We start from the raw sequence: 111955 nt of genomic DNA, 5'->3' as shown, positions 1-111955 counted from the left end.
AGGGAGTTGATGATGTCGCCGCGGTAAGACGGCAGGCCGAGCGCGTCGATGCCCGACGAACGCGGCTTGGCGTACTGGCCGGCGATGCGACCGACCTTCACCACGGGCAGGCTCGCGCCGTAGGTCAGCACGACGGCCATCTGCAGCAGGGTCCGGATGTTCGCGCGGATGTGCGGCTCGGTGTTGTCAGCGAACGTCTCCGCGCAGTCACCGCCCTGCAGGAGAAACGCCTCACCGTTCGCGACCTGCGCCAGTTGCGTGTGCAGCCGGTCGATCTCGGCGGGCACGGTGATCGGCGGCACGCTCTCGAGCACGGTCCGCACGCGACGCACCTGTTCTGCGTCGGGCCATTCGGGCTGCTGGGCAGCCGGGCGCGACAGGGCGTCGTCCAGGCGCTTGCGCATCTCGGGAGGCAGCGGCGGAAGCTCGGGAAGCGTGTCGATGGGCACGTCCACGGTCCAGTTCACGCTGCTCATCCTAGTTGTCCCACACTGAGAGACCGGGCCGGGCCTGTCAGCGGTTTCGGTGGGTGGTCCGGCGGAGTGAAGTCTGTTACTTGTCAACTATCGACCTCTGCCCAGTTGAGACGTCGCACTGCATGATGTGGGCCATGAACGCCACCCGATTGGATGACGGCACCGCGACCCGGCTGCTGGGCATCGCGATCGAAAACGTCCAGCGCGACCACCCGGTGCATTGGACGCACGTCATCGACGGCGACGACCGGCTGATACCGCAGCGGGTGCTGCATCCCGTGTTCGCCGGATCGTTCGACTGGCACTCGTGCGTGCACCAGACGTGGCTCGCCGTGCGGTTGCTGCGGCTGCGCCCGTCGCTGGCGGGCGCCGACCTGGCCCGTGACGCGCTGGACAAGCTGATCACGCACGACAACTGCGCGGTCGAGGCCGCGTTCTTCGCCTCGCCGGCCGGCCGGTACTGGGAGCGGCCGTACGGCTGGGCCTGGCTGCTGCTGCTCGACGCGGAACTGCGGACCTCCGGGCTGCCGTGGTCGGTGGCGCCCATCGCGGACGTGCTGCGCGACCGCTGGCTGGAGTGGATCTCGGCGGCGCGGCTGCCGATCCGGACCGGCACCCACAGCAACACCGCGTTCGCGACCGGCCTCGTGTTCGACGCCGCCCAGGTGAACGGGGACTTCGAGCTGGCTTCCGCGTGCGTCGACGCGGCGCTGCGGTGGCACCGGGACGAGGTCGCGTACGGCGGGTTCGAGCCGGACGCCGCAGACTTCCTCTCGCCCGCGCTGACGACGGCCGACCTGATGCGCCGCGCGCTGGACGCCCCGGAGTTCGCCGCGTGGCTGGACGCGTACCTGCCGGAGCTCGAGTCGGAACGGTGGCGCGTGCTGCGCGAGCCCTTCCCGGTCGACGACCCCAGCGACCCCTACGGCTCACACCTCGCCGGGCTCGCGTTGTCGCGCGCCTGGAACTGGGAGGCGATCGCCGAAGCCCTGCCTGCCGGGCACCGGTACGTCGAGCTGGCCCGGACCGCTTCGGCCGCGCACCGCGAGGCCGGGTGGACCTACGTGTTCGGCGGGCACGGCTACATGGCCGACCACTGGCTCGGCACGTTCGGCGCCTACCTCGACGTGAAGGCCTTCTGACCAAAACGTCCTGACCTGCACAAAACCACCTCATGCAAAGAACGTTTGCGGACGTCCGCAAACGTCTTTTGCACAACTGATATATCGGCGGCTGAGGCAGTACCCGAGACGGGGCCTGCGACAGACGCTGATATATCGGATATCAGGTGCCGGATGCCAGGTTCGCGCGACGGACCAGGGTGAGCGCGATGCCCGTGGCTGCGGCGTGCACCGACGCCGCGTGGACGCGGGGATCGAAGCGGGTGGTCGGCCCGGCGACGCTGACCGCGGCCACGACCGCGCCGTCGTGACCGAGCACCGGCGACGCCACGCAGGCCAGCCCGACCCGCGACTCCTCGAACTCGTAGGCCACGCCCGTCTCCCGGATCTCGGCCAGCTGGCGGCGGAGGCGGCCGGGCGTGACGACGGTGCGCGGTGTCCGGCGGTCGAGCGGGGCGGCGAACACCTCGGCGCGCACGGGCAGCGGGGCGTGGGCGAGCAGCGCTTTGCCGATCGCGGTGGCGTGCAGCGGCATGCGCCCGCCGAGCCGGGACGGGGACGACGCCTGCCGGTGGCCGCCGATCTTGGCCGCGTAGACGACCTCGTGGCCCTCGCGGAGTCCGAGGTGGACGGTCTCGTGGGTGCGCTCGTAGAGGTCTTCCAGGTACGGCGTGGACACCTCGACCAGGCCGCGTTCGACCGACGCCCGGATGCCCAGCTGGAACAGGTGGCCGCCCAGGCGGTAGCCGCGCCGGCCGCGATCGAGCAGCCGGGCGTCGACCAGGTCGCCCAGCAGGCGGTGCAACGTGGCCTTGGACAGGCCGGTGCGGCGGCCCAGTTCCGCGAAACCGAGCTCGTCGTCGTCGGCACCGAAGGCGTTCAGCACCGACATCACCTTGCCCAGCAGGGTGTTCGGCACGTCGGTCATCACCCGATGGTGCCACGGAGTTCCGCTGACCGGAACTTTGAAGTGTCCACAACGACGAAGGTGGAGCCACCATTGCCGGCATGAACAACGTCGGCACGGCAGCGGAGCGGCTCGCCACCGCAGCGAGGGAGCGGGTGCCCTGTGCGCCCGTGCGCGATCTCATCGGCGACGACGAGGCCTACGCGGTCCAGCAACTCAACATCGCCTCGCAACTGGCCCGCGGCGCCGCGGTCGTCGGCCGCAAGATCGGTCTCACGTCGCCGGCCGTCCAGCAGCAGCTCGGCGTCGACCAGCCGGACTTCGGGGTGCTGCTCGACGACATGGCGTTCAAGGACGGCGACGTGCTGCCGACGTCCCGGTTGCTCCAGCCGAAGGTGGAGGCGGAGCTGGCGTTCGTGCTGAAGGCGGATCTCGCCGAAGGACCGTTCGACGAGGAGACCGTCGCCAAGGCGGTCGGGTACGTCCAGGCCTCGCTGGAGATCGTCGACAGCCGGATCAGCGGCTGGGACATCACCTTCGCCGACACGGTCGCGGACAACGCCTCCTCCGGGCTGTTCGTCCTCGGCACCGAGCACGCCGAGCTGGGCGACGTCGTGCCGAAGGACGTGTCGATGGTGCTCAGCGTCAACGGCGAGGAGCGCTCGACCGGCAACGGCGCCGCCTGCCTGGGCGATCCGCTGACCGCACTCGCCTGGCTCGCCACCATCGCCGTGAAACTCGGCGCTCCGCTCAAGGCCGGCGACGTCGTGCTCAGCGGCGCCCTCGGTCCCATGGTCCCCGTCCAGGCAGGCGATCACGTCGAAGCAACGATCACCGGACTTGGCGCGGTGCGGGCGAAGTTCGGGAAGGAGGCGTGATGAAGGTCGCGGTCATCGGGTCGGGCAACATCGGCACCGACCTCGTCATCAAGGTGCTCAAGCGGTCCACCACGCTCGAGATGGCCGCGCTGGCCGGCATCGATCCGGCGTCGGACGGGCTCGCCAGAGCCCGCAGGCTCGGCGTTGCCACGACGGCACAGGGCATCGACGGTCTCGTCGCGATGCCCGGCTTCGACGAAATAGAGATCGTGTTCGACGCCACCTCCGCGAACGCCCACGAGAAGCACGCCGAAGTCCTTGCCGCACACGGCAAACGCGTCATCGACCTCACCCCGGCCGCGATCGGCCCGATGGTTGTGCCGACGGTGAACCTGCACGAACACCTCAGGGCCCCGAACGTCAACATGGTCACCTGCGGCGGCCAGGCCACGATCCCGATCGTCGCCGCGATCCGGAAGATCACACCCGTGCCGTACGCGGAGATCGTCGCGTCGATCTCGTCCCGCTCGGCCGGTCCCGGCACCCGCGCGAACATCGACGAGTTCACCGAGACGACCGCGCACGCCATCGCCGAGGTCGGTGGCGCGGCCAGGGGCAAGGCCGTCATCGTGCTCAACCCCGCCGACCCGCCGATCACCATGCGCGACACCGTGCTCGCCCTCGTCAACGCGTCGGATCCCCCAGCACACCACCAGATCCGCGAGTCGATCGCCGCCATGATCGCCGAGGTGGCCACCTACGTCCCCGGCTACCGCCTCAAACAGCGAGTGCAGATCGACCCGATCGAACAACCGCGCAACCTCACCGAAGTACCGGTGACGCACCAGGTCACCGTGCTGCTCGAAGTGGAGGGCGCGGCGGACTACCTGCCCGCCTACGCGGGCAACTTGGACATCATGACCAGCGCTGCCCTCAGGGTCGCCGAAACCATGGCAGTGACAGGGGCGGTGCGGGCATGAAGATCTACCTCCAGGACGTGACGCTCAGGGACGGCATGCACGCCCTGCGCCACACCATCACGCCGGCAAAGGTCGCCGAGATCGCCAGGGCACTGGACATCGCCGGTGTCGACGCGGTCGAGGTGTCCCACGGTGACGGCCTCAGCGGCGGCTCGCTCGTCTACGGCCCCGGCAGCCACACCGACTGGGACTGGATCGCCGCGGCAGCAGAAGCGTTGACCCACGCCAAACTCACCACGCTGCTGCTGCCCGGCATCGGCACCCTCCACGACCTGAAGCGCGCACACAGCCTTGGCGTCACGTCAGTGCGCATCGCCACGCACTGCACCGAGGCCGACATCTCCGCCCAGCACATCGCTGGCGCGCGCGACCTCGGCATGGACGTGTCCGGGTTCTTGATGATGAGTCACCTCGCTGAACCACAAGAGCTCGCACGGCAGGCGAAGCTGATGGAGTCGTACGGCGCGCACTGCGTGTACGTCACGGACTCCGGCGGCCGTCTGCTCCCCAACGACGTTCGCGACCGCGTGCGTGCCTATCGCGAGGTATTGGACGTCACCACCGAGATAGGCATTCACGCCCATGAGAACCTCTCACTGGCCGTCGCGAACTCGATGACAGCCGTGGAAGAGGGTGTAACGAGGGTTGACGCCTCTCTCGCCGGGCTCGGGGCAGGAGCGGGTAACTGCCCCGTCGAACCGTTCACCGCGGTCGCGAACCTCCGGGGCTGGCAGCACAACGCGGACCTGTTCGCGCTCCAGGACGCCGCCGACGACCTCGTCCGCCCGCTCATGGACCGCCCGGTCCGCGTCGACCGCGAGAGCCTGACGCTGGGCTACGCGGGCGTGTACGGCTCGTTCCTGCGCCACGCCGAGACCGCCGCCCAACGCACGGACGTCGACGTCCGGGATCTCCTGCTGGAAGCCGGACGCCGACGCCTGGTGGGCGGTCAGGAGGACATGCTCACCGACATCGCCCTCGACCTCACCCGCTAGAAGGTGCTGCTAAACGGCAAAGGTGGTCCCGATGCCCATGCCGGTGATCCACTCGGGCACCGGCTCGTAGCTCGTCCACACCAGCGGCAACCCGACGGCGACCTGCCCGATGAGCCAGCAGCGGATCTCGTGCCCGCCACTGCCCGCGTGCGCCTCCAACGCCTCGTGCCCGATGGACGCGATCTCACCGGCCGCGCCGGCGGATAGCCGGTCGAGGAACCACCCGTCCCACACCGCGTTCACCCGCGCTTCCGGGTTGCCACCCATCGCCTTCACCCGTGGCTCGCGCGCCGCGGCGAACTCCCGCGCGTACGACCGCCCCCGGATCAACGACTCGCGCCTCTCCCCCACCACGGACGGATCGCGCGGGTCGTTGGACGGCAACCAGTGCGACAACCCGCCACTGGCGACCACCAGCACCCGCCCAGGAAACACCGACGACCGCAACGCCGCCCCGAGCGCGCGACCCAGCTCCACACAGCGGTCCAGCGACGGCAACGGGGGCGCGGCCGTGTTCACCACGAGCGGTACCAGCGGCAAGGACGTCCCGCCGGTGATCATCTCGTAGCTCTGCACGATCCCGTGGTCGACGGTCAGCGAGTACGACAGCGACACGTCGAACCCCGCGTCGGCCAGCCCGCTGTGCGCCGACCAGGCAAGCGTTTGCGCCACCGGTAACGGTCCCGAGCTGCTGCCGAAGTCGCCGAACCCCACCGCCTCCTCGACGCCGAGCACGAACGGCGGCATCACGTCGTAGAAGTTGGCGTGGAAGTGGTCCGGCCCGATGACCACGATCGCGTCCGGCACCAGCTTCTCCACCGCCCGGCGCACGCGGTCGGCGTCACGCAGGAACACCGCGCCCGGCCCATCACCCTCCGGCGGCAGCAGCGTCGCGAATGGGCTGTGCGACATGCCGGCGAACCCGATGATCTCGGCCATCAGGAGGGGTCCTTCCCGTGCAGCAACCACGTGCGGTGCGTGTCGAGGAACTCGGAGACCTTTTCCCACTGCGGCCAGTGCCCCGCGTCGTCGATGACGTGCAAACGCGCGTCTGGCAGCCATTGCAGCAGCATGTCGGCCTCGTCCAGCCCGCCCGTCGGGTCGTGGCTGGTCCACAGCAACAACGTCGGCGCCGCGACCTTCCCGACCCAGGCCGGATCCCACGCGAAGTCCTTGCGCACCACCGGGTCCTGGAGCACCAAGGTGTTCGTGATCGCCTGCACGAACCCAGGCCGCGAGTACACCTGACGGCGCAGGTTCACCAGCTCGTCGGTGACCATCTCCTTGTGGTGGAACAGGAACTCCACCCGCCGCCGCACGGTCTCCTCGCTCGGGTCGAGCACCGCGGCCATCGTGCTGTCGCGCATCCGTTGCATGACTTCGGGTTTGTTCGCGATGTTGCCCGGTGTGTTCAGCACCAGCCGATCGACGCGCGCCGGGAAGTGCGCGGCCACCCACGCGACCACCCAGCCGCCGAGCGATTCACCGGACAGATGCGCCTTCTCCACGCCGAGCGCGTCCAGCAGTCCCACGAGGTGCTCGGACAGCACGTCGATCGTGTACGGCAGGTCCGGCAGATCGGACCAGCCGTGGCCGACCATGTCGTACGCGGTGACCTGGAAGTCCTCGGCCAGCCCGGCGATGTCGCGCGAATAGGCCTCCAGGTGGCCGCCGGTGCCGTGCAGCAGCACGAGTTCCGGGCCCGCACCGGCCTGCAGCACCCTGGTCCGGACGGTGTGGCCGCGCACCGGGACGTCGACGTGCCGCACGACGTGGTCCACATGCGACAGTTCGCCCCAGATGCTGACGTGGTCGGGAATCACTGGTCCTCCCCAGAGGTGTCGAACGCTGATTTGTCGAACGCTGGTGTGTCGAACCGGTCGCGGGCCTCAGCGAACGTCGCCAGCCCCGCGCTCTGCCTGCGGGCGAGCCCGAACAGCGCGAGCAGCCGGGAGTTCTCGATCGTGAGGAACTCGACGGGGTGCTCGGTGGAGGCGTTGTAATGGCGGTGCCAGGTCCACGGCGGCGTGTAGACGAACGACCCGGACGTCCAAGTCACCGTCTCGAACGCGTCTGGTTCGGCACACTGGATCTCGCTGTGCCCGTCGCCGGAGATCACGAAGTGCACGGTCTCGTGGTAATGCCGTTGCATGTCCGAGCTTTCGCCCGCCGGGATGACCTGGCGGAACAGCTCGAACGTCGACGTCGGCAGCTTTCCCGCGATCCGCAACGTGGTCGGGTTCGGCACCGCGCCCGGCGGGATCGTCTCCAGCTCGTCGTCGTGCACGACCAACGGACGCCCGCCGTCGGGCCGCACCGCGTGCGTGAGCGCCCCGAGAAAGTCGGTCATGGCGAAGTCAGGTCCGGAAGTGGCCAACGCTCTTTCCCTTTCAGACTGCGATTTCGGTTCGGCCACCGTCGACGGTGAGCACGGTGCCGTTGACGTACGACGCCTGCGGTGAAGCCAGGAACGCGACCGCGGCGGCGATCTCGGAGGGATCCGCGGCGCGCAAGGCCGGGATGTCCGAGAGGTCGTCGGCGGCCGCGGTGTCGAAGTCCACGCCTGCGGCCTCGGCCCTGCGGCGCAGCACTTCCAGCCGCCGAGGCGTCAAAGTCGCGCCAGGAGCCACACAATTGACCGTGACGCCGTCCGCCGCGTGCTGCCGGGAAGCGAGCTTCATCGCCGAGGTCACGGCCGCCCGCAGCACCGTGGACGATGCGAGACCGGGTTGTGGCTGACGCACGGCCGTCGATGTGACCACCACCGCACGACCGAACCCGCGCCGCGCCATCGCGGGCAACGCCGTGCCCAGCAACGCGAGTGGCCCAAGCAGCAGCAGGTCGAGGTCGCGGTGCCACTGCGCGTCTGGTACCTCGAAGATGCCGCCCGGCGACGGTCCGCCCGCGTTCACGACCAGCACGTCGAGCGAACCGTGCCGGTCGCCGACATGGGTGACGACCGTGGCGGCCTCACGTGCGTCGGCGAGGTCGCAGACGACGTAGTCCGCGGCGTCGCCGAGCGCCGCGGCCGTCTCCTTCAGCGTCGCTTCGGTGCGTCCGGCCAGCACGACGCGGTGCCCGCTCTCGACGAGCGCGGCGGCCGTCGCCGCACCGATTCCGCCGGCGCCGCCCCCGACGAGCGCGACCCGCGTGGTGTTTGCGTCCATGAGCTCCTACAGTCGCCGTGTGCGGAAGGTTGACCAAGGATGAGTCCCAGTGACCGGGACTCGCCGTCCACCGAGCCGAGCGGTTCACTCGAACGCGCGGCGGCGATCCTGGACGCGTTCGACGTGACTCACCGGGAGCTGGGCCTCGCCGAACTGGTGCGCAGGTCCGGGCTGCCGCGTTCGACCGTGCACCGCACGGCGGCACGCATGATCGAGCTCGGCTGGCTCGACAAGCCGGGCGACCGCTACCGGATCAGCACCGGCCTGTTCAAACTCTCCAGCCTCGTGCCGGTGCGGCACGAGCTGCGCGAGGCCGTGCTGCCGTTCCTGCAGGACCTCTACGCCGCCGCCCGCGTCACGGTGCAGCTCGGCGTGCTCGACGGCACCCAGGTGCTGGTCGTCGAGAAGATCACCGGTCACCGGCCGATGCCGATGCTCGACCAGGTGGGCGGCATGATTCCCGCGCACTGCTCGGGCCTGGGCCGCGCGATGCTCGCCTTCTCCGCCGCGTCCACTGTGGACGCGGTGATCGCCGCCGGACTGACCCGCCGCACTCCCCGCACGATCACCAGCCCGACAGCGTTGCGCCGCGAGCTCGCGGCGATCCCGGACCAGGGCTGGGCCTACGACCGCGAGGAGGGCAACGTCGGCATCAGCTGCATCGCCGCACCGATCTTCGGCGCGGGTGGTGAGGTCGCCGCGGCGTTGTCGGTGACCGGGCCGAGCGCGGCGGTACGTCCGGAACGGATCGGGCCCGCCGTGCGGATGGCGGCCTCGGCGGCGACCCGCGCCTACTCGACGCGCCGCTGGGAGTCCCACTAGCCGGGACTCCTGGTTGGCCGTGGACGTGGGAGCGCTCCACAGTGTGGTCCGTCACATCCTCAGCCAGGAGGACCAGGATGCGAGTCGCGATCATCGGTGCCGGAGTCGCCGGCCTCACCACGGCCAAGGTGCTTCTGCAGGCCGGACACGAGGTCGAGGTCTTCGACCGGACACCGGACGTCGGCGGGGTGTGGAGCAGCACCCGGCGCTACCCCGGCCTCACCACGCAGAGCCCCAAGGCCCAGTACTCGTTCTCGGACTTCCCGATGCCGAAGGGCCTGCCGGAGTGGCCGACCGGCGCCCAGGTGCAGGCGTATCTGGAGGCGTACACGTGGCACTTCGGTGTCGACGCGTGCCTGCGCCTGGAGACGACGGTGACGTCCGTCGTGCCCGTTGACGGCGCATGGGAGCTCACCACGCACACCGGCACCACCTACCGCTACGACCGAGTCGTCGTCGCCAACGGAGTGTTCTGCGAACCCTCCGTGCCGGCGTTTCCCGGCCGTGAGGACTTCGAGGCGGCCGGCGGCCGGGTGCTCGCGGGCACCGAGTTCCACGACGCCGAGGAGGCGCGGGACCACCACGTCCTGGTCGTCGGCTACGGCAAGTCGGCGTGCGACGTGACCGTGCCGATCAGCGAGGTGGCGGCGAGCACCGACATCATCGCGCGGCAGCTGCTGTGGAAGGTCCCGCGCAAGATCGCCGGGGTCGTCAACTTCAAGATGCTGCTGCTGACCCGCATGGGCGAGGCGCTGTTCCGCTACCGGTGGCTGCGCGGGTTCGAGAAGTTCCTGCACGGCCCGGCGAACCGGATGCGGCGCTCGATGCTCAACTCGCTCGGGTCGGTGTCGGTGCGGCAGTTCGGCCTCGCGCGGCACGACCTGGTGCCGTCCGGGCAGATGGAGGACATCGTCAAGGGCGCGATCGGCCTTGCCACCGAAGGGTTCTTCGAGGGCGTCGACGCAGGCCGGATCCGCGTGCGCCGGGACATGACCATCGCGCGGCTGACGTCCAGCGGTGCCGTTCTGTCGGACGGCACGGTGCTGCCCGCCGACCTGATCGTCTGCGCGACCGGGTTCACCCAGGGCGTTTCGTTCCTGCCCGACGCGGTTCAGGGGCGGATCTTCGACGAGCGCGGCAACTTCGCGCTGTACCGGCAGATCCAGCCGATCGGCGTGCCCGGCCTGTACTTCAACGGCTACAACTCGTCGTTCTTCAGCCCGCTCAACGCCGAGATGGCCGCGTTGTGGATCGCCGCCGACCTCGCGGGAGCGCTCTCGCTGCCGGACGACGAGACGCGGCGGGCGGACGTGAGCGCGCAGCTCGCGTTCATGGACGAGGCGACGAACACGCACCACTGCCGCGGCACGAAGATCATCCCGTTCTCCCTGCACAACGCGGACGAGGTGCTGGAGGACCTCGGGTTGCAGATCGGCCGCGTGACCCGTGCGTCGCACTGGCTGAACCCGGTCGCGCCCTCGGCATACCGCAAGGTCACGCCCCTGTTGCTCACCCGGCTCGAGGCCATGAAGGCCGCCGTGCCGGTGGACGTCCCGTCGAAATGAGGTTGGAGACCATGGAAACCCCCGTGCAGCACCACGTCTACCGCAGCGGCGAGGGCACGAACGTCGGCGCGATCGGTCTGGGCATCTACACGCGGCTGACCGGCGCGGACACCAAGGGGGCCTACTCGTTGTTCGAGTACGTCGTGCCGCCGAACCTAGGTGGGCCGCCCACGCACATCCACACGCGTGAGGACGAGCTCTTCACGTGCGTGCAGGGGCGGGTCGTCGTCGAGCTGGACGGCGAGGAACACGTGCTGGCACAAGGTGATTCGCTGCTGATGCCGCGCGGGGTGCCGCACATGTTCCACAACCCGTTCGACGAGGAGACCCGCGTGGTGGCCGTCGTGTCGCCGCCCGGGTTGGAGAACTACTACCAGGCGCTGTCCGAGCTGCCGCCGGGGCCGCGCGACATGAAGCTGGTCGCGGAGATCATGGTGGAGCACGGCCTTTCGTTGCAGAAGAAGCCATGACCCGCACTGCGTTCGACCGCACCGAAATGGTGCGGCGGATGTGTGCCGCGGTCGATGGTGGTGACGCGGAGGCGTTCGGCGCCTGGTTCGCTTCCGACGCCACCTACGTCTTCGGCAACCACGAGCCGTTGGCCGGCCGGGACGCCGTGGTCGCGGCTACCGCCGGCGCGGCGGGTGCGTTGCCGTGGGTGCGGCACGTGATCGACCAGATCGTGGAGGTCGGCGACCAGTTGTTCTGCCGGTTCACCATCGAGACCGAGTCGCCGGACGGGAAGCCGCTCGCGTTGCCTTGCGTGACGGTGATCTGGATGTCCGGCGACCAGATCGTCGACTATCGCGTGCACATGGACGTCTCGCCGGCGATGGCGTGAGAAGAGTGCAGTGTGGCGAGGAACGTCCGGCAGGCTTCGACGTCGAGCTCGTCGCAGCGCCACGCGACGTGGCCGTCGGGGCGGATGACGTACAGGGCCTGCGAATCCGGTTCGGTGAGGCCGTAGTGCTCGAACACCTGCGCTGAGTCGGCCCGGTGCACGCGGTCGTCTTGGCGGGCCTCGACCCGTGCGATGAGGTGGGTGGTGGCACCGAGTTCGTTGAGCCGGGCCGTGTGATCCGCGATCTCGTCGGCGGTGAGATGCTTGCGGGACAACGCGATGACGTGCAGCTGATAGCCCTGCAGCAGGTCGAACATCTGCTCGCGGTCGTTGATCCTGGCGTCGGGGACGCGCTGGCCGGCCAGCGGGCCCTTGAGCGAGTACAGCAGCTCGTTGACGTTGATCTCGCTCGGCCGGTAGCCGAGGCTCAGCTGTGACAGGCGGTGGAACGACTTGCGGTGTGGCAGTGGCGCCGCCGACATCCGTCCGATCAGGAACGGTCCCGCGGTGTCGCGCAGCCACGCCCGCCAGCCGCTCAGGCCCGCCGCGACCTTGTAGAGGCGGTCGGTGAACTTCAGCAGCCTGATGCCCGCCGGATGACGTTCGGCGGAGTAGGTGTCAAGCAGGTCCACGTCGTTCTTGATTGCCGCCGCGAGCTTCCAGGCGAGGTTGGCGGCGTCGTGCAGTCCGGTGTTCATGCCCTGGCCGCCCGCCGGGGAATGGATGTGGGCGGCGTCGCCAACGAGGAATCCCCTGCCGCGGCGGTAGTCGTCGACGCCGCGCAGATGAACCTGGTAGCGGCTGGTCCAGATCGGGGCGCTGAGGGTGGCGTCGAGGTTCATCGCCTTGCGGAGCTCGTCCTGGAGGGTCTGGAGCTCGAATTCCGCTGCCGGGTCACCGAAGTCCGTGACCATCACACGGGACGTCTCGGCGCCTCGGAGCGGCAGGAACAGGCCGATCCGGTTGCCGTTCATGAACACCCGGAAGTGCGCGTGGTCCAGCGGCCAGTCGACCTTGCAGTCGGCGAGCAGGTAGCGCTGCGCGTACTTGTCGCCTTCGAAGCTGAGGCCGAGCTGCTGCCGGACGGTGCTGTGGGCGCCGTCCGCACCCACGACGTACTGCGCGGTGATCGTCTTATCGGTGAGGACCGCGGTGACGGCGTCCTCGGTCTGCTGGACTTGGGTGAGCCGCGTGCCGCGCCGGACCGCGACGCCGTGCCGCGCCAGGTCTTCGAGGAGCACTTCCTCCACTTCGGACTGCGGCGCCATCAGGATGAACTGGTACGGCGTCGTCGCCGCTTCGGCGCGGTCGAAGTCGAGGCCACCGACGTGCCTGCCCTTGATGTGGAAGCGGATTCCGGTGGTGACGACACCGCGTTCGAGCAGTTCGTCCGCGAGTCCGATGCTCCGGAACAGCTCGATGGTGCGGGACTGGACGGCGAACGCCCTCGACTCCGTGGCGGGGCCCGCGTTGGCGTCGACCACGCAGACCTTGACGCCCTGGCGGACCAGCAGCGCCGCCGTCATCAGTCCGCTCGGACCCGCGCCGACGACGAGCACGTCGCAGTCGTAGCGAGCCAGCCGTGGCGCCGGGGTCCGCGGTGGGGGCGGTGGGTTGACGGGGCGGGTCCGCGACTTGCCCAGGCGAGCCAGGAGGCTGCTGCCGGGACGTGCGGTGACCTGGGGCACCGGGTTGCCCGTGAGCCTGCCCCGCAGCCTGCGAAGCACCAGCACGAGCAGGGTGACGACGGCGAGGATCAACAGTCCCACGGCTACCTCACCCTCGGCAGGTCGCTCGACATGCGCAGGAACCGCTGGCGCAGTGGGCCCTCCACGAGAGGCTGCACCGCCCGCACGAACTCGTGGACGTACGGCTCGGCGAGGTGCTTCTCCAGGTCCTGCTTCGACCGGAACATCTCGTAGATCACGAACTGCGACCGGTCCGCGCGGTCGCGGTGGACGTGGAACTCGATCGAGCCGGCCTCGGCGCGCAACGGTTCGACGAGGCCGAGGATCAGCGCCTCGACCTGGTCCTCGCAGCCGGGCTTGGCGGTGGCGAAACCCAGGTGGGTGTACGGCCCGGTCTCGTCGGCGTCCGGGTCGGGCAGGACGACTCGCGCGTCGCTCATCAGGTCTCCTGAAGCTGCTCAACGGATGGTGAATTCACCATCGCAGCGAGCGAGCACGCGATCACAACGCGAGTCCCAGCGAGCGGGACTCCTGTTCATCGGCGGTATACAAGCGGAATGCCGGGTGTCGACAAGTGCGACACCCGGCATTCGCCGATATGCGATATCCGATATATCAGGCCCCAGAATCAGGCACCGAAGAAGACTTCAGCCTCTTCGTAACGCTCGGTCGGAACCGTCTTGAGCTCGGCCGTCGCCTCCGACAGCTTCACGCGCACGATGTCGGTGCCACGCAGCGCGACCATGGTGCCGAAGTCGCCGGCGGCGACGGCGTCGACCGCATGCAATCCGAAACGGGTCGCGAGCACGCGGTCGTATGCGGTCGGCGTACCACCGCGCTGGATGTGGCCGAGGATGGCCGCGCGGGACTCCTTGCCGGTGCGGTCCGCGATCTCCTCCGCGAGCCACTGGCCGACGCCGCCGAGGCGGACGTGACCGAAGGCGTCGCGCTCACCGGAGTGCAGCACCTCGGCGCCACCCTCGGGGATCGCGCCTTCCGCGACGACGATGATCGGCGCGAACTCGCTCTCGAAGCGGCGCTCGACCCAGTCGACGACCTTGTCGACGCTGAACGGGCGCTCGGGCACGAGGATGACGTTCGCGCCACCGGCGAGACCGGAGTGCAGCGCGATCCAGCCCGCGTGCCGGCCCATGACCTCGACGACGAGCGCGCGGTGGTGCGACTCGGCCGTGGTGCGCAGGCGGTCGATGGCCTCGGTCGCGATGTGCACGGCCGTGTCGAAGCCGAACGTGTAGTCCGTGGCGCCGAGGTCGTTGTCGATCGTCTTCGGCACACCGACGACGCCGATGCCGTCGTCGGTCAGGCGCTTGGCGACACCGAGGGTGTCCTCGCCGCCGATCGCGATGATCGCGTCGATCTGATTCGCCGCGATGGTCTCGCGGATGCGGTCGACACCGCCCTCGACCTTGTACGGGTTCGTGCGCGATGAGCCCAGGATCGTGCCACCGCGGGTGAGGATCTCCTCGACGTCCGTGAGGTCGATCGACTTGGTGAGGTTCTCGATCGGGCCCTGCCACCCGTTGCGGAACCCGACGATCTCCCAGCCGTGTGCCTTGATGCCCTTGCGGACCACGGCCCGGATCACGGCGTTCAGACCGGGGCAGTCACCACCGCCAGTGAGCACACCGATGCGCATCTGCTTCCCCATCTCTCGTGTTCTGTGTCACGCAGACTTTCACGAGCTGTATCGGTGCAGCAATGCGGGTCTCACTTACCGGACGGGAAACCCGATTTTGCGCCGATGTTCCTCGATCACCTTCCACCGCGCGAGGTTGTGGCGCGCGTCGGCGAGGGCGTCGTGGGCGTCCGCGGGAGGGGCCGGCAGCTTGGGCCTGCCGACGTCGTCCCAGCGTTGCCGCAGGTCACGGGTGAACCTGGGCAGCGCGCGCGGCAACGCCGGCATCGCACCCCAGAGCTGCGCCAGCGCCACGTGGTCGTAGGCGGCGAACCACGCCCACAGCTCCACCTCGTCGCGGGCCGCGTTGCGGGCGTTGAGGAAGTCGAGCAGGTCCTCGCGAATCCGGTCGCGGCTGCGCCACGCCTTGTCCGCGGGCGAGGGCAGCTGGTTGAGAACGTTCTGCCGCACCCACGGACCCGCGCGCTCGGGGTCGAACTCGGTGGACACGGCGTAGAACTCGCGGCCTTCCTCGTCGACCACCCCGATCGACACGAGGTCGATCGTCACCCCGTCCTCGATGAACTCACAGTCGTAGAAGAACCGCACCGCGACACCCTAGGGGTGCGGTCAGCTCGCCTTCTTCTCGGGCACTCGGTCGGCGGGCTTGCCCTGCTCGGGGACGGGCGGGGCCTGTTCCTTCGCCTTCGCCGCGTAGACGTCGACGTACTCCTGACCGGAGAGCTCCATCAACGCGTACATGATCTCGTCGGTGATCGACCGCAGCACGAACCTGTCGCCGGACAGCCCCTCGTAGCGGGAGAAGTCGAGCGGCTTGCCGATCTTGATCCGGATCGGGTGCGGCTTCCACATCCGCGAGCCGATGGGGTTCGCCTTGTCCGTGCCGAACATCGCCACCGGGATGACCGGCGCGCCGGACTCCAGGGCGATCCAGGCGACACCGACCTTGCCCTTGTAGAGGCGGGCGTCGGGCGAACGCGTGCCCTCGGGGTAGATGCCGAGCAGCTTGCCCTCACGCACGATCCGCACGCCCGTGTCGAGCGCGCCCTGCGCGGCCGAGGCGCTGGACCGGTCGATCGGCACCTGGCCGACGCCGGAGAAGAACCACTTCTGCAGCTTGCCCTTGATCCCCGTGCCGGTGAAGTACTCGATCTTGGCGGGGAAGGTCATGCGCCGCGACAGCATCAACGGCAGGAAGAAGGAGTCGGACACGGCGAGGTGATTGCTCGCCAGGATCGCGCCGCCCTCCTTCGGGATGTTCTCGGCACCCTCGATGATCTTCGGCTGGAAGAACAGCCGGAGAATCGGTCCCAGGAGGACGTGCTTCATCAACCAGTACAGCACTTTGGGAAGCGCCTCCCTAGACACCGCGAACCTTGATCCCGGCAACCAGCCTACGGAGCCGACCGCACCTCACACAACGAGTCCCAGGTCTGCACGTCACGGCTGAGACTGAGCCGACTGCCGTAACCCGCAACACATCCCGCCCGTGCAACGATGTGGGGTCAAGAGGGTTGCGGCACATGGAGAGGCTCTGGATGAACGCCCGGCGCGACTCGACCGACGGCCCGGAGAACGTCGACGAGCTCTTTGCCGAGATCGTCGCGGGACTCGAACGGGACGGGGTCGGCAAGGACTGGCTCGACCTCGACGAGGCGAGCCCGGAAGCCGTCGACCAGGACCTCAAAACCCGCGAGGACCCGGCCGAGGACACCTCCCCCGACGTCGCCACCGACCTCGCGGACGAGCCCGAACGGCGAGATCGGGACGATGAAGACCATTACGTGCCACCGGAACCGCCGCCCTTCCCGGTACTGCGCGCGTCCACCCTCGCGGCCCTCGGCCTGTTCGTGCTGGGCATCGTCCTGCTGGTCGCGCCCGGCCTTTTCGGACTGCAGGCCCGCATCGGCACCCCGCTGTCCCTCGTGGCCCTCTGCGCGGGCGTCGGCTGGCTGATCCTGCGCATGCGCAACACCCCGCCACCGGACTCAGGATGGGACGACGGCGCCCAGGTGTGACACCTCACGTCCCAGTTGGTAACGGCGTGATAACGGCCACTCAAACCTTCAGATAACGATTCGGCCATGCATACCGTGTGCGACATGGACCAGATGCAGCACCTGATGATGGCCCGTGCCATGGCGACCCTGAGCAAGAAGGACGCGGAGCGCGCCAAGCGCCGCCCGCGCATCCTGCGCCTGCTCGGCCGCTAGCTCCACCTGGGCCGGCCCGTCGGCCGGCCGTTCCAGCTGGGTGTTCGCGGCGGGTGAACAGACCCCGACACTCCCGCCGCGACACTCCTCAACCCGATATATCAGTCGCCCTGACCAGCACCCTTGCAACAGGTCTTTGGACTTCGTCCGCAAAAGACTCATTGCCAAGCCCAGTGCGAAGGGGGCGCGTCAGTCGGACGACGAGTGCCGGTGCGGGCGCAGCGCGGACGGCTTGTGCACCGCGTCCCGGCCGCTCTTCGCGCTCTCCACGCGGTACTGGGGTTCGTCCTTCGAGGCCTTCACCTTCCGGTCCGCGGCCTCTTTCTCCTCTGGGATCTCCTCCTTGACCTCGCCGTGCGTGCGCGAGCCGTGGCTGGACCACTCGACCTCGTCGCCGGGCTTGAACGGGTGCTTCGTCATGGCCTCCGCGTACCCGGAGGCAATGGGCCAATCCGAACAGGACCGGATCCGCGACGACTTCGGCGAGGCGGTGAACATGACCGCCACGCGTCCAAGCGCGACGATCGAGGACAACCGCCGGCGGCACTCCCTGATGAACTGGGGCCACGACCCGCTCGGCGGGTCAGGAACGGCGTGAGTGGTTCCTCGTCATCGACGCGGCCATCTCACGGGCCAGGGTCGCGGCACCCACGATGCCGGCGTCGTCGCCGAGCTGCGCGGTCCGGATGCGCGCCAGCGGACGGTGGCCCGCGCCGGTGACGACGGAGGCGTAGCGCTCGCGGGCGTCGTCGAGGAACAGCGGCGCCGAGGTCGAGACCCCTCCCCCGATGACGATCACCTCGGGGTCGTAGACGTCGGCGACCAGGGCCAGGCCCTCGCCGAGCCAGCGGGCCAGGTCGGCCATGGCGCGTTTGGCCAGCGGGTCGCCGTCGCGGGCCGCGCCGGCCACTCGGCGGCCGGTCACCGCGCGGGAGTCGCCGGCGGCCTCACGGGCGAGCACGGTCGAGACGCCGGGGTGCTTGGCCAGCAGTTCGACGGCGGTGGCGCTCAGGGCCGTGCCGCTGCAGTAGCGCTCCCAGCAGCCGTTCTTGCCGCACGGGCAGGGGCGGCCGTCCGGGACGACGCGCAGGTGGCCCAGTTCGGGGGCCACGCCGTGGGCGCCGCGGAAGACCTCGCCGTTGAGCAGCAAAGCGGCGCCGATTCCGGTGCCGATGGCCACCAGCACCGCGGTCTTGGCGCCGCGGGCCGCACCGAAGCGGTGTTCGGCCAGGGCGGCGGCGTTCGCGTCGTGTTCCAGGACCACGGGCATGCCCAGGCGGTCGCTCATGCGGTCGGCGACGTCGGCCTGCCGCCACGCCAGGTGCGGTGCGAACCGGACCGTGCGGAGGTCAGGGGCGATGAAGCCCGCCACGGCCAGGCCGACAGCGGTCACGGCGTGGCGGTCGGCCACTTCCTCGACGGCGGCGACGATCGCGTCTTCGAGGGCGCGTTCACCGGCGGGGGTCGGCGCGCGTGAGGTGTCCAGCACCGAACCGCGCGGGTCCACGACGCCCGCGCGCACGCTGGTGCCACCGATGTCCACCCCGACCGTGAGCACTAGTCGGTCTTCCTGACGACCTTGATGTGCTGCACCCGCTGACCGGTGTCAGCAGGTTCCTCGGCGTCACTCGCAGGCGCAGCAGGCGGCGCACCGGGCTCGCGCAGAGCGGCTCGCAGCACCGCGACCAGGCCGGCCGCGTGCTCGGCGGCCTTGGCGGCCAGTTCGGAACGGTCCCCGCGCAGCAGCGCCACGCCGTTGCACAGAGGGCACCAGCCGCACGTCTCGGGCGTGTGCGAGCCGTCGCCCGCCTCCGCCACACGCTGCAGCCACGGCTGCATGCGCTCGGCAGCCACGTCGATGAGCAGCCGCAGCTCCTCGGCGAGCTTGCCGGTGTTGTCGTGAGTCATCCAATGCTCCTGATCAGCGCCAGAGGGAGGGGTCGGGGCGGAACCCCACCGTCACGCCACCCGAGTCCATCTCCGCACCGGTCACGATGCAGCGCCTCAGCAACGACGGCAGCGCCACCAGCCGACGCCGGCCGTCGACGGTCAGCGCGAGGTCGTCGCCCACGCGCGCGAGGTCCAGTTCCGTGTCGTCGGCCAGCGGCAACGCGATCCGCAGCGAGTATCGGGCGTCGAGGCCACGACCGCTGCCCGACACCTCCATCAACGACTCCGAAACAGCGGAACCCGGCAGCGGGTCCGTGTCGCCGTAGAGCTGCTCGGCGACCTCCAGCAGCGCCGGCACCCCGACGGGCTCGGCCGCGCGGTGGTCGACGGTGCGGATCTCGCCGATCCCGGTCAGCTCGGCCAGCACGGCGTCCTGCTCGTGCCGGCGCGTGCGCAGCCAGGTGGCGGCGGCACCCCGTGCGGCACCCGGCGACGGCACCAGCCGGTTCGCGATCACGCTGTCGACGCGGATTCCCTGCAACGCCAACGCGGTCAGCGTGCGCCGGGTCTCGGCGGCCACCACGCGTTCGGGCGTCAGCACCAGCCGCACCGAGCACCCCGCGGGATCCGCGAGCATCGTGCGCAACGCGTCCAGCCGCTCGGCGAGCCTGCTCAACGCGTCCGCCGTCGCGTCCCACTTCTCGACCGTCCCGGTACCGGCGACCCCCGCCAGCAGCCCGCGAACCACCCGGCGGTGCGTCGGGAAGAGCCGTTCCAGATAACCGGCGAACGCCTCGGGCAGCGACAGCAACCGCAACGTCTCCGCGGTCGGACCGCAGTCGACGACCACGACCTCCCACGGGCCGCTGGTGGCCAGCCGCCGCACCTCGGCGAGCGCGAGCAGTTCCTCGACGCCCGGCAGCACGGTCAGTTCCTCGGCGTCGAGCTCGTCGACACCGGCGCCCGCCAGCACGGTGCGCAGATGCCCGCGCAGCTCGCCCCACGCCTCGTCGACCAGCCCGCGCGGGTCGATCTGGCACGCGAACAACCCGGCCGCACCGTCCACTTCGGATGGTTCGGCGCCCAGACGCACGTCGAGCGCGTCGCCCAGCGAGTGCGCGGGGTCGGTCGACACCACGAGCGCCTTGCGGCCGTGCGCGGCCAGTGAGGCAGCCGTGGCGGCCGACAGCGTCGTCTTGCCGACCCCGCCCTTGCCGGTGAAGAGCAGGACCCGGCTCAAGCCGCCTTCTCCGCGCGCTTCTTGAGCTCCTTGAGCGCGGTGTCGAGGATCAGCTTCTCGGCCTTGCGGCGGAACAGCCCGATCATCGGGATCACCAGCTGCACCGACAGCGTGTACGTGACCTTGGTGCCGGTGCCGGACGGCTCCAGCACGTAGCTGCCCTTCTGCGCCTTCTGCATGGTGCCCTTGACGAGCTCCCACTTCACCGACAGACCGTCGGCGGACCAGTCGTACTTCAGGGTGTACTCGTCCTTCACGGGACCCTGGTCGATCGCGAAGCGCACCTGCTGGGCACGACCGTCGGAAGCGGTGTCGAGGACCTCGACCTCTTTCATCCCGTTCGCCCAGTCCGGGTACGACGGGAAGTCCGCGATGATCGCCATGATCTTCTCAGGCGGAGCGTCGATGACGATGGACTGCGTGGACTCGTCGGCCATGAGTGAGGAGGTTACTCGCGTCTTTACCAGTTGAGGACGTGAGGCTTGCCGCTGCGCTGGAAGTGCCCGACGTTGATGCACTCGGTGTAGCCGACGCGCACTCGCCTGGCCAGCGGCTGGTGCACGTGCCCGAACACCGACCAGCGCGGACGTTCCCGCTCGATCTTCTCCAGCGCGGCCCGCGATCCCCATTCGGGACGGCGCGCGATGACGTCGTAGGTCAGTTCCGGAACAAGCGGCGGGATGTGCGTGCACAGCACGTCGACCTGCCCCATCCGCTCCAGCGCCGAAGCCATGTCGGCCTCGGTGCGCAGGTACGGGAACCACGGCGCGTTGGGGTTGCGCACGTGTCCGGGCAGCATCAGCCCGCCGCCCGCGAAGCCGAACCGCAGCCCGCCGATCTCCGCGGCCTCGCCGTCGAGCACGTGCACCCCGTCCCCGGCGAACTGCGGCCACAGGTGCGGACTGTCCACATTGCCCGGTGTCGCGTACGTCGGCGCGGTCATCGCGCTGAACAACGCGTGGTACTGCTCCAGCACCGCTTCTTCCACGACGGAGCGGGCGTCCGCGAGACCGTCCCACAGGGAACGGATGTAGCTCGCCGTGTCCGCGCGCTTGGTGCCGCGTCTCAACTCGGCGAAGATCCCCACCTTCTCGGGCCCGAAGACGCGCCCGAGGATCCCCTTGGAATGGTCGTAGTAGTCGACGAAGTCGATGAGGTCGCCGAGCACGACGAGCGCGTCGGCCCCGTCACCGGCGCGCGCGAGCGCCTCCGCGTTGCCGTGCACATCGGAAATCACGTGAACCCGCACGGTTTCCAACTTAGTTCACGAGGAACCGGGGTGGTTTCTGAGACGCGGGTCGAGCAAGATCACCCTTGCGGCGGGCAGCCAGGCGGACGACCGTCCTCCAGAGTCAGCTTCAGACCCAGAGCAACGGACTTCGCGTCGAGCTGGCGGCGTTGCACCTCACGGAGGGCGTTGCGCGGGGTGAACGCACCCGCCGGTGGATCAGCGCGGAGGAAGTAGTGCACCAGGGTGCCGTCGAGCATCGGCTCGAGCCAGACCTCCATGGTGCCGACGAGCGCGCCGCCGACGGTCCAGCGCAGCCCCTCTTCGCCGCGGTCGGCGTAGACGGCCAGTTCGAGATCCGGCCAGAAACCGCGCCACGACGAGGGCGAGGCGAAGGCGGCGGCGACCACGCTGGGTGGTACCGCCAGGAAGGTCTCGTCGACGACGTCCACGCTGGCCATGAGGACAAAAGGTAACGGAAGGGCGTACCAACCTTTGTATCGCCGGAATCACACGCTAGGTTTCCCCACCAGTAACATTTCACCGTACGGAGGTTGACGTGCGCGAGTTCAGCGTCCCCGCCACCGCCGCAGTGGCTCCGGAGGAGAACCTCACCGACATGGTGTGGGCCAACGCGGAGCGCTTCGGCAACGCCGTCAGCTTCCGCAGGCAGGTCGACGGCACCTGGATCGACATCACCGCGCGTGACTTCGCCGCACAGGTGATGGCAGTAGCCAAGGGCATGGTCGCCGCAGGTCTCGAACTGGGCGATCGCGTCGGGCTGGTCTCCAAGACCCGCTACGAGTGGTCGTTGCTCGACTTCGCCATCTGGGCTGCCGGCGGCGTGGTCGTGCCGATCTACGAGACGTCGTCGGCGGACCAGATCGAGTGGATCCTGTCCGACTCGGGCGCGACGGCGGTGTTCGTCGAAGCGCAGTCCCACCGCGCGATGGTGGACGACGTCGTCGGCAAGCTGCCCGAGCTGCGGCACGTCTGGCAGATCGACGGTCCGGCCGCCGCTGTCGACGAGCTCACCGCCCTGGGCGCCGAGATCACCGACGAGCAGGTGCACGAGCGCCGCGGTCAGGTGCAGGCGGACCAGACGGCCACGCTCGTCTACACGTCCGGCACCACGGGCAGGCCCAAGGGCTGCACGCTCACGCACCGCAACCTGCTGTCCGAGGTGCGGTCGGCGCTGTCGCGGTTCCCGGAGATCCTGACGGCGGGCAACTCACTGCTGCTGTTCCTGCCGCTCGCGCACATCCTGGCCCGCGCGCTGGCGCTGGCCTGCGTGTACTCGCGGGCGACGGTGGGCCACACGGCCGACGTGAAGAACCTCGTCGAGGACCTCGGCCAGTTCCGCCCGACGTTCGTCGTCGCGGTGCCGCGCGTGTTCGAGAAGGTCTACAACGGCGCGAAGCAGAAGGCGCACGCCGGCGGCAAGGGCAAGATCTTCGACGCCGCCGAGGCCACCTCGGTCGCGTACTCGAGCGCGCTGGACAACGGCGGTCCCGGCCTGGGCCTGCGGCTCAAGCACGCGGTGTTCGACAAACTGGTGTTCACGAAGCTGCGTGCCGCCCTCGGTGGTCGCGCGATCGCGGCCGTGTCCGGTGGCGCGCCACTGGGCGACCGGCTGTCGCACTTCTTCCGCGGCGCGGGCATCCCGGTCTACGAGGGCTACGGCCTGACCGAGACCTCCGCGGCGGCGTGCGTGACGTTCCGCGGCCAGGAGAAGGTCGGCACCGTCGGCCTGCCGGTGCCCGGCACGTCGGTGAAGATCGCCGACGACGGCGAGATCCTGATCAAGGGCGACATCGTCTTCACCGGCTACTGGAACAACGAGGCCGCCACCAAGGAGGCCCTCGAGGACGGCTGGTTCCACACCGGTGACATCGGCGAGCTCGACAGCGACGGGTTCCTCAAGATCACGGGCCGCAAGAAGGAGATCATCGTCACCGCCGGTGGCAAGAACGTCTCCCCCGCGCAGCTCGAGGACCGCATCCGGGCGCACCCGCTGATCTCGCAGTGCATGGTCGTCGGCGACAAGCAGCCGTTCATCGGCGCGCTGATCACCATCGACCCGGAGTTCTTCCCGTCGTGGAAGGAGTCGCACGGCAAGCCGGCGTCGGCCGAGGTCCCCGACCTGATCGAGGACGCCGACCTGCTGGCCGAGATCCAGGCCGTGGTGGACGATGCGAACAAGTCGGTCTCGAAGGCCGAGGCGATCCGCAAGTTCCGGGTGCTGCCGGTCGACTTCACCGAGGCGGGCGGCGAGATGACGCCGTCGCTGAAGCTGAAGCGCTCCGTCGTGGCGACGACGTACTCGTCGGACATCGACGCGATCTACGCGAAGTAAGAGGGTCTAATGCGCGAAAGGCCCAGGAGCTGAGAGCTCCTGGGCCTTTCGACCCCCAGCGATCGTGATCCGCAGGGCTTCTGCGGAACCCGAGAAGTTTGTTGCCCCGGCCCCCCGACCGGGACATGCAGAAGATTGCCGTACGACGCTGACGTATCGCTGACGCGCCGATGTCACTTCGCGACAGCGCGCCAATAGGCTGTCCGGTAGACGGGGATCGTCGGCGGCCGATCAGCTGCCGTGGATCGTTTGGCAGCGCACGAGGGGAAGGCAATGGCTTCGGGTCCGCAGTTCCGGCTGCTCGGCCCGCTGGAAGTGCGCCTGGACACCTCAGCGGTGGTGTTGCGCGCGGGCAAGCACCGGGCGTTGCTGGCGGCGTTGCTGCTGCGGCCGAACCGCGTCGTCCCCGTGACGGAACTCGTCGAACACGTGTGGGGCGACACACCGCCTGCGCGCACCCGTGGGACGTTGCAGACGTACGTCATGCGGTTGCGGGCGGCGCTGGGCGACCCGTCGTTGATCCAGACGGCCGCTGACGGCTACCGGATGCGCGTCGACCCGCTGGCCGTGGACGTGCACCGGTTCGCTGACGCGGCCGCGCGCGGGCGTGCGGCGGCCGCTGCTGACGACCTGCCGGCGGCGCGGAAGGCGTTCGCCGAGGCCTTGGAGCTGTGGCGCGGGCCGGTGCTGTCGGACGTGCCTTCCGAGACGCTGTACTCCGAGCACGCGCCACGGCTCAACGAGCTGCTGATGACCGTGCACGAACAGCGGATCGACGTGGAACTCGCGCTGGGCGACCACGCGGATCTGGTGCCGGAGCTGTTCGCGCTGACGCGGGACCACCCGTTGCGTGAGCGGTTCTGGGGACAGCTGATGATCGCGCTGTACCGCGGCAGCAGGCAGGCGGAGGCGCTGGAGGCGTTCCGGCAGCTCGACCGGACGCTGGACGAGCAGCTCGGCATCGACCCGTCGAAGGAGCTGCGGGCGCTGCACCAGGCGATCCTGGTGGGGGCGCCGGAGCTGGCGGCGCCGGTCGCGAGGCGGGAACCGGAACGAGCGCCCGCGTCGCCGATGCGGCTGCCGGACGACATCTCCGACTTCACCGGGCGCGCCTGGCACGTCGAACGCATCGCCGGGCTGATCACGGGCGGGTCGGTGCCGACCGTGACGCTGGCGGGACCGCCGGGGGTGGGCAAGACAACGCTGGCCGTGCACGTGGCGCACCTGCTACGGGACCGGTTCCCGGACGGGCAGCTGTACGTCGACCTGCGCGGCTACGCACTGGGACCGCCCGCGGACGGGATGGACGTGCTGTCGCGGTTCCTGCGGGCGCTGGGAGTGCCGCCGGACGAGATCCCGCCGGACGCGGACGAGCAGAGCACGATGCTGCGGTCGCTGCTGTCGGGCCGGCGGATGCTGCTGGTGCTGGACAACGCCTCGGCGCCGGACCAGGTGCGGCCGCTGCTGCCGGGGACGGCGTCGTGCCGGGTGATCGTGACGTCGCGGGACGACCTGCGCGGGCTGATCGCGATGAACGGTGCGCGGACCGTGCCGGTGGACGTGTTCTCGCCCGCGGAGTCGGAGTCGTTGCTCACCGCGCTGCTGGGGCCGGGTGACCACGCGGAGCTGGCCTCCCGGTGCGGGCACCTGCCGCTGGCGTTGCGGGTGGCGGCGGCCTATCTGGCCGGGCGTGACGACGTGACGATCTCGGGGTCGCCGATCGAACTCGCCCACGCCGCGCTGCCGCCGGCGCCGCAGCGGTTGTTCCGGCTGTTGTCGCTGGTGCCGGGACCGGACTTCACCGCGGAGGCCGCGTCCGCGCTGGCCGACGTGGACGCCGACGGCCTGCTGACGGTGCTGGCGATCGCGAACCTCGTGGTCTCCGCGGCTCCCGGGCGCTACCGGTTCCACGACGAGCTGATGCGCTACGCCGCGGCGTTGCGTGAGGAGTCGGACAGCCCTGCCGAACAGCAGGCGGCGTGGACGGCGTTGCTGAACCACTACGTGCTCGGGGTCGAACGCTGTGCCGAGCTGCTCTACCCCGGGATCGTGCGGCTGCCGTCGTCCGCCTCGGGTCCGCCGCCCCGGATCTCGACCTCCGCCGAGGCGCTGGCGTGGCTCGACGCCGAGCGCCCGAACCTGACCGCCGCCATCCGGCACGCGGCCCAGCACGGACCCGCGCCGCTGGCCTGGCAGCTGGCCGACGGGCTGCGCGGGTACCTGTGGATCGGCCAGCACGTCGGTGAGTGGCTCGCGACGGCGCACCACGGCCTGCAGGCGGCCCAGGCGTCCGGGCACCGGCCGGCCGAGGCGGCGATGCACGCGAACCTCGGCACCCTCTACCTGCGGCTCGGCGAGTTCGCGCGGTCCGTTGAGCACCACAACCAGGCGATCGAGCTGTACCGGGCGCTGGGCGACAAGGACGCCGAGGCGAGCGTGCTGAACAACCTCAGCCTCGTGCACCGCCGCTCGGGCGAGCTGGGGGCCGCGAAGGAGGCTCTGGTCCGCTGCCTGGAGATGCTGCGCTCGGAGGAGAGCGTCAGCATCGGCCTGCACAACCTCGGGCAGCTCGCGGTGGAACTCGGTGAGATCGACGGCGCGGTCGAGCACTTCTCCCAGGCGTTGGCGCTCGCACCGAACGCCGACAGCCACACCTATCTCGGTCTGGCGCTGCGCCTGCAGGGGCAGTTCGCCGAGGCGCGCGCCCATCTGGAACGCGCGTTGGACGTCGGCAACGTCCCCGCCGGCGAGGCCGAGACGCTGGAGAACCTCGCCGCGCTCGAACTCGCGTCCGGCGATCCCGATGCCGCGCTCGCGCTGGCCTCGCGCGCGCTGTCGCTGGTCGCGGACGGCGGGGACCAGCAGGTGGCGACGTCGGTGCGGGTCACGCTCGGCGAGGTCCGGCGCGCGACGTCCGACTTCTCCGCCGCGGCGGAGCTGTTCGAGCAGGCCCTGGCGACGGCCCGGCGGATCGGGTACGCGTCCGGCGAGGTGCGGGCGTTGATCGGCCTGGCCGTGGTGCTGGGGGATCTGGGGCGCCCAGCGGATGCTCGTTCCGCCGCCGAACAGGCCGTGCGGCGCAGCACCGAGCTGGGTTTGCGCGGCTTGGAGAAGCGGGCCCGCGAACTCAGCCGATGAGTCCTTCGAGGCGGTGCGCGAGCTGGTCCCACCGCCAGTTCTCGCTCACCCACTCCCGTCCGGCGCGCCCCATCTTGGCGGCCATCTCGGGATCGGCGAGCAGCGCGGCGACCTTGGCGGCGACGTCCGCGACGTCCCGGCCGTCGACGACGTTGCCGGTGGTGCCGTTGAGCACGGTCTCCGGTGCGCCGCCGGAGCGTCCGGCGATGACGGGCAGCCCCGTCGCGGACGCCTCCAGGTAGACGATGCCGAGGCCTTCGACGTCGAGGCCGCGGCCACGGGTGCGGCAGGGCATCGCGAAGACGTCGCCGGCGTTGTAGTGCGCGGGCAGTTCCTCCCACGGCACCGAGCCGGTCAGCACGACGTCACGATTGCCGGCGGCCAGTTTTTCGAGCGTTCCCCGGTACGGCCCGCCGCCGACGATCAGCAGAGCGGCGTCCGGCACCGCGCGCTGGATCAACGGCAGCGCGCGGATCAGCACGTCCTGCCCCTTGCGCGGCACCAGCCGGGACACGCACACGATCACCGGACGGTCCGCGAGCCCGTACCGCTGCCGGATCTCGGCGCGTGCGGCGGGATCCGGGCGGTACAGCTCGGTGTCCACACCGGACGGAAGGTGTTCCAGCGCCGCCATCGGGCCGAACGCCGCGGCGAACCGCGAACGCGTGTAGCGGCTGACGTAAGTCACGACGTCCACACCGGACCCGATGGCCCGCAACGCCTGCCGTGCCACCGGCAGCATCGACCAGCCGACCTCGTGGCCGTGCGTGCACGCCACCGCGCGGCTCAGCCCGAGCGACGGCGCCAGCAACGCCAGTGGTGCCGCCGCGCCGAACCACGCGGCGTCGCACGACTCGGCTCGGGCGATGTCGCGGGCGCGGTTCAGCACGTCCGGCGTCGGCAGCATCAACGACGTGGGATGCCGCACCACCGGGAACGGTTGCTGCGCGTCGAACTCCTCCGCGCCCTTCCACTTCGGCGCGTACACGACCAGGGATTCCGCGGGCAGCCGTGTCGCCAACGCGTGCAGGTAGGACTGGATGCCACCGGGGCGGGGCGGGAAGTCGTTGGTCACCAGCAAGGTTCGGCGCACGAGCCCAACGCTATCCGATGCTCGATCTCAGGAACTCGCGCCAGCCCGCCACGTCGACGTCACCGAGGTCCACAGCGGACATCGCCGCGTGCCGCAGGAAGAAGTCCACGACACCGCGCTCCCCCAGCCGTGACTCCAGGTAGACCATGATCGAGTACGCCTGCTGGTAGGCCAGGTCACGCCCAGGACCGCCGAAGTCGGCGGGCAGCGCCGAGACGTCCGAGGTGAGCTTCGGCGCGGCCTGACGAAGCGACAGCCCCAGCCCGTGGAACGCCACCCAGTCCGCGAACCCCTCCACCAGCCACAGCGGCGCCGAGTCCGACGTCAGATCGCGCGTCGCGACGTGCGTGATCTCGTGCCTCAACAGCACGCGCAACTCCGTGTCCGTCAACGGCGCCGCACGCACCCGATTGATCACCACGCGCTGCCCGGCAGCGTCCCGAATCGCGACCCCGGCCATCTCCGCGAACGCCGGCCCGACGAGCGACACCAGCTCCGAGTCGGACGCCGGCACCACAACATCGACCCGGCGCGCCCAGCTGATATCCAATATATCGGCCACGCCGCGCACCGACTCGTCCAGCAGTCCCGACACCCGCCCGGCCAGCTCGGAATCGCACGAACTGGCGGTCACCGTGCCCGCCGCAACCTTCTGAACAGCCTCTTTGCAATGGACAGTTTCGGTCGACGGCAACTCAACGGGCCGTGTTGCAACGCTGAGACCCAGCAGGAACGTCATGGCGACGGTGATCGCCAGCAACGCCCTGAGGTATTTCACCGGCGCAACGCTAGCCCTCGATGCGCCGAATGGTCGCGATGGGCCCGATGGCGTCGATCGGTGCGATCTTCACCGGCTGCCCCTCAGTGGAGGCGTGCACGGCGCGTGCGTTGTCGACGGCCATGGCGACGTGCGACCGGCTCGAGTAGTAGACGATCAGGTCGCCCGCACGGATCTCGGGCCGCGTCACGACGCGTCCGACAGCAGCCTGTCCGCCGGACGTGCGCGGGATCGAGAACCCGGCCGCCGCGTAGGCCTTCATCGTCAGCCCGGCGCAGTCCCACTCGTTCGGCCCGGTGGCGCCGTACCTGTACTCGTCCCCGCGCTGCGCCAGGGCGAACGCCAGAGCCAGCCCCGCCACCCCGGCGGGCACGCCGATCGCCGACCGGTCACCCGGATCACGCAGCTGCGCGGCGACGGGGGCGGGGAGCCTCGGCAGCGCCGCCTTCACCTCGGCGATCTGGGCCTGCAACGCCCGGTTGCGCCCGTCCAGGTCACCCTTGAGCTTCTCGGCGGAGGCGGTGGCCTCAGCGGCACGGGTGCGGGCCTGTTCCGCCACCTGATGCGCCTGGCGGGCCTTCTCGACCGCGCCGGAGAGCCGGGCCAGCGACTCCGCCTTGTCGGCGGCCAGCACCCGCATCATCTCCAGGCGGTTCAGGAAGTCCTGCTGCGAGTCCGCCACGAGCAGCGCCGACAGCTGGTTGAACCGCGCACCCTCGAACGACGCCTGCGCGATCAGGTCGACCTGGCTCTGGAAGTCGCCTTCCTCGGACTTGGCCTGCCGTTCGATCTGCTGCGCCGCCGCGACGGTCGCGCTCGCGCGGTCGAGCTCGGCTCGCCGCTGGACGAGATCTTCCTGCGCGCGCAGGACTTCCTCGTTGAGCTTCGTGGCCTGCGCCGTCAGATCGGCGTACTGGCGTGCCGGATCCGCCGGCTGCGCCGCCAGAGAAACGGCCGGCATGACCGAAAGCAGCACCACAACCAGAAACCCATGGGCGATTTTGCGCGACATAAAGGTCGCCGATCCCCTTCGCGAGAACAACACCGTCAAGATCGACGGGCGTCAGGCTACCGGGTGATCAAACGCGCCCGAGACGGGCCAGCAACACAGCGGACGGCACCGGATGCGCACCGCGGCGACGCACCGAATCCGCGACCGCGCGATCCGACGTCACCACCACCACAGGCCGCCCCTCTGGCTCCGCGGTGACCAACGCCCGGATCACGTCGTCTGCCAGAACACCGGGGTCGCTGAAGAGCACGCGCACGCCACGAGGCGCCGCCGCGGGCACTGCCACCACCCCGGCGCCGTCGAACACCAACGTCACCTCAGCGCCCGTGCGCGCCGCCAGCACGGCCAGCTGGTGCACGAGCCGATCGCGTTGATCCGACAACGACAGCTCGGGATAGCCGGTCTTCGTGACGTTGTAGCCGTCGACCACCAGGTGCACCGCCGGCAACGCCAGCAGCCGGTCGAGTGCCGCGGGGTCCTCCACCCGTCCCACGGCCCCCTGCGACGCGCTGGCGCCCCGCACGAGGTCGGCAGGACGCGGTCCGGTGCCGCCTCCGAGAGCCAGTTCGCGGCGCAGGCCCGTCACAGCGCCGTCGAGGGTGTCCACGAGCAACGCGAGCCGCACCTCATCCGCCTGCCTGGCCTCCCGCGCGGACTGCCGGGCGACCTCGGCGTCCGCGATCGCCCGCTGCGCCTTGCCCCGCTCGGTCTCGGCCCGTTCGCGCTCCCGGTCGCGCTCGGCGGTGATGCGCTTGACCTCGTCCGCGGTGCGCACCTGGATCCGTTCGACCTCGGCGGTGGCGGCTTCGGCGGCGTCCTTGGCCTCGCGCAGCTTCACGCCCTGCTCGCGCAACCGCTTGCGCAGGCGTTCCAGCTCGATCTCGGCGTCGGCGCGGACGCGTTCGGAGGCACCGTCGAGCTGACTGCGTTCGGCCTTGAGCCGGTCCAGCTCGCTCTCCAGCCGTTCCGCGCGCGTCACCGCCGCGTCGCGCTCGGCCCGCAGCGACGCGTCGCCCACCCGCCGCGTCACCAGCTCCACGTAGTGCAGCGCGACGTCGTCACCGGTCAGGACGGCCGCCGCGGCGGCCGTCACCGGATCCGGCGACGTCACCTCCAGCGTCGACGGCCTGTTCTTGCGCAGCCACTCCACGACAGCGGTGCGGAAGTTCGCCGAGTCCCGCAGGCCGGCGACGACCTGCGCGCCGCCCAGCCGCGCCCGTTTGGTCGGGGCGAACCTGGCCACCGGGCGCAGATGCTGCGGCACGTCGACCTTCGCCATCTCGCCCAGCGCGTCGGCACCCAGCTCCGCGAGCCTCACCCGCAACGGCTCCGGCAGGGCCGACCAGTCCACAGTGGAATCTTCTGTGGACTCGCCTGCCTCCTCGGCAGGCTGGTCGAACTCGGGCTCGGGCATCGGGTCGGGCACCCCAACAGGCTAGAGCCCCCGCGCTTGAGCAGCGCACGGACGTGTCCACCCTTCCCCGCAACGATCTGGAAAAGATCACCTGCTGATCACTCGAACAGAGCAATCGCAGGTCAAAGCACCCGAAAATGACGCACTGAAACGATCACCGCCGAAAATTGTCAGACCCCGTCGCTAACGTCAGCGCCGTGACCGGTCAACTCTCCTTCGACGAGCTCGGCACGCCCCTGCGCGACACGACGTTCGTCGTCTTCGACCTGGAGACCACGGGCGGGAGTGCCGAGGAGGACGCCATCACCGAGATCGGCGCGGTGAAGGTGCGGGCGGGCGAGGTGCTCGGCGAGTTCGCCACGCTCGTCGACCCCGAGCGCGGCATCCCGCCCATGGTGGCGCAGCTGACCGGGATCACGCAGCTGATGGTGACGGGCGCGCCGAGGCTGGACACGGTGCTGCCCGCGTTCCTGGAGTTCGCCGCCGGAGCGGTGCTGGTGGCGCACAACTCGGGCTTCGACATCAGCTTCCTCAAGGCCGCCTGCGAACGACACGGCTACCGGTGGCCGAAGCCGTCGGTCGTCTGCACGGTGAAACTCGCGCGCCGCGTCCTGAGCCGCGACGAGGCGCCGTCCTGCCGGCTGTCGGCGCTCTCCGACCTGTTCCACACCTCGACCAAGCCCACCCACCGGGCCCTGGCCGACGCACGAGCGACCGTCGAGGTTCTGCACGCGCTGCTGGAGCGCGTGGGCAACGTCGGCGTGCACTCCCTGGAAGAGCTGCTGGCCTACCTGCCGGAGGTGACACCGGAACAACGCCGGAAGCGCTCCCTGGCCGCCCACCTGCCGTCCAGGCCGGGCGTCTACCTCTTCCGCGGCCCGAAGGAGGAGGTCCTCTACGTCGGCACGGCCTCGGACCTGCGCCGTCGCGTCCGGCAGTACTTCACGGCCAGCGAGGGCCGCCGCAGACTTCGCGAAATGGTCGCGCTCGCCGTGCGCGTCGACGCCGTGGAATGCGCGCACCCACTAGAGGCCGAGGTACGCGAACTACGGCTGTTACGCGCCCACCGTCCCGCCTACAACCGCCGATCGAAGAACCCGCACCACGCGTGGTGGCTGGTCCTGACCGACGAGCCGTTCCCACGCCTGTCGCTGGTCCGAAACCCGCGCGACGGCGCACTGGGCCCGTTCCGCACGCGCCAGGCCGCCGAGTCGGTGTCCGCCGCGCTGCTGGACGCCGTGCCACTGCGCTCGTGCACCATCAAGATCCCGGCGACCAACCAGCGAGCGTCCCCCTGCGCCCTGGCCGAACTGGACCGCTGCCAGGCACCGTGCGCCGGCCGCCAGACCGTCGACGAGTACTCCCCCGCCGTGGTGGCGGTGCGTGATCTGGTCGTAGGCCGCAGCGCCGATCCGTTACGCGCTCTCATCACGCAACTGGGCGGCCTGGCCTCAGCCGAACGCTTCGAGGAAGCCGCCCGCCGCCGCGACCGCCTGGCAGGCCTGGTCCGCTCGCTGGACCGCGCCCAGCGCCTGGCGGCCCTGGCCGCACTCCCCCAACTCGTCGCCGCCCGGCCGGACCGCGAGGGCGGCTGGGAGTTCTCCGTCGTGCGCTACGGCCGCCTCGCCTCCGCCGGCGTCGCTCCCCGCGGCACCCGCCCGATGCCGGTGGTCGACGCCCTCGTCGCCTCAGCCGAGACGGTCGTCCCGACGGCAGGCCCCCTCCGGGGCGCGCCACCCGAGGAGACCGGCGTCGTCCTGCGCTGGCTCGACCAGCCGGGCACCCGCCTGGTGTACGCGGACGAACCCTGGTCCTCCCCCGCCGGTGCCGCGGCGGCATGGGTCCCGTGGGCCGAACAGGCCGCGGACGCCCGCCCTCTCCACGACTGGCGAAGCTGACCCCGAACCACCCACGCCGGCAGCGACGTCCTCACGTCCGCGATGAGCCGGTAGGGCAGACTACGGATGCTTTAGACACCCGTGCTGAGACCCCGAGGAGGACGCCGTGGTCACCGCCATCGTGCTGATCCAGGCCGCCGCCGAACGCATTCCCGAGGCGGCGCAGGAGATCGCCGACATCGACGGAGTCACGGAGGTGTACTCCTGCGCAGGTGACGTGGACCTGATCGCGCTGGTGCGGGTCAGCAAGCACGAGGACCTCGCCGCGCTGGTGCCCGGCAAGATCAGCAAGGTCGCGGGCGTGCTGAACACCGACACGCACATCGCGTTCCGCAGCTACTCGAAGCGCGACGACGAGGCCGCCTTCTCCATCGGCCTGGACGACGCCCAGTAGGCACCCAGCAGGCCGCGACCGGCGCAACGAAAAGCCCCCGTGAAGGTTCACGGGGGCTTTTCGCATCTGTCTGGACGAGAACTAGGCCTTCGGGTCGGCCGGCTTGCCCGCGAGCTCGCCTGCCTTGTCCTCGGCGCTGATCTCCTCGGAGACGTGCTTCTTCTTGCGCGCGTTCTCCAGCGCCACGGTCTCCTCGACCGGGTCCGGCGACCACGTGCTGCCGGCGACCGGGTGACCGGCCGAGCCGAGCTTGTTCATCTTCTTCGGCACCGCCGCGCCCTGGTAGGCGAGCGGGATCGGGTGGCCGTGGTCGTCCACCGGGCCGAGCGGCTGGTGGATCTCGATGAACTCGCCGTGCGGCAGGCGCTTGATGATGCCGGTCTCGACGCCGTGCTCCAGCACCTCGCGGTCGCCGCGCTGCAGGCCGATGCAGATGCGGTAGGCCACGAAGTACGCGATCGGCGGCAGGACCAGCATGCCGATGCGGCCCATCCACGTCGTCAGGTTCAACGAGATGTCGAACTGGTACGCGAAGATGTCGTTGCCGCCCATGAGCAGCAGGACCATGAAGTACGTGATCGCCATCCAGCCGAGCGCGGTGCGGACGGGAACGTCACGCGGGCGCTGCAGCAGGTTGTGGTGCGCGTAGTCCTTGGTCATCTTGCGCTCGATCCACGGGTACGCGGCCGCGATGCCGGTCAGCAGGGGCAGACCCAGGATGAACGGCAGGAACGCGGCCGGGATCGTGTAGTTGCCCAGGTAGAACTCCCACGCGGGCCAGATGCGGACCAGGCCGTCGGTCCAGCCCATGTACCAGTCGGGCTGCGAGCCGGCGGAGATCTGCGCGGGGTTGTACGGGCCGAAGTTCCAGACCGGGTTGATCTGGAAGACGCCACCCATGATCGCGATGACACCGACGACGATGGCGAAGAAGCCACCGCCCTTGGCCGCGAACACCGGCATGATGCGGACGCCGACGACGTTGGTCTCCTTGCGGCCCACGCCGGGGAACTGCGTGTGCTTCTGGTACCAGACCAGCGCGAGGTGCGCCGCGATCAGACCCAGGATGATCGCCGGGATGATCAGGATGTGCGCGGTGTAGAGCATCGGGATGATGTCCGTGCCGGGGAACTCCCCGCCGAACATCAGCCAGTTGATCCAGGTACCGACGACGGGGAACGAGATCAGCAGCGCCGCCATGACGCGGAGGCCGGTGCCCGAGAGCAGGTCGTCCGGCAGCGAGTAGCCGAGGAAGCCCTCGATCGCGCCGAGCATGAACAGCAGAATGCCGATGACCCAGTTGATCTCACGCGGCTTGCGGAACGCGCCGGTGAAGAAGATCCGGAACATGTGCACGACGATCGCCGCCATGAACAGCAGCGCCGCCCAGTGGTGGACCTGGCGGACGAACAGACCGCCGCGCGTCTCGAACGAGATGTCGAGCGTCGAGGCGAACGCCCGCGACATCTCGATGCCGCGGAGGTTCTCGAACGCGCCGTTGTAGGTGACCTCGGTCATCGACGGGTCGAAGAACAGGGCGAGGTACGTGCCCGACAGCAGCAACACGATGAAGCTGTAGAGCGCGATCTCACCGAGCAGGAACGACCAGTGCGTCGGGAAGACCTTGTTCAGCTGTTTGCGCAGGCCGGAGGCCGCGTGGTACCGCTCGTCGGCAGCGTTGGCCGCCGCCCCTGCGACGCGCGCGGCCGCGTTGGCCGGCTTCGTCGGCGTGGTGATGGCACTCATGACTTCCGCTCCCAGAACGCCGGACCCACAGCCTCGATGAAGTCGCTGCGGGCAACCAAGTATCCGTCTTCGTCCACCGTGATCGGAAGCTGTGGCAGAGGACGGGTTGCCGGACCGAACCGCGGCTTGGCGTACTCGAACACGTCGAACTGCGACTGGTGGCACGGGCAGAGCAGCAGACCGGTCTGCTGCTCGAACAGTGACGTCGGGCAACCCAGGTGCGTGCAGATCTTGGAGTACGCGTACAGGTCGCCGTAGTTGAAGTCTTCCTGACCGGCCCGCTTGGTGACGTTCTGGTTCGGGCGCATGCGGATGAGCATGACCGGCGCGTCGGCCCGCTTCAGGGCCGCGACCAGCGCGTGCTCGTCGTCGCGCTCCGACTCGCGGAACGGGAACACCGTCTCGAAGCCGCCCGGCTCGACGTCCTCGGGACGCACCAGGGAAACGTCGTGGAAGTTGCCGGTGTGGCGGCGGAGGTAGACCTTCTCGCCCTTTTCGGCCTTCCAGCCCGTGTGCCACAGCGAGTTCTTGGTCTCGCTGTCCGCGTGCGGGTTCTTGATGAGCGCGCCCAGCGGCACGGCCGCCACGCCCAGGCCCAGCACGCCGGCGCCGAGGCCCGCGGTGCGCTTGATCAGGCTGCGGCGGGCGATGCCGCTGCGCTCACCCGCGTCGGCGAGCTCCGCGACCAGCGTGGCGCGGTCGACCTCGGCCGACGGGCCGTCGTGACGCTGCTGCACCGCGAGCTCGTCGGGGATGAACTTCTTGGTGTAGAGCAGCGCGCCCACGCCCAGGGCCACCACCGACAGGCCCAGGAACAGGCCGATCAGCGGGTTGTAGAGCAGGTGCAGCAGGTGACCGTCGGTGTGCGGGGCCTCGTACTGCCACGGCCAGAACAGGAACACGCCGAGGAACGCCAGACCCGACAGCGCGGAGATCATGAACCACAGCGCGACCAGGCGCTGGGCCCTGCGCTCGGCGCGGGTGCCGGGGACCGGGAACTTCTCCTCGTAGTGGACGAGCTCGACGCCGTCCATCTTGGTGCCGAGCTTGACGAGGTCGTCCCGGCTCATCTCCGCGAGCTCTGCCTCGCTGGGCAGCTCGATCGGCTTGTCGCCGCTCATGCCTTGGCTCCGATCCAGAGGGTCACGCCGATGAGCGCGGCGATACCCACGATGAACGCGATCAATCCCTCGGAGACGGGTCCGAACCCGCCCAGGGGGTTACCGCCGGAGTTGTTGTTTCCGTCGGTGACCGACTTGACGTACGCGATGATGTCTTTCTTCTCTTCCGGCGTGAGCTGGCGCTCGCCGAACTTCGGCATGTTCTGCGGGCCGGTCAGCATCGCCGTGTAGATCTGCTCTTCCGACACTCCGTCGAGCGCCGGCGCGAACTTGCCGGACGACAGGGCGCCACCACGGCCCGTGAAGTTGTGGCAACTGGCGCAGTTGAGGCGGAACAGCTCGCCACCGCGCGCCGGGTTGTCGCCGCGCAGGGCCTCACCGGACTCGGCGGGCTTCTTCGGGCCCTCGCCGCCGTTCGCGGTGATGTAGGCCATCAGCGCGTTGATGTCCTCGGGGGACAGCTTCGCGGGCTTGCGGATGGCCTGCGCCTCCTGCCGCGCCATGGGCATGCGGCCGGAGGAAGTCTGGAAGTAGACCGCGGCGTCGCCGACGCCGATCAGGCTCGGCCCGCGGTCCTTGACACCCTCGAGGGACTTGCCGTGGCAGCCCATGCAGGTGTTCAGGTAGATCTGCTCGCCCTGACGGGCCAGAGCGTCCTGCTGCTGCGCCTGAGCGGTCTGCGCCTGGGGCGCGAACGCGGCGAACAACATGCCGGCGCTGAGCAGGGCGAAGCCCAGCGCGAGCAGGCCTGCGACCCGGCGACGCAGCTTCGTGCGGGCGCCGCGCGGGCGTTTCGTAGTGGTGGTCATGGTGTGCGGCAACCCTTGCTGTCAGTTCGGGAGCTCTGGCTTGGCTGCGTGCCGACTAGGTCAGGGCACGATGTAGATGATGGCGAACAGGCCGATCCACACGACGTCGACGAAGTGCCAGTAGTACGACACGACGATCGATGCGGTGGCCTGTGCCGGCGTGAACTTGCTGAGCTTCGTCCGGATCAACAGGAAGACGAACGCGATCAGACCGCCGATGACGTGCAGGCCGTGGAAGCCGGTCGTCAGGAAGAAGACGGTGCCGTACGCCGACGAGGGGATGGTCGTGCCCTCTTCGACGAGGGCGACGTACTCACCCGCCTGACCTGCGACGAAGATCGTCCCCATGATCAACGTCACGATGTACCAGCGACGCAGACCGAAGACGTCGCCCCGTTCCGCGGCGAACACGCCCCACTGACAGGTGAAGGACGACGCGACCAGGATGATCGTGAAGACCGACGCATAGGGCACGTTCAGGTGCGTGGGCGGGGGCGGCCAGTGCTCCGCAGTGTTCTGGGCCTTCACCGTGAAGAACATGGCGAAGAGGCCAGCGAAGAACATGAGCTCGCTGGACAGCCAGACGATCGTGCCGACGCTGACCATGTTCGGGCGGTTCAGCGAGTGCACGCGCTGGCCGATTGAAGGCGCTGCCGTGGTCACGGGCAGCATTATTGCCTGCGCTATTTCCGTCCGCCCATCGGGTCCTGGGCGGATCATGGGTCGGCTGGGTCACACAGCCGGTGATCGCGAGGAGATCAACGGATGGGTTCGCTGGGCCGATTGCGGGACTTGCTGTCGAAACTCCTGGACCGACAGGACGAACCGGCGTTGTCGATCGACGACCCGGCGCTCGTCGTGGTCGTCGAGGCGTTCGACGTCGTGGAGGCGGACTCGGCCGCCCTGGCCCGCTCTCCGCAGTGGCGCGCGGACGAGCTCGCGGTGCTCCGGCACCACGTGCGCATCCCTCCTGACCAGGTAGAACGCGCGCGGGAGCTGCTCACTCTGGACGGCTGGGTGCTCGTCGCAGGTGATATATCGCATATCAGCCGGGTGCAGAAGCTGGACGCGTTGCACTGCGCCCAGGAGCGGTCTCGGATGGCCTCGCTCGCCCAGCGGCTCGGCGGGGAGGCACTGGGGTGGGACGCCCTGCAACCGGCGCGGGAGACCGCCCGATAGCATCACGGCGACCTTGGTCACGCAGTCGCAGCGGAGGATCTCGAGATGAGCACGCAGACCACGAAGATCCTGGTGTTCAGCCACCGGCCCGAGGTGCGTGAGACGATCATCACTGCCGTCGGCCGCCGTCCGGCGCCGGACCTGCAGCGCGTCGACTACGTCGAGGCGGGCACCATCGCCGACGTCCTCTACGAGGCGGACAACGGCACCGTCGACCTGCTGATCCTCGACGGCGAGGCGCAGCCGACCGGTGGCATGGGCCTGTCCCGCCAGCTCAAGGACGAGATCACCAACTGCCCGCCGATCGTCGTCGCGGTGCGCCGCAAGGACGACCGCTGGCTCGCGACCTGGTCACAGGCGGACGCGGTGCTCGTGCACCCGCTGGACCCGCTGGCCGCCGCCGAGACCGTGGCCGAGGTGCTGCGGGGCTCGGCTGTTCCTGTCGTCAAGGGCTGATCCCGCATGAGCGCGAGCGAGCGCACCTGGCCGATGCTGCTCAACAGACTTCTCGACGGCGTCGACCTGACCGCGGACGACACGTCGTGGGGCATGGACCAGGTCATGTCGGGCGAGGCGACGCCCGCGCAGATCGCGGCGTTCATCGTCGCGTTGCGCGCCAAGGGCGAGACGCCGGAGGAGATCGACGGCCTCGCCACGATGATGCTCAACCACGCCCGGCGGTTCGACGTGGGCGTGCGGGCGACGGACATCGTGGGCACCGGCGGCGACCATTCCGGTTCGGTGAACATTTCGACGATGGCCGCGATCATCACGTCCGCCGCGGGCGTGCCGGTGGTGAAGCACGGCAACCGGGCGGCGTCGTCGCAGTGCGGCACGGCGGACGTGCTGGAGGAGCTGGGCGTCGCGATCGACCTGCCGCCGGACGGCGTGCGGGCGACCGTGGCCGAACTGGGCATCGGTTTCTGCTTCGCGCCGGTGTTCCACCCCGGCTTCCGGCACGCGGGCCCGGTGCGGCGCGAGATCGGCATCCCGACGTCGTTCAACCTGCTCGGCCCGCTCACGAACCCGGCACAGCCCCAGGTCGGCCTCATCGGCTGCGCCCGCGCCTCCGCGGCACCGCTGATCGCCGGCGTGTTCGCCCGCCGCCGCAACACCGCGCTGGTGGTGCGGGGCGACGACGGCCTCGACGAGATCACCACGACCACCACGACGTCCGCGTGGCTCGCGCAGGACGGCGAGGTGCGGGTGGAGACCATCGACCCGGCGGTGCTGGGCGTGAAGCCCGCGCGTGAGGAAGACCTCAAGGGCGGCAACGCCTCACTCAACGCCCAGGTCGTCCGCGACCTCGTGGCCGGCAAGACGGGGTCGGTGCGCGACGCGGTCCTCGTGAACGCGGCCGGGGCCATCGCGGCGCACGGCGGCTTCTCCGACGACCTGCACGCCGACCTGACGGCCTCGCTGAGCCGCGCGGCCGAGGCCATCGACTCAGGCAGGGCGGCCACGCTGCTGACCCGCTGGGTGGAGCTTTCCCAGTCGCTGAAGGGCTAGTGCTCTTCGCCGGGCCGAGGCTCCGGCTCCGGCAGGAGGACGGGCACGGGCACGACCCGTGCCCACCCGTCCTGCGCGGACCCGACCTCGACGAGCCAGCCAGGCGGCCATGACGGCTCGTACTGCCCGACCCGCTGGTGTGCGTTCGCCCGCACGTCGCGCATCCGGGCGAACGACGTGAACGCCGCACCCTCGAACACGGTGCTGTCGGTGTGGAACGCCGCCGCGTCGAACCACGCCACGTCGTCGAAGCGCGTACGCGTGAACCGGACGTCACCGGTGAACTGCGCCAGGCCGAAGTGGGCCACGGTGCGGAACCTGGCCTCATCGAAGCTGCAGTAGTCGAACTCGGCGCTGGCGAACTGGGCGGGCCCCGCGAAGTCCGTCTCGATGAACACGGCCTTGCCCTGGAACTTCGCGCAGCCGAAGCGCGCCAGGCCTTCGAACCGAGCCCGGTCGAACCAGACGTGCGAGACGAACTCCGCCCCGAGAAACCACGCTTCGTCGTCGAACATCGTCTCGATGAACTGCACGGGCTCCGTGAACCGCGTGTGACCGAAGGAAGCCCTGGACTCGAACCTGGCCCGGTCGAACGTCGCTCCGGCCAGGACAGCCTGGTCGAACGATGCGGGTCCGACGAACCGCGCACCCGCGAAGTTCGCGCCGCCGGCGTAGCACTTGCTCAGGTCCACGTCGACCAGGACCGCGCCGGTGAGATCGATCGTCAGGTCCTGGTCCGGGTTTCTCAGCAGGCCCGCGAGCACTCGTTGAGCGACGAGCCGCACCTCGCGCTCGTGGTCGGGCCGGGGATGCCCGCCGAAGGACAGGCGCAGGTAGTCGCACAGCTGGTCGGCCACTCGCTGCCGATCCGCTGGATGGTCCCGTGCAAGCCTTTCGAGAGATCGCACGCCGCCCAGCCGGACCGTCGCGTTGTCCGAGCCGAGCTGGTCGATGACACGGGCGTGGTCGGCGAGGGACGCGCCGGTGGCACGAAAGGCTGCGCTCAGGATCGTGCTGAGGCCCGCCGGCACCGTCACCGAGATTCTGATCTGAGGGCCTTCCACCACGTGCGGAGCCTAACGACCGAGGCGTGGCAACGCTTTTCCTGCCTCTTTCGTCACGCGTCGTCGTCGATGCGTGACAGTCGTCGCACGGCCGCCGCATCGGTGTAGTCCGAGCGAGTGATGGGCCGGAGATGCGCACCACGTGGTAACGCGGCGGCAATCGCCACCTGGAATGCTGGAGGCATGGTCCTCTACCCGGTGATGAAACATGTCGTCGCGCGCGCAGCCCGTCTCGTCTACCGCCCGGTGGTCGAGGGCTTGGAGAACATCCCCACCGACGGCCCGGTCATCCTGGCGGCCAACCACCTCAGCTTCATCGACAGCGTCGTGATCCCCATGGTCGTGCCGCGACGCGTGTCGTTCCTCGCCAAGGCGGAGTACTTCACCGGCACCGGCGTGAAGGGATCGCTGTCGCGCTGGTTCTTCTCGTCGCTGGGCCACGTGCCGGTGCACCGCGGCAAGGGCCGTGACGCGCGCGCCGCGCTCGACACCGCCGCCGAGATCCTCGCGCGCGGCGACGCCTTCGCGATCTATCCGGAGGGCACCCGCTCGCTCGACGGCATGCTGCACCGCGGCCGCACGGGCGTCGCCCGCATGGCGCTCGAGTCCGGTGCCCCGGTCATCCCGGTCGGCATCATCGGCACGGACAAGGTGCAGCCGGTCGGCAGCAGGTTCCCGAAGATCGTCCCCGTGACGGTCCGCTTCGGTGAGCCGCTCGACTTCAGCCGCTACGACGGCATGCAGGATTCGCTGCCGGTCCTGCGCAGCGTCACGGACGAGATCATCTACCGCATCCTGGACCTGAGCGGCCAGGAGTACGTCGACGCGTACCAGAAGACCCCGGTCGCCGCGTAGCGCGCCAGCGACACCCTGAGGACCCGCAAAGGGCCCCTTCCGCCATCACGGCGGGAGGGGCCCTTTGCGCGATATGCGATATACCGGACAGCCGATATCCGGTATGCGATGTATCACATTCTGAACATCGGCTCCGAAAACCGCGCCGGCAACGCCTCCAGAAACGACTGAGGCCCCCTCCGAAAGGAGAGGGCCTCAGTCAGCGGTATCCGGTATGCCGGATACCGGTCGTGCCTGTGTCAGTCGTGATTGGGACCGGTGTGGTACTCGAACACCAGGCCGCCGACCGCGATCAGCACCAGGGTGACGGCGATCACGAGCAGCCACACGTGCCAGAACGCCACCGCGACACCGGCGGTCGCCGCCGCTGCCGCGAGGCCGACCGGCCAGTACGAGCCGGGGCTGAAGAAGCCCAGCTCACCGGCGCCGTCGGACACCTCGGCATCCGGGTTGTCCTCCGGCCGCACCTCGATGCGGCGGGCGACGAACCTGAAGTAGGTGCCGGTGATGAGGGCCAGGCCACCGGTCAGCGCGAGCGCCACCGTGCCGGTGGGCTCGACGTGGCCGGTCGCCAGGTGCGTCCAGTAGCCGTAGACGACGGCCATCAGGAACGAGAAGGCCATCACCAGGTCGAATACGCGAGCTTCGATCTTCATCGCGGGGCGTGTCCCTACTTCTGGCCCGCGCCGGAGGCCTCGCGGGCCGTCCGGTCGGTGTTGAACGGGGTCGTCGTCGTGGCCAGCGGTGAGCACCACTTGTCACAGTTCACCTGAGAGAGGGCCTCCGCCGTGGTGAACGGCTTGCCCGTCTTCTGGTTGACCTGCTTGCGCAGCTCGATGTACTTCTCGAAGTCGGCTTCCTCAAGGGCGCGGACCTCGAAGTTCATCACCGCGTGGTACGAGCCGCAGAGCTCGGCGCAACGGCCGACGAACGCACCGGGACGATCGATCTGGTCGATCTGGAAGACGTTGTCCTGGTTGTTCTTCTCCGGATGCGGGAAGACGTCCCGCTTGAAGTGGAACTCCGGCACGAAGAACGAGTGGATGACGTCCGTCGAGCGCAGCGTGAACTGGATGCGCTTGCCGGCCGGCAGCACCATGATCGGGACCTCGCCCGAGGTGCCGACCGTGCTGACGGCGTTGCCCTCTTCGGTCTTGTGGTCCGGGTACTGGAACTCCCAGTTCCACTGGAACGCGATCACGTCGACGTTCACGTCGGGCTTGCCCGACTTGTCCGTGACGTAGTTCTGCGTGATGGCGGTGAAGTAGAACAACACCGCCACGATCACCGTCGGCACGACGATGAGCACGATCTCCAGCGGGAGGTTGTACGCCGTCTGACGCGGCAGCTCCTCGGTCTTCTTGCGGTGGAAGACCACCGACCACAGGATCAGACCCCACACGATGACGCCGACGACGAGCGCGGCGATCACGGACCAGGTCCAGAGCTCGCGCATCTTCTCGGCCTGCGGCGTGACGGCCACTGGCCAGCCGAAGCGCAGCACCTCGTCCGTGGAGCAACCGGTGGCCCCGATGCCGACCAGGCTCACAAGCCCAGCGGTCTTCACCAGCCGGGATGCCCTGGTGCCCTCCTTCAGGCCCACTGCTCGCCCGCCTCCTCGTTCCATGCCAACGGATCAAGCGGGAGCGTAGCCCAGCGCAACCGCGCTCACCCCTTGGGGGCACCGCCGCTGCGGTGCAGTTTCGGTCACACAGAGCGCCTTCGGCATACTTGGGTCTTCCCCGTCGTATTTCTTTGAGAGGTGCGAGAGCCTTGTGCGGCCTGGCAGGACTTGTATGCCCTAGCGAGAACGAGGCTGAGAGCGCACGCCCGGCGGTGGAGGCCGCACTGCGCTGCATGCGGCACCGCGGCCCGGACGAGAGCGGCACCCGGCGCGTCGACGAGGTCGTGTTCGGCTTCAACCGGCTCGCCATCATCGACATCGAGCACTCCCACCAGCCCCTGACGTGGGGCCCGCCGGAGTCGCCGAGCCGGTACACGATCAACTTCAACGGCGAGATCTACAACTACCTGGAACTGCGCGCCGAACTCACCGAGACCTACGGCGCGGTCTTCCACACCGACGGCGACACCGAGACCATCGTCGCCGCCTACCACTACTTCGGTCCCGCGGCGATCACGAAGCTGCGCGGCATGTTCGCCTTCATCATCTGGGACGCCGAGCGCAAGACGCTCTTCGGCGGCCGCGACCCGTTCGGCATCAAGCCGCTGTACTGGGCACAGGGCCAGCTGGGCGTCGCGTTCTCCAGCGAGAAGAAGATCCTGCTGGAGATCGCCCGCACGCTCGCCATCAACCCGAAGATGAACGTCAAGGGCCTGCAGCACTACCTGACGCTGCAGTACGTGCCGGAACCCGCCTCGCTGCACGACCAGATCTTCCGCGTCGAGTCCGGCCACTCGTTCACGCTGGTGCCGGGCGAGGCGCCGAAGTTCGAGCGCTACTTCCCCGCGAACTTCAAGGTGCGCACCGTCCGCGCAGAGGCCGAGGCGGACGCGCTGTACGACGAGATCACGGCGGCGCTGCGCGACTCGGTCGCCAAGCACATGCGCGCGGACGTGACGGTCGGCTCGTTCCTGTCCGGCGGCATCGACTCCACCGTGGTCGCGGCGCTGGCCAAGGAGCACAACCCGGACCTGATCACGTTCACCACGGGCTTCGAGCGCCAGGGCTTCTCCGAGATCGACGTGGCCGCGGAGTCGGCGGCGCTGATCGGCGTGAAGCACGTCGTCCGCACGGTCAGCGCGCAGGAGATGATGGACTCCCTGCCGCTGATCACCTGGTACCTCGACGACCCGGTGGCCGACCCGGCGCTGGTGCCGTTGTGGTTCATCGCCCGTGAGGCGCGTCAGCACGTGAAGGTCGTCCTGTCCGGTGAGGGCGCGGACGAGCTGTTCGGCGGGTACACGATCTACCGCGAGCCGTTGTCGCTGGCGGCGTTCGAGAAGGTGCCCGGCGCGCTGCGCAAGGCGATGGGCAAGGTCTCGACGAAGATCCCGCACGGCGTGCGCGGCAAGGACCTGCTGCGTCGTGGCGCGCTCACGCTGGAGGAGCGCTACTACGGCAACGCGCGCATCTTCCTCGACGACCACCTGCGTCAGGTGCTGCGCACGTACGACCCGGCGGTCTCGCACATGGACGTGACGGCCCAGCCGTACCGCGAGTCCCAGAACTGGGACCCGGTCACGCGCATGCAGCACGTCGACCTGTTCACGTGGCTGCGCGGCGACATCCTGGTCAAGGCCGACAAGATGACCATGGCGAACTCGCTGGAGCTGCGCGTCCCGTTCCTGGACCCCGAGGTCTTCAAGATCGCCTCGCAGATCCCGAGCGAGTTGAAGATCACGCCGGACACCACGAAGTTCGCGCTGCGCAAGGCGATCCGCGACATCGTGCCGGCGCACGTGCTGAACCGCCGCAAGCTCGGCTTCCCGGTGCCGATCCGGCACTGGCTCAAGGACGAGATGCACGACTGGGCCGTCGACGTCGTGCGCACCTCGCAGACCGACCAGTACATCGACAAGACCGCGGTGCTGCGGATGATCGAGGAGCACCGCTCCGGCGTGCTCGACCACAGCCGCCGCATCTGGGCGCTGCTGGTGTTCATGATCTGGCACGGCATCTTCGTCGAGGACCGCATCAAGCCGGTGGTGCCGGAACCGCACTACCCGGTCAAGCTCTAGCGATCAGGGCCCCTCTCCGGAGGGGCCCTTTTCGTTCACCTCCACTAACGCCGTCCTTGCGCACTGCAGATCGCATACGAACTGAGGACGGTCTCCGGTGACGCCATCAGCTCCAGGTAGCGGTCGAACTCGTCGTCGGAGAGCGGCAGCTTGTCCCGCACCTTGCTCGCGGTCGTGGCGAGCAGACGGCAGCCGGCCGAACCGCCTTCCCACTCCTGCACCTCGCGCGAGCCGCTGACGTCGTTGAGGCCGGTGTCGAGCAACGCCTTCTCGATGCGCGCGCCCCACGCCAGCTCCGCGCCGGCCTGGTCGAGCAGCGTCAGCAGGGCGTTCTTCACCCGCATGATCAGCTTCGCGTCGTCGGGTGACCCGGAAGACCCGACGGAGAGGACTTCGAGCGGGAGGCAGTCGAACTCCTCCAGGACGAGCCAGCCACCGGGACGCAACGAGTCGCGCAGCTTGCGCAGGACGGCGTCGCGGGCGGGGAGGTGGAACAGCACCAGGCGGGCGTGGACCAGGTCGAACGCGTTGCCCGGCAATATGTTGGACACCACGTCGTGTTCGAGGACCGTGACATTGTCGCGCTCTTCGAGTCGCGCGACGTCGAGATCGGTGACCGTCACGTGGCCGGACGGGGCGACGACCTCGGCGAGCCAGTTCGCCACCGATCCCCCGCCACCCCCGACCTCGAGGCAGCGCCAGCCGTCAGCCACGCCGAGCTGCTCGACGCGGGCGAACGTGCCCGGGTCGAGCAGGGAGCTCAGCGCGTCGAAGTACGGATCGTGCAAGTCGCCGGCGTCGCCGAACAGGTACGTCCCCATTGTCCGATCATGGCAGGACGGGGGCGATCTCCTCAGCAGCTTCCTCACCAAACGCGCCACGAATGCGGGCGAGCGCCGATTCGCGCTCCAGCACCCACTCCTGCGTGCCCACGGTCTCGAGCACCTCGACGGCGATGAACGACCCGAGCTGAGCTGCGCGCTCGATGCTCAGGCCCGCGTTGATGCCCGCGAGGAAGCCGGCGCGGAAACCGTCGCCGACCCCGGTCGGGTCGGTCTTCGCGACCTCGGGGACGGCGGGGACGTGCAGCGCGAAGCCGTCGCGGTCGACGATCTCGACGCCCTTGGCGCCGAGCGTGGTGACGCGCTTGCCGACGCGGGCGAGGACGTCGGCCTCGGCCCAGCCGGTCTTCTGCAGCAGCAGTTCCCACTCGTAGTCGTTGCTGAAGAGGTACTCGGCGCCGTCGATGAACGCGCGCGCCTGCTCGCCGTCCATGCGGGCGAGCTGCTGCGACGGGTCGACGGCGAACTTGTAGCCGCGCTGACGGCACTCCTCGGCGTGCCGGAGCATGGCAGCGGGGTCGTCCGGGCTGATGACGACGAGCTCGAGGTTGTCGACGCGGTCCGCGATCGGCGAGAGCTCGATGTTGCGCGCCTCGGCCATCGCGCCGGCGTAGAAGGAGGCGATCTGGCACATGTCGTCGTCCGTCGTGCAGACGAACCGCGCGGTGTGCGCGACCTCGGACACGTACACGCCGGACGTGTCGACGCCGTGCCGCTCGAGCCACGAGCGGTAGTCGTCGAAGTCCTTGCCGACGGCGCCGACGAGCACCGGCCGCACTCCGAGCACGCCGAGTCCGAACGCGATGTTCGCGCCGATGCCACCGCGGCGGACCACGAGGTCGTCGACCAGGAAGCTCAGCGACACGCGGTCGAGACGCTCCGCGACCAGCTGGTCCGCGAATCGACCCGGAAAGTGCATCAGATGGTCGGTCGCGATGCTGCCGCACACGGCTACCGGCACGTCGGCTCTCCCTTGTCTTGTTGCTGTACGTGACAACTCACCCGGATGAGTGCAGCTGTGAAGACTACCGTTTGGTAGGGCTACCGCAGGTCAGACCACCGTCATACGGTCGAGAGGTGACGATCCCCGATGCGACCACGATGCGTGAGCTGATCGACGACTGCGCACAGCTCCCCTTCGCACTGACGCACCCCGAGCACCCCCTGCCCGCACCGCGGGAGGCCGCGCCCTGGCAGGTCGACGACCGGTGCACCCACCAGGTGGAGGGTTTGGCCGAGTATGGCGTCTGAACGCCTGGGCTGATTCCCAGTACACACAGCGAGGCCGCGTTCCCGTCGGTGCGGGAACGCGGCCTCGCGCGTGTTCGCCTTAGTGGAACGAGTCGCCGCAGGCGCAGGACCCGCCGGCGTTCGGGTTGTCGATCGTGAAGCCCTGCTTCTCGATCGTGTCCACGAAGTCGATGACAGCGCCTTCGACGTAGGGCGCGCTCATGCGGTCAACGGCGACCTTCATGCCGTTGAAGTCGACCAGCGCGTCACCGTCGAGCGCACGCTCGTCGAAGAACAGCTGGTAACGCAGGCCGGCACAACCGCCGGGCTGGACGGCGATGCGCAAGTGCATGTCGTCGCGGCCCTCCTGGTCGAGCAGCGCCTTCGCCTTGACGGCGGCCGCATCGGTCAGCGTCACGCCGTGGCTGGGCGCCTCGGTGGAGGTCGAAGCGGCATCCTGAGCGGTCGTCATGGCTCTCCTAAGAGGTCCTTTGCGGGCGGTTCACCCATCAACAACACGGGCGTTCCCCGCCTTGTTCCTCTTCCCATGGTCCCACAACGGCACGGCATACCGCCCCCAGTGGTCAGTGTCACGTAGACCACTGCCGTGCGACGTGCTGTGCCGTTGCAATGAGACTTTTGCGGGCGTCCGCAATCGACTTTTGCACGGAGCCGACGTGGTCGGACACCGAGTAGGCCTCCTGAACGCCTGCGGCGCCCATCTCGCGGCGGCCGACGCTGACCTGACCGGCGATGGCGACGCACGGGAGACCGCGCTCGGCGGCTCCGCCCGCGACGGCCGTGATGAGCTTGCCGCGCAGTGACTGCCAGTCGAAGCTGCCCTCGCCGGTGACGACGACGTCGGCGTCGTCGAGCGCGGCGTCCAGGCCGGTGAGTTCGCGGACGAGCCCGGCGCCCGACCGCACCGTCGCGCCCAGCGAGAGCAGCGCGGCGCCCAGGCCTCCTGCCGCGCCGGCACCCGGTACATCGGATACGGGTTTGAGGACGTCCATCGCGGCGAGCTTGGCTTCGAGGCGTTCGACGGCCTCCGGGGACGCGCCCTTCTGCGGGCCGAACGTGCGGGCGGCGCCATGCGGGCCGAGGAGCGGGTTCTCGACGTCGGACGCGGCTACCAGCGATATATCGGTCAGGTCGGAATCGGCCATTGCATCCAACATCCCGGCGCCGCCGTCGGTCGTGCCGGAGCCGCCGAGGCCAACCGTGATGACATCGTTGTCAATCGCGGCCGCCGCGATGAGTTCGCCTACGCCTCGCGTGGTCGCTGTCTCGCAGGATTCCGGGCGGAGTTCGGCCGGGATGAGATGGAGGCCGCACGCCTCCGCGGACTCGATGTATGCAACGCGTCGACCGTCTGCACGCACGCTGAGCCAGCGGGCTTCGACAGGTTTGCCGAGCGGGCCGGTGACGGTGACATATCGGATATCGCCGTCCAGGGCGGCGTGCAGGACGTCGACGAAACCGGGGCCGCCGTCGGCCAGGGGACGTTCGACGACGACGTCGTCGGGTTTGGCCTCGCGCCAGCCGGTGGCGATGGCGTCGGCGGCCTCGCGGGCGGTCAGGGTGCCGCCGAAGCAGTCCGGAGCGATGAGTACGCGCACCTCGCGAAAGGTACAGAAGAACCACTGTCCTACCCTGTCGTCGTGAGGTTCCTGCGCCGCAACTCCGCCGACACCGATGCTTCGGCCCCCGGATCGACCGACGAGGTCGCCGAGTCCACCCGCAACGCGGGCAAGGGCCGGCCCACGCCGAAGCGGCGTGAGGCGCAGGGCAGGCGCTCCGGGCCCGTTCCGCCGCCTCCCCGCACGCAGCGCGAGGCGTTCAAGCGCATGCGCGGCAACAAGGTGAGCAAGGAAGAGCGCCGTGCCGCGGCCACCGAGCGCCGTCAGCGCATGATGGCCGGCGACGACAAGTACCTGCTGCCGCGCGACCGCGGTCCGGTGAAGGCGTACATCCGCGACCTCGTCGACTCGCGCCGCAACCTCATGGGCCTGTTCATGCCGCTCGCGATCCTGGTGTTCGTGGCGCTGCTGACGCCGTCGCTGGCCGTGCAGCGGTACGCGACGCTCGCGACGACGTTCATGCTGATCGCGATGGTCATCGAGGGCCTCGTGCTCGGCCGCCTCGTCACCAGGAAGGTGCGGGCGAAGTTCCCGACCGAGCCGATCAAGGGTCTCTCCATCGGCTGGTACTCGTTCATCCGCGCCAGCCAGCTGCGTCGCCTCCGCGTGCCCAAGCCGCGGGTGAAGCCGGGCGAAGCCATCAAGTAATTGCGCGAGAAGCAACGCAAGCTTCAGCTGCCGGAGAAGCTGCGGTGGAACCACAACGAGTGGTACCGCCGCTGGCTGCTCCGGCAGTTGCCGTCCAGGGCCGGGTCAGCGCTGGACGTCGGCTGCGGCCTCGGTGAGCTGGCGCGCTCGCTGAAGGCCGACGAGGTCACCGCGATCGACGCCAGCGCGCGCATGATCGAACGCGCGAGCGCGACCAGTGACCGGGTCAACTGGGTTCACGGCGACGTGCTGACCCACGACCTCGGGCGGTACGACGTCGTCACCGCCGAGGCGAGCCTGCACCACTTGCCGTTGCGAGAGGGTCTGACCAGGCTCGCCGGGCTGACCAAACCCGGCGGAACGCTGATCGTCATCGGGCTCTACCTGACGGCGACGCCGTCGGACCGGGCGATGGAGCTCGTGACGTTGCCCGCGAACGCCGTCGTCGGCCTCGCCAAGGCCCTCAACGGCACCGGCGGCAAGCCGCACGACACCGAGATGCCGATGGTGATGACCGCGCCGACGTTGCCGGAGATCCGCGCGGCGGCCGCGGAGATCACGCCGGGAGCGCGCGTCCGCAGGCACCTGTTCTGGCGGTGTTCGCTGGTCTGGCACGCGCCCGAAGTTCATTAGCAGCACGAACGATTTCGGTTTAAGCTCCGATGTATGAAGTTCCGTCGACTCGGCCGCAGCGGCCTGTCCATCAGCGAGATCTCGTACGGCAACTGGCTCACCCACGGCTCGCAGGTTGAGGAAGACCAGGCGCACGCCTGTGTGAAGGCGGCCCTGGAGTCGGGGATCACCACCTTCGACACAGCCGACGTCTACGCCAACACCGCCGCGGAGTCGGTGCTCGGCCGGGCGCTCAAGGGTGAGCGGCGCGAGTCGCTGGAGATCCTGACCAAGGTCTACTGGCCGACCGGTCCCGGCGGCCCCAACGACCGCGGGCTCGGCCGCAAGCACGTCATGGAGTCGGCCAACGCGTCGCTGAAGCGACTGCAGACCGACTACGTCGACCTGTACCAGGCCCACCGGTTCGACTACAGCGTGCCGCTGGAAGAGACGATGCTGGCGTTCGCCGACCTCGTCCGCCAGGGCAAGGTCCTCTACGTCGGTGTCTCCGAGTGGACCGCCGAGCAGATCACCCGCGGTGCCGCGCTGGCCCGTGAGCTGCAGGTCCCGTTCGTGTCGCACCAGCCGCAGTATTCGATGCTGTGGCGCGTCATCGAGCCTCAGGTCGTCCCGGCGTGCGAGCGCGAGGGCCTCAGCCAGATCGTCTTCTCCCCCGTCGCGCAGGGCATCCTGACCGGCAAGTACCTGCCGGGCGCCGACGTGCCGGAGGGTTCGCGCCTGGCCGACGCGCGCGGTTCGCAGATGATCTCGCGCTGGATGCGGGACGACGTGCTCAACGCCGTGCAGCAGCTCAAGCCGATCGCCGAGGAAGCGGGCGTCACGATGGCGCAGCTCGCGGTCGCGTGGGTGCTCAAGAACCCGAACGTCGCGTCGGCGATCATCGGCGCTTCGCGTCCCGAGCAGGTGCTCGAGAACGTCAAGGCGATCGACATCGAGCTCGACGACGACGTGCTCAAGCAGATCGACACCGTCCTCGACGGCGTCATCACCGACGACCCCAGGCTCACCGCCCAGGGCTAGTCAGCCGGCCCTGTTTTCATTGGGCGGGGTGGAGGCTCATCGGGCCGTACACCTCGGATTCCGAGCGCAGCAGCGTGACCTGTTCGACCCCGGCGTCGAGCAGGTCACGCCACTGGGCGCTGAACCACTCCTCAGCCTCTGTCTGGTCGGCGAACGCCACATCCGGGCCCGCGACGTCGCGGGCTTGTGCATCCTGGTAGCGCCAGCGGAACTCCATGAGACGAAGGCTAACCCTTGTCATCTCGCACTCTCGTGCTCGGCGGAGCGCGTTCAGGCAAGTCGGCGCACGCGGAAGGCCTGCTCACCGAAGCGGCCGTGACCTACGTCGCAACCGCCCGCCGTTACCCCGACGACCCGGACTGGGACGCGCGGATCGCGCTGCACGTCGCCCGGCGTCCGGCCACCTGGCACACGGTCGAGGCGTCGGCGCCGTCGGACCTGCCCGCGTTGCTCACCGCGACGCAGTACGACGACCCTCCGATCCTGGTCGACGACCTGTCGACGTGGCTGGTCGGCGTGCTGGACGACGCGCAGGCCTGGGAGGGCGACGCCTCGGAGGCGGTCGAGAGCAACGTCGACGAGCTGGTGAGTTCCGTCGCCACCTGCCGGACGCGGCTGGTGCTGGTGACGGCGGAGGTCGGCCTCGGCGTCATTCCCCCGACCCGCTCTGGCAGGCTCTTCCGCGATCACCTCGGTGCGCTCAACGCGCGCGTCGCCGAGGTGTGCGACGAGGTCACCCTGCTCGTCGCCGGCATCCCGTTGAAACTGCGTTAAGGAGCGACCAGGTGAGCACCGAGTTCCCTCCGGTTGAACCGCCGGACGAGACCGTTCTGCGCGAGGCCGAGGCCCGGCACGCGGTGCTGACCAAGCCGGTCGGCTCGCTCGGGCGGCTCGAGGAGCTGGGCAACTGGATCGCGGCGTGCCAGGGCGTGGTGCCGCCGAAGCCGTTCGTGCGGCCTCGCGTCATCGTGTTCGCGGGCGATCACGGCATCACCGCGCAGGGCGTCTCGGCGTTCCCGAGCGAGGTGACCGGCCAGATGGTCGCGAACTTCCTCACCGGCGGCGCCGCGGTGAACGTGCTCGCGCAGGTCGCGGGCGCCACCGTGCGCGTGGTCGACATGGCGGTCGACGCGGACACCCCGGCCGCGGTCAGCCAGCACAAGGTGCGGCGCTCGTCCGGGTCGATCGACCGCGAGGACGCGCTGACCCGTGAGCAGTGCGAGCTCGCCATCGCGGCGGGGCGCGCCATCGCCGACGAGGAGGTCGACGCGGGCGCCGACGTGCTCGTCGCCGGAGACATGGGCATCGGCAACACGACGCCGTCCGCCGTGCTGATCGCGTCGCTGACCGGGTCGGAGCCCGTCGCGGTCGTCGGCCGCGGCACCGGCATCGACGACCAGGCGTGGATGCGCAAGACGGCGGCGATCCGGGACGCGCTGCGCCGGGCCCGCCTGGTGATCAGCGACCCGATCGCGCTGCTCGCCACCGCTGGCGGCGCCGACCTGGCCGCGATGGCCGGGTTCCTCGCGCAGGCAGCAATCCGGCGGACTCCGGTCGTGCTCGACGGCGTCGTCGTCGGTGCGGCCGCGGTCGTCGCCGAGGAGCTGGCGCCGGGTGCGCGCGAGTGGTGGGTCGCCGGGCACGAGTCGGCCGAGCCCGCGCACGCGATCGCGCTCGGGCACCTGAACCTGAAGGCGCTGCTGAACTTCGAGATGCGGCTCGGCGAGGGCTCCGGTGCGGTGGCTGCGCTGCCGTTGCTGATCTCGGCGGTGAAGGTGCTCGCGGAGATGGCGACCTTCGACAGCGCCGGCATCACGAACAAGGAATGAAGCTCGCCCTCTCCTGGCTGACCGTCCTGCCGCTGCGAGTCGCCGGTATCGAACACGGCGTCGATCGCAAAGCGGCGGGGCGGGCCATTGCACACACGCCGATTGTCGGCGTTCTGCTCGGCGCGTTCGTCGTCGGCGTGCTCGAACTGCTGACTGCATCCAACATACCGGCGCTGGTAGCCGGCTTCCTGGTCGTCGGCGTCGTCGCGCTGGCCACGCGCGGTATGCACCTCGACGGTCTTGCGGATACCGCAGACGGTCTGGGGTGTTACGGACCGCCGGAGCGGGCGCTCCAGGTCATGAAGGACGGCGGCGCCGGGCCGTTCGGGGTCGTCACGCTGATCGTCGTGCTGGGAGCGCAGGCCGCCGCGCTCCCCCACGCTCACTGGGGCGTCGTCCTGCTCGCGTTCGCGACGAGCCGGGCGGCGTTCGGCATCTGTTGTATGCGAAATGTGCCCGCCGCACGGCCTGAGGGGCTGGGCGCGCTGGTCGCCGGTACACAGCATCCAATGCTGGTCATCGGCACGTGGGTGGTGCTCGCCGCCGCGGCGATCCCGCTCGGGTGGCGTGCGGTCGTCGCCGTCGTCGTCGCGTTCGCGCTCGTGTGGGGGCTCGTGAAGCACACCGGAAAGCGTTTCGGCGGCATCACCGGTGATGTGCTCGGTGCTGCCGCCGAAATCGCGCTTCTGGCCGTGCTGGTGATCGCCTAACCCCAGAGCTTGGTCATCCAGCCGTGGGTGTCGGCGACGTGGCCGTGCTGGAGGCCGGTCAGGCGCTCGCGCAGCTGCTTCGTCACCGGGCCGGTGCCGCCGTCGGCGATGTCGAACTCGCCACCGGCGTGCTTGACGTGGCCGACCGGCGTGATGACCGCGGCCGTGCCACAGGCGAAGACCTCGGTGAGCTCACCGGAGGCGTTGGCCTTCTCCCACTCGTCGGTCGAGATGCGGCGCTCCTCCACGGACAGACCGAGGTCGGAGGCCAGTCGCAGCAGCGAGCTCCGGGTGATGCCGGGCAGCAGCGTGCCGGTCAGCTCTGGCGTGATCACCTTGTCCCCCATGACGAAGAACAGGTTCATGCCGCCCATCTCCTCGACCCAGCGGCGTTCCACCGCGTCGAGCCAGACGACCTGGTCGCAGCCCTTTTCGGCGGCCTGCGCCTGCGCCACGAGGGACGCGGCGTAGTTGCCGGCGAACTTGGCAGCGCCGGTGCCACCGGGTGCCGCGCGGACGTACTCGGTCGAGAGCCACACGCTCACCGGGCGGACGCCGCCCGCGAAGTAGGAGCCGGCGGGTGAGGCGATCAGCACGTAGAGGTACTCGGACGCGGGTCGCACGCCGAGGCCCTTCTCCGTGGAGATCATGAACGGCCGCAGGTAGAGGGATTCCTCCTCGGCCGCCGGCACCCAGCGGTCGTCGACCGCGAGGATCTGCCGGACGGACTCCAGGAAGAGCTCGTCGGGAAGTTCGGGCATCGCCATGCGGCGGGCCGAGGAGCGGAAGCGCTCGGCGTTGGCCTCAGGGCGGAAGGACGCGATCGAACCGTCGGGCTGGCGGTAGGCCTTGAGCCCTTCGAAGATCGCTTGGCCGTAGTGCAGCACCATTGCCGCGGGGTCTAGTGCGAGGGAGCTGTAGGGGCCGACCTCAGCGTCGTGCCAGCCCTGCTCGCGGTTCCAGCGGATCGTCACCATGTGGTCGGTGAAGTGCTGCCCGAAGCCCGGCTTGGCAAGTACCTCCGCTACGCGCTCCGGGGTCGCCGGGTGCGGGTGGGGAGTCCGGGTGAAAGGCAACTCGCTCGTCATGTGAGCACGGTAACCCGCTGGTGGGGATACGGAAAATCGTCTTCCCAAAACTCGGACGTCCTACTAAGTGACACTCGCTAGAGTGCCCTTCCATGACCACGCCGGAAAGATCTTCAAGGGGCGCCGACGCCCGCACCGTCTCACAGGCCGCGCTGCTCGTTCTGGGCACCGGGATGACGCTTCTGGACGGCTGGGTCCTCGGTGGCGTCGGGGGCGTGGTCGGCGCGGTGTTCCTCGCCGTCTTCTTCCTCGCCGGGTACTACGGCATCAGCAAGAACGGCCCGTCGAACAACGGCCGCGTCATCGGGCTTGCGGTGTGCGTTGCCGTGACGCTGATCGTTTTCCTCTCAGTGACCCTCTGAGCGCCGCGGTGAGGCCGATGAGGCCCGTGCCCGCGCCCAGTCCCGCGAGGGAGATGAGCAGCGCGGGCACCGGCATGCTCATCGCGAGCAGCACCGAGAGCCCCAGTCCGAGGCAGGCCGTGCGCATGGGCCACGTGCGATCGTTCTGCAGCAGGACGCGCGCCGAGGCGTTCGTGAACGCGTAGTAGAACAACGTCGTGGAGGCCGCCACGCCCAGTGCCGTCGCCATCGGCATGAGGATCAGCGCGAGCGCGCTGGCGACGACCACGACGAGCGAGAGCACACCGGGCTTGAGGCGCGTCGGCAGTTCGCCGTCCTCGACGAGTCCGGTCAGCGTGCGGTGTGCGGACGAGAGAACGAAGTGCAGTGCTGCCACACCGGCCACCGCCGCGGCGATCTGCACGAGCGGTACCAACGCGGCCGCGTCCGCTGCGACGAGCGCGTCCCGCAGCGGCGCGGGCGACAACGCGAGGCGGGCGCTGCCGAGCTGACGGAGCACACCGGCGCCCACGGCCAGGTAGACCACGAAGGACAGTCCGATGAGGACTGGGATCGCGATCTTCAGCACGGCCGGCGAGTGCGTCCGCTCACCGCGGTTCGGGGCGGTGATGCGTTCGAAACCGGCGAACGCCATGAACATCAGGCCGGCGACGCCGACGAGTTCGTTGGGCGTGCCCGTCTCCCCCGCCGACGGCACCGGTTCGATCGAGAAGCTCGACGCCACAACGAGAGCCAGCACACCGAGGACGACCAGCGACACGAACACGCTCACGCCCGTGCCGAAGCGGAAACCGACGGCGCCGAGCAGTGCCGTGGCCACGACGAGGGCGAGCGCACCGATCACCGGCTGGTCCGGCACGACGTACGCGCCGAACATCGACGCCACCACCGCCGCCATCGCCGCACGGCCGAGGAGGTGGGCACTCGCCGTCATCCGTGCGGGCCACACTCCGAGTTGCGCGTGCACGTATCCGTAACCGCCGCCGACGTCCGGGTAGGCACGGGACTGGTCAGCGGTGGAGAAGGCCGAGCACAGGGCGGCGAAAGCGGACAGAGCCAGCGCCGGGAGCACCCACCAGCCCGCAAGCGCTGCGGCTGGGGCGAATCCGGCGAAGACCCCCGCACCGAGCACCGCGGGAAGACCGAGCGCGATCGTGCCGACGATCTCGCGAGGCGTGTGGGTCACCGGTACACGTTCTCAGATGCGGCATCCGGCCGTAACCACCCGGTCGACTGATACGTGAAACGGGCGAATCGCCACCGAGAGCAACTGTCAACGTCACAGATCGCTGCCGAACGTGGCGAGCCCCGGCATTCGTGGGACCCACCGACCTTTAGCATAGGTCACGATTCCGAGCCCCTACCACGCACAACCTCTGGAGCAGCACGTGACAGCCCCGAAGCTGGCCCTCACCGAAGGTGACCTGAGCACCACCGCCGCGGACGCAGTCGTCGTGGGCACCCTGCAGGGTGCGGACGGTCTGGAGCTCGCCCCCGGCGCCGACGCTGTCAACGCCGCGTTCGACGGCGGGCTGCTCGAGGTGCTCGGCACCCTGCGCGCGTCCGGCAAGGCCGACGAGCTGGTGAAGGTCCCGACGTTCGGCAAGCTCGCCGCCCCGCTCGTCCTGGCCGTGGGCCTCGGCAAGTCCCCCGAAGGTGGTCCGAGCGAGGAGCAGGTGCGCCGCGCGTCCGGTGTCGCCGCCCGTGCGCTGGCAGGCAAGAAGCGCGCCCTGAACACGCTGGCTGCCACGCACGTCGCCGCCGCCGCCGAGGGCACGCTGCTGGGCGCCTACTCGTTCACCGAGTACAAGTCCGACAAGGGCGAGGCCGCGGTCGCGAAGGTCGACCTGATCGCCGCCGCGTCGAAGGAGAACAAGGCCGCGCTGAAGGCCGCCGTCGCGATCTCCGAGGCCGTCGCCATCGCGCGTGACTTCGTCAACACGCCGCCGAACGACCTCTACCCCGGCTCGTTCGCCGAGCGCGCCGCGAAGCTCGCCACCGCCGCCGGACTCGACGTCGAGGTGCTCGACGAGAAGGCGCTGAAGAAGCAGGGCTTCGGCGGCATCCTGGGCGTCGGCGGCGGTTCGACGCGCCAGCCGCGCCTCGTGCGCATCTCGTACAAGGGCGCCAAGGCCACGAAGAAGGTCGCGCTCGTCGGCAAGGGCATCACGTTCGACACCGGCGGCATCTCGATCAAGCCGGCCGCGGGCATGGACGAGATGACCTCGGACATGGCGGGCGCCGCCGCGATCGTCGCCACCATGGTCCTCGCCGCGAAGCTCAAGTACCCGCTGGAGATCATCGCGTCGATCCCGATGGCGGAGAACATGCCGTCCGGCGACGCCTACCGCCCCGGCGACGTGCTGACCATGTACGGCGGCAAGACCGTCGAGGTGCTCAACACCGACGCCGAGGGCCGCCTGATCCTGTCCGACGCCATCGTGCGCGCGTGCGAGGACGGCCCGGACTACCTGATCGAGACCGCCACCCTCACCGGCGCGCAGGTCGTGGCCCTGGGCAAGCGCACCGCGGGCGTCATGGGCTCCGACGAGTTCCGCGACCGCGTCGCCGCCATCGGCACCGCGGTCGGCGAGTCCACCTGGGCCATGCCGCTGCCGGAGGAGCTGCGCGCGGACCTCGACTCCCGCCTGGCCGACCTGGCGAACGTCACCGGCCACCGCTGGGGCGGCATGCTCGCGGCGGGCCTGTTCCTGCGCGAGTTCGTGGCCGAGGGCGTGCAGTGGGCGCACATCGACATCGCGGGCCCGGCGTTCCACACCGGTGGCGCGTACGGCTACACCTCGAAGGGCGGCACCGGCGTTCCGGTCCGCACCATCGCGGCCGTGCTGGCGGACATCGCCGCCAACGGCTGAGTTCGCTTCTTCCACACGGGCGGAGTTCCTTTCCGGGACTCCGCCCGTTTTTGTTTTCCGGCACGGCGAGCGGCGCCCAGGAAATCATTTCCACGGTGCCTTTGCAATGAGTCTTTTGCGAGCGATGTCCAAAGTCTCATTGCTAAGGTGCAGGTCAGGGCCGGACGGAACTGATATATCGGTTTGACTGAGCGCGATCGGGTGGCGGCTGAACGGAGACGCGCGTCTCACGGGGCTAGGTGGCTGGGCCCGGCGAGAGGAGTATTTCCACATGGGGACGCATCAGTACGAAGTAGACGTCGTCTGGACCGGCAACACCGGGAGCGGGACTTCCGGGTACAAGACATATGAGCGCGCGCACGAGGTTGTGGCGGCGGGCAAGGAGACGATCCTCGGGTCGTCGGACCCGTCGTTCCGGGGTGATCGGAGCCGGTACAACCCCGAGGAGTTGCTCGTCGCGTCGCTGTCGCAGTGCCACATGCTCTGGTACCTGCATCTGGCGTCGGTCAACGGCGTCGTCGTCACCGACTACCGCGATCACGCCACCGGGACGATGGCCGAGCACCCGGACGGGTCCGGGCGGTTCACCGAGGTGCTGCTCCACCCCGTTGTGACGGTTGCCGATCCGGCGACCCGGGAGACGGCGCAGGCGTTGCACGAGAAAGCGCACTCGATGTGCTTCATCGCGGCGAGCGTGAACTTTCCCGTGCGGCACGAACCGACGGTGAGTGTTTAGAGATCGCCCGACGCTTTTTTGCGCGCGGTGTAGTCGCGCATGCGCTTCGGGTAGCCGACGATGCCGGCGTCGTAGATGGGCATGCCCTGTTTGCGGGCGAAGTTCCGGGCGGCGTCCGGGGACGCGACTCGGCGGCGGGTCCACTCGCCGTCGTGCGCGACCAGAACCACAGTGGTTTCGGTCACCGTGGTCTTCGGTTCCACATAGGCCTCGACGCCGTGGCGGCTCTTCGTCCACTGCTCGAGGTGGCTGGTGTCCTGGTTGGAGGCGGTTCGCAGCACACCTGGGCGCGGCTTCCTGCGAAAACGATCGAACAGCCCCATCGAGCACCTCCTGCGCTTCCTTCCACCATGGTGCCAGGCAGGGGTGTTATGAGTAGGTGAATGATCAGAACCGGGCGTGGTGTCCTATGCCGGATCACCATGCTCTGGCAACTAGTGACAAGATGGCCGCGTACCTCGCGCGCACCCGCGCGTAGTAAGTAATCCCGAGGAGATCCGAAGTGACTTCGCCGGAACTGGAGTCGGCCACCAACGCCGATCTTGTCATCCTCGGCGGCGGTTCAGGTGGTTACGCCTGCGCGTTCCGCGCGGCAGAGCTCGGCCTGTCCGTCGTCCTGGTCGAGAAGGACAAGCTGGGTGGCACGTGCCTGCACCGCGGCTGCATCCCGACCAAGGCGCTGCTGCACGCGGCCGAGGTCGCGGACAACGCGCGTGAAGGCGACCAGTTCGGGGTGAAGAGCTCGCTCGAGGGCATCGACATCGCCGGCGTGAACTCGTACAAGGACGGCGTGATCTCGCGGCTCTACAAGGGACTGCAGGGTCTCGCGAAGGCCAACAAGGTCACCCTCGTCGAGGGCGCGGGCACGTTCGTCGGCCCGAACACCGTCGAGGTGAACGGCCAGCGCTACACCGGCAAGAACGTCGTGCTCGCCACCGGTTCGTACGCCCGCAGCCTGCCCGGTCTGGAGATCGGCGGCCGGGTCATCACCAGCGACCAGGCGCTCAACCTGGACTTCATCCCGGAGAAGGTCGTCGTCCTGGGCGGCGGCGTCATCGGCGTGGAGTTCGCGAGCGTGTGGCGCTCGTTCGGCGCGGACGTCACCATCGTCGAGGCCCTGCCCCGGCTGGTGCCCGCCGAGGACGAGTACGCCTCCAAGCAGCTCGAGCGCGCGTTCCGCAAGCGCGGCATCAAGTTCAAGACCGGGGTGAAGTTCACCGGCGCCACGCAGTCCGACTCGAACGTGTCGATCACGCTGGAGAACGGCGACGTCCTCGACGCCGACCTGCTGCTCGTCGCGGTCGGCCGCGGCCCGAACAGCGCGGGTCACGGCTACGAGGAGGCCGGGATCACGATCGACCGCGGCTTCGTCATCACCGACGAGCGCCTGCGCACGAACCTGCCGAACGTGTACGCCGTCGGCGACATCGTGCCCGGCCTGCAGCTCGCGCACCGCGGTTTCCAGCAGGGCATCTTCGTGGCCGAGGAGATCGCCGGCCAGAACCCGAAGGTGATCGACGAGGCTGGCATCCCGCGCGTCACCTACTGCAAGCCAGAGGTCGCCTCCGTCGGCCTCACCGAGGCCGCGGCCAAGGAGAAGTACGGTTCCGCCGAGGTCTTCATCTACGACCTCGCGGGCAACGGCAAGAGCCAGATCCTCAAGACCGCCGGTGGCGTGAAGCTGATCAAGGCTCCCGACGGCCCGGTCGTCGGCGTCACCATGGTCGGCGAACGCGTCGGCGAGCTCATCGGTGAAGCACAGCTGATCTACAGCTGGGAGGCTTACCCGGAGGACGTGGCTCCGCTGATCCACGCCCACCCGACCCAGACTGAAGCCCTTGGCGAGGCGTTCCTCGCCCTGGCCGGCAAGCCGCTGCACGTGCACGGCTGACCGATCCCCATACAAAGTCAGCCACACGAGAGCACGAGGAGTCAGCGAACAATGGCCTTCTCCGTCCAGATGCCCGCACTCGGTGAGAGTGTCACCGAGGGCACGGTCACCCGGTGGTTGAAGCAGGAAGGCGACCGGGTGGAGGTGGACGAGCCGTTGCTCGAGGTCTCCACCGACAAGGTCGACACCGAGATCCCGTCCCCGGCGGCCGGTGTCCTGCAGAAGATCGTCGCGCAGGAGGACGACACCGTCGAGGTCGGTGGCGAACTCGCCGTCATCGGTGACGGCGACGCCGCCCCCGCTGCCGAGCCCGCCCCGGCGCAGGAGGAAGCGCCTCAGCAGACGACGCCCTCCGCGCCGCCCGCTGAGGAAGCCGCTCCTGAGCCCGCTGCCGAGGCCCCGGCCCAGTCCGGTGGTGCGGCCGAAGGCACCGACGTCACGATGCCCGCGCTCGGCGAGTCCGTCACCGAGGGCACCGTCACCCGCTGGCTGAAGCAGGTCGGCGACAGCGTCGAGGTCGACGAGCCGCTGCTCGAGGTCTCGACCGACAAGGTCGACACCGAGATCCCGTCGCCGGTCGCGGGCACGCTGCTCGAGATCAGCGCCGGTGAGGACGAGACCGTCGAGGTCGGCGGCAAGCTCGCCGTCATCGGTTCGGGCAGCCCGGCGCAGTCCGCGCCCGCCCCGGAGACCAAGCCCGAGCCCCAGCAGGCCGCTCCCCAGCAGTCCGCACCGGCACCGGCCCCGCAGCAGCCGGCCCCGCAGCAGTCCGCCCCGGCGCAGCAGCCGGCTCCTGCTCAGCAGGCCGCTCCCGCCGCCGCACCGTCCTCTTCGGACGACGCGAACGGCACGCCGTACGTCACTCCGCTCGTGCGCAAGCTCGCGTCGGAGAACGGCATCGACCTGGGCTCGCTCAAGGGCACCGGCGTCGGTGGCCGCATCCGCAAGCAGGACGTGCTGGCCGCCGTCGAGGCCAAGAAGGCCCCGGCTCCCGCGCCCGCCGCCGCTGCTCCGGCCGCCGCGCCCGCCTCCCGCACCTCGGCTCCGGCCGCGGTCGACAACTCGGGCAAGCGCGGCACCGTGCAGAAGCTCCCGCGGCTGCGTCAGATCGTCGCGCAGCGCACGCGTGAGTCGCTGCAGCAGTCGGCCCAGCTCACCCAGGTGTTCGAGGTCGACGTGACCAAGATCGCCCGGCTGCGCAACCAGGCCAAGAAGGCGTTCGAGGCTCGTGAGGGCGCGAAGCTCACGTTCCTGCCGTTCTTCGCCAAGGCCGCCATCGAGGCCCTCAAGGCCCACCCGGTGCTCAACGCGTCGATCGACGAGGAGCGCAAGGAGGTCACCTACCACGGTGCCGAGCACCTCGGTCTGGCGATCGACACGGAGCGCGGCCTGCTCAACGCCGTGATCCACAACGCCGGTGACCTGAACCTGTCGGGCATCGCCCACAAGATCGGTGACCTGGCGGCGCGCGCCCGTTCGAACAAGCTCACCCCGGACGAGCTCGCCGGTGGCACGTTCTCGCTGACCAACCTGGGCAGCAACGGCGCGCTCTTCGACACCCCGATCATCCAGCAGCCGCAGGTCGGCATCCTGGGTGTCGGCGTGGTCAAGAAGCGCGCGGTCGTCATGACCGACGAGGACGGCAACGACACGATCGCGATCCGCTCGATGATGTACCTCGCGCTCACCTACGACCACCGCCTGGTCGACGGTGCCGACGCGGGCCGCTTCCTCACGACGGTCAAGAACCGTCTCGAGGAAGGCGCGTTCGAGGCCGACCTCGGTCTGTAACACGCCTGGGATCATCTCGGAGCAGTACTGATATCCGATATATTGGATATCTCGTAAGTGTGATCTGAAGGCCACCTCGGTTTGCCGGGGTGGCCTTCGGCACATCCTGACTCCTGTATGCGATGTATTGCTGTGCAGGTGATGACACAGTGGGGAACGATCTACACATGCGAGTCGTCATCGCGGGATCGTCGGGACTGATCGGAACGAGCCTGGTGGTGGCCATGCGCGCCGCCGGCCACGAGGTGCTGCGGCTGGTGCGCCGCAAAGCCGCCGCGCCCGACGAACGAGGGTGGGACCCGTACGCCGGGCGCATCGACGAGGGAACGTTCGACGGCGTCGACGCCGTCGTCAACCTGTGCGGCGCGGGCATCGGCGACAAGCGGTGGGACGACGCGCGCAAGCAGGTGCTGCACGACAGCCGGGTCGTGCCGGCCGAGGTGCTGTCGGCGGCGGTCGTCGAGCACGGCGTGCCGACGCTGGTGAACTCATCGGGCGCGCACTTCTACGGCGACACCGGGTCGCGGCTCGCGGACGAGGACGCGCCCGGCGGGCACACGTTCATGTCGCGGCTGACCCAGGACTGGGAGGCGGCGACGTCCGTGGCCCAGGAGGGCGGCGTGCGCGTCGTCCTCATGCGCACCGCTGTCGTGATCTCGCCGTCGGGTGGCGTGTTCGGGCGGTTGAGGCCCGTGTTCCAGTTCTTCCTGGGCGGCAAGCTCGGGAGCGGCGAGCAGTTCTTCCCGTGGGTGTCGCTGGACGACGTCGTGTCCGCGTACCGGTTCGTCGTGGAGCACGACGAGATCCGCGGCCCGGTGAACGTCGCGGGTCCGACGCCGGTGACGAACGCCGAGTTCACCAAGGCGGTCGGGACGGCGCTGCACCGGCCGACGCCGTGGGTGGTGCCGGCGTTCGCGCTGAAGACGTTGCTCGGCGGGGAGATGGCAGAGGAGCTGTTGCTCAGCGGGCCTGGCCTCACGCCGAAGGTGCTGGAGAGCCGTGGATTCCACTTCATGCATCCCGCACTGCCGGCCGCGCTGAACGCGGCGGTTGCATGACTCGTGTCATCGCCGCCGTTCTGGTGATCTCGTGGGTGTTGCTGGGCATGCCCGAGGTCACCGGGCTCGACATGTGGGTGCACGACGAACTGCCGCGGCCGGACTGGCTGCGCGTGGCGGCGTTCGCGGTGAGCCTGGTGCTCGGGCCGACGATCGGGTGGGCGTTCGCGGCGGTGCTGTTCGTGCTCGCGTGGCGGCGGCGTGATCTGCGGCTGTGGAAGGCGTTGGCGTTGCACGCGCTGTGCTGCGCGACGTTGCTGACGCGGTGGCTGTTCGACCGCGTGCGGCCCATCGAGTACCACCTGCCCAGCTATCCGAGCGGGCACACGGTGGCGGTCGCCTCGGTCGGCTTCACGATCGTGGTGCTGTTCGGGCGCGGTGTCATTTGGCCTGTGGTCTTGTCGGCCGTCCTGGCGGTGGTCGTGGGCGGGTTCGCCAGGGTCGTGCTGGAGATGCATTGGGTCACCGATGTCATCGGCGCGGTGCTGGGTGTGACGGGCGTTGGACTCGTGGCAGCGCTCGCGCTGGGGTTGGTAACGTCGGGTCGTGAACTCGTGCCGCACCTCGTCAGACCCCGTCGTCGTCCGTGAGCTGGGGCTCATCGACTACATGGCGGCGTGGGACCTCCAGAAGGTGACCGCCGAGGAGCGCGCCGGCGGCACCGGCCCGGACACGCTCCTGCTGCTGGAGCACCCGCCCGTCTACACCTGCGGCCGGCGCACCCTGGACGAGGAACGCCCGCGCGGTGGCGCCACCCCGGTCATCGACGTCGACCGCGGCGGCAAGATCACCTGGCACGGCCCCGGCCAGCTGGTCGGCTACCCGATCGTCCGGCTGACCGAGCCGATGGACGTCGTCGAGTACGTCCGCCGCATCGAGCAGGGCCTGATCGACGTGTGCGACCGGCTCGGCGTGCACACCGGCCGGATCGAGGGCCGTAGCGGCGTGTGGATCCCCGCCGACGACCGCGGTCCGGAGCGCAAGGTCGCCGCCATCGGCATCCGCGTGCAGCGCGGCGTGACCATGCACGGCTTCGAGATCAACTGCAACGCCAGCCTCGACGCGTTCGGCGACATCATCCCGTGCGGCATCAAGGACGCGGGCGTCGCTTCCCTCTCGCACGAGCTGGGCAGGGACGTCACGGTGGCCGAGGTGCTGCCGCTGGCCCGTGACGCTGTGCTCGCCGCGCTCGACGGAACGCTCCCCCTGACGGACCGCACGTTGACCCGCACTGGCCCCGTCGCGCCTGGTATCACCTTCGCTAGCATTCCGTAGCCCCGCACTCGACTGCGGGAATTCGGAGGAGGGTGCGTCGTGAGGTTTTCTCGACGCCAGTTGTTCACGGCTGCCGGTGTCACGGCGCTCGCGTCAGCAGGAATGTCCACACGGGCGGTGGCGGCGGTCGCTCCTGTGCGCACCTGGAGTGGCGAGATCAGCGTCGGTGACTGGGAGCGGTACTACCTCGGGCTCGACGGCGGGGCTCATCAGCAGGCGCTCGGCGCGTTGGGGATCGCCCACCGCGACGGTGTCCGTGCTGATGAGCAGTACCTGATGGTGCCGGCCGAGTCCGTGCGGCGCGCCGCGCTGGAGTTCGGTGACCACGCGGCCGCCGACGTGTTGCGCGACCGCTTCGGCCTCGACGCGCCGTCGATGCTCGGACGCGGGCTGAAGCTGGTGTTCGGGCGGGACGGGCTGGAGAAGCGCTACTTCGACGACCCCGCGCTGCAGCTCCGGTACATCGGACATCAGCGGCGGTATGCGAACTACGTCATGCCGATGCCGTCGGCGGTCCGCAAAGCGCTCGCCTGATGTCCGATGTCCGGAATCCGATGTGTCAGTCCAGTTGGGGCGCGACGTCCTCGGCGATCTCGGTGAGGTGGTCGAGGTCGGCCAGGTCCAGGATCTGCAGGTAGACGCGCTGGATGCCGGTCCGCTCGCGCCACGTGCCGATGCGCTCGACGACCTCGGCCGGGGTGCCGGCGATGCCGTTCTCCTTGAGCTCGCCGACCTCGCGGCCGATCGCGGCGGCACGGCGGGCGACGTCGGCGTCGGTGCGGCCGACGCAGGCGACGAGGGCGGCCGAGCGGATGATCTCGCTCGGGTCGCGGCCCATCTCGGCGCACGCGGCGTCGACGCGGGCGAACTGCTCGGCCGCGGCGTCGATGCCGACGAACGGCAGGTTGAACTCGGTGGCGTAGGACGCGGCCAGCGCCGGGGTGCGCTTGGCACCCTTGCCGCCGATCAGCACCGGGACGCGTTCCTGGGCGGGCTTCGGCAGCGCGGGCGAGTCCGTGAGCGTGTAGTGCTTGCCCTCGAACGAGAACGTGCCGCCGACCGGGGTCTCCCACAGGCCGGTGATGATCGCGAGCTGCTCCTCGTAGCGCTCGAAGCGCTCACCCAGCGACGGGAACGGGATGCCGTACGCGGTGTGCTCGGTCTCGTACCAGCCCGCGCCGATGCCGAACTCCACGCGGCCGCCGGACATCTGGTCGACCTGGGCGACGCTGATGGCGAGCGGGCCGGGGTAGCGGAACGTCGCCGCGGTCATCAGCGTGCCCAGGCGGATCGTCGTCGTGTCGCGGGCGAGGCCGGCGAAGGTGATCCACGGGTCCGTCGGGCCGGGCAGTCCGTCGACCGACCCCATGCTGAGGTAGTGGTCGGAGCGGAAGAAGGCGCCGTACCCGGCGTCCTCCGCCGTCCTGGCCACCCGGAGCAGGTCGTCGTAGCTCGCCCCCTGCTGGGGCTCGGTGAAGATTCGCAGTTCCACAAAGCTGAATCTAGTCGCAGGAAAAGCGTGGTGCGGGTGCGGCCGCTCCGTCGGAGGTGAACACACCGCGCGCCACCAGGTGCGGGTGCGAGGCGGCCTCTTCCAAAGTCAGCACGGGGGTCACGCAGGCGTCGGTGGAAGCGAACACGTCCGACCACTCGTCACGGGTCCTGGTCAGGAACGCCTCGGCGAGCGTCTTGCGCAGCAACGGCCACGAAGCACGGTCCATCTGCGCGGGAAGATCGTCAGCGGCCAAACCCAGACCAGCCAGCAACAACGCGTAGAACTGCGGTTCCAGCGAGCCCACGGCGACCGAACGGCCGTCCGCGCACTCGTACAACGAGTAGAACGGGCACCCGCCGTCGAGCAGGTTGGCGTCCGGCGCGTCCTCCCACACCGACTGCGCCTTCATCGACCAGATCATCTGCGCCAGCGACGCCACCCCGTCGACGATCGCCGCGTCGACGACCTGGCCGAGGCCGGTGCGCTGGCGTTCCCACAACGCCGCCAGCACGCCCAGCACCAGGTACAGGGACCCACCGCCGAAGTCGCCGACCAGGTTCAGCGGCGGCTTGCCGATCGCGTGCAGCACACCGGTCAGCGACAGGTAGTTGATGTCGTGCCCGGCGCGATCGGCCAGCGGACCGGACTGGCCCCAGCCGGTCATCCGCGCGTAGACCAGCCCGGGGTTGACCGCGAGGCAGTCGGACGGCCCCAGCCCCAGCCGCTCCAGCACGCCGGGACGGAAGCCCTCGATCACCACGTCAGCGGAGGAGATCAGCGCCAGGACGGCGGCACGGCCGTCCGCGGACTTCAGATCCGCGGACACCGAACGCCTGCCGCGCAACAGGAAGTCGCGAGAGGCGTCCGGCACCACGGACAGACCGCCGGACGGACGCTCGACGCGCACGACCTCCGCGCCGAGGTCCGCGAGCAGCATCGCACCGTGCGGACCGGGGCCGATGCCGCCGAACTCGACGACCTTCAACCCCTGCAACGGGTTCATCAGGCCCCTTCGCCCGGCTGCGCCTCGAAGGACAGCCGCGGGCTGAAGATCGCGCCGGACGACTCCGCCAGGCCGCGCATCGCCTTGGCGTGGTTGCCGAAGTCCGGGTGCGCCAGGGCGGCACGCAGCGCGTCAGCGCTCTCCCACAACGCGATGTTGACGTACGAGGCCGGGTCGTCCAGCTGACGCGACAGCGTGTACTGGATCAGGCCCGGCTGCTCGCGCAGGAACGCCGCCGTCTCGTCGAAGGCCTTCTCGAACTCCTCGGGGTCACCGGTGAGCGTGAAGCGGTTGACGAAGGTGATCATGAGGTGGCTCCCTGTGGGAAACGGTGTCAGGCCAAGGAAAACCATGCACACCGCCTCTTGAGACGTGCTCAAGGAACGCCCGCCAAGCTCTGTTCATGCGCATCATCGATCTGTCTTCCCACATTGACGCATCCGCGTACGAAGCGGACCCGGTGACGCACGAGGTGCTCACGGCCGCTCAGGGTGCGGAACACATGGCCGAGCAGCTGAAGGCACGGCTCGGCATCGAGTTCGACGTGTCCGTGCTGCGGGACTCCGAGTTCCTGACGCTGGACCGGATCAGCCTCACCTCCCACACCGGCACGCACGTCGACGCGCCGTCGCACTACGGCTCGAAGACCACGTACGGCAACGGAATCCCCCGCCACATCGACGAGATGCCGCTGGAGTGGTTCCACAACCCCGGGGTGAAGCTCGACGTCCGCGGCCACGGCACCGGCGTCATCGGCGTCGAGGTGCTGGAGAAGGAGTTCGCCCGCATCGGCTACACGCCGAAGCCGATGGACGTCGTCATCCTCGACACCGGCGCCGCCGAGCACGCCGGCACCCAGACCTACTTCACCGACTACACCGGACTCGACGGCCCCGCCACGAACTTCCTGCTGGACCTGGGAGTCAAGGTGATCGGCACCGACGCGTTCAGCCTCGACGCGCCGTTCCCGGACATCGTCAAGCGCTACCTCACGACCAAGGACGAGAGCGTGCTGTGGCCCGCGCACTTCGCCGGCCGCGACCGCGAGTACTGCCAGATCGAACGCCTCGCCAACCTGGAGGCGTTGCCGGACTTCGGGTTCACCGTCGTCGCGTTCCCGGTCAAGATCAAGGGCGCCGGCGCGGGCTGGACCAGGGCCGTCGCGCTGCTCGACGACTGATGGCTCGAACGTTCGTTCCCAACCCCCTCTCAAGTGAGAGCTGAATCACCGCTCCTACCTTGAAACGTATGGAGAACAACGAAACAACACCACCCGAGTCCGAAGACCACATCGTCCGCGGCATCGACTAGATGCGCGCCAAAGGGCCGCCCTTCCCCGGAAATCCGGGAGAGGGCGGCCCTTTTACACGTCACACCAGCTGGGCACGAGCAGCCTCGACTGAATCGGAGGCGTCCAGCAACGGCAGCACCTTCGAAGCCCCGTGCCGCACCGCCTTCGTGCGGCGGGCGAACGACGTCAGCGTCTGACCGGGCCCTGCCTCCACCAGCAGCACGTCGTACATCGCCAGCAGGTCGTTCAGCGCCGGTCCGAAGTAGACGGCGTCGGTCAGCTGCCGCGTCCAGAACCGCGCGGACAACGCGTCGTGCTCGGTCATCAACGTGCCCGTGTACCCGGAGTACACCGGCATCCGCGGCGCCCGCGGTGAGACGTTCCACGCCGCCAGCGCCTCGTCCACGGCGGGCTGCATCGCGGGGCTGTGGAACGGAGTGGTGGCCGGCACGGTCACGACGATGAACTCGTCCGCCTCCAGCCGGGCGCGCACCGCGGCCAGCGGCTCGTCCGACCCCGCCAGCATCGTCTGCCGGGCGGAGTTCACCGCCGCGATCGCCACGTCACCCGCCAGGTAGGGCAGCAGTTCGGCCTCGGACGCCGCCACCGCCAGCATCCCGCCGGACGGGATCGACACGGCCGACACCACCCGGTCCCGCACCAGCGAAACGGCTTCCTCCAACGAGAAAACACCGGCCAGCGTGGCCGCGACGACCTCACCGGCGGAGTGCCCGATCAACGCGACCGGCTTGACGCCCCACGACAGAACCGTGCGCCCCAACGCGTAGTCGACCGCGAACAGCAACGGCTGCGCGCGCGACACGTGATCGACGTCGGCGCCGGACAGCCAGTCCTCACAGGCGACCGAACCGACCTCGCCGAACAACTCGAACACCTCGTCGATCACCGAGGTGAACACGGCGTCCGTGCCGTACAGGGACGCCGCCATCCGCGGGTACTGCGATCCCTGGCCCGGAAACATCAGTGCTACGTCCACAACACGCCTCCAGAAACGGCTCAAGGCCGTGAAGGAGACACCTTCACGGCCTTGAGGCATGACATCACCTGTACTCGCGAACCACCATGGCGGAGTTGAACCCGCCCTTGCCGCGCCCGAGCACCAGAGCGGCCTTGACCTTGCCGTGCCGAGCCTCGTTCATCACGAGGTCGATCTCGTACTCCGGCACCGGGTTCTCGACGTTGACGGTCGGCGGGATCGCGCTCCAGTAGATGGAGAGGATCGCCGACGCCACGTCCAGGGACCCGCCACCGGCGAACAGCCGGCCGGTCATGGTCTTCGGCGCCGTCACCGGCACGCCGTACGGCCCGAAGATGCCCTTGATCGCCTCGGCCTCGGCCTTGTCGAGCTCGGGAATGCCCGCCGCGTCGGCGAACACCACGTCGATCTCCGAGGCGTCCATGCCGGCGTCGCGCAACGCCAGCTCGGCCGCCCGCTTCAGCCCCGGCTCCCGCGAGGGCATCCGCGAGTCGAACGTCGAGGCGTACCCGACGATCTCGCCGTAGACCCTGGTGCCGGGCCGCTCGGCGGCCGACTCCGGTGTCTCCAGCACCATGATCGCGCCACCCTCGCCCGCGACGTACCCGGAGGCGTCGCGGTCGAACGGCAGGTAGGCGCGCTTCGGGTTGTTGTTGCGGGACAGGCAACCCGACGCCTGGTGCGCCACCCATGCCCACGGGCACAGCGAGGAGTCCATGCCGCCGGTCAGCGCGAGCTGGACGCCCTTGCGCAGCTGACGACGGGCGTGCCCGATGGAGTCGATGCCACCGGCCTGCTCGGACACCACCACCGCACCCGGACCACGTGTGCCGTGCCGGATGGAGATCTGGCCCGTGTTGACCGCGTAGAACCACGCGAACGACTGGTACGCCGAGACGTACTCGGGGCCCTGGTGCCACAGCTTCTGCAGCTCGCGCTGACCGAACTCGTACCCGCCCGCCGTCGCCGCGGTGATCACCGCGATGTCGGTGTCCGGGATGTCGTTGGGCTGCACACCCGCACCACGCAACGCCCAGTCCGTGCCGACGAGAGTCAGCCGCGTCATGTGGTCCGTCTGCGGCAGCAGGCGGCCCTGCAGGTGCCGCCCTGCCTCGAAGCCAGGCACCTCACCGGCGATCTTCGCCCAGTAGTTCGCGCTGTCGAACCGGGTGATCGGCTTGATCGCCGCCTCACCCTGCAGGGTCGCCCGCCAGTACGCGGTCGGCCCCAGCCCGTTCGGAGACGCGATGCCGATTCCCGTCACCACCGCCCGAGTCACCGGCCTGCCCCTTCCACCTTTTTGAGCACCATCGCGCTCTGGAATCCACCGAAACCACTGCCCACGGTGAGGACCGTGTCGACCTTCTTCTCACGCGCGACCAGTGGTGTGTAGTCCAGGTCGCACTCGGGGTCCTGCTCGTGCAGGTTCGCCGTCGGCGGGATGAGGTCCTGCTCGAACGCCAGCAGCGAGCCGACGATCTCCAGCGAACCGATCGCGCCGAGCGAGTGCCCGATCATCGACTTGAAGCCGGAGACCGGGGTCTTGTAGGCGTGCGCACCGAGACTGCGCTTGAACGCCGCCGTCTCGTGCAGGTCGTTCTGCTTGGTGCCCGACCCGTGCGCGTTGATGTAGCCGACGTCCGTGGCGTCCGCCCGCGCCTGCTTCAGCGCGATGTTGATGGCGTCGGACATCTCGATGCCCTCGGGGTGCAGACCCGTCATGTGGTAGGCGTTGCACCGCGAGGCGAAGCCGGCGACCTCACCGTAGATGTGCGCACCGCGAGCGCGGGCGTGCTCCAGCTCCTCGAGCACGATGATCGCGCAACCCTCGCCCAGCACCAGGCCGTCGCGGGTCTTGTCGAACGGACGGCACGCGGTGGTGGGGTCGTCGTTGCGGGTGCTCGACGCACGGATGACGTCGAAGCACACCACGGTGATCGGGGAGAGCGGAGCCTCGGTGCCGCCGGTCACGACGACGTCCGCGGAGCCCTCCATGATCAGCTCGGCGGCGTAACCCACCGAGTCGAGGCCGGAGGTGCAGCCCGTGGAGACCACGGAGACCGGGCCTTCCGCGCCGACCGTCCACGCCAGCTCCGTCGCCATCGAGGACGGCGTGAAGTAGTCGTAGAGGTGCGGAACGGCGTAGGACTGGTCGACCTCCCAGTACTTGCCCCGGTCGGAGCCGACGATGAACTCGCGCTCCAGCGAGGTCGTGCAGCCGACGGCGGTGCCGAGCGAGACACCGATGCGGCCGGGGTCGAGCTGGTCGAACTCGATGCCGGAGTCCGACATCGCCTCACGACCCGCGACGACCGCGAACTGCGCGGCCCGGTCGAGCCGGCGGATCTCCTGCGGCGTAAGACCTTCGCGCACTGGATCGAAATCTGCTTCCCCCGCCATGCGGGAGCGGTACGGAGACGCGTCGAAGTGCGTGATGATGCGAGTCGCCGTACGCCCTTCGGACAGCAGTTGCCAATACGCCTTCGTTCCGATGCCACCAGGTGCGACCACGCCCACCCCGGTGATGACGGCGCGACGACTCATCGGACACCTCCAATCGCCTTCTGTGCGGACACGGTCTGCTCCAATCTCGGACAGGGCACGGGAGCGATACCTGTTTCTGCCGAATGAACCGATGGTGAATCCACCCGATCGAGGCCACCTTGAACGACGGCGTAGGACCCCTGTACGAGCCCAGCCCCCGCATCCGCGGCGAACAGCTGTTTCGCCGCCGAACCGCCGACGTCGTGACAACCAAACCCAAGGGGCACACCGGTTTCCGCGACCAGCTCGACGATCTCGCCGATCTGGTCTGGCCACAGGGCACCCGCTGTGTCGTGCAGCAACACGGTTTCCGCCCCTGCCTCGGCGGCCGTGAGCACGACCTCGAGCGCGTGCTCGGGGTCGATCACCCAGCCGTCGAAGAAGTCCCGCGCCTCGACGATCACTCGCCGTTCGGCGCGCACGAGTTGACGCACGGCTTCTCTGAGGACCGAAAAGCCGTGCCCTTGAACAACTACGGTCACCGCGGGGGTTTCCGCGGCGAGCAGTGCGGCGAGGTCCTCCGCACCACCGGAAGCGATGAGGGTGGCGGCCCGCAGACGGAGTTCGATCGCGGCGCGGTGATAGAACCACCGGCCCGGCCGGCCTCCGTCGACGAACGTCACGCCGAGCGCGTCGAGGCGCCGCGCCGCGACCAGCCTGTCGGTGATCGACAGACCGGTGCGGCCCGGTTTGGTTCCCCTCAGCGAGATGTCGTAGAGCTCCATCTAGAACCCCGACAGCAGTACGCGGGAGGCCTCGATCTCGTAGGCACAGGGCGCCACCTCGGAAGACGGACATCCCTTGCGCTGATGCTCGACCGCTGCCTTCTCCAGGTACATCGACACCACGTAGAGCCCGTTGCGGCTCGCGGCACGGGCCGCGGCGGTCAGCAGATCAACTCCGGCCAACCCCATCGCCCACCACCTCACCTCGTCAGGCCCGCACGCGGGCCGGCAGATCAGCCGTTCTCGGCGAACTCCTTGGCGTGCCGCAGGGTCGTGAGGCTGTTGGTGCCCAACGCGTGCCGGATCAGCTCGCGTGCGCGCTCGACCGTGCCGTCCGCGCCGAGCACCTCCGTCACGACCTCCGGCCGGATGACGACGGTGTGGTGCGAGGTGGCTTCGACGCCCGCCTCGATGCCGTCACCGATGTCCCGCAACGTCCACCGGCCGACGTGGGCCGCCATGATCGGCGGCGTCCTGGTCTGCTTGTAGACGATCGTGTCGAACGGCGTGCACACCCGCACGGAGTGCGTCGTGTGGATCGACCCGTCCGGGCTGCGCGTGTCCATCTCCATGGACTGCACGCCGGTGACGGCCTCGGTGAGGTCCAGCCGGGCGACGTGCGGCAGCCGCTGCGGCCACAGGTCCGACCGGTACAGGAACTCGTAGACGTCCTTGCGGGTCGCATGGATCGTGATGCTGTCCGAGAACTTCAGCACCAGCTGGTCGTAGTCGTCGCCGAGCTCGGCGGCGCGCTTGAGCGCCGCGAGCTCGGCGTCGCTGTTGTTGTTCACCGCGTTGAGAACCAGCTCGACGGCCTCCGGCTGCGCCGTCGTGAAGTGGTGCAGGAGGTCGACGCGGGTGGCCGAGTCGGCGATCGGCACGATGCGCCACTCCCCTCCCATCGACTTCACCGGTGCGGCCGAACGTTCCTGCTCGAACTTGACGTGCAGGTTCGCCGAGTCCAGCTCACGGCGAGACGTCCACGTGCGCACGTCGCCGTTGGCGAAGGCGTGCAGCCGCAGCCGCTCGGTGGATCCCTCGGTCTCGAACACCTCGGCGTGCACCGTGGGTCCGAAGGTGTACGGCCAGCGCGTCACGTCCGCGATCAGGTCGTACACCACCTTGGCGGGAGCACCGATCATGACCGTGTGCGTGGTGGTGTGCGTCATGTCCCCGTGTCTCCGTTCTCGGCTCGCCGGCGGTCAGGCCGCGAGGCTGCCGTTGACCTTGGTCAGCAGTTCGCGCGGGGTCTCGATGTCCGCGAGTTCGTCGTCGCCGACACCGACGCCGTACTTGCGCTTGATCAGCGCCACCGTCTCCAGCAGGGCCAGCGAGTCGAAGCCCAGCTCGAGGAACGGAGTGTCGAGAATGTCCTGGCCGGCCTTGAACGAGTCGTCCTCGCCGGCGGCCTCGTTGAGAATCTCCTTGAGACCCTCGATGGTCAGTGCGCTCACGGCTTTTTCCTTTCCTCACCGGGCGTTTCCGCTCGCCCACGTAGTGAGGTTGCCAGGGCGCACTGGTAGTCCAGTGGAGGTTTCCTCGAACATGCCGTCGGAAAATCCTTGCCGCACAACGAAAAACGGCCCCCGCCACAGTGTGGCGGGGGCCGCTGGAGTATTTCTCAGGCCAGAAGTCCTTGCAGCTGACGGGCTTCCGCTCGGTCCAGACGCGGGTCGGACGTGACGATCGCGTGCTGCAGCTGCTGCAGGCGTGCCGACGGCTCGACACCGAGCTCGTCGACGAGCGTGCGCCGCAGCCCCCTGAACGCGTCCAGGGCCTGCCACTGCCGTCCCGCGCGGAACAACGAGATCATGTACTGCGCACACAGGTGCTCGTTCATCGGATGCTGCACGGTCAGCACGGCGAGCTCGCTGAGCAGCGACTTGTGCTTGCCCATCCGCATCTCCGCCTCGATGCGCGTCTCCAGCGCGCCGAGCCGGGCCTCCTCCAGGCGCACGACCTCGACGCCGAGCGGCATGCCAGGACGGACGTCGACGACGGCGGGCCCGCGCCAGATCTCCAGCGCCGAGCGCAGCAGCCGGGACGCGGCCGCGTAGTCGTCGGCCTCGTAGGCGTTCTGCCCCGCGCGGGCGAGGCGGTCGAACTCGTGCACGTCGACGGCCTCCTCCGGCACGTCGAGCAGGTACCCGCCGTAGCGGGTGACGAGCACTTCCTTGGCGCCGTTCTCGTCCGACGCGGCCAGCGCGTCGCCGATCAACCGGCGCAGCTGCAGGATGTAGGTCTGCAACGTGGTGCGTGCGCTGCGCGGCGGGCGGTCGTCCCACAGCTCCTCGATCAGCGTCGGCACGGACACCACCGAGCCGGAGTGCAGGGCGAGCAGCGCCAGGATCTGCCGCGGCTTGGCCGCCGACGGAGTCACCGAGCGACCGTTCACCTTGGCCTCGACCGGCCCCAGGACCTTGATCTGCATCGCAACCCCTCCTTCGGTTCCAAGCACACCATTAGTCTGCTCGGCCCAACGAAGGCGCGTTAGTGCACAGGCCATCGATGTCAGGTGAGTTCTGCCCGCGCCGGGTATGAAAACTTCATACCGATGCGCGTTAGCCGGTAACTAGCGGCCCATTACCGCGGATCCGCATGATTACCCACAACAAATGACTCGCAAACATCGGAGATGAACATGTACCCCACCGTCACCGTGGAGCACCTGTCTTCCGTCACCACCGCCATCGACGACTCCGACGACATGAGGATCTACCAGTTCGATCGTGAGGTCACTTCCGACTGGACGTGGATCGCCACGGGCTGCGGCTGGACCTCGCCCGGCACTCGCTTCGAGGTGCAAGAAGAGGTCCTCGCGGCATGAGACCCGAACTGGCTGAACCGGGCGAGCAACGCATCGGGTTCAAACGACACCTCCGGCCGCAGATAGTGCAGGGTGAAGCCGTCTACCTCTTCGGGGAATCCGGAGTCACGGCGATAGCAGGCACCCACGTGGAATCGCTCGCGCCGTTGCTCGACGGCACCCGCGATCTCGCCGCACTGCTGCGCGACGTTCCAGCCGACCTGACCGCCGACAAGGTGACGCGCATGCTCAAGCGCCTCGCCGCGGCGGGACTGATCGGCAGCCGGGGCACGGAGGACGGTTCGGCCACCACCGAGGCCTCGCTCGCGTACTGGGACGCGGCGGGTCTCGACCCCGCGGACGCGGTGGCGGCGACAACGACGTCGCTCGTCTCCGTCGTCGCGATCGGCGACGTCGATCGCAACGCGCTCGTGGAAGCCTTGCACCGCAACGGACTCACGGTCACCTCGGGGAGTGGTGACCTCACGGTCGTGGCGTGTGCGGACTACCTGGCTCCCGAACTCCGCGACATCGACGCCGCCCATCGGGCCGCCGGCACGCCGTGGTTGCTGGTCAAGCCGGTCGGCGCGCAGGTGTGCGTCGGTCCGTTCTTCACCCCCGGCGACGGTCCCTGCTGGCGGTGCCTGGCCATCCGCCTGTCGGCCAACCGGAAGGCGGAGGCGCACGTGCGAGCGCGGTGCGGGCAGAGCGGCCCGGCACCGCGCCCCGCGATCGGGCTGCCGTCGTTGCAGGCGACAGCGCTGGACATCGCGTCGGTCGAGGCGACCAAGTGGCTCGCCGGGATCCGCCACGAGACGCAGCGCGGTATCTGGAACTACGACAGCCTCACCATGAACGTCACCCAGCACGAGGTGCGGCGCCGTCCGCAGTGCCACGGTTGCGGCGACCCCGGAATCGTCGCGCGCAGAGCGTTCGAGCCGGTCGAGCTCACGAGCCGGATGAAGCGTTCCTGCGAGGGCGGCGGCCACCGGTCGTCGTCCCCGCAGGAGGTGCTCGACACCTACCGGCACCTCATCGGGCCGGTCACCGGCGTCGTGCGGGAGATCCGCCGGAACGGTCGCGGGCCGGCGTTCTTCAACTCGTTCGTGTCCGGCTCGAACGTCGCGGCCGCGGGCGAGGGCGTCGAAGGACTGCGTTCGTCACTGCGGGCCGACACCGGGGGCAAGGGCGTCACGCCGCTCGACGCCCAGGTCGGCGCGCTCTGCGAGGCCGTCGAACGACGCTGCGGCACCTTCTTCGGCGAAGAGGCGCGGGTGAGTGGCAGCTACTCCTCGCTCGGCGACCTCGCCATCCACCCCGGCACCGTGCAGCAGTACCACCCGCGCCAGTTCGCGGACCGCGCGGCGTGGAACGCGGACCACTCGGCGTTCCAGCACGTCACCACCCCGTTCGACGAGGACGAGGTGATGGACTGGTCCCCGCTGTGGTCGCTCACCGAGCAACGGCACAAGCTCCTGCCCACCGGCATGCTCTACTTCGGCGTTCCCTGCCCTCCCAGCGTCGCGTCGGACTCCAACGGCTGCGCCGCGGGCAGCAGCCTGGAGGACGCGGTGCTGCAGGGGCTGCTGGAGCTCGTCGAACGGGACGCGGTCGCCATCTGGTGGTACAACCGCACACCGGTGCCCGGCATGGACATGGACTCGTTCCACGACCCGTGGATCAGTGAGCTCCGCGACGTGCACGCGGCTCTCGGCCGTGAGGTGTGGCTCCTCGACGTCACCGCGGATCTCGGCGTTCCGACGATGGTGGCCGTGTCCCGCCGCACCGGCGACGGGCCGCGCGAGGACATCATGTTCGGCTGCGGCGCGCACCTGGACCCGCGCATCGCGGCCCGGCGCGCCCTCGCCGAGCTGAACCAGTGCATGCCCTCGATGTGCGAGCCGGTGGACCTGTCCCTGCTCGACGTCGACATGCGGCGCTGGATGGAGACCGTCCGGCTCGCCGAACACCCCTGGCTGGCACCCGACCCGTCGGTGCCCGCCCACGACGTGTTCCACCACGGGTACGTCCACCGCGCCGACCTGGCCGACGACATCCGTGACATCCAGAGCACGCTGGAGGCCAAAGGCATGGAGGTGCTGGTGCTGGACCAGACGCGGCCCGACGTCGGGCTCCCGGTCGTCCGGGTGGTCGTGCCGGGGCTGCGGCACTTCTGGTCGAGACTCGCTCAAGGGCGCCTCTACGAGGTGCCGGTACAACTGGGTCGACTGGCCAGGCCCAGAAGGTACGAAGAGCTCAACCCGATCCCGTTGTTCATGTGATGCTCACCTGTCAGAGCGGAGGCGCCGTGGTGCCCACGCAGTCGCACATCCCGGTCGGCCGGCCGCTGTGGTCGTTGCTGGAGGACGCCGTCGTCGACGAGGGCTTGGAGCACCTGACCGTGCACGGCAGGTGGGGTGCGGTCGAGATCGCCGACACGAGCCCGCTCGTGCGCGAGGCGCTGCACCGGATGAGCCTGGGCCCGGTGGCGCTGGAGAACATCTCCGCGCTGCACGAGAACTTCGTGAGGTGGAAGACCGGATCCGGCCCGTGCCTGATCTGGCGCAAGCTCAAGAACACGCTCGACCAGCTGGGTGGTTGTGTCGTGCCGTCACTCGGGCTGAACGACGGTGCCGGGCCGATCCTGTCGGTCGTGGCGGTCACCCGGGACGCGGTGTTCGCACTGCCGCACGTCGAAGACCACGACATCGTCTCCATGAGGCCGCGCACCGAGATCGAGCGGCTCAACGGCGACCAGGCACTGGCGTGCCCGGGACTCGCCTATCAGGTGATCCTGCACAGCGCCCCGGCCACCGAGATCGCGAAGTCGTTGCTGCACACCGAGAGCACGATCGCCCAGGTGGCGGAAGCGTTGCAGGTGGAGAAGACGCTGGTCGGAGATGTGGTCGCCTATCTGGCGGGAGCCGGACTCGTCGTCGTCCAGAGGTGTTGAGCCATCGCCATGTTGCTCCGATCGCGGATCGCAAAACGCGAGACTTCCCAGGAAGCGCCCGTATCATGGCCGCGTCCCGACCCTCGCGTGGGAGCTGCTGCTGTGACGCTGCGACAGGAACGCTCATCGGTGTCCCGCCGGTTGGCGTATGTCGTGATCAGCGTGGTGTTCGCCAACTACCTCGGCAACGCCTTCATCTTCGTCCTGCAGGCCGGTGCCACGCCCGTGCGGATCGTGAGCTCGCTGGCCTGTCTGGTCGCGATCGGGTACCTGCAGCTGGGGGTGTTCTCCCGGCCCAGTGCGAACCTGCGGTCGACCAAGGCGTACCTGGCCCTGGGCGCGATGGCGCTGCTGGTGTTCGCACCGGTGCCGTTCTTCGCCTACGCGTGGGGAGGCATGCCCGGTTTCCTCGCGGGCAGCGCCCTGCTCGTGCTGCCCGGCCGGGTGCGGTGGTTCGTGTTCGTCGGGGTGGCGCTGGCCAACGCCGCGACCAAGGCGGGGGACGGTGTTCCGGTCGGCCTGCTGGCCTACGCCGTGGCGGCGTCACTGGTCGCCGGCCTGGTCGTCTACGGCCTGTCGCGGTTGCCCTCGCTGGTCAAGCAGCTGGAGACCGCCAGATCGGAGCTCGCCGACCTCGCGGTGTCGCAGGAACGGCTGCGGTTCGCCCGTGACCTGCACGACCTGCTCGGGTTCAGCCTCTCCGCGATCACGCTGAAGGTGGAGCTGGCCCGCAAGCTGGTCAGCGAGCACACCGAACGCGCCTCGCGCGAGCTGGCCGAGATCCTCGGCATCGCCCGCGAAGCCCTGACGGACGTTCGTGCGGTGGCGTCGAGCTACCGCGAGCTGTCGCTGGCGGACGAGATCGAGTCGGCGCGCTCCGTGCTCACCGCGGCGGGGGTCGAGGCCACGATCGAGGCGGACTGCGCCGAGCTCTCCCCCCGGTCGCGGACCACGCTCGCGACGGTCCTGCGCGAGGGCGTCACGAACCTCCTGCGCCACAGCGAGGCCACCCGCTGCTCGATCACCGTCCGCGGCACCGGCCCTACGGTGTCCATCGAGGTGGTCAACGACGGTGCGCCTGCCGAGGCCAGTGTCGAGCGGGGCAGCGGTCTCACCAACCTCGCGACCCGCACGAGCGCCGTCGGCGGTGCACTGCTCGCCCAGTCCTCCCCCGACGGCACCTACCGGCTGTACGCCGAGGTGCCGGCCGAACCGGCGCCCGCGGAACCGGCGGGCGACCCGCGGCCGGCCGGTACCCCGATCGCGACGCGGTTCGCGCAGGTGCTGCTCACGGCGGTGGTGATCGGGTACGCCTTCATGGCGCCGATGCTGGCGTCGTACAACCACGCGGTCGGGCCCGCCGGGCTCGCGGCCTGCGCGGCGAGCAGCGCGGTGATCGCCCTGCTGGTGCTGACCGTCGTCAGCCGGCCGCACACCCGGCTGAACCCGATGCTCGGCTACGCGACGCTGGCGGGGCTGGCCGTCTGCGTCTACGTGCCCCAGTTCGTGTTCCAGAACCCCTACCTCGGCGGTGTGCCCGGCTTCCTCGCCGGCGCCGCCGCGGTGATCCTGCCCCGGTGGGTCGGCTGGGCCGGGTTCGTGGCGGTCGTCGCCGGGCAGGGCGTCATCCAGGCCCTGTTCGACTACCCGCCGATCGACGTCGCGTACGGCGTGATGGCGGCGACGAACCACGGCCTGGTGCTGTACGCGCTGACCCGGCTGCGGTCCATGGTGACCGAGCTGCACGAGGCGCGTGAGGAGCTGGCCACGGCGGCGGTGACGCAGGAGAGGTTGCGGTTCGCCCGCGACCTGCACGACCTGCTCGGGTACAGCCTGTCCGCGATCACGTTGAAGAGCGAGCTCACGCACCGGCTGCTGACGATCGACCCCGGCCGGGCGAGACAGGAGCTCACCGAGGTGCTGGACATCTCCCGGCAGGCGCTGGCGGACGTGCGGTCGGTGGCGTTGAGCTACCGCGAGCTCTCGTTGAACGAGGAGACCCAGTCGGCGCAGGCGCTGCTGTCCGCGGCCGACATCGAGGTGACCGTGCGCATCGACGCGTGCGACGAGCTGCCCACGGACGTGCGGGTGACGCTGGCGACGGTGCTCCGCGAGGGCGTGACGAACCTGCTGCGGCACAGCAAGGCGGAGCGCTGCGAGATCGTGCTGTCCAGTTCACCGCGGCTGGTGACGATGGACATCATCAACGACGGGCTCGCCGTGACGGAGCGGAACTCCCGCAACGGCGGCAGCGGCATCGGCAACCTCACCACCCGCGTCTGCGCGCTCGGGGGCAGCCTCGACGCCGGTCCCACGTCCGAGCGCACGTTCCGGCTGCACGCCGAGATCCCGCTCGGCTGACTCCGATGTCTGCCCGTTCGGCGGGGTGCGGGCTCAGATCCAGCCGGCCTCGTCCGCGATGCGGATGGCGTCGACCCGGTTGCGGCCGTTCAGCTTGGTGATGATGGTCGTCATGTAGTTGCGGATGGTCCCCGTCGACAACGACAGGGCGACCGCGATCTCCGGCGCGTCCGAACCGGCCGCGGCGAGGCGCAGCACCTCCAGTTCGCGGTCCGTCAGCGGGCACTCCCCCCGGTCCCAGGCCGCGAGCGCCAGCTGCGAGTCGACCACCCGCTTGCCGGCCGCCACGTCGCGGATCGCACCGGCCAGCTGGCCCGGTGGGGCGTCCTTGAGCAGGAAGCCGTCCACGCGGGCCGCCAGCGCCTTGCGCAGCGTGCCGGGGCGGCCCAGCGACGTCAGCATCAACGTGCGGACCGACGGCATCGTCTCCCGGATCTTCGCGGCCGCGCTGAGGCCGTCGAGGATCGGCAGGTCGATGTCGATCACCGCGACGTCGGGCCGGTGTTGCCGCGCCATCGGCACGATCTTGTCCCCCGAGCTCACCTCGGCGACCACTTCGATGTCCGGTTCGAGGTTGAGGAGCGCGATGAGGGCACCGCGCACCATGTGCATGTCCTCGGCCAGCAGAACCCTGATCATTACGCCCCTCCGGCAAGACACCATATCTCTCGGCGTTCAGGCCGCGCTCGACGCCGCGTCGAGGTGTACCGGCAACGGTGGTGGGGACCTGCCTGCGAAAGGGATCCCGCCATGGAACGCAGCGTCAACGTCACCGTTGTCTACTACTCGTCCACCGGGACGATCCACCGCATCGCCACCGAGATCGCCGAGACGGCGGAGAAGGCGGGAGCCGAGGTCAGGCTCGTCAGGGCGGCCGAACTCGCACCCCAGACCGTCGTGGACTCGCGACCGGCCTGGGCGGACCACCTCAAGGCCACCGAGGACGTGCCGATCGCCCAGGTGGACGACGTCCTGTGGGCCGACGCGGTCGTGTTCGGGACGCCCACGCGGTTCGGCAACATGTCGGCGCAGCTCAAGCAGTTCATCGACACGCTGGGGCCCGCGTGGTTCCAGGGACGCCTGTCGAGCAAGGTGTACAGCGCTTTCACCTCCGGTGGCAGCACGCACGGCGGCATGGAGACCACGATCGTCTCCATCTACAACATGGTGTGCCACTTCGGCGGCATCATCGTGCCGCCGGGGCTGAACGAGAACCCTTACGGCACCTCCCACGTGCTCGGCTCGGACAGCAAGCCGGTGAGCGAGATCGCGCTGCAGTCCGCCCGTGTGCAGGCCGACCGGGTCGTGCGGGTCGCCCGTGCGCTGAAGGAGGCCTGAGTGCGCGTCGACGGCATCTACGTGCGGGGCAACGGGATCCGTCTCCCCGCGACGCTGAACGTGCAGGACGCCATCGACTCCGGCGAGTGCGAACCGAAGCTGGTCGCGCGCACGGACGTCACCAGCGTCGCCTACTCCCCCGACGAGTCGGCGGCCGAGATGGGCGTCAGGGCGGCCCAGCAGGCGCTGGCGAGGGCCGGCAGCACCGGTGACGACGTCGAGCTCATCCTGCACGCCACGACCTACCACCAGGGCCAGGACCTGTGGCCGGTCGGCAGCTACATCCAGCGCGAGACCGTCCGCAACAGCTGCCTGGCACTGGAGATCAGGCAGATGTCCAACGGCGGCATGGCGGCGCTGGACCTCGCCGTGCGCTACCTGAGCCCCGGCAAGGACGCGCTGCTGACCACGGCCGACCGGTTCTGCCTGCCCGGCATCGACCGGTGGCGCACCGACCCCGGCACGCCCTACGCCGACGGCGCGAGCGCGGTGGTGCTGTCCAGGCGAGGCGGGTACGCGCGGCTGCTTTCATTGGCCATCAACGCTGATTCCGATCTGGAGCCGTTGCACCGGGGCGACGAGCCGATGGGGCTGGCGCCGTTCTCGCACCGCATGCCGGTGGACTTCGAGGCCGCCAAGCACGCGTTCGCGAAGCAGTACGGGCTGTCGTTCGGCATCAACAGGGCGAACGCGGGCCAGGCCGCCGCGGTCGAGGAGGCCCTGGCGGACGCGGACATGAAGCTCGGTGACGCGGACTGGGTGGTGCTGCCGCACTTCGGCAGGCGCCGCCTCGACGTGAACTACCTGCGGCCCTATGACATCGACCCCGCGCGCACGACGTGGGAGTGGAGCCGCACGATCGGGCACCTCGGCGCGGGCGACCAGTTCGCCGGGCTCGGCCACCTGGTCGACACCGGCAGGGCCCGGCCGGGGCAGCGGGTCGTGCTGTTCGGCGTGGGCGCCGGCTACAGCTGGGGCTGCGCGGTTCTGGAGATCGACGCGAAGCCCTCCTGGGCGGCTTGAGCGCGGCTCCAGCGGGACCGACTACAGCTTGGAGCCGCCTCCGGGTGGCCTGAGCACGGTTCGAGTGGGATACCAGCCCGATTTGGCTGGATGTATGCGACACCCGGTGGCATTTCGAAAGGAACCAGACCATGTCCGACCAGCCGTTTGAAGGCCAGCGAGTCGTCGTCACCGGTGGTGGCACCGGAATCGGCAAGCACGCCGCCGTCGAGTTCGCGAAGCTCGGCGCGGCGAGTGTGATCATCACCGGCCGCCGCAAGGAGCGGCTGGACGAGGTCGCCGAGCTGCACGAGAACATCGTTCCCGTCGCCGCCGACGTCACCACGGCGGAAGGCGCGCAGGCCGTCGCCGACGCCGTCGAGACCAACGGCGCCAAGCTGGACGTGCTCGTGCACAACGCCGGCATCTTCCGCAACACGCTCGCCGAGTACTTCGACGAGAAGGCCAGCAACGAGCTGCTCAACATCAACCTGCTCGGCCCGGTCCGCCTCACCGGCGCGCTGTACCAGTACCTGGCCAAGCCGGGCGGCAACATCGTGTTCGTCTCCTCGGTCGCGGGCCACAACCCCGAGCCCGGCGCCGCCCTGTACGCCGCCAGCAAGGCCGGCATGCACAGCCTGACGCTGACGTGGGCGCGCGAGCTGGCCCCGCTCGGGATCCGGGTCAACGCCGTCGCCCCGGCCGGCGTGCGCACCGAGGTCTACGCGGCCAACGGGCTCAACGAGGAGGAGACCGACGGCATCTTCGCGACGCTGGCGGACATCATGCCGCTGGGCCGCACCGGCACGGTCGAGGACATCACGCCGTGGATCGTCCAGCTCGCCAGCCCCGCCAGCTCCTGGGTCACCGGCCAGATCATCACGATCGACGGCGGCCAGGACCTCACCGCGGGCACCGACCACCTGTTCATGTCGTGGTTCCGCGCACGTCTTGAGGGCGACGCGGCCTGATCCGCACCCTCGCTTCAGAAGCGGTCGTCACCGGATGGAGAGGTAGCCTCCGGTGACGGCCGCGTTTCCGCGTTTTACAGAGAGGCCTTCCCCGTGCTGGACCGCCGCGCGATCAACCGAGCGACCCTCGCGCGCCAACTTCTGCTGCAGCGTCACGACATGGGCGTGCTCGAAGCCACCGAGCAGCTCGTCGGGCTGCAGGCGCAGCTGCCGTTCCCGCCCTACGTCGGGCTGTGGGCGAGGCTGAACTCGTTCGACCGCGACGAGTTGTCGAAGCTCATCCTGGACCGTCAGATCGTGCGGTCGTCGCTCATGCGCTACACCATGCACCTCGTGACCACGGCGGATCTGTTGTGGTTGCGGCCGTTGCTCCAACCGGTGCTCAACCGTGCGCAGAAGGGGTTCTTCGGCCGCCAGACCGAGGGCATGGACCTCGGTGAGATCGCGCAGCACGGCCGCAAGCTGCTGAACGGGAAGGCGCTCACGCAGGTTCAGCTGCGTGAGGCGATGAGTGAGAAGTTCCCCGGCCGCGATCCCCTGTCGCTGGCCTACTCCGTGCAGTACCTGGTGCCGCTGGTGCACGTGCCGCCGTGGGGCAAGGGCGGTTCGGTGCCGTCGACGCTCGCGGAACCGTTCCTGGACCAGAAGCTCACGAAGGATCCGGACCCGAAGCTGTTGGTGCGCCGCTACCTCGCCGCGTACGGGCCGGCCACGGTCAAGGACCTCCAGGCGTTCTCCGGGCTCACGTTCATGGCCAAGGTGTTCAAGGACATGGGCGCCGAGCTGGAGGTCCTCGTCTCGGACACCGGCCAGGAGCTCTACGACCTGCGGGACGCGCCGCGGCCGGACGGTGACACGCCGGCGCCCGTGAGGTTCCTGCCCGAGTACGACAACCTGATGGTGTCGCACTTCGACCGCACTCGCGTGATGGACGACGACATCCGCAAGAGGGTGTGCGTCGGTGCGGGCATCGCGGCCACGCTGCTGGTCGACGGGTTCGTGCGCGGGATGTGGAAGCTCAAGGAGCAGAAGAAGACCGCGACCCTCACGCTGACCCTGTTCAAGCCGCTGTCCAAAAAGGACCTGAAGGCGGTCGGGCAGGAGGCCGACGCGCTGTTGCGGTTCGCGGCGCCGGACGCGACGACGCGGGAGTTCGTGGTCGGGTGAAGCTCAGCGCACGACAGCTCAACCGGGCACTGCTGGCCCGGCAGTTCCTCCTGGAACGCACCGGGAGGACCCCGTTCGAGGTCGTGGAACACCTGGTGGGAATGCAGTCCCAGGTCCCGCTCTCGCCGTACGTGGGCCTGTGGTCGCGTATCAGCCACTTTCAGCCCGCGGACCTCGCCACCACCCTGGAGAGCCGCGCGACGGTCCGTCTCGTGCTGATGAGGGCCACCATTCACCTCGTGAGCGCCCGTGACGCGCTCCTGTTGCGGCCGTTGCTGAAACCCGTGCTGGACCGCACGAACTTCACCGGCCACAACGGAAAGCAGATCGAGGGCATCGACCCGGCCGAACTGGCACAACGCGGCCGCGAGATCCTCGAAGAGGAACCGCGCACGCGCGAAGATCTCGGCAAACTGCTGAAAGAGCGCTGGACGGGCCACCAGGCGACCGCGCTGGCTTACGCGGTGCAACTGCTCGTCCCGCTCGCCCAGATCCCGCCACGGGGCGTCTGGGGCCTCGCACCGGGCCGTGGCGCCCACGCCACGCTGAAAACCTGGCTCGGCAGCGAATCCCTGCCGGAACCGTCGCTCACCGAGGTGGTGTCCCGCTACTTCAGGGCGTTCGGGCCGGCGAGCATCCAGGACGTCCAGACCTGGTCCGGCCTGACCCGGCTCGCAGAGGTGGTCGAACGGCTGCCGCTGCGGCGGTTCAGCGACGAGAACGGCAAGACGCTCTTCGACCACGAGGACTCGCCGCGGCCGGACGAGGACACCCCGGCGCCACCGCGGTTCCTGCCGGAGTTCGACAACATCGCCCTGTCGCACGCCGACCGCACGAGGATCATCTCCCCCGGCTTCAACGGTTCCTCGACCCGCGGCGGCTTCACCGTCGACGGGTTCGTCAGCGGCACCTGGAAGATCGAGAAGAAGAAGCAGGCCGCAACCCTGTTGGTGGCGCCGTACCAGCGGCTGCTCAAACGCGACAGCGCTCAGGTCGAGGCCGAGGGCCGCCGGCTGCTGGAGTTCGCCGCGCCGGGCGCGGAACACGCTGTGGCGTTCGAGCAAACCTAGAGCACGCTGCGGTTTTCTGGCGGGTATGACGACGATCGCGCTGCCGGACGGATTCCGGCCTGAGTCGATGACGATCGGGCCCGGTCCGTACGCGTACTTCGGTTCGCTGGCCGACGGGTCCATCTACCGCGCGGACCTGATCACCGGCGAGGGGAAGACCGTCCACACCGGACCGGGCACCGCCGCGGCCGGCGTGAAGATAGATCGCCGCGGGCGGTTGTTCATCGCGGGCGGCTTCGCCGGCGACGCCCACGTGATCCACGCCGCCTCCGGTGCCACGCTGGCGTCCTACCCGCTCGCCGGCCTGGTCAACGACTTCGCGCTGACCCCGACGGCCGCGTGGGCCACCGACTCGATCCTGCCGGTGCTGTGGAAGCTGCCGCTGGGCGGCAACGGCGAGCTGCCGGAACCCGAGCAGGTCGAACAGCTGGATCTCACCGGGGACATTCGGTACCTGGAGCAGGGCTTCAACGCCAACGGCATCTGCCGCACCCCGGACGGCACGGCGTTGCTCGTCAACCAGTCCAACACCGGCGGGCTGTTCCACGTGGACACCACGACCGGCCGCGCCACGAGCGTCGACCTGGGCGGCGAGGACCTGATGGACTGCGACGGCATGGTGCTCGACGGCGACCTGCTGTACGTGGCGATGGGCGTGCGCAACGAGGTCGTGCTCCTGCGGCTCAACCACGAGGGCACGGTCGGCAAGGTGCTGCGCCGGGTGAGCGATCCCCGGTTCGACATCCCCAGCTCGCTCGCCCTGCACGAGGACCTGCTGTACGTGATCAACGGCAGGTTCACCACCGAGGCCGCGCCGCAGACGACCTACACGTCCGTCGCGATTCCGCGGCCCAGGAACTGAAAGAAGGCCCCCGCCACGTTCGGCGGGGGCCTTTCTCACGCGGCGGGTCAGGCGGCGGTGACGACCTCGTCGTACTCGAGCCGCGGCGACCGCGGCCACCAGGCGTTCTCCCCCGGCTTGCCGATGTTCATGACCAGCAGCACCTTCTGCTTGCCGTCCGGGAAGAACTCGCGGTTCACGGCATCGGCGTCGAACCCGATCATCGGGCCGGCGTTCAGGCCGGCGGCCCGGATGCCGAGCAGGAAGTACGCGGCCTGCATCGTGCCGTTCTGCACGGCGGAGGCCTCGCGGATCGCCGGGTCCGCGAACATGTCCTTGGCCTCGGGGAAGTGCGGGAACAGCTTCGGCATGAGCTCGTGGAACTCGAGGTCCGCTGCCAGGATCGCGACCAGCGGGGCCTGCGCGACCTTGGCGCCGTTCGGGCCGTACATCGTCTTCACCAGACGCTCACGGGCGTCGTCGGAGCGGATCAGCACGATGCGCAGCGGCTGCTGGTTCATCGACGTCGGCGCGTACTTGACCAGGTCGTAGACGGCCTGCAGCGTCTCGTCGGAGACCGGCTCGGACGAGAACGTGTTGGCCGTGCGGGCTTCCCGGAACAGCAGGTCCTGGGCTGCGGCGTCCAGCTCAAGCGACATGGCGGGTCTCCTCGATCAGTACCGCGGAGATGCGCTCCGCGACCATCATGGTGGGCAGATTCGTGTTGGCGGCAGGCACTTCCGGGATGATCGAGGCGTCGGCGACCCACAGGCCGTCCACGCCGAGCACCTGCCCGTCGGGTGACACAACGGAACCCATCGCGCACGTGCCCACCGCGTGGTGGTACGTGCCCGCGTTCGCGAAGATCCACCGGTCCAGCGCCTGGTCGTCCGAGAGGTCGGCCGGTGGGCTGTTGAGCGGCGGACCGTCGATCTCCTCCGCGAACGGCTTGGTGCCGATGAGGCGCAACAGGTCCCGCACGCCAGACCTGATCAGCGCTCTGTCCTCGTAGGACCGCAGCAGGCCGAGGTCGATGTGCGGCGCGTCGGTCGGGTCGGCCGACCGCAGCCACACCCGGCCGCGCGAGGTGGGCTTGAGCAGCGCCACCGAGATGATCAGGTTCGCGCCGGTCGTCTCGGCGGGCGACGGGGCACCGGGCAGGAACTGCAGCCCAGACTCCGTGGTCGCGACCGCCTGGTACAGCGCGGGCCCGCGGCCCATCAGCTTCACCGTGACCAGCGGGTGGTCCTGCAACCCCTGCCCCACCGGCAGATCCGCGACGACCGAGATGCCCAGCGCGGACAACGCCGTGGCAGGGCCGATCCCGGACCGCAGCAGCACGGCCGGCGAGCCGTAGGCCCCGGCGGCGACCACGATGTTCTGTGCCGAGACCGTCTCGCCGCCGAGCAGCACCACGCCGACGGCCCTGCCGTCCCGGACGAGCACCTTGCACACCAGGGAGTTCGGCCGGATCGTCAGGTTGTCCCTGGACCTCGCGGCCGCGAGGTAGGTGACCGCGGTGCTCTGCCGCACGCCGTCGATCTCGTTCAACGGCACCGGTCCGGCACCGATCGCGCCCGGCGCGTTGTGGTCCTCGATCCGGTCGAGGCCGAGCGAAACGGCGGTCTCGATGAACGCGCGGTTCGTGGACGTCATGTCGCCGGCGGGCCTGCGGATCGGCACCACCGACTCCACGGCCTCGAAGTACCGCGACGCCACGTCGAACGACCACGGGTCGGGCCACGCGTCGTAGTCAGAAGGCGCACCGCGCAGGGCGATGCACGCGTTGACCGCCGAGCAACCGCCGACGATCCTGCCGCGCGGCAGGTTCAGCGGCTCACCGCCGACCTGGGGCTCTGAGCGGTACATCCAGTTGTGCATGGGGCCCGCGACGGGGTCGTCCGGCCCTGCTTCCAGCAGCAGCACGCGCCGAGAAGGGTCCTCCGACAGCCGTGCCGCCAGAACGCCGCCCGCCGAGCCGCTGCCGACCACGATGACGTCGAAGTCAGCCATGGCCCCTAGTCAGCCAGTGCCCCCTGCACCCCCGCTCGCGCGTGCCTTGAGATGGCTCAGGTTCCTCTCAAGGCCCGCAAAGCCGTGGCCGGGGACGGTGAAACCCCACTGTGTGAAGGCTTAAGGAGATCCGTATGAGCGCCGAAGCGATTCCTGCGACGTCGCGGGAGCTGCGCCTGGTTTCGCGTCCGGCGGACCGGCTGACCCAGGAGAACTTCGAGCTCGTCGAGGTGCCGATGCCGGTGCCGGGCGACGGCGAGGTCCTGGTGCGCAACGAGTGGATGTTCCTCGGCTCGGTGTACCGCGACCTGATGAACGAGGAGACCAGCCTCCCGATCCCGAACTACGAGATCGGCGCGACGCCGTGGGGCACCACCGTCGGCACGGTCGTGGTGTCCAACAACGAAAGCCTGCCCGTCGGCACTTTCCTGCTGCACTACAACGGCTGGCGCGAGTGGGCGGTCGTGAGCCCCGAGTTCGGCGTGAAGAAGCTCGACCGCTCGCTGCTGCCCGGCGCGGAGTACTTCCTCGCCAACGGTCCCACCGCGTGGCGCGGCATCGTCGAGATGGCCGACGCGGGCGAGGGCGACGTCGTGTTCGTGTCCGGTGCGACCGGCGCGGTCGGCACGCTGGCCGGTCAGATCGCGAAGGCCCGCGGCGCCAAGCTCGTCATCGGTTCCACCGGCAGCAAGGAGAAGGTCGACTTCCTGGTGAACGAGGCCGGCTTCGACGCCGCGTTCGACTACCACGACGGACCGGTGCTGGACCGGCTGCGCGAGCTCGCCCCCGACGGCATCACGGTGTGCTTCGACAACGTCGGCGGCGAGCAGTTCGAGGCCGCCGTCGAGCACGCCCAGCCCGGCGCCCGGTTCGCCCTGTGCGGCGCGCTGAGCGGCCAGATCGGTGGCACCGACGGCGACCACCCGCGCCTCGCCCTGATGCGCGCCATCGCCAAGCAGCTGACGTTCCGCGGCTTCGCCACCTTCGACACCGAGGAACAGCTGGCGGCGTGGAACAAGACGTTCTCCGGCTGGCTGGACGAGGGCAAGATCTCCTTCGCCCACACGGTCGTCAAGGGCGGTGTGCCGGTCGCCGCGGAGACGTTCATCGCGTTGCTGGACAAGAAGTTCGCGGGCACGGTCGTGCTCCAGCTCAACGACTGAGCGAAGGTTCAACGAAAAAGCCCCCGGCCGAAGCCGGGGGCTTTTCTCGTGCGGTGAAGGAATCAGACGCCCGCTAGGGCTTCCAGCTCCGGCACCAGCGACGCGGGGGACGGCGCGTTGTGGATCTCGGCCTGCATCGCGAGCGACGCCTCCTTGGCCTCGGGCTTGTGGATCAGCTCCTCCAGGCGGTCCTGGATGAACGCCACGTCCTGCTGCTTCTCCACGCCTTCGACGGCCGCACCGGCACCGGTCGCCTCGAGCCGCTCCGCCCACGGGAAGTGGTCGGCGAACTGCGGCAGCACCAGCTGCGGCGTGGCGGCGTTCAACGCGGTCAGGCCCGTGCCGGAACCGCCGTGGTGCACGATCACCGAGCACGTGCGCATGAACAGGTTCAGCGGCAGGTGCGAGGACGAGATCACCTTGTCCGCGATCACCGAGTGGTCCTCGGCGTCGATCCCGTTCGGCACGGCGAGAACGACCTCGACGTCACCGAGGCGCGAGATGGCCTCGTAGACCCAGCCCAGCACCTTGCGCATGCCGAGCTCCTTGGGCATCGAGCCGAAGGACACGCAGATCCGCGGCTTCGACGGCTCCTCCAGCGCCCACGCGGGCACCGCGCCGAACCCGTTGGACGGCAGGTACCGCACGGGACGGCCCTTCTCCAGTCCTGGCAGCTGGAACGACGGCGGGCACGGGTCGATGGTCAGGTCCGGCTCGGGCAGCCCGGTCAGGCCCATCTGCTGCGCCACCGGGTCGAGGACCATGTGGGCGGTCTCCTCGAACGCCTCCGTCAACGGGTCGACGCCCCAGCGGTGACGCACGACGGGCACGCCGAGGATGCCGCCGAGCAGCCGCCCGGAGAGGTCCATCGGGTCCGCCACGATCAGGTCGGGCGCGAACGCCTTGGCCTTCTCCAGCAGCAGCGGGAGGACCTCCGCGGTGCGGCCCGCGGGACCGTAGGCGATGTTGCCCCAGAACTGGCGGTCCGGCCGCGGCAGCGCCTCGGCGGGAGAGGCGTTCTCGCCGGCCTGCTGGATGATGCCCTGCAGCATCATCTTCTGGTCCTGCTCCTCGCCGAGCGCGATCGCGTCGAGGCCGGTCGACTTGACGAAGGGCACGAGGTGCTGGGGCGTGGTGACGATGACCTCGTGGCCGGCACCGCGCAGTGCCCAGCTCAGTGGGACGATCGGCTGCAGGTGCCCGCTCGCCGGCCACGTGCTGATGAGTACTCGCATTGCCGTTGCTCCTTCATCCGGCTGACGGTAGGTCTTCGAGCGGCACGCCGGTCGTGGCGCTCAGATAGCGGTCGACGACGCGCCGGTAGTAGTCGGGGCCGAAACCCAGCTCGCGCACGACGGGCGCGAGGCGAGTGAGCTTGGCCAGTGAGATGTCATGGCGCGCGTAAGCGTCGCGATAGGTCTTCCGCAACGACACGCGCAGCCGGTTTTCCAGGTGCTCCACCACGTCCTCGACCGGCACGGGCACACCGCTCGCGACGTTCACGACCTCCCCGCACACGCGGATGGTCAGCAACGCGTCGAGCAGTCGCACCACGTCGAGCACGTCGACGAGGTCGCGGTGCGCTCCCCGCCAGACCTCGATCTCGCCGGAACGCACCTGTGCCACCAGTGTCGGCATCATCTGATGTGGACGCTGGTCGGGACCGACGAGATGTCCCAGGCGCAGCACCAGGTACGCCACCCCGGAGGCGCGGATCAGCGCCTCCATCGCGAGCTTGTGGCGCCCGTAGGCGTTGCCGGGGAACACCGGGCCGTCCTCCGTGCCCGGTGAGTCCGGTGAGCCGTACATGGCCGCGGACGCGGTGGAGAAGTAGACGAACAACTTGCCTTCCGCGCGGCACCTGCGGATCTCGTCGTGCAGGATGCCTGTTTCACGGCCGAACTCGTCCGCCGATGTGGCGACGGTCGAGGATGATCCGGCCGCGAACGCGACGACGTCATGATGCTTTCCCGCGATACGTGCGAGGTTCGTGGCCAGGAAGCCACGTCCGATGACGTCCATGGAAGTCCCTTACTGGGAGATGTCCTGTTCGCTGCGGACACCGATGTGCTGCACCAGAAGGCCGTCGCGGCCCTCGAAGTAGTGCGCCTGCGCGTAGGTGAACCGCGTGCCGACGGGTGCGGCCTGGCCTTCCTCGGTCTCGATGCCGGTGAAGCGGACGCGCAGCACGACCGTGGTGCCCTCGGCGACGGCCTGCTGCACCTCCCACTTCGCGTCCTTGAAGCGGCGGTTGAGCCAGAGGATGTGCTGCCGCACGCCTTCCGGGCCGTCGGGGAACATCCCGGGAGGGCCGGTGACGTCGAGGAAGTCGTCGTGGATGAGCCCGTCGACCAGGCTGAGGTCCTGCGTGTTCAGCGCCACCTGCAGCTTGAGCGCGAGATCCTTGTAGTGCTCGCTGATGGACTTCTTGTACGTCGCGGCGAGCGCGACGTCCAAGGAAGGTTCTGTCACGGCGGTCATTGAGTCTCCCTCGAAGATTCCTTGAAAAGAGCCCACTACGGGCGGAAGGCCCGCCGATCGCGATGATCGGCGAGCCTTCCGGACAATCCGGTTGTAGCGCTTACTTCTTGGCGTCCGCGTTCCAGTCGGCCGCGGCGTTGTCGGCGCCGGCGGCACTGTCGCCGCCACCACCCCACTGCGCGGCCGCTTCGGCACTCCACTCGCCGCCGCCGTCGCCGCCTTCCCACTGGCTCGGGTCCCACGCGGGCTTCGGCATCTTCGGCAGGAAGAAGATCAGCGCCGCCGCCGCGACCTGCAGGGCCACGACCACCCAGATGCTGGTCTCGATCGCCGACAGGTAGCCGGATCCGTTGACCAGCGCGAAGAACACGGTGCCGAGGACCGCGACGCCCAGGGCGCCACCGAACTGCTGCACCGAGGTCAGCGTGCCGGACGCCGAGCCCGTCTCCTGCGGGTCGACACCCGCGAGGATCAGCTCGAAGAACGGCGCCATCGCGAGACCCATGCCGATGCCGGCGAAGAACAGCGACGGGGACATCGCCCAGCCACCGACGTCGGGGCCGCCGAGCTTGATCGTGAAGTAGAACGCGATCAGGCCGACGACCATGCCGGCGAGGCCGATGTGGATCAGGCGACGGCCGAGCTTCGCGGCCAGACCGGCGCCGGACGCGGCGAAGCCGAACGTCGAACCGATCGCCTGCGGCAGCACCGCGAGCGACGCGCCGAGCGCGGTGAACCCGAGGCCCAGCTGCAGGTAGATGCTCAGCACCAGCGAGAAGCCGGTGAGCGCGGAGAACAGCGCGAGACCCGCGGCCAGACCGCCGTTGAAGGCCTTCTTCTTGAACAGCGACGGCACGACGAGCGGCTCGCCGCCCTTCTTGTCGCGACGTCCCTCGTACCAGCCGAAGACGAAGAACGTGAGGACACCGGCGACGATGGACACGAAGGTCCACGCCGGCCAGCCCTCTTCCCGTCCCTGCACGACCGGGACGACCAGCAGCGCGGCACCGCCGGAGGCGAGCAGCGCGCCGACGAGGTCGAGCTTCTTGGCCGTCTTGTTGGCCTTGGGGAAGCACTTGATGGCACCGAAGATCGCCAGCAGGCCCAGCGGCAGGTTGATCAGGAAGATCATCCGCCAGCCGGTGCCGAACAGGTCGAGGTTGATCAGCCAGCCGCCGAGGATCGGGCCGCCGATGGTCGCGAGACCGAGGATCGGGCCGTAGGCGCCGAACGCCTTGGCCATCTCCTTGGGCGGGAACACCTCGGTGATGACGCCGAGGCCCTGCGGCAGCATCATCGCGCCGAAGAGACCCTGCAGCACACGGGCGACCACCAGGACGCCCGGTGTCGTCGCGACGCTGCACAGCGCCGAGGCGATCGTGAAGCCGGTGGCGCCGACGATGAACATCTGCTTCTTGCCGAAGATGTCACCGAGCCGGCCGCCGATGATCAGGCCGCACGCCATGGCGAGGGTGTAGCCGGCACCCAGCCACTGGATGAAGGTCGCGCCACCACCGATGTCCGCCACGATGGACGGAGCGGCGATGACCGTGATCAGCGAGTCGAGAATGTCCATCGCGGTGGCCAGCAGGATGACGCCGAGTGCAAGCCAGCGCCATTTGAACGGCTCACCTTGGGTCGCGTTGGCTCCCGGCCAACTCTGCGCACCTGAATCCGGCGCCGCGTCGATGTTCTGGGTCATAGCTCCTCACTCAGTTTCTTCCGCTGCGCCGACGGCGCGGTGACGGACGAAGTCCTCGATCACCGGCACTACCGCGCCGGGCGAGGGCATTTCCTCAATCGCGTGCTTCAACTGACCCGCCCGATCCCGATAGGACGCGTCCTCCAGCAACGCCCGGCAGGCCTCGAGCACCTCTGCCGGTTCCACCTCCTGCGACTGGAGCTGTTTGGCAGCACCGAACTCGCAGAGACGTTGTGCGGAATCCCGTTGCTCCGCCATGACTCCCGGAGCGAGCAGCTGCGGAAGTCCGGCGATCAGCGAGGACATGGTCGATCCCCCACCGGCGTGATGCACTGTGAGATCACAGGCGGGCAACACGGAGGTGAGGGGCATCCACCCGGCGGCGACGACGGCGTCGGGCAACGGATCGAGCTTGGCGACCGCCTCGTCCGGCATCGCGAGCACGAGCTCCACACCCAGCGAGGGCAGGGTGCGGACCAGCTCGTTGAAGATGGCCGGGCCCGCGGGGGAGTTCGGCAGGATGGTGCCGAGCGTGATCATGACACGGGGACGATCGCGTTTTTCGAAGACCCAGGAGGGCACCGAGGCGGGCGTGTCGTACTGGACGCACCGCATCGGTTGTCCCGCGACGACATCCGCGGGACGGATGAGCGCGGGACAGGTGTCGAGCACCATGTCGGGCTCCGGCAACCCGTCGAACCCGAGCCGTTCCAGCTCAGGCGCGAACTCCACGGCCGTCCAGCCGTCGATGTCGGAGCGGTAACCGATGCCGATGCCGTTCTCGAACCACGGGATGCCGTGGATCTTCGCGGCGACCCCGGCGGAGAACGCGTGCGCCTCGCCGATGATCGCGTCCGGGCGCCAGGCCTCGGTGATGGCGAGCATGCCGTCGATCGTGCGGGCGGCGAGCCGGCCGAACCCGCGGCCGACCTGCTCGAGCAGGCCTTCCTCGGTGCCGGCCTGCGCGAGCTGGTTGCCCGCCCGGTCGTGCAGCATGACCTCGCGCATCTGCATGGGCCCGTAGGTGGCCACATGTGGCAGCCCGGAGCCGTTGACCGCTGCGGCCATGCTCTCCGGGCTCGCGACGAGCACCTCGTGACCCGCCGCCCGCAAGGCCCACGCCAGCGGGACGACCGGGAAGTAGAGGCCGAACGACGGACCGCTACTCACTAGGATCTTCATGGCGACCACGCTATTCAAGCCGGATCGGGCGGTACTCGAACCGCGCTGGAGCCGGGTAACCCGATCGTGTTTTTCACATGTCGCGCAGGTATTATTTCCTGCCCAGCTCGGCTAGCCCAGCGCGTTCAGCGCCGCTACGAGCGTCCTGGCCTGCACGTTCACGTAACGGCCGTGCCGGAGCAGATCCGTCAGCTGTCCCACGGTGACCCACGCGTACTGCGGCGGAACCTCACTCGGGAACGACTCGTCCGCCTCGACGACGAGGTAATCGCTCTCCGTGTCGAGGAATCGGCCGCCCTCCTCGGAATGCACTGTCGAGTAATGGATTCTCGACTTCTCCGCGGCGAGCACGTGGTCGAGGAACGGCGGGCGTTCGGCGTCGTGGTAGTTGCCGGGAACGCACTGCACGGTCGGCCCGAGCTCCACGGTGTCGAGGAACCCGCCCTCCAGCCGCGCGTGCACCAGCACGTGCAGCACGCCGGCGAACTGCTTCACGATGAACGCCGCGACGCCTCTGCCGTACTGCTCGAACAGCGGCTGCGTCCAGCTGGTCACCTCGCGGTTGCCCGCGATCGCCCGCACCGCCACGCACCGGAAGAACTTCCCGTCCTCACGGCAGATCTCGTCGTCGGTGCGGATCCAGCCGGGCACCGCGCCCAGCGGGACGCGCGAGACGTCGATGTCGTGGTCGGCGCGCTGCCCGGTGAACCAGCTCAGCACGTCAGGTGTCGCCGACAGCGCGCCGGCGTGCGGGTCGCGGGAGGCCAGCAGCGCGGCCTGGAAGTCGTTGGCGGGCTCGGCGTACCCCGGTGCGGGCAGGCAGGAGAGCACCGTGCGCGAGTCCATGTTGACGAGGTTGTCCCGGTGCAGCAACGCGTTCACCTGGCCGAGCGTGAGCCAGCAGAAGTCGTCGTCCATGGGGACGTCCTCGGTCACCTCGACGACGATGTTGCGGTTGCTCTTGCGGTAGAACCAGGACCCGTGCTCGGACTGCAGCACGTCAACGATCACCCGGCCGCGCTGGGCGCCCTCCGCGAAGTACTCCAGGTACTTCACCTTGGCGCCCTTGTGCACGCGGGTGTAGTTCGACTTCGTGGCCTGCACGGTCGGCGAGAGCTGCAGCAGGTTCGGGTTGCCCGGCTCCATCTTCGCCTGCATCAGGCAGTGCAGGACCCCGTTGAACTCCTTGACGAGGATGCCCAGCATGCCGACCTCGGGCTGGCGGATGATCGGCTGGCTCCACGAACGCGTCGCCGTGTCGACCTTCAGGCCCTCGACGGTGAAGAACTTGCCGCTCTGGTGCCGGATGTTCCCGGTCTCCTGCTCGGTGTACCAGAGGTCGAGGTCGGCGAACGGGATGCGCTCGACGCGGAACGCGTTGGCGAGCCAGCGTTCGGTCAGCCACAGGTCGAAGTGCTCTGTCTGCAGGAACGCGCCCTGCTCGGTGGCGGCGGACTTCGCGAGCCTCGTCGGGAGGTCGGTGTCCTCCCGCCTGCGCAGCTCCGTGGTGGACGGTGTCACGGCAACCTCCCTGGGGAACTCCTCGTCGGGAACGGTGTCCGCGTGCGCTCAAGCGCGAATCGGGAAGTGACTGAGGAAAAGGGTTTCGAGCAGGTCGCGAGCCATTCGCCATGACGTGTTCTCACCATCGGGCGACCTGACAACGTCCTTCCGAAAGGTCCCCACCGTGTCGAGCCAAGTAGCGAGTTCGTCGAGACTCCCGTCACTGACGGGCATGCGGTTCGTCGCCGCGGCAATGGTCTTCGTCTTCCACGGCAGCCTGGAGTTCCTCTTCCGGACCCCCGAGGTCGGCTTCCTGTACATGATCGCGACGAGCACCGCCGGGTTCGTCGGTGTGTCGTTCTTCTTCATCCTCAGCGGATTCGTGCTGACCTGGTCGGCCAGGCCCGGTGACACGAAGGGGAACTTCTTCCGGCGGCGGTTCGCGAAGATCCTGCCCAACCACGTCGTCACGTTCGTCGCGGCGATCGTGCTGCTGCTGGTTTTCCGCCAGGCGATCGACCCGGCCTCCGCGGTCGCGAACCTGTTCCTGCTCCAGTCGTGGGTCCCGAACTACGACGTGCTGTTGTCCGGCAACGGTGTCGCGTGGTCGCTGTCGGTCGAGGCCCTGTTCTACCTGTCGTTCCCGTTCCTGCTGGTGCTGATCAACAAGATCCGGCCGTCGCGGCTGTGGTTCTACGCCGGCGCCGCGATCCTCGCGGTGCTGCTGGTACCGCTGGTGGCCAAGGCGGTCCTGCCGTCGACGCCGGTGTGGCCGTGGGGTCCCGCGTCCTACGCCCAGATCTGGTTCGTCTACAACTTCCCGGTCACGCGCCTGTTCGAGTTCGCGCTCGGCATCATCCTGGCGCGGATCGTCATGACCGGTCGCTGGATCGGCCTGGGCGTCAAGTGGGGCATCGCGCTCGCGGTCGTGGGTTACGTCGCCTCGCTGTTCGTGCCGTTCCTGTACGCGTTCGTCGGCGCGACGATCATCCCGCTGGCGCTGCTGATCCCGGCCGCGGCCGTCGCGGACGTCAAGGGGCGCAAGACCGTCTTCGCCCGGTCGAGCATGGTGTGGCTGGGTGAGGTGTCGTTCGCGTTCTACCTGGTGCACCGGCTCGTGCTGACGTACGGGCACTGGGCGTTCGGCACCGAGATCAACGCTTTCGGCGCCCTGGGCGGCAAGGCGTGGTCCGCACCGGTCGCGCTGGCGTTCCTGGTCGCCGCCTTCGCGGTGTCCCTGCTGATCGCCTGGGCGCTGTTCGCGTGGGTGGAGACACCGTTCATGCGGCGGTTCGGCCGCACGAAGGTCAAGCCCCTGCAGACCTCGCCGCAGGAGGACGTCGTTGGCGCGGTTCGATAACAGCCACGCTAGAAGGGCCCGCCGGTCGCAACCGGCGGGCCCTTCTCGTCGGGCAGCTATGTCACCAGGTGACGGGCATCTCGTAGACGCCGTACATGACCGCGCCGTCCTTGTACTGCAGCTCGTTCCAGGGCTTGGCGAGCTTGAGGTTCGGAATGCGCTGGAACAGCTTGGTGAGCACCACGGTGAGCTCGACACGGGCGATCTCCGCGCCGATGCAGTGGTGCACGCCGTAGCCGAACGCGACGTGGTTGCGCGCGTTCGGGCGGGTGATGTCGAACTTGTCGGGCTCGGGGAAGGCCTCGGGGTCGCGGTTGGCCGCGGCACCGCAGATGATCATGCCCTCGCCCTTCTTGATGGTGACCGGGCCGGCGTCGATGTCGGCCAGTGCCACCCGGGAGGACGCGAGGTCGCCCGGCGTCAGGTAGCGCAGCAGCTCCTCGACCGCGTTGGGCGCCAGGCTCCAGTCGTTCTTCAGCTTCTCCAGCTGGTCGGGGTGCTCCAGCAGGGTCATGGCGCCGATCGCGATCATCGCGGCACTGGTCTCGTGGCCGCCGTTGAGCAGCAGGCGGACCAGGTTGACGAGCTCGCGGCTGTCGTAGAGACCGGCCTCGTGGAACCGGACGACGATGCGGCTGATGAGGTCCTCGCCCGGCTCCTTGAGCTTCTTCTCGAGCAGCCCGGCCAGGTAGCCGTTCAGCTCGGTGATGGCGGCCATCCGCACCTCGGCGGAGGACTTGCCGCCGAACAGCTTGTCGGTGCGGTCGTGCAGGTAGTCGTGGTCCTGGTGCGGGATGCCGAGGATCTCGCAGACGATCGTCAGCGGCACCGGCAGCGCGAGCGCGGTGACCAGGTCGACCACCGGCCCCTGCTCGAGCATCGCGTCGATCCGCTCGTCGACGATCTGCTCGATCCGCGGCAGCATCGCGCGGACCCGCTGCTTGGTGAACTCACCGGACACCGCGGCCATCCGGCGGTAGGCCGTGTGCTTGGGCGGGTCCCAGCCGATGAACGAGCCCTCGGTGCGGAACTGCGGGGGAATGTCGATGTAGTACGGGAAACCCTCGTGACCGCGGTCGGAACTCGCGTCCGGCTCGGTGAAGAGCTTGCGCACGTGCTCGTAGCTCGTGACCACGTAGGCCTCGCGGCCCGTGCGGAGCTCGACCTTGGCGATGGGGGTTTCCGGCCGGAGCTGCGCGTATTCCTCCGGGGGCTGGTACGGGCACTTGCGGTGCCAGGGGAAAGGCGTCAGCTCTGTCTCGGCGTTGGTCATGGCGGTTCCCTTCTCGTCAGCCGCGCTTGACCGTGCCAGCCCCGCGTGGAGATGCCCTGGATGTCCGCTCAACCGCCTTCGAGGGCCCTTCGAGGCCGCGGCCGTAACGTGCCCACGCATGAACGTCACCGAGTTCGAGGTCAACGTCTCCGAGTCCTCTGTGGACGATCTGCGCACCCGTCTGTCGCTGACCCGCTGGCCCGACGCGGAGACGGTGTCCGACTGGTCGCAGGGCGCGCCGCTGTCCTTCGTCCGTTCGCTCGCTGAGCACTGGGAGCACAAGTACGACTGGCGGGCCGTCGAGGCGCGGCTCAACGCCCTCCCCCAGTTCCGCGCCGAGATCGACGGGCTGGGCATCCACTTCATCCACGTCCGCTCGCCGCACGCCGGCGCCACCCCGTTGCTGCTCACACACGGCTGGCCAGGTTCGGTGCTGGAGTTCCTGGAGGTCGTCGAACCGCTGACGAACCCCGCGGACCCCGCCGACGCGTTCCACGTCGTCGTGCCCTCCTTGCCGGGCTACGGTTTCTCCGACAAGCCAGCCGAGACCGGTTGGGGCGTCGAGAGGATCGCCCGCGCGTGGTCGTCGTTGATGACCGGGCTGGGCTACGACCGCTATGCCGCGCACGGTGGCGACTGGGGTTCGTTCGTCACCGCGGAGCTGGGCCACATCGACGCTGAGCGGCTCCTCGGCATCCACCTGACGATGGTGTTCGCCGGAGCACCCGAGGCACAGGTCGAGCTGACCCAGCGCGACTACGCGGGCCTCTCCGCGCTGAAGGAGTTCCAGGCTCGTGAGGCCGGCTACTCCGCCATCCAGATGACCAAGCCGCAGACGATCGGCTACGGCCTGCAGGACTCCCCTGTCGCGCTGCTGGCGTGGATCGCGGAGAAGTACTACTCGTGGACCGACCACGACCGGCCCTTCGAAGAAGTGGTTCCGGTCGAGAAGCTGCTGGACGCGGTGTCGATCTACTGGTTCACCGGGACGGCGACGTCGGCCGCGCGGCTGTACTGGGAGTCGCACAACAAGGTGCCGATGCACCAGGTGTCGGTGCCGACCGGTGTGACGATCTTCCCGAAGGACGCGCGCATGCCGAAGGCGTGGATCGAGGCCAGGTTCACCGACCTGCGTTACTGGAACGACGCCGAGGTCGGTGGCCACTTCCCCGGCATCGAGCGCCCGGACGTCCTCGTGTCCGAGCTGCGGACCTTCTTCCGCCACGTCCGCTGACGCAAAAGGCGTCTGCAAGTACCACCAACTTCGTGTTGGTAGTACTTGCAGACGCCAGAACAGCTAGGCCGCGGTGCGCAGGTCGAAGCCGGGGACCGCGACCATTTCCGGCCGGATCGGGCAGTTCGCCGCGAGCAACCGCCGCGCGAGGACGTGGTCGACGGGCTTGTTGACGGACTCCACGCCGAGCAGCCGGTCGCCGGCGAAGCAGAACACCGAGAACGCGCCCGACACCGGGTCCCCGGTCACCACAACGCTGTCGTGGCCGTCGGTGACGCCGGCGATCTGCACCTTCATCGCGTACTGGTCGCTCCAGAACCACGGCACCGGCGCGTACGGCTCCGCCGACCCCGTGATGACCTCGGCGACAGCGGTGCCCTGGTCCACGGCGTTCTGCACGCACTCCAGCCGGATCTGCCGCGCCCCGTGGTGGAACCGCGCGCAGTCGCCGATCGCGAAGATCACCGGATCGGACGTGCGCAGCCACGGGTCGACCACGATCCCGTCGTCGACCGACAGCCCGGCCTCGGCGGCCAGTTCGGCGTTCGGCACCACGCCGATGCCCGCCACGACGAGATCGGCGGGCAGCACCGTGCCGTCCGCGAGCACGACCTCGCCGGGCCGCACCTCGGCCACGGTGGCGTTGAAGAGGAACTTCACTCCCCGCCGCCGGTGCACCTGCACGACGTGCTCGGCCGTCTCCTCGGACAGAACCCGTGCCAGCGCACGGGGCTGTGCCTCGATCACCGTCACGTCGCATCCGGCCTCGCTGGCGACCGCGGCGTACTCGAGCCCGATGAACCCGGCGCCGATCGTCACCACCCGGCCGTGCGGACGGGCGCTGTCGGCGTCGGTGGTCGTCCGGATCGTGTGCGCACCGGGAATCGGGCGAGGACGCGAACCCGTTGCCAGCACGAGGTTCCCGAACTCGACGACACGGCCAGAGCGCAGCACAACCTGCCGGGCCGCACGGTCGATGGAGACTGCCGGGTCGTCGAGCACGAGGGTGATGTCGTGCTCGGCGTAGTACTTCTCCGGACGGAACACCAGGTCGCCGAACCCGATGTCCCCCTGCAGATAGGCCTTCGTGAGCGGTGGGCGCTGGTAGGGCAGCACGCCCTCGTCGCCGATCAGCGTGATGGCGCCGCGGTGTCCCCGTTCTCGCAGGGACACCGCGGCCTGGCATCCCGCCTGGCCAGCACCCACGATGACGACGGATGCGTCTGTCATCAGTAGTTCCCCAGGCCACCGCAGACGTTGAGCGCCTGCGCGGTGATGGAGTTCGCGGTCTCGGTGGTCAGGTAGGTGACCAGGCCGGCGACCTCCTCCGGGGTGGAGTAGCGGCCGAGCGGGATCTTGGCGTTGAACTTCTCCAGGACGTCGTCCTCGGTGATGCCCCAGTGGTTGGCGTAACCCTGGCGCACCTTGCCGGCCATCGGCGTCTCGACGTAGCCGGGGCAGACGGCGTTGACCGTGATGCCGGTCTTCGCGAGCTCCAGGCCGACGGCCTTCGTGAAGCCGACGACACCGTGCTTCGACGCGCTGTACGGCGAGGCGTAGATGACGCCCTGCTTGCCGCCGGTGGACGCGATGTTGATGACGCGGCCCCAGTCGCCCTGGTTCATCTGGCCGGTGGACAGGACTTCCTTGGTGACGCGGAAGACGCTGTGCAGGTTGGTGTCGATGACGTCGGTCCAGATGGCCTCGTCCAGCGTGGCGATCTCCCCGCCGCCGCCGCGACCGGCGTTGTTGACGAGGATCTCGATGCGGCCGAACGTCTCCACGGCCTTGGTGACGGCCTTGCGGATGTCCTCTGTGGACTTGACGTCACAGGTGGTGCCGTCGGCCTCGTAGCCGTCCTCGCGCAGCTGCTTGACCGTCGAGGCGACGTTCTCCGCGTCGCGCGCGACCACGAACACCGCGTGGCCCGCCGCGCCGAGCGACTCCGCGACGGAGAGGCCGATTCCGCTGGTTGCGCCCGTGACGAAGGCGACCCGTCGAGTCATGGTTCAACGCTCCTCAGAGTTGCTTCTCGGGAAGGTGCACGACGAGCCCGTCCAGCTCCTCGACGACCGGGATCTGACAGCTCAGCCGGCTGTTCTCCTGACGAGGGCTCGCGGTGACGCCCAGCAGCCCGTCCTCCAGGTCGTGCATGGCGGGCAACGGTTTGGTGTTGTCCTTGTCCACGTAGATGTGGCAGGTGCCGCACGTCGCGCCACCGCCGCACTGGGCGAGGATGCCCTCGACGCCGGCGAGCTTGGCACCGCGCATGATCGAGTTGCCCGGTTCGACGTCGACTACCGACGACGTCCCGTCCGGGTGGACATAGGTGATCTTGGCCATCGCGGTGTCTCCCCACGCATTCGGCTCGCCGGACTTCAGCCAAGGTGCCTGCGACGCCTGGGGATCGCCTGGAACTCCCCTCGAACGCGTTCGAGACCCCCTCTAGGGCCTTTTGCGACCCTCACAACCCGACGCAACCGACGCGGAGGTCTTACCGTGCCCGACGCACTGCACGAGTTCTACGAACAGCGACCGCAATGGTCCGCGCCGTCGGCGGAAGACGGCCTGGAACGCGCCACCATCTCGGTACCGCGCGACTACAGCGACCCGCGAGGTGCTCAGCTCACGATCGCCCTGTCCCGCCTGCGCGCGACGAACCCGGACAAGCGCCGGGGTGTGCTGCTCTCGGTGAACGGCGGCCCCGGCGGCGACAACGGCGAGGGACTCAAGCTGCCGCTGGAGTTCCCGGCCGAGGTGCGCGAGGCCTACGACCTGATCGGGTTCGACCCGCGCGGCATCGGCGAGTCCACCAAGCTCTACAGCGAGGTCGCGGTGCCCGTGGCGCCGTTCGACTCACGCCCGCCGGACTCGCTGTTCGAGCAGATCGCCATCGACATGCGCGAGCGCGAGCTGGCGTGCGCGCGGGCGGGCGGCGACCTGCGCCCGCACATCACCACCCGCAACATCGCGCGGGACATGGACGTCATCCGCGGCGTGCTGGACGAGGACCAGATCAGCTTCGTCGGGTACGCGTACGGCACGCTCGTCGGCGCGGTCTACGGGTCGATGTTCCCGGCGCGCCTGGACCGCAGCGTGCTCGACTCGTGCGTGAACCCGAACTGGACCTGGCGCGAGCAGTTCGTCACGCAGGCCGAGGCCGTGTACCGCAACGTGCAGAAGTGGGCGCAGTGGACGGCCGAGCGCAACGTCCACTTCGGACTCGGCAGGTCCGCCGCCGCGGTGCTGGAGACCGTCGAGGAGGTCGTCTCCTCGCTGGAGGAGCTGGGCGCCATCCACCTGCGCACGTTGTTCGACGGCGCGGTGGGCACGCGCGCCACCGACCGCGCGCAGTGGGACTCGCTGGGCTACCTGGTCGGCGACCTGCGCAAGGCCGAGGACGTCGCCACCGCCCAGCAGCTGATCGCGGGCAACGGCACGTGGCGCCCGCAGGACACGACCGGTGAGCTCAGGATCGGTGTGCTGGAAGCCATCACGATGGAGACGGAGTGGCCCGACGACCTCGAGGTCTACTTCGCCGACATGCGCTACCACCGCCAGCACCACCCGTACGGCTTCGGCGTGCTGCGCGCTCAGCCGTGGGTCGGCGCGTTTCGCACGTTCGAGAACCTCGAGGAGCCGACGTACCTCAAGCGGGTCGGCTATCCGGTGGGGCTGTGCGTGCAGGCGGACGGCGACCAGTACGACCGCTACGAGGGCGGTGTGGCGATGGCCGAACGTCTCGGCCACCACCTGGTCGTCGTCGAGGACTCCGGTGACCACGAGGTGTACGCGTTCGCCGGCAACACCGCGCTCGACGCCATCGTCAACGCCTACCTGGTGGACGGTGTGCTGCCGGACAAGCGCGTCGGCGTGCCGGGTTCGACCCCGCGGCCGGACATCCCCGCGGATGCGTGAGAACGAGAGAAGGGGCCCGGATCTCCGGGCCCCTTCTTCGTTTCGGCTGACTTCGGTTCGGCTTCGGTCCGGGCTGGTTTCAGTTCACCTGGCCGCTTCCCTGACCGCTTCCACGAGCTGGGCCAGTTCCACCGACTCGCTGGAGGTGGGCCCGCCGGTCCTGACGGCGGCCACGAAGCTGCGGGCCGCGTTCGTGTACTGGTCGTCGGCTTCGAGCGACACCTCGTCGCCACCGAGCGACACGATCGGCGTGAGGTCGGCGGGCGGAGCGTAGGCGCGGTCGACGGTGATGTGGCTTTCGCTGCCCCACACCGTGTAGTTCGCCCGATAGGTGTGCTCCATGCCGAACGTGAGCTGGGCCGTGATGCCGCCGGGAGCCCCCAGCAACACCGATCCCGAGACGTCCACGCCGTAGGTGCTGTCGACCTTCAGGCTCGCGCCGAGCACCTTCAGGCCGGGTCCGAGCATCAGCACGGCGGCCTTGAGCGGGTAGACGCCGACGTCGAGCAACGCCCCGCCGGCGAGGTCCTTGCGGTACCTGATGTCCCCGGACGGCCGCGGCGGGATCGTGAACGCCGCCTCGAACGCCCGCACCTCGCCGACCGCGCCCGCCTGGACGAGCCTGCGCACCTCGTGGTGCTGGGAGTGGTGCGGGAACAGGAAGTTCTCCCGCAGGACGAGTCCGCGTTCCCTGGCCTGCGAGACCAGGTCGGCGGTCTCCTCCAGCGACGGCGTGACCGGTTTCTCGGCCAGCACGTGCTTTCCGGCGGTCAACGCGCGTTCGATCCACACGGCGTGGTGTGCCGCGGGCAACGGCACGTAGACCGCGTCGAGGTCCATGCCGAGCAGCTTCTCGTACCCGGTGACCGCCTCGCAGCCGAAGTCGGCCGCGACCTTGCCCGCCTTCTCACCGTCCCTGCTCGCGACCGCCACGATATCCACATCGGACAGTCCGGCGAAGGCGGGCAGCATCCTGCGCCGGGCGATGTCGGCGCATCCGACGACGCCGAGCCTCACTCGCCGATCAACGCCGCTGGCCATGTCCGCGCTACCGCCGTCTCGTACCGCAACGCGACGTGGCTCGACGCGCTGACGATGTCGCGCCAGAACCGCTGCAACGGCGAGTTCTCGCTGAACCCGCTCGTGCCGGCGGCCCTGACGAGGGCTCCCACCGCGTCGACGAGGCTGTCCGCGGTGAAGGCGGCGTTGCGTTCGCAGCGCGCCATCAACCTCGGCGTGAACGTGCGCTCGTCGAGCACTTGTGCGTTCTGCTCCACCAGGAACCGCGCCGAATCGATCTGCGCGGAGGCCCGGCACAGGTCGACGCCCTGGGTGGTGTTGACCTTCTTGCCCCGCACGGCGTTCGTGGCCGCGTTGAGCGCGCCGTACGCGGCACCGACCGCGGGGGCGACGAACGTGAGGCCGCCGACCGCCTGGAACGGCGCGTTGTGCGCGGGCAGGCTGCTCGTGGTGTTCTTGCCGGAGATGAAGTCCGCGCGCAGGAACGACAGGTGCTCCGGCACGAACACGTCGTCGACCACGACGGTGTGGCTGCTGGTGGCGCGCATGCCCGCGTTGTCCCAGCCGTCGATGACGGTGAAGTCCTTGCGCGGCAGGGCGAAGAACCGCGCCTCCGGTTCGCCGCCGGTAGCGACCATGCCGCAGACCAGGGCCCAGTCGGCGAAGTCGACGCCGCTGACGTACGCCCAGCGGCCGCTCAGCCGGTGACCGCCGGCGGCCGTGGTCGCCTTGCCGAGCGGAGGCTGTGCGGTGACCACGAACGTGTCCGGGCTGCTGCCCCACAGTTCGTCGTGGCCCAGCTGCGGCAGGTGCGTGGCGTACCGGGCGGACAGCGCGGAGAGCGAGGCGCACCAGGCCGTCGAGGCACAGCCCTCGCCGACCGCGATGACGGCCTGCGTGAGCTCGCCGAAGCCGCCTTCACTACCACCGTAGGACTTCGCGACGAAGTGCCGGGCGAACCCGGCCTCCCGCACGGCCGCCACGACTTCCAGCGCGAGCTTGCGCGTCCGGTCGGCTTCCTGTGCGTGTTCCGCGGCGAGCGCGCTCACCTTCTCCGCGACCGGGACGAGTCCGGTGTCGCTCATGCGGCTCCTTCCCTTGCCGCCTTGGCGGCGATGGCGACGGGCGAGGGCTCGTCCCGGTGGATCGTCCGGGACTTGGCCTGCAGCTCGCCGTTGACGCGCACCAGCACGTCCTCGATGAAGAACGTGGGCTCGAACGTGACGTTGCCCGCCTTGTCGGTCCTGGTGACCAGCGAGCAGTACGAGACGTCGAACGTGTTCTCGTCGATCTCCTCGATCACGTAGTGGTCGTTCCAGTGCCGCACAGCGCCGTCGGCGTACCGCGGCAGCGCGGCGTTGGCGCCCGCGATGAGCGCGGCCCTGCCCTCGACCTTCTCGCCGCGGTGGGCGTGGTCGGTGACGCCGTCCTCGGTGAAGGTAGCCGCGTACCCCTCGATGTCGAGCGCATCGAGCAGCCGCATCTGCAGCGCGTAGAAGGTCTTCACCTCGATGTAGGTGTTCACGCTGACTGGGGACACTACGACTCCCTCCTCCTGTGTTCTGTGACACCTCACCTTCCACACGGGTGGTGGAAGGTGAGTGGAGGACCTCTGGTGCCGTGGCCGTCGGCTTGGCCCCGTATTCCGGTGGTCAGACGGGTGCATCGTGGTGCCGGCCCCACGTCCTCATCCTGGTTGGCTGTGGGCGTGGGGCCGGTGCCGCGAGGCGCCCTGCTGAGCAGCTGAAGACGCGGCGAAGCCGGCGGTCACGGCACCAGTTCGAGGGGGTTTCTAGTTGGTGTGCAGTGGTTTCCCGGATGCTCGGTCCGATTTGTCCATCACACCTGGAGGGCTCATGTCGGACGCAACTCCCGATGTCGCCAAGTCCGTCACGGTCGAGTGCTCGATCGAGCAGGCGTTCGCGATCTTCGCGGAGCACCCGCTCGACTGGTGGCCGGAGAAGCACGTGTTCGTCAAGGACCGTCGTGCCATCACCATCGAGCCCGTCGTGGGCGGCCGCTACTACGAGACGGGTGCCGACGGCGAGGAGATCGCCTGGGGCACGATCACCGAGTGGGACCCGCCGAACCGCCTCGTCATGACCTGGCGCGTCGGCCCCGGCTGGCAGCCGATCTACGAGGACTCGAAGGCGTCGCTCATCAAGGTGGACTTCGAGGCCGTTGGCCCGGCCACCACGAAGGTGACGCTGACGCACGCCGACCTGCACCGCCACGGCCAGCCGCTCGCTAGCCAGATCTTCGGCGCGCTGGACGGTCCCAGCCCCGGCGACACGCTCGCCAAGTACGCGACGGCGGTTCTGAAGCACGCACCCGCGAAGGTGTGACCCGCCAACGGAAAGAGCCCGCTCTCGGCTGAGAGCGGGCTCTTTCTCGTTGTGGACGAACAGGAAGAGGCCTGCCCCGGAGGCTTGGGGCAGGCCTCTTCCTCTCAGGCGCCGATCTGGTCCCGTGCGGGATCGGCCACCGCCACGACGCTCTTCACGTCGACCAACCGGGAAAGCTGCTTCACCAGCTGATCGGGAGAACGTCCGGCCGGCAGCCCCACCACCACGTCCATCCTGGAGACGTCGCCGCGCTCGGTGGGATCGAGGCTGAGCGACTCCACGTCGACGCCGCGGGTGGAGAACAGCACCACGACCCTGGACAACGCGCCGGGGACGTTGCGCAGCACCATCGATAACGCATGTCTGGTCATCACATGTCCTCGTCGAACAGGGGCTTGATGCCGCGGACGGTCATGATCTCGTCGTTGCCGGTTCCCGCTGCCACCATCGGCCACACCTGGGCGTCCTCGCCCACCACGAAGTCGATGACCACCGGCCGGTCCCGCACCTCCACGGCGCGCATGATCACATCGTCCACTTCGGACCTGTCCTCGCACCGCAACCCGACGCAGCCCAGGGCCTCGGCGAGTGCGACGAAGTCCGGTACGCGCTTGTGGGTGGACAGGCCGGTGTTGGAGTAGCGGCCGCGGTAGAAGAGGTTCTGCCACTGGCGGACCATGCCGAGGTTGCCGTTGTTGATGACGGCGACCTTGATCGGGATGCCCTCCAGCGCGCAGGTGACGAGCTCCTGGTTGGTCATCTGGAAGCAGCCGTCACCGTCGATCGCCCACACCGCGCGGTCCGGCACACCGCACTGCGCACCCATGGCTGCCGGAACGGCGAAGCCCATGGTGCCGAGACCGCCGGAGTTGATGAACGAACCCGGCCGCTCGTACCCCACGTACTGCGCCGCCCACATCTGGTGCTGGCCGACGCCCGCGGTGTAGATCGCCTCGGGGCCGACGAGCGTGCCGATGCGTTCGATCACGTGCTGTGGAGCCAGTTTGCCGTCGGCCGGCCAGTCGTAGCCGAGCGGGAAGCGGTCGCGCAGGCCGTCGAGGTACGCCCACCACGACGTGAGCACCGGAGCCTGCCGCACGGCCGCGTTCAGCGAGATCAGCACGTCCCGGCAGTCACCGACGATCGGCACGTCCGCCTTGCGGTTCTTGGAGATCTCGGCGGGGTCGATGTCGGCGTGGATCACCGCGGCGTGCGGGGCGAACAGTTCCAGCACGCCCGTGACGCGGTCGTCGAAGCGGGTGCCGAGCGCGATCAGCAGGTCGGACTGCTGCAGGGCGGCGACGGCGGGCACCGTGCCGTGCATGCCCGGCATCCCGAGGTGCTGGCGGTGCGAGTCGGGGAACGCGCCGCGCGCCATCAGCGTGGTCACGACCGGGATGCCGGTGCGTTCGGCCAGTGTCCGCAGTTCCGCGGCGGCACCGGCGCGGACCACTCCCCCGCCGACGTAGAACACCGGGCGGCGGGAGGACGCGATCAGCCCGGCCGCGCGGCGGATCTCGTTGGCCGCCGGCGCCATCCGCGAGGTCGGGACGGGCGGCGCCGGCGTGTACGTCGTTGTAGACGCCAGCACGTCCTTGGGAATGTCGACCAGCACCGGTCCCGGCCTGCCTCCCGCGGCGAGCGCGAAGGCCTCCGCGATCACCGCCGGGATGTCCGCCGGATCCGTCACCTGGAACGCGTGCTTGGTGATCGGCAGGGAGATCGAACGGATGTCGGCTTCCTGGAAGGCGTCCGTGCCGATCATCGCCCGGTTGACCTGGCCGGTGATCGCCACGATCGGCACGGAGTCCATGTAGGCGTCGGCGAGCGGCGTGACGAGGTTCGTCGCGCCGGGACCCGACGTCGCGACGCACACCCCGACCCTGCCCGTCGCCTGCGCATAACCCGAGGCGGCGTGCCCGGCCCCCTGCTCGTGCCGGACGAGCACGTGCCGGATCTTCATCGAGTCCAGCAGCGGGTCGTACGCCGGCAGGATGGCCCCGCCGGGAATGCCGAAGATCACTTCACAACCGGCGTCCTCGAGCGCGCGGACCAGCGAACTCGCACCGGTGACGGTATCCACTTTTCTGCTCTCCCCGGTCGAGTGCGAATCAACCGGCGAGCTGGCGCTCCAGCTGAAGTGCGGACGTCGGACCGTTCAGCGTGGGCTCGGAGCTGAGGATCGCGCACTGCAGCTGGCGCAGGCGCTCCGACGGCTCCAGGCCGAGCTCCTCGATCAGGGTGTCGCGCAGCGACTGGTACGCCTCCAGGGCACGCCACTGACGACCGGCGCGGTAGAGGGCGAGCATGTACTGCGCGCACATGTTCTCGTGCATGGGGTGCTGCGCGGTCAGCACGGACAGCTCGCTCAGCAACGACTGGTGCTTGCCCAGCCGCAGGTCCGCCTCGATCCGGGACTCCAGGACGCCGAGCCGCGACTCCTGCAGCCGCGTGACCTCCATGCCCAGCCGCACACCGATCTGCACGTCCACGAGCACCGGCCCGCGCCACACGTCGGTCGCCGAACGCAGCAACCGCGACGCGGACTCGAGGTCGCCGACCTCCAGCGCACGCTGACCGGCGACGGCGAGCCGCTCGTAGCTGCGCACGTCGATGGTCTCCGGCGCGACGTCGAGCATGTAACCGCCGTAGCGGGTGACGAGCACGTTCTTCGCCGCGCCCGCGCTGCCCTCCGGTAACGCCGCCTCGATGCGCCGGCGCACCTGGAGCACGTATGTCTGCAATGTGGTGAGCGCGCTTCTGGGCGGCGTCACCCCCCAGAGTTCTTCGATGAGCGTGGGCACCGTGACGACGTGCCCGGCCTGCAACGCGAGCAGGGAGAGCACCTGCCGCGGCTTGACGGCGCTCGGCGTGATCGAGATGCCGTTCTCCCGT

119 protein-coding genes (2 of these 119 cut by a window edge) are annotated in these 111955 nt (G+C 69.2%); 52 read left to right on the top strand and 67 right to left on the bottom strand.

Going from position 1 to position 111955, the window contains the following annotated elements:
- Positions 1 to 467, bottom strand: partial view of a class II 3-deoxy-7-phosphoheptulonate synthase gene (locus SK803_RS04940; RefSeq protein ID WP_319964545.1) — the 5' end (the start) only. The gene continues 922 nt to the left of window position 1, outside the view; only the first 467 of its 1389 coding nucleotides appear in the window; the start codon lies at positions 465 to 467; its stop codon lies off the left edge, out of view.
- A gap of 143 nt (positions 468 to 610) precedes the next feature.
- Here SK803_RS04940 and SK803_RS04935 point away from each other — a divergent pair, with 143 nt between their 5' ends.
- Positions 611 to 1618 (top strand): DUF2891 domain-containing protein, encoded by a 1008-nt coding sequence (locus SK803_RS04935; protein WP_319964544.1) that lies wholly within the window; start codon positions 611 to 613, stop codon positions 1616 to 1618.
- Between the two features lie 142 nt (positions 1619 to 1760).
- Here the strand turns inward: SK803_RS04935 and SK803_RS04930 are convergent, their stop codons facing one another.
- Positions 1761 to 2525 carry an IclR family transcriptional regulator gene (locus SK803_RS04930; RefSeq protein WP_319964543.1) on the bottom strand — a complete coding sequence of 255 codons (765 nt, stop codon included), beginning with the start codon at positions 2523 to 2525 and terminating at the stop codon, positions 1761 to 1763.
- Positions 2526 to 2605: 80 nt separating this feature from the next.
- On the opposite strand from SK803_RS04930, the gene SK803_RS04925 reads away from it, so the two are divergent.
- The 3 genes from SK803_RS04925 to dmpG are packed head-to-tail and all read left to right on the top strand — an operon-like array spanning position 2606 to position 5297.
- Entirely contained in the window at positions 2606 to 3382 is a 777-nt protein-coding gene (locus SK803_RS04925; RefSeq protein ID WP_319964542.1) for a 2-keto-4-pentenoate hydratase, read from the top strand.
- A complete protein-coding gene (locus tag SK803_RS04920) occupies positions 3382 to 4302 on the top strand; it encodes an acetaldehyde dehydrogenase (acetylating) (protein WP_319964541.1) in 921 nt (306 codons plus the stop codon). The genes SK803_RS04925 and SK803_RS04920 overlap by 1 nt, the downstream gene beginning before the upstream one ends.
- Complete coding sequence (gene dmpG / locus SK803_RS04915) at positions 4299 to 5297, top strand: 4-hydroxy-2-oxovalerate aldolase (RefSeq protein WP_319964540.1); 999 nt, start codon at positions 4299 to 4301, stop codon at positions 5295 to 5297. The genes SK803_RS04920 and dmpG overlap by 4 nt, the downstream gene beginning before the upstream one ends.
- A gap of 9 nt (positions 5298 to 5306) precedes the next feature.
- Here the strand turns inward: dmpG and SK803_RS04910 are convergent, their stop codons facing one another.
- Genes SK803_RS04910 through SK803_RS04895 form a run of 4 tightly spaced genes read right to left on the bottom strand, consistent with a single transcriptional unit; the run spans position 5307 to position 8464 of the window.
- Positions 5307 to 6236 carry a DODA-type extradiol aromatic ring-opening family dioxygenase gene (locus SK803_RS04910; protein WP_319964539.1) on the bottom strand — a complete coding sequence of 310 codons (930 nt, stop codon included), beginning with the start codon at positions 6234 to 6236 and terminating at the stop codon, positions 5307 to 5309.
- Positions 6236 to 7120, bottom strand: a complete 885-nt coding sequence (locus tag SK803_RS04905) for an alpha/beta fold hydrolase (RefSeq protein ID WP_319964538.1) — start codon at positions 7118 to 7120, stop codon at positions 6236 to 6238. Before SK803_RS04905 ends, SK803_RS04910 begins: the two co-directional genes overlap by 1 nt.
- A complete protein-coding gene (locus SK803_RS04900) occupies positions 7117 to 7647 on the bottom strand; it encodes a cupin domain-containing protein (protein WP_319964537.1) in 531 nt (176 codons plus the stop codon). Before SK803_RS04900 ends, SK803_RS04905 begins: the two co-directional genes overlap by 4 nt.
- A 40-nt stretch (positions 7648 to 7687) precedes the next feature.
- Entirely contained in the window at positions 7688 to 8464 is a 777-nt protein-coding gene (locus tag SK803_RS04895; RefSeq protein ID WP_319964536.1) for an SDR family oxidoreductase, read from the bottom strand.
- 39 nt (positions 8465 to 8503) lie between these two features.
- Here SK803_RS04895 and SK803_RS04890 point away from each other — a divergent pair, with 39 nt between their 5' ends.
- The 4 genes from SK803_RS04890 to SK803_RS04875 all read left to right on the top strand — a co-directional run bounded on the left by SK803_RS04890 (position 8504) and on the right by SK803_RS04875 (position 11692).
- Positions 8504 to 9286 carry an IclR family transcriptional regulator gene (locus SK803_RS04890; RefSeq protein WP_319964535.1) on the top strand — a complete coding sequence of 261 codons (783 nt, stop codon included), beginning with the start codon at positions 8504 to 8506 and terminating at the stop codon, positions 9284 to 9286.
- A gap of 77 nt (positions 9287 to 9363) precedes the next feature.
- Positions 9364 to 10851, top strand: a complete 1488-nt coding sequence (locus SK803_RS04885; RefSeq protein WP_319964534.1) for an NAD(P)/FAD-dependent oxidoreductase — start codon at positions 9364 to 9366, stop codon at positions 10849 to 10851.
- 11 nt (positions 10852 to 10862) lie between these two features.
- The gene (locus SK803_RS04880; protein ID WP_319964533.1) at positions 10863 to 11321 is read left to right on the top strand and encodes a cupin domain-containing protein; all 459 of its coding nucleotides are present in this window, start codon (positions 10863 to 10865) and stop codon (positions 11319 to 11321) included.
- A complete protein-coding gene (locus SK803_RS04875; protein ID WP_319964532.1) occupies positions 11318 to 11692 on the top strand; it encodes a nuclear transport factor 2 family protein in 375 nt (124 codons plus the stop codon). The genes SK803_RS04880 and SK803_RS04875 overlap by 4 nt, the downstream gene beginning before the upstream one ends.
- On the opposite strand, the gene SK803_RS04870 is transcribed toward SK803_RS04875, so the two are convergent.
- The 5 genes from SK803_RS04870 to SK803_RS04850 all read right to left on the bottom strand — a co-directional run bounded on the left by SK803_RS04870 (position 11653) and on the right by SK803_RS04850 (position 16381).
- On the bottom strand, positions 11653 to 13461 hold the full coding sequence (locus tag SK803_RS04870) for an FAD-dependent monooxygenase (RefSeq protein WP_319964530.1): 1809 nt from the start codon (positions 13459 to 13461) through the stop codon (positions 11653 to 11655). The genes SK803_RS04875 and SK803_RS04870 overlap by 40 nt on opposite strands.
- A gap of 2 nt (positions 13462 to 13463) precedes the next feature.
- Positions 13464 to 13820 (bottom strand): putative quinol monooxygenase, encoded by a 357-nt coding sequence (locus tag SK803_RS04865; protein WP_319964529.1) that lies wholly within the window; start codon positions 13818 to 13820, stop codon positions 13464 to 13466.
- A 188-nt stretch (positions 13821 to 14008) separates the two neighbouring features.
- Positions 14009 to 15037, bottom strand: coding sequence for a 6-phosphofructokinase (locus tag SK803_RS04860; protein ID WP_319964719.1), 1029 nt, complete (start codon positions 15035 to 15037; stop codon positions 14009 to 14011).
- Between the two features lie 75 nt (positions 15038 to 15112).
- Positions 15113 to 15625: a polyadenylate-specific 3'-exoribonuclease AS gene (locus tag SK803_RS04855; protein ID WP_319964528.1), complete on the bottom strand. Its 513-nt coding sequence runs from the start codon at positions 15623 to 15625 to the stop codon at positions 15113 to 15115.
- A 21-nt stretch (positions 15626 to 15646) separates the two neighbouring features.
- The gene (locus SK803_RS04850) at positions 15647 to 16381 is read right to left on the bottom strand and encodes a lysophospholipid acyltransferase family protein (RefSeq protein ID WP_319964718.1); all 735 of its coding nucleotides are present in this window, start codon (positions 16379 to 16381) and stop codon (positions 15647 to 15649) included.
- Positions 16382 to 16560: 179 nt separating this feature from the next.
- On the opposite strand from SK803_RS04850, the gene SK803_RS04845 reads away from it, so the two are divergent.
- A complete protein-coding gene (locus tag SK803_RS04845) occupies positions 16561 to 17055 on the top strand; it encodes a hypothetical protein (RefSeq protein WP_319964527.1) in 495 nt (164 codons plus the stop codon).
- A gap of 66 nt (positions 17056 to 17121) precedes the next feature.
- Positions 17122 to 17250 (top strand): hypothetical protein, encoded by a 129-nt coding sequence (locus SK803_RS04840; RefSeq protein ID WP_319964526.1) that lies wholly within the window; start codon positions 17122 to 17124, stop codon positions 17248 to 17250.
- Between the two features lie 189 nt (positions 17251 to 17439).
- On the opposite strand, the gene SK803_RS04835 is transcribed toward SK803_RS04840, so the two are convergent.
- A complete protein-coding gene (locus SK803_RS04835) occupies positions 17440 to 17670 on the bottom strand; it encodes a hypervirulence associated TUDOR domain-containing protein (protein WP_319964525.1) in 231 nt (76 codons plus the stop codon).
- Here SK803_RS04835 and SK803_RS04830 point away from each other — a divergent pair.
- Positions 17669 to 17848, top strand: a complete 180-nt coding sequence (locus tag SK803_RS04830; protein WP_319964524.1) for a hypothetical protein — start codon at positions 17669 to 17671, stop codon at positions 17846 to 17848. The two genes, SK803_RS04835 and SK803_RS04830, sit on opposite strands and share 2 nt — an antisense overlap.
- On the opposite strand, the gene SK803_RS04825 is transcribed toward SK803_RS04830, so the two are convergent.
- Genes SK803_RS04825 through SK803_RS04800 form a run of 6 tightly spaced genes read right to left on the bottom strand, consistent with a single transcriptional unit; the run spans position 17834 to position 22069 of the window.
- Positions 17834 to 18808 (bottom strand): ROK family glucokinase, encoded by a 975-nt coding sequence (locus tag SK803_RS04825; protein WP_319964523.1) that lies wholly within the window; start codon positions 18806 to 18808, stop codon positions 17834 to 17836. The genes SK803_RS04830 and SK803_RS04825 overlap by 15 nt on opposite strands.
- Complete coding sequence (locus SK803_RS04820) at positions 18808 to 19158, bottom strand: hypothetical protein (protein WP_319964522.1); 351 nt, start codon at positions 19156 to 19158, stop codon at positions 18808 to 18810. Before SK803_RS04820 ends, SK803_RS04825 begins: the two co-directional genes overlap by 1 nt.
- A gap of 13 nt (positions 19159 to 19171) precedes the next feature.
- Entirely contained in the window at positions 19172 to 20380 is a 1209-nt protein-coding gene (locus SK803_RS04815; protein WP_319964521.1) for an ArsA family ATPase, read from the bottom strand.
- A complete protein-coding gene (locus SK803_RS04810) occupies positions 20377 to 20817 on the bottom strand; it encodes an SRPBCC family protein (protein WP_319964520.1) in 441 nt (146 codons plus the stop codon). The genes SK803_RS04815 and SK803_RS04810 overlap by 4 nt, the downstream gene beginning before the upstream one ends.
- 23 nt (positions 20818 to 20840) lie before the next feature.
- Complete coding sequence (locus tag SK803_RS04805) at positions 20841 to 21629, bottom strand: metallophosphoesterase family protein (protein ID WP_319964519.1); 789 nt, start codon at positions 21627 to 21629, stop codon at positions 20841 to 20843.
- 59 nt (positions 21630 to 21688) lie between these two features.
- Positions 21689 to 22069 (bottom strand): polyketide cyclase / dehydrase and lipid transport, encoded by a 381-nt coding sequence (locus SK803_RS04800; protein ID WP_319964518.1) that lies wholly within the window; start codon positions 22067 to 22069, stop codon positions 21689 to 21691.
- A gap of 98 nt (positions 22070 to 22167) precedes the next feature.
- Between SK803_RS04800 and SK803_RS04795 the strand changes: the two genes are divergently transcribed.
- Together SK803_RS04795 and SK803_RS04790 are read left to right on the top strand one after the other, a co-directional pair.
- A complete protein-coding gene (locus SK803_RS04795) occupies positions 22168 to 23964 on the top strand; it encodes an AMP-dependent synthetase/ligase (protein WP_319964517.1) in 1797 nt (598 codons plus the stop codon).
- A gap of 273 nt (positions 23965 to 24237) precedes the next feature.
- Complete coding sequence (locus tag SK803_RS04790) at positions 24238 to 27102, top strand: AfsR/SARP family transcriptional regulator (RefSeq protein ID WP_319964516.1); 2865 nt, start codon at positions 24238 to 24240, stop codon at positions 27100 to 27102.
- Here SK803_RS04790 and SK803_RS04785 read toward each other — a convergent pair.
- From SK803_RS04785 to SK803_RS04770, 4 genes are all read right to left on the bottom strand, one after another.
- Positions 27092 to 28195: a glycosyltransferase family 4 protein gene (locus SK803_RS04785; RefSeq protein WP_319964513.1), complete on the bottom strand. Its 1104-nt coding sequence runs from the start codon at positions 28193 to 28195 to the stop codon at positions 27092 to 27094. The two genes, SK803_RS04790 and SK803_RS04785, sit on opposite strands and share 11 nt — an antisense overlap.
- Positions 28196 to 28205: 10 nt before the next feature.
- Complete coding sequence (locus SK803_RS04780; protein WP_319964512.1) at positions 28206 to 28973, bottom strand: hypothetical protein; 768 nt, start codon at positions 28971 to 28973, stop codon at positions 28206 to 28208.
- 10 nt (positions 28974 to 28983) lie between these two features.
- A complete protein-coding gene (locus SK803_RS04775; RefSeq protein ID WP_319964511.1) occupies positions 28984 to 29934 on the bottom strand; it encodes a C40 family peptidase in 951 nt (316 codons plus the stop codon).
- Positions 29935 to 30052: 118 nt separating this feature from the next.
- Positions 30053 to 31399 (bottom strand): NYN domain-containing protein, encoded by a 1347-nt coding sequence (locus SK803_RS04770; RefSeq protein WP_319964717.1) that lies wholly within the window; start codon positions 31397 to 31399, stop codon positions 30053 to 30055.
- 197 nt (positions 31400 to 31596) lie between these two features.
- On the opposite strand from SK803_RS04770, the gene SK803_RS04765 reads away from it, so the two are divergent.
- Both SK803_RS04765 and SK803_RS04760 read left to right on the top strand, forming a co-directional pair.
- Positions 31597 to 33297, top strand: a complete 1701-nt coding sequence (locus SK803_RS04765; protein ID WP_319964510.1) for a DEDD exonuclease domain-containing protein — start codon at positions 31597 to 31599, stop codon at positions 33295 to 33297.
- A 106-nt stretch (positions 33298 to 33403) separates the two neighbouring features.
- On the top strand, positions 33404 to 33691 hold the full coding sequence (locus tag SK803_RS04760; RefSeq protein ID WP_030465012.1) for an Lrp/AsnC family transcriptional regulator: 288 nt from the start codon (positions 33404 to 33406) through the stop codon (positions 33689 to 33691).
- 81 nt (positions 33692 to 33772) lie between these two features.
- Here the strand turns inward: SK803_RS04760 and qcrB are convergent, their stop codons facing one another.
- From qcrB to ctaE, 4 genes are read right to left on the bottom strand one after another with little or no spacing between them, the layout of a single operon-like run.
- Positions 33773 to 35437 carry a cytochrome bc1 complex cytochrome b subunit gene (gene qcrB / locus SK803_RS04755; protein ID WP_319964509.1) on the bottom strand — a complete coding sequence of 555 codons (1665 nt, stop codon included), beginning with the start codon at positions 35435 to 35437 and terminating at the stop codon, positions 33773 to 33775.
- Entirely contained in the window at positions 35434 to 36558 is a 1125-nt protein-coding gene (qcrA, locus tag SK803_RS04750; protein ID WP_319964508.1) for a cytochrome bc1 complex Rieske iron-sulfur subunit, read from the bottom strand. Before qcrA ends, qcrB begins: the two co-directional genes overlap by 4 nt.
- Positions 36555 to 37367 (bottom strand): cytochrome bc1 complex diheme cytochrome c subunit, encoded by an 813-nt coding sequence (gene qcrC / locus SK803_RS04745; RefSeq protein ID WP_319964507.1) that lies wholly within the window; start codon positions 37365 to 37367, stop codon positions 36555 to 36557. Before qcrC ends, qcrA begins: the two co-directional genes overlap by 4 nt.
- 60 nt (positions 37368 to 37427) lie before the next feature.
- A complete protein-coding gene (gene ctaE, locus SK803_RS04740) occupies positions 37428 to 38039 on the bottom strand; it encodes an aa3-type cytochrome oxidase subunit III (protein ID WP_319964716.1) in 612 nt (203 codons plus the stop codon).
- A 93-nt stretch (positions 38040 to 38132) separates the two neighbouring features.
- On the opposite strand from ctaE, the gene SK803_RS04735 reads away from it, so the two are divergent.
- Genes SK803_RS04735 through trpD form a run of 3 tightly spaced genes read left to right on the top strand, consistent with a single transcriptional unit; the run spans position 38133 to position 40055 of the window.
- The gene (locus tag SK803_RS04735) at positions 38133 to 38546 is read left to right on the top strand and encodes a hypothetical protein (protein ID WP_319964506.1); all 414 of its coding nucleotides are present in this window, start codon (positions 38133 to 38135) and stop codon (positions 38544 to 38546) included.
- Positions 38547 to 38591: 45 nt separating this feature from the next.
- Positions 38592 to 39002 (top strand): hypothetical protein, encoded by a 411-nt coding sequence (locus SK803_RS04730; protein WP_319964504.1) that lies wholly within the window; start codon positions 38592 to 38594, stop codon positions 39000 to 39002.
- A gap of 6 nt (positions 39003 to 39008) precedes the next feature.
- Positions 39009 to 40055, top strand: coding sequence for an anthranilate phosphoribosyltransferase (trpD, locus tag SK803_RS04725; protein WP_319964503.1), 1047 nt, complete (start codon positions 39009 to 39011; stop codon positions 40053 to 40055).
- Here trpD and SK803_RS04720 read toward each other — a convergent pair.
- Positions 40052 to 41122 (bottom strand): pentapeptide repeat-containing protein, encoded by a 1071-nt coding sequence (locus tag SK803_RS04720; protein ID WP_319964502.1) that lies wholly within the window; start codon positions 41120 to 41122, stop codon positions 40052 to 40054. The genes trpD and SK803_RS04720 overlap by 4 nt on opposite strands.
- Before the next feature lie 180 nt (positions 41123 to 41302).
- On the opposite strand from SK803_RS04720, the gene SK803_RS04715 reads away from it, so the two are divergent.
- Positions 41303 to 41974 (top strand): lysophospholipid acyltransferase family protein, encoded by a 672-nt coding sequence (locus tag SK803_RS04715; protein WP_319964501.1) that lies wholly within the window; start codon positions 41303 to 41305, stop codon positions 41972 to 41974.
- A 239-nt stretch (positions 41975 to 42213) separates the two neighbouring features.
- On the opposite strand, the gene SK803_RS04710 is transcribed toward SK803_RS04715, so the two are convergent.
- Complete coding sequence (locus tag SK803_RS04710) at positions 42214 to 42630, bottom strand: cytochrome c oxidase subunit 4 (protein ID WP_319964500.1); 417 nt, start codon at positions 42628 to 42630, stop codon at positions 42214 to 42216.
- 14 nt (positions 42631 to 42644) lie between these two features.
- Complete coding sequence (ctaC, locus tag SK803_RS04705) at positions 42645 to 43577, bottom strand: aa3-type cytochrome oxidase subunit II (RefSeq protein WP_319964499.1); 933 nt, start codon at positions 43575 to 43577, stop codon at positions 42645 to 42647.
- A 170-nt stretch (positions 43578 to 43747) separates the two neighbouring features.
- Here ctaC and asnB point away from each other — a divergent pair, with 170 nt between their 5' ends.
- A complete protein-coding gene (asnB, locus tag SK803_RS04700) occupies positions 43748 to 45676 on the top strand; it encodes an asparagine synthase (glutamine-hydrolyzing) (protein WP_319964498.1) in 1929 nt (642 codons plus the stop codon).
- Positions 45677 to 45720: 44 nt separating this feature from the next.
- On the opposite strand, the gene SK803_RS04695 is transcribed toward asnB, so the two are convergent.
- The gene (locus SK803_RS04695) at positions 45721 to 46497 is read right to left on the bottom strand and encodes a class I SAM-dependent methyltransferase (RefSeq protein ID WP_319964497.1); all 777 of its coding nucleotides are present in this window, start codon (positions 46495 to 46497) and stop codon (positions 45721 to 45723) included.
- 7 nt (positions 46498 to 46504) lie between these two features.
- Entirely contained in the window at positions 46505 to 47437 is a 933-nt protein-coding gene (locus tag SK803_RS04690; protein ID WP_319964715.1) for a carbohydrate kinase family protein, read from the bottom strand.
- Positions 47438 to 47595: 158 nt separating this feature from the next.
- Between SK803_RS04690 and SK803_RS04685 the strand changes: the two genes are divergently transcribed.
- A complete protein-coding gene (locus SK803_RS04685) occupies positions 47596 to 47769 on the top strand; it encodes a hypothetical protein (protein ID WP_319964496.1) in 174 nt (57 codons plus the stop codon).
- A gap of 79 nt (positions 47770 to 47848) precedes the next feature.
- Here SK803_RS04685 and SK803_RS04680 read toward each other — a convergent pair whose 3' ends face one another.
- Together SK803_RS04680 and SK803_RS04675 are read right to left on the bottom strand one after the other, a co-directional pair.
- Complete coding sequence (locus tag SK803_RS04680) at positions 47849 to 48220, bottom strand: HesB/IscA family protein (RefSeq protein ID WP_319964495.1); 372 nt, start codon at positions 48218 to 48220, stop codon at positions 47849 to 47851.
- A gap of 118 nt (positions 48221 to 48338) precedes the next feature.
- A complete protein-coding gene (locus SK803_RS04675) occupies positions 48339 to 49367 on the bottom strand; it encodes a glycerate kinase family protein (RefSeq protein ID WP_319964494.1) in 1029 nt (342 codons plus the stop codon).
- A gap of 42 nt (positions 49368 to 49409) precedes the next feature.
- Here SK803_RS04675 and SK803_RS04670 point away from each other — a divergent pair, with 42 nt between their 5' ends.
- The 3 genes from SK803_RS04670 to SK803_RS04660 are packed head-to-tail and all read left to right on the top strand — an operon-like array spanning position 49410 to position 51689.
- Complete coding sequence (locus SK803_RS04670) at positions 49410 to 50036, top strand: DUF3043 domain-containing protein (RefSeq protein ID WP_319964493.1); 627 nt, start codon at positions 49410 to 49412, stop codon at positions 50034 to 50036.
- Entirely contained in the window at positions 50037 to 50669 is a 633-nt protein-coding gene (locus tag SK803_RS04665) for a class I SAM-dependent methyltransferase (protein WP_319964492.1), read from the top strand. It abuts the gene before it with no gap.
- A gap of 33 nt (positions 50670 to 50702) precedes the next feature.
- Positions 50703 to 51689, top strand: a complete 987-nt coding sequence (locus SK803_RS04660; RefSeq protein WP_319964491.1) for an aldo/keto reductase family protein — start codon at positions 50703 to 50705, stop codon at positions 51687 to 51689.
- A 16-nt stretch (positions 51690 to 51705) separates the two neighbouring features.
- Here SK803_RS04660 and SK803_RS04655 read toward each other — a convergent pair whose 3' ends face one another.
- Positions 51706 to 51906: a hypothetical protein gene (locus SK803_RS04655; protein WP_319964490.1), complete on the bottom strand. Its 201-nt coding sequence runs from the start codon at positions 51904 to 51906 to the stop codon at positions 51706 to 51708.
- 17 nt (positions 51907 to 51923) lie between these two features.
- Here SK803_RS04655 and cobU point away from each other — a divergent pair, with 17 nt between their 5' ends.
- Genes cobU through cobS form a run of 3 tightly spaced genes read left to right on the top strand, consistent with a single transcriptional unit; the run spans position 51924 to position 54228 of the window.
- Positions 51924 to 52463 carry a bifunctional adenosylcobinamide kinase/adenosylcobinamide-phosphate guanylyltransferase gene (gene cobU, locus SK803_RS04650; RefSeq protein ID WP_319964489.1) on the top strand — a complete coding sequence of 180 codons (540 nt, stop codon included), beginning with the start codon at positions 51924 to 51926 and terminating at the stop codon, positions 52461 to 52463.
- A gap of 11 nt (positions 52464 to 52474) precedes the next feature.
- Positions 52475 to 53518, top strand: coding sequence for a nicotinate-nucleotide--dimethylbenzimidazole phosphoribosyltransferase (gene cobT / locus SK803_RS04645; protein ID WP_319964488.1), 1044 nt, complete (start codon positions 52475 to 52477; stop codon positions 53516 to 53518).
- Positions 53515 to 54228, top strand: coding sequence for an adenosylcobinamide-GDP ribazoletransferase (cobS, locus tag SK803_RS04640; protein WP_319964487.1), 714 nt, complete (start codon positions 53515 to 53517; stop codon positions 54226 to 54228). Before cobT ends, cobS begins: the two co-directional genes overlap by 4 nt.
- On the opposite strand, the gene SK803_RS04635 is transcribed toward cobS, so the two are convergent.
- Positions 54225 to 55316 carry a branched-chain amino acid aminotransferase gene (locus SK803_RS04635; RefSeq protein ID WP_319964486.1) on the bottom strand — a complete coding sequence of 364 codons (1092 nt, stop codon included), beginning with the start codon at positions 55314 to 55316 and terminating at the stop codon, positions 54225 to 54227. The two genes, cobS and SK803_RS04635, sit on opposite strands and share 4 nt — an antisense overlap.
- A 92-nt stretch (positions 55317 to 55408) precedes the next feature.
- Between SK803_RS04635 and SK803_RS04630 the strand changes: the two genes are divergently transcribed.
- Complete coding sequence (locus SK803_RS04630; protein ID WP_319964485.1) at positions 55409 to 55678, top strand: hypothetical protein; 270 nt, start codon at positions 55409 to 55411, stop codon at positions 55676 to 55678.
- On the opposite strand, the gene SK803_RS04625 is transcribed toward SK803_RS04630, so the two are convergent.
- Positions 55617 to 56864 carry an amino acid permease gene (locus tag SK803_RS04625; RefSeq protein WP_319964484.1) on the bottom strand — a complete coding sequence of 416 codons (1248 nt, stop codon included), beginning with the start codon at positions 56862 to 56864 and terminating at the stop codon, positions 55617 to 55619. The two genes, SK803_RS04630 and SK803_RS04625, sit on opposite strands and share 62 nt — an antisense overlap.
- A gap of 202 nt (positions 56865 to 57066) precedes the next feature.
- On the opposite strand from SK803_RS04625, the gene SK803_RS04620 reads away from it, so the two are divergent.
- Together SK803_RS04620 and SK803_RS04615 are read left to right on the top strand one after the other, a co-directional pair.
- Entirely contained in the window at positions 57067 to 58551 is a 1485-nt protein-coding gene (locus SK803_RS04620; protein ID WP_319964483.1) for a leucyl aminopeptidase, read from the top strand.
- Between the two features lie 271 nt (positions 58552 to 58822).
- The gene (locus SK803_RS04615) at positions 58823 to 59287 is read left to right on the top strand and encodes an OsmC family protein (RefSeq protein ID WP_319964482.1); all 465 of its coding nucleotides are present in this window, start codon (positions 58823 to 58825) and stop codon (positions 59285 to 59287) included.
- Here SK803_RS04615 and SK803_RS04610 read toward each other — a convergent pair.
- Positions 59284 to 59610, bottom strand: a complete 327-nt coding sequence (locus SK803_RS04610) for an oxidoreductase (protein WP_319964481.1) — start codon at positions 59608 to 59610, stop codon at positions 59284 to 59286. The two genes, SK803_RS04615 and SK803_RS04610, sit on opposite strands and share 4 nt — an antisense overlap.
- A gap of 179 nt (positions 59611 to 59789) precedes the next feature.
- Between SK803_RS04610 and lpdA the strand changes: the two genes are divergently transcribed.
- The 6 genes from lpdA (at position 59790) to SK803_RS04580 (ending at position 65836) form a co-directional block, all read left to right on the top strand.
- Positions 59790 to 61178, top strand: a complete 1389-nt coding sequence (lpdA, locus tag SK803_RS04605) for a dihydrolipoyl dehydrogenase (RefSeq protein ID WP_319964480.1) — start codon at positions 59790 to 59792, stop codon at positions 61176 to 61178.
- A 51-nt stretch (positions 61179 to 61229) separates the two neighbouring features.
- Positions 61230 to 62969 (top strand): 2-oxoglutarate dehydrogenase, E2 component, dihydrolipoamide succinyltransferase, encoded by a 1740-nt coding sequence (sucB, locus tag SK803_RS04600; RefSeq protein WP_319964479.1) that lies wholly within the window; start codon positions 61230 to 61232, stop codon positions 62967 to 62969.
- 167 nt (positions 62970 to 63136) lie between these two features.
- On the top strand, positions 63137 to 64027 hold the full coding sequence (locus tag SK803_RS04595; protein WP_319964478.1) for a TIGR01777 family oxidoreductase: 891 nt from the start codon (positions 63137 to 63139) through the stop codon (positions 64025 to 64027).
- A complete protein-coding gene (locus tag SK803_RS04590) occupies positions 64024 to 64617 on the top strand; it encodes a phosphatase PAP2 family protein (RefSeq protein ID WP_319964477.1) in 594 nt (197 codons plus the stop codon). Before SK803_RS04595 ends, SK803_RS04590 begins: the two co-directional genes overlap by 4 nt.
- Complete coding sequence (gene lipB / locus SK803_RS04585; protein ID WP_319964476.1) at positions 64574 to 65302, top strand: lipoyl(octanoyl) transferase LipB; 729 nt, start codon at positions 64574 to 64576, stop codon at positions 65300 to 65302. Before SK803_RS04590 ends, lipB begins: the two co-directional genes overlap by 44 nt.
- Positions 65303 to 65341: 39 nt before the next feature.
- On the top strand, positions 65342 to 65836 hold the full coding sequence (locus SK803_RS04580) for a hypothetical protein (RefSeq protein WP_319964475.1): 495 nt from the start codon (positions 65342 to 65344) through the stop codon (positions 65834 to 65836).
- 25 nt (positions 65837 to 65861) lie between these two features.
- Here the strand turns inward: SK803_RS04580 and SK803_RS04575 are convergent, their stop codons facing one another.
- The 3 genes from SK803_RS04575 to SK803_RS04565 are packed head-to-tail and all read right to left on the bottom strand — an operon-like array spanning position 65862 to position 68108.
- Positions 65862 to 66794 carry an LLM class F420-dependent oxidoreductase gene (locus SK803_RS04575; protein ID WP_319964474.1) on the bottom strand — a complete coding sequence of 311 codons (933 nt, stop codon included), beginning with the start codon at positions 66792 to 66794 and terminating at the stop codon, positions 65862 to 65864.
- 10 nt (positions 66795 to 66804) lie between these two features.
- Complete coding sequence (locus tag SK803_RS04570; protein WP_319964714.1) at positions 66805 to 67803, bottom strand: CaiB/BaiF CoA transferase family protein; 999 nt, start codon at positions 67801 to 67803, stop codon at positions 66805 to 66807.
- Positions 67800 to 68108: an antibiotic biosynthesis monooxygenase family protein gene (locus tag SK803_RS04565; protein WP_319964473.1), complete on the bottom strand. Its 309-nt coding sequence runs from the start codon at positions 68106 to 68108 to the stop codon at positions 67800 to 67802. Before SK803_RS04565 ends, SK803_RS04570 begins: the two co-directional genes overlap by 4 nt.
- 95 nt (positions 68109 to 68203) lie before the next feature.
- On the opposite strand from SK803_RS04565, the gene SK803_RS04560 reads away from it, so the two are divergent.
- Complete coding sequence (locus SK803_RS04560; protein ID WP_319964472.1) at positions 68204 to 68980, top strand: cyclase family protein; 777 nt, start codon at positions 68204 to 68206, stop codon at positions 68978 to 68980.
- A 190-nt stretch (positions 68981 to 69170) separates the two neighbouring features.
- Here the strand turns inward: SK803_RS04560 and SK803_RS04555 are convergent, their stop codons facing one another.
- The 8 genes from SK803_RS04555 to SK803_RS04520 form a co-directional block, all read right to left on the bottom strand.
- Complete coding sequence (locus SK803_RS04555) at positions 69171 to 70088, bottom strand: acyltransferase domain-containing protein (RefSeq protein ID WP_319964471.1); 918 nt, start codon at positions 70086 to 70088, stop codon at positions 69171 to 69173.
- Positions 70089 to 70152: 64 nt separating this feature from the next.
- Complete coding sequence (locus SK803_RS04550; RefSeq protein WP_319964470.1) at positions 70153 to 71367, bottom strand: ketosynthase chain-length factor; 1215 nt, start codon at positions 71365 to 71367, stop codon at positions 70153 to 70155.
- Positions 71364 to 72632, bottom strand: a complete 1269-nt coding sequence (locus SK803_RS04545) for a beta-ketoacyl-[acyl-carrier-protein] synthase family protein (RefSeq protein ID WP_319964469.1) — start codon at positions 72630 to 72632, stop codon at positions 71364 to 71366. Before SK803_RS04545 ends, SK803_RS04550 begins: the two co-directional genes overlap by 4 nt.
- Complete coding sequence (locus SK803_RS04540; protein ID WP_319964468.1) at positions 72629 to 73357, bottom strand: beta/alpha barrel domain-containing protein; 729 nt, start codon at positions 73355 to 73357, stop codon at positions 72629 to 72631. Before SK803_RS04540 ends, SK803_RS04545 begins: the two co-directional genes overlap by 4 nt.
- Entirely contained in the window at positions 73358 to 73546 is a 189-nt protein-coding gene (locus tag SK803_RS04535; RefSeq protein WP_319964467.1) for a hypothetical protein, read from the bottom strand. It abuts the gene before it with no gap.
- 44 nt (positions 73547 to 73590) lie between these two features.
- Positions 73591 to 74526 (bottom strand): aromatase/cyclase, encoded by a 936-nt coding sequence (locus SK803_RS04530; RefSeq protein WP_319964466.1) that lies wholly within the window; start codon positions 74524 to 74526, stop codon positions 73591 to 73593.
- A gap of 33 nt (positions 74527 to 74559) precedes the next feature.
- Positions 74560 to 74811, bottom strand: a complete 252-nt coding sequence (locus SK803_RS04525) for an acyl carrier protein (protein ID WP_319964465.1) — start codon at positions 74809 to 74811, stop codon at positions 74560 to 74562.
- 167 nt (positions 74812 to 74978) lie between these two features.
- The gene (locus tag SK803_RS04520; protein ID WP_319964464.1) at positions 74979 to 75788 is read right to left on the bottom strand and encodes an AfsR/SARP family transcriptional regulator; all 810 of its coding nucleotides are present in this window, start codon (positions 75786 to 75788) and stop codon (positions 74979 to 74981) included.
- 210 nt (positions 75789 to 75998) lie between these two features.
- On the opposite strand from SK803_RS04520, the gene SK803_RS04515 reads away from it, so the two are divergent.
- The 4 genes from SK803_RS04515 to SK803_RS04500 all read left to right on the top strand — a co-directional run bounded on the left by SK803_RS04515 (position 75999) and on the right by SK803_RS04500 (position 81477).
- Positions 75999 to 76184, top strand: coding sequence for a hypothetical protein (locus SK803_RS04515; protein WP_319964463.1), 186 nt, complete (start codon positions 75999 to 76001; stop codon positions 76182 to 76184).
- Complete coding sequence (locus tag SK803_RS04510; RefSeq protein WP_319964462.1) at positions 76181 to 78445, top strand: TOMM precursor leader peptide-binding protein; 2265 nt, start codon at positions 76181 to 76183, stop codon at positions 78443 to 78445. Before SK803_RS04515 ends, SK803_RS04510 begins: the two co-directional genes overlap by 4 nt.
- Before the next feature lie 26 nt (positions 78446 to 78471).
- The gene (locus SK803_RS04505) at positions 78472 to 79116 is read left to right on the top strand and encodes a hypothetical protein (protein ID WP_319964461.1); all 645 of its coding nucleotides are present in this window, start codon (positions 78472 to 78474) and stop codon (positions 79114 to 79116) included.
- 102 nt (positions 79117 to 79218) lie between these two features.
- The gene (locus tag SK803_RS04500; protein WP_319964460.1) at positions 79219 to 81477 is read left to right on the top strand and encodes a sensor histidine kinase; all 2259 of its coding nucleotides are present in this window, start codon (positions 79219 to 79221) and stop codon (positions 81475 to 81477) included.
- 33 nt (positions 81478 to 81510) lie between these two features.
- On the opposite strand, the gene SK803_RS04495 is transcribed toward SK803_RS04500, so the two are convergent.
- Positions 81511 to 82116 carry a response regulator transcription factor gene (locus tag SK803_RS04495; RefSeq protein ID WP_319964459.1) on the bottom strand — a complete coding sequence of 202 codons (606 nt, stop codon included), beginning with the start codon at positions 82114 to 82116 and terminating at the stop codon, positions 81511 to 81513.
- A 111-nt stretch (positions 82117 to 82227) separates the two neighbouring features.
- On the opposite strand from SK803_RS04495, the gene wrbA reads away from it, so the two are divergent.
- The 6 genes from wrbA to SK803_RS04465 all read left to right on the top strand — a co-directional run bounded on the left by wrbA (position 82228) and on the right by SK803_RS04465 (position 87887).
- The gene (gene wrbA, locus SK803_RS04490) at positions 82228 to 82815 is read left to right on the top strand and encodes an NAD(P)H:quinone oxidoreductase (protein WP_319964458.1); all 588 of its coding nucleotides are present in this window, start codon (positions 82228 to 82230) and stop codon (positions 82813 to 82815) included.
- Positions 82816 to 83838 carry a ketoacyl-ACP synthase III family protein gene (locus SK803_RS04485; RefSeq protein WP_319964457.1) on the top strand — a complete coding sequence of 341 codons (1023 nt, stop codon included), beginning with the start codon at positions 82816 to 82818 and terminating at the stop codon, positions 83836 to 83838. It begins immediately after the preceding gene.
- Positions 83839 to 83969: 131 nt separating this feature from the next.
- A complete protein-coding gene (locus SK803_RS04480) occupies positions 83970 to 84788 on the top strand; it encodes an SDR family NAD(P)-dependent oxidoreductase (protein WP_319964456.1) in 819 nt (272 codons plus the stop codon).
- A gap of 159 nt (positions 84789 to 84947) precedes the next feature.
- Positions 84948 to 85955, top strand: a complete 1008-nt coding sequence (locus SK803_RS04475) for a winged helix DNA-binding domain-containing protein (RefSeq protein WP_319964455.1) — start codon at positions 84948 to 84950, stop codon at positions 85953 to 85955.
- The gene (locus SK803_RS04470) at positions 85952 to 87025 is read left to right on the top strand and encodes a winged helix DNA-binding domain-containing protein (RefSeq protein WP_319964454.1); all 1074 of its coding nucleotides are present in this window, start codon (positions 85952 to 85954) and stop codon (positions 87023 to 87025) included. Before SK803_RS04475 ends, SK803_RS04470 begins: the two co-directional genes overlap by 4 nt.
- A 25-nt stretch (positions 87026 to 87050) precedes the next feature.
- A complete protein-coding gene (locus tag SK803_RS04465; RefSeq protein ID WP_319964453.1) occupies positions 87051 to 87887 on the top strand; it encodes an SMP-30/gluconolactonase/LRE family protein in 837 nt (278 codons plus the stop codon).
- Positions 87888 to 87934: 47 nt separating this feature from the next.
- Here SK803_RS04465 and SK803_RS04460 read toward each other — a convergent pair whose 3' ends face one another.
- The gene (locus tag SK803_RS04460) at positions 87935 to 88525 is read right to left on the bottom strand and encodes a malonic semialdehyde reductase (RefSeq protein WP_319964452.1); all 591 of its coding nucleotides are present in this window, start codon (positions 88523 to 88525) and stop codon (positions 87935 to 87937) included.
- A complete protein-coding gene (locus SK803_RS04455; RefSeq protein ID WP_319964451.1) occupies positions 88515 to 89879 on the bottom strand; it encodes a GMC family oxidoreductase in 1365 nt (454 codons plus the stop codon). The genes SK803_RS04460 and SK803_RS04455 overlap by 11 nt, the downstream gene beginning before the upstream one ends.
- A gap of 134 nt (positions 89880 to 90013) precedes the next feature.
- On the opposite strand from SK803_RS04455, the gene SK803_RS04450 reads away from it, so the two are divergent.
- The gene (locus SK803_RS04450) at positions 90014 to 91042 is read left to right on the top strand and encodes an NADP-dependent oxidoreductase (RefSeq protein WP_319964450.1); all 1029 of its coding nucleotides are present in this window, start codon (positions 90014 to 90016) and stop codon (positions 91040 to 91042) included.
- A 62-nt stretch (positions 91043 to 91104) separates the two neighbouring features.
- On the opposite strand, the gene SK803_RS04445 is transcribed toward SK803_RS04450, so the two are convergent.
- The 6 genes from SK803_RS04445 to SK803_RS04420 all read right to left on the bottom strand — a co-directional run bounded on the left by SK803_RS04445 (position 91105) and on the right by SK803_RS04420 (position 97928).
- Positions 91105 to 92277, bottom strand: coding sequence for a nucleotide disphospho-sugar-binding domain-containing protein (locus SK803_RS04445; RefSeq protein ID WP_319964449.1), 1173 nt, complete (start codon positions 92275 to 92277; stop codon positions 91105 to 91107).
- Between the two features lie 13 nt (positions 92278 to 92290).
- Positions 92291 to 93064 carry an NAD-dependent epimerase/dehydratase family protein gene (locus SK803_RS04440; protein ID WP_319964448.1) on the bottom strand — a complete coding sequence of 258 codons (774 nt, stop codon included), beginning with the start codon at positions 93062 to 93064 and terminating at the stop codon, positions 92291 to 92293.
- 9 nt (positions 93065 to 93073) lie between these two features.
- Positions 93074 to 93523, bottom strand: a complete 450-nt coding sequence (locus tag SK803_RS04435) for an ester cyclase (protein ID WP_319964447.1) — start codon at positions 93521 to 93523, stop codon at positions 93074 to 93076.
- 100 nt (positions 93524 to 93623) lie between these two features.
- Entirely contained in the window at positions 93624 to 95225 is a 1602-nt protein-coding gene (locus SK803_RS04430) for an MFS transporter (protein WP_319964446.1), read from the bottom strand.
- A gap of 6 nt (positions 95226 to 95231) precedes the next feature.
- Complete coding sequence (locus SK803_RS04425; protein WP_319964445.1) at positions 95232 to 96407, bottom strand: nucleotide disphospho-sugar-binding domain-containing protein; 1176 nt, start codon at positions 96405 to 96407, stop codon at positions 95232 to 95234.
- A 111-nt stretch (positions 96408 to 96518) separates the two neighbouring features.
- Positions 96519 to 97928 (bottom strand): NDP-hexose 2,3-dehydratase family protein, encoded by a 1410-nt coding sequence (locus SK803_RS04420; protein ID WP_319964444.1) that lies wholly within the window; start codon positions 97926 to 97928, stop codon positions 96519 to 96521.
- Positions 97929 to 98142: 214 nt separating this feature from the next.
- On the opposite strand from SK803_RS04420, the gene SK803_RS04415 reads away from it, so the two are divergent.
- Complete coding sequence (locus tag SK803_RS04415) at positions 98143 to 99270, top strand: acyltransferase family protein (RefSeq protein WP_406601483.1); 1128 nt, start codon at positions 98143 to 98145, stop codon at positions 99268 to 99270.
- 61 nt (positions 99271 to 99331) lie between these two features.
- Here the strand turns inward: SK803_RS04415 and SK803_RS04410 are convergent, their stop codons facing one another.
- Entirely contained in the window at positions 99332 to 100543 is a 1212-nt protein-coding gene (locus SK803_RS04410) for a cytochrome P450 (protein WP_319964442.1), read from the bottom strand.
- A 118-nt stretch (positions 100544 to 100661) separates the two neighbouring features.
- On the opposite strand from SK803_RS04410, the gene SK803_RS04405 reads away from it, so the two are divergent.
- Entirely contained in the window at positions 100662 to 101777 is a 1116-nt protein-coding gene (locus tag SK803_RS04405; protein WP_319964441.1) for an epoxide hydrolase family protein, read from the top strand.
- 63 nt (positions 101778 to 101840) lie between these two features.
- Here SK803_RS04405 and SK803_RS04400 read toward each other — a convergent pair whose 3' ends face one another.
- From SK803_RS04400 to SK803_RS04390, 3 genes are read right to left on the bottom strand one after another with little or no spacing between them, the layout of a single operon-like run.
- Positions 101841 to 103007: an NAD(P)/FAD-dependent oxidoreductase gene (locus SK803_RS04400; RefSeq protein WP_319964440.1), complete on the bottom strand. Its 1167-nt coding sequence runs from the start codon at positions 103005 to 103007 to the stop codon at positions 101841 to 101843.
- A complete protein-coding gene (locus SK803_RS04395) occupies positions 103007 to 103783 on the bottom strand; it encodes an SDR family NAD(P)-dependent oxidoreductase (RefSeq protein ID WP_319964439.1) in 777 nt (258 codons plus the stop codon). The genes SK803_RS04400 and SK803_RS04395 overlap by 1 nt, the downstream gene beginning before the upstream one ends.
- A gap of 13 nt (positions 103784 to 103796) precedes the next feature.
- Complete coding sequence (locus SK803_RS04390) at positions 103797 to 104120, bottom strand: 2Fe-2S iron-sulfur cluster-binding protein (protein WP_319964438.1); 324 nt, start codon at positions 104118 to 104120, stop codon at positions 103797 to 103799.
- 156 nt (positions 104121 to 104276) lie between these two features.
- Between SK803_RS04390 and SK803_RS04385 the strand changes: the two genes are divergently transcribed.
- The gene (locus SK803_RS04385; RefSeq protein WP_319964437.1) at positions 104277 to 105695 is read left to right on the top strand and encodes an alpha/beta fold hydrolase; all 1419 of its coding nucleotides are present in this window, start codon (positions 104277 to 104279) and stop codon (positions 105693 to 105695) included.
- An 84-nt stretch (positions 105696 to 105779) separates the two neighbouring features.
- On the opposite strand, the gene SK803_RS04380 is transcribed toward SK803_RS04385, so the two are convergent.
- From SK803_RS04380 to SK803_RS04370, 3 genes are read right to left on the bottom strand one after another with little or no spacing between them, the layout of a single operon-like run.
- Complete coding sequence (locus SK803_RS04380) at positions 105780 to 106712, bottom strand: Gfo/Idh/MocA family protein (RefSeq protein WP_319964436.1); 933 nt, start codon at positions 106710 to 106712, stop codon at positions 105780 to 105782.
- Positions 106709 to 107800 (bottom strand): acyl-CoA dehydrogenase family protein, encoded by a 1092-nt coding sequence (locus SK803_RS04375; protein WP_319964435.1) that lies wholly within the window; start codon positions 107798 to 107800, stop codon positions 106709 to 106711. The genes SK803_RS04380 and SK803_RS04375 overlap by 4 nt, the downstream gene beginning before the upstream one ends.
- Entirely contained in the window at positions 107797 to 108255 is a 459-nt protein-coding gene (locus SK803_RS04370; protein WP_319964434.1) for a nuclear transport factor 2 family protein, read from the bottom strand. Before SK803_RS04370 ends, SK803_RS04375 begins: the two co-directional genes overlap by 4 nt.
- A gap of 316 nt (positions 108256 to 108571) precedes the next feature.
- On the opposite strand from SK803_RS04370, the gene SK803_RS04365 reads away from it, so the two are divergent.
- On the top strand, positions 108572 to 109060 hold the full coding sequence (locus SK803_RS04365) for an SRPBCC domain-containing protein (protein WP_319964433.1): 489 nt from the start codon (positions 108572 to 108574) through the stop codon (positions 109058 to 109060).
- Positions 109061 to 109164: 104 nt separating this feature from the next.
- Here SK803_RS04365 and SK803_RS04360 read toward each other — a convergent pair whose 3' ends face one another.
- The 3 genes in view from SK803_RS04360 to SK803_RS04350 are tightly spaced (at most 28 nt apart) and all read right to left on the bottom strand, a layout consistent with a single transcriptional unit that may run on beyond the window.
- Positions 109165 to 109431, bottom strand: coding sequence for an acetolactate synthase small subunit (locus SK803_RS04360; protein WP_319964432.1), 267 nt, complete (start codon positions 109429 to 109431; stop codon positions 109165 to 109167).
- Complete coding sequence (locus SK803_RS04355; protein ID WP_406601482.1) at positions 109431 to 111143, bottom strand: acetolactate synthase large subunit; 1713 nt, start codon at positions 111141 to 111143, stop codon at positions 109431 to 109433. The genes SK803_RS04360 and SK803_RS04355 overlap by 1 nt, the downstream gene beginning before the upstream one ends.
- Positions 111144 to 111171: 28 nt before the next feature.
- Positions 111172 to 111955, bottom strand: the 3' portion of a protein-coding gene (locus SK803_RS04350) for an AfsR/SARP family transcriptional regulator (protein WP_319964431.1). The gene runs 32 nt beyond the window's last position; only the last 784 of its 816 coding nucleotides appear in the window; its start codon lies off the right edge, out of view; the stop codon is at positions 111172 to 111174.

Origin of the sequence: Lentzea miocenica (genome assembly GCF_033949945.1) — a bacterium.
GTDB lineage: Bacteria > Actinomycetota > Actinomycetes > Mycobacteriales > Pseudonocardiaceae > Lentzea > Lentzea miocenica.
This window is presented reverse-complemented; position numbering and strand designations above follow the sequence as displayed.

Coding starts and splice junctions, on each gene's coding strand:
- SK803_RS04810 (WP_319964520.1), bottom strand. CDS start 20,817: ATGGCCGACGAGTCCACGCAGTCCATCGTCATCGACGCTCCGCCTGAG.
- SK803_RS04800 (WP_319964518.1), bottom strand. CDS start 22,069: ATGGCCAGCGTGGACGTCGTCGACGAGACCTTCCTGGCGGTACCACCC.
- SK803_RS04730 (WP_319964504.1), top strand. CDS start 38,592: ATGAGCACGCAGACCACGAAGATCCTGGTGTTCAGCCACCGGCCCGAG.
- SK803_RS04865 (WP_319964529.1), bottom strand. CDS start 13,820: ATGAGCGACGCGCGAGTCGTCCTGCCCGACCCGGACGCCGACGAGACC.
- SK803_RS04445 (WP_319964449.1), bottom strand. CDS start 92,277: ATGCGAGTACTCATCAGCACGTGGCCGGCGAGCGGGCACCTGCAGCCG.
- sucB (WP_319964479.1), top strand. CDS start 61,230: ATGGCCTTCTCCGTCCAGATGCCCGCACTCGGTGAGAGTGTCACCGAG.
- SK803_RS04635 (WP_319964486.1), bottom strand. CDS start 55,316: ATGACGAGCGAGTTGCCTTTCACCCGGACTCCCCACCCGCACCCGGCG.
- SK803_RS04450 (WP_319964450.1), top strand. CDS start 90,014: ATGAGCGCCGAAGCGATTCCTGCGACGTCGCGGGAGCTGCGCCTGGTT.
- SK803_RS04510 (WP_319964462.1), top strand. CDS start 76,181: ATGAGACCCGAACTGGCTGAACCGGGCGAGCAACGCATCGGGTTCAAA.
- SK803_RS04840 (WP_319964526.1), top strand. CDS start 17,122: ATGCATACCGTGTGCGACATGGACCAGATGCAGCACCTGATGATGGCC.
- dmpG (WP_319964540.1), top strand. CDS start 4,299: ATGAAGATCTACCTCCAGGACGTGACGCTCAGGGACGGCATGCACGCC.
- SK803_RS04435 (WP_319964447.1), bottom strand. CDS start 93,523: ATGACCGCCGTGACAGAACCTTCCTTGGACGTCGCGCTCGCCGCGACG.
- SK803_RS04775 (WP_319964511.1), bottom strand. CDS start 29,934: ATGCCGGCCGTTTCTCTGGCGGCGCAGCCGGCGGATCCGGCACGCCAG.
- SK803_RS04880 (WP_319964533.1), top strand. CDS start 10,863: ATGGAAACCCCCGTGCAGCACCACGTCTACCGCAGCGGCGAGGGCACG.
- SK803_RS04595 (WP_319964478.1), top strand. CDS start 63,137: ATGCGAGTCGTCATCGCGGGATCGTCGGGACTGATCGGAACGAGCCTG.
- SK803_RS04830 (WP_319964524.1), top strand. CDS start 17,669: ATGGCCTCCGCGTACCCGGAGGCAATGGGCCAATCCGAACAGGACCGG.
- SK803_RS04515 (WP_319964463.1), top strand. CDS start 75,999: ATGTACCCCACCGTCACCGTGGAGCACCTGTCTTCCGTCACCACCGCC.
- ctaE (WP_319964716.1), bottom strand. CDS start 38,039: ATGCTGCCCGTGACCACGGCAGCGCCTTCAATCGGCCAGCGCGTGCAC.
- SK803_RS04925 (WP_319964542.1), top strand. CDS start 2,606: ATGAACAACGTCGGCACGGCAGCGGAGCGGCTCGCCACCGCAGCGAGG.
- wrbA (WP_319964458.1), top strand. CDS start 82,228: ATGGAACGCAGCGTCAACGTCACCGTTGTCTACTACTCGTCCACCGGG.
- cobS (WP_319964487.1), top strand. CDS start 53,515: ATGAAGCTCGCCCTCTCCTGGCTGACCGTCCTGCCGCTGCGAGTCGCC.
- SK803_RS04440 (WP_319964448.1), bottom strand. CDS start 93,064: ATGGACGTCATCGGACGTGGCTTCCTGGCCACGAACCTCGCACGTATC.
- SK803_RS04615 (WP_319964482.1), top strand. CDS start 58,823: ATGGGGACGCATCAGTACGAAGTAGACGTCGTCTGGACCGGCAACACC.
- SK803_RS04890 (WP_319964535.1), top strand. CDS start 8,504: ATGAGTCCCAGTGACCGGGACTCGCCGTCCACCGAGCCGAGCGGTTCA.
- SK803_RS04590 (WP_319964477.1), top strand. CDS start 64,024: ATGACTCGTGTCATCGCCGCCGTTCTGGTGATCTCGTGGGTGTTGCTG.
- SK803_RS04480 (WP_319964456.1), top strand. CDS start 83,970: ATGTCCGACCAGCCGTTTGAAGGCCAGCGAGTCGTCGTCACCGGTGGT.
- SK803_RS04715 (WP_319964501.1), top strand. CDS start 41,303: ATGGTCCTCTACCCGGTGATGAAACATGTCGTCGCGCGCGCAGCCCGT.
- SK803_RS04935 (WP_319964544.1), top strand. CDS start 611: ATGAACGCCACCCGATTGGATGACGGCACCGCGACCCGGCTGCTGGGC.
- SK803_RS04365 (WP_319964433.1), top strand. CDS start 108,572: ATGTCGGACGCAACTCCCGATGTCGCCAAGTCCGTCACGGTCGAGTGC.
- SK803_RS04560 (WP_319964472.1), top strand. CDS start 68,204: ATGCGCATCATCGATCTGTCTTCCCACATTGACGCATCCGCGTACGAA.
- SK803_RS04680 (WP_319964495.1), bottom strand. CDS start 48,220: ATGACGACCGCTCAGGATGCCGCTTCGACCTCCACCGAGGCGCCCAGC.
- SK803_RS04430 (WP_319964446.1), bottom strand. CDS start 95,225: ATGACCCAGAACATCGACGCGGCGCCGGATTCAGGTGCGCAGAGTTGG.
- SK803_RS04610 (WP_319964481.1), bottom strand. CDS start 59,610: ATGGGGCTGTTCGATCGTTTTCGCAGGAAGCCGCGCCCAGGTGTGCTG.
- SK803_RS04460 (WP_319964452.1), bottom strand. CDS start 88,525: ATGTCGCTTGAGCTGGACGCCGCAGCCCAGGACCTGCTGTTCCGGGAA.
- SK803_RS04530 (WP_319964466.1), bottom strand. CDS start 74,526: ATGACGCACACCACCACGCACACGGTCATGATCGGTGCTCCCGCCAAG.
- SK803_RS04790 (WP_319964516.1), top strand. CDS start 24,238: ATGGCTTCGGGTCCGCAGTTCCGGCTGCTCGGCCCGCTGGAAGTGCGC.
- SK803_RS04820 (WP_319964522.1), bottom strand. CDS start 19,158: ATGACTCACGACAACACCGGCAAGCTCGCCGAGGAGCTGCGGCTGCTC.
- SK803_RS04875 (WP_319964532.1), top strand. CDS start 11,318: ATGACCCGCACTGCGTTCGACCGCACCGAAATGGTGCGGCGGATGTGT.
- SK803_RS04900 (WP_319964537.1), bottom strand. CDS start 7,647: ATGACCGACTTTCTCGGGGCGCTCACGCACGCGGTGCGGCCCGACGGC.
- SK803_RS04455 (WP_319964451.1), bottom strand. CDS start 89,879: ATGGCTGACTTCGACGTCATCGTGGTCGGCAGCGGCTCGGCGGGCGGC.
- qcrC (WP_319964507.1), bottom strand. CDS start 37,367: ATGACCACCACTACGAAACGCCCGCGCGGCGCCCGCACGAAGCTGCGT.
- SK803_RS04545 (WP_319964469.1), bottom strand. CDS start 72,632: ATGAGTCGTCGCGCCGTCATCACCGGGGTGGGCGTGGTCGCACCTGGT.
- SK803_RS04660 (WP_319964491.1), top strand. CDS start 50,703: ATGAAGTTCCGTCGACTCGGCCGCAGCGGCCTGTCCATCAGCGAGATC.
- SK803_RS04400 (WP_319964440.1), bottom strand. CDS start 103,007: ATGACAGACGCATCCGTCGTCATCGTGGGTGCTGGCCAGGCGGGATGC.
- SK803_RS04630 (WP_319964485.1), top strand. CDS start 55,409: ATGACCACGCCGGAAAGATCTTCAAGGGGCGCCGACGCCCGCACCGTC.
- SK803_RS04690 (WP_319964715.1), bottom strand. CDS start 47,437: ATGCACTTTCCGGGTCGATTCGCGGACCAGCTGGTCGCGGAGCGTCTC.
- SK803_RS04735 (WP_319964506.1), top strand. CDS start 38,133: ATGGGTTCGCTGGGCCGATTGCGGGACTTGCTGTCGAAACTCCTGGAC.
- qcrA (WP_319964508.1), bottom strand. CDS start 36,558: ATGAGCGGCGACAAGCCGATCGAGCTGCCCAGCGAGGCAGAGCTCGCG.
- SK803_RS04395 (WP_319964439.1), bottom strand. CDS start 103,783: ATGACTCGACGGGTCGCCTTCGTCACGGGCGCAACCAGCGGAATCGGC.
- SK803_RS04475 (WP_319964455.1), top strand. CDS start 84,948: ATGGGCGTGCTCGAAGCCACCGAGCAGCTCGTCGGGCTGCAGGCGCAG.
- SK803_RS04655 (WP_319964490.1), bottom strand. CDS start 51,906: ATGGAGTTCCGCTGGCGCTACCAGGATGCACAAGCCCGCGACGTCGCG.
- SK803_RS04425 (WP_319964445.1), bottom strand. CDS start 96,407: ATGAAGATCCTAGTGAGTAGCGGTCCGTCGTTCGGCCTCTACTTCCCG.
- SK803_RS04375 (WP_319964435.1), bottom strand. CDS start 107,800: ATGAGCGACACCGGACTCGTCCCGGTCGCGGAGAAGGTGAGCGCGCTC.
- SK803_RS04845 (WP_319964527.1), top strand. CDS start 16,561: ATGGAGAGGCTCTGGATGAACGCCCGGCGCGACTCGACCGACGGCCCG.
- SK803_RS04695 (WP_319964497.1), bottom strand. CDS start 46,497: ATGGGGACGTACCTGTTCGGCGACGCCGGCGACTTGCACGATCCGTAC.
- SK803_RS04495 (WP_319964459.1), bottom strand. CDS start 82,116: ATGATCAGGGTTCTGCTGGCCGAGGACATGCACATGGTGCGCGGTGCC.
- SK803_RS04930 (WP_319964543.1), bottom strand. CDS start 2,525: ATGACCGACGTGCCGAACACCCTGCTGGGCAAGGTGATGTCGGTGCTG.
- SK803_RS04710 (WP_319964500.1), bottom strand. CDS start 42,630: ATGAAGATCGAAGCTCGCGTATTCGACCTGGTGATGGCCTTCTCGTTC.
- SK803_RS04835 (WP_319964525.1), bottom strand. CDS start 17,670: ATGACGAAGCACCCGTTCAAGCCCGGCGACGAGGTCGAGTGGTCCAGC.
- SK803_RS04360 (WP_319964432.1), bottom strand. CDS start 109,431: ATGACCAGACATGCGTTATCGATGGTGCTGCGCAACGTCCCCGGCGCG.
- SK803_RS04520 (WP_319964464.1), bottom strand. CDS start 75,788: ATGCAGATCAAGGTCCTGGGGCCGGTCGAGGCCAAGGTGAACGGTCGC.
- SK803_RS04390 (WP_319964438.1), bottom strand. CDS start 104,120: ATGGCCAAGATCACCTATGTCCACCCGGACGGGACGTCGTCGGTAGTC.
- SK803_RS04910 (WP_319964539.1), bottom strand. CDS start 6,236: ATGGCCGAGATCATCGGGTTCGCCGGCATGTCGCACAGCCCATTCGCG.
- SK803_RS04565 (WP_319964473.1), bottom strand. CDS start 68,108: ATGATCACCTTCGTCAACCGCTTCACGCTCACCGGTGACCCCGAGGAG.
- SK803_RS04885 (WP_319964534.1), top strand. CDS start 9,364: ATGCGAGTCGCGATCATCGGTGCCGGAGTCGCCGGCCTCACCACGGCC.
- SK803_RS04860 (WP_319964719.1), bottom strand. CDS start 15,037: ATGCGCATCGGTGTGCTCACTGGCGGTGGTGACTGCCCCGGTCTGAAC.
- SK803_RS04465 (WP_319964453.1), top strand. CDS start 87,051: ATGACGACGATCGCGCTGCCGGACGGATTCCGGCCTGAGTCGATGACG.
- SK803_RS04770 (WP_319964717.1), bottom strand. CDS start 31,399: ATGCCCGAGCCCGAGTTCGACCAGCCTGCCGAGGAGGCAGGCGAGTCC.
- SK803_RS04535 (WP_319964467.1), bottom strand. CDS start 73,546: ATGGGGTTGGCCGGAGTTGATCTGCTGACCGCCGCGGCCCGTGCCGCG.
- trpD (WP_319964503.1), top strand. CDS start 39,009: ATGAGCGCGAGCGAGCGCACCTGGCCGATGCTGCTCAACAGACTTCTC.
- SK803_RS04405 (WP_319964441.1), top strand. CDS start 100,662: ATGAACGTCACCGAGTTCGAGGTCAACGTCTCCGAGTCCTCTGTGGAC.
- SK803_RS04920 (WP_319964541.1), top strand. CDS start 3,382: ATGAAGGTCGCGGTCATCGGGTCGGGCAACATCGGCACCGACCTCGTC.
- SK803_RS04540 (WP_319964468.1), bottom strand. CDS start 73,357: ATGGAGCTCTACGACATCTCGCTGAGGGGAACCAAACCGGGCCGCACC.
- qcrB (WP_319964509.1), bottom strand. CDS start 35,437: ATGAGTGCCATCACCACGCCGACGAAGCCGGCCAACGCGGCCGCGCGC.
- SK803_RS04410 (WP_319964442.1), bottom strand. CDS start 100,543: ATGACCAACGCCGAGACAGAGCTGACGCCTTTCCCCTGGCACCGCAAG.
- SK803_RS04895 (WP_319964536.1), bottom strand. CDS start 8,464: ATGGACGCAAACACCACGCGGGTCGCGCTCGTCGGGGGCGGCGCCGGC.
- SK803_RS04415 (WP_406601483.1), top strand. CDS start 98,143: ATGCGGTTCGTCGCCGCGGCAATGGTCTTCGTCTTCCACGGCAGCCTG.